The organism is Dehalobacterium formicoaceticum, assembly GCF_002224645.1.
GTDB lineage: Bacteria > Bacillota > Dehalobacteriia > Dehalobacteriales > Dehalobacteriaceae > Dehalobacterium > Dehalobacterium formicoaceticum.
This window is the reverse complement of the sequence record NZ_CP022121.1, coordinates 804,909-920,251: the sequence shown is the minus strand read 5'-3', so window position 1 is coordinate 920,251 and position 115,343 is coordinate 804,909. Positions and strand designations below refer to the sequence as shown.

At 42.7% G+C, this 115,343-nt stretch carries 101 protein-coding genes, 5 tRNA genes and 5 pseudogenes (2 of these 111 cut by a window edge); 22 read left to right on the top strand and 89 right to left on the bottom strand.

Features of this window, described 5'->3' with window-relative positions; genetic code table 11:
- The 6 genes and pseudogenes from CEQ75_RS04515 to CEQ75_RS04485 form a co-directional block, all read right to left on the bottom strand.
- Positions 1-876, bottom strand: partial view of a CTP synthase gene (locus CEQ75_RS04515; protein WP_089609267.1) — the 5' portion only. Its footprint begins 735 nt before the window's first position; only the first 876 of its 1,611 coding nucleotides appear in the window; its start codon is at positions 874-876; its stop codon lies beyond the left edge, outside the window.
- 78 nt (positions 877-954) lie between these two features.
- Positions 955-2,637 carry an arginine--tRNA ligase gene (gene argS, locus CEQ75_RS04510; protein ID WP_089609266.1) on the bottom strand — a complete coding sequence of 561 codons (1,683 nt, stop codon included), beginning with the start codon at positions 2,635-2,637 and terminating at the stop codon, positions 955-957.
- Between the two features lie 464 nt (positions 2,638-3,101).
- The gene (locus tag CEQ75_RS04505; RefSeq protein ID WP_089609265.1) at positions 3,102-4,481 is read right to left on the bottom strand and encodes a zf-HC2 domain-containing protein; all 1,380 of its coding nucleotides are present in this window, start codon (positions 4,479-4,481) and stop codon (positions 3,102-3,104) included.
- Positions 4,462-5,063, bottom strand: a pseudogene (locus CEQ75_RS04495) (RNA polymerase sigma factor). Before CEQ75_RS04495 ends, CEQ75_RS04505 begins: the two are co-directional and overlap by 20 nt.
- Before the next feature lie 311 nt (positions 5,064-5,374).
- Positions 5,375-13,534: a glycoside hydrolase family 94 protein gene (locus tag CEQ75_RS04490; protein WP_089609262.1), complete on the bottom strand. Its 8,160-nt coding sequence runs from the start codon at positions 13,532-13,534 to the stop codon at positions 5,375-5,377.
- A gap of 117 nt (positions 13,535-13,651) precedes the next feature.
- On the bottom strand, positions 13,652-14,155 hold the full coding sequence (locus CEQ75_RS04485) for a DUF3024 domain-containing protein (RefSeq protein WP_089609261.1): 504 nt from the start codon (positions 14,153-14,155) through the stop codon (positions 13,652-13,654).
- Between the two features lie 237 nt (positions 14,156-14,392).
- Between CEQ75_RS04485 and CEQ75_RS04480 the strand changes: the two genes are divergently transcribed.
- On the top strand, positions 14,393-15,403 hold the full coding sequence (locus CEQ75_RS04480; protein ID WP_089609260.1) for a polyprenyl synthetase family protein: 1,011 nt from the start codon (positions 14,393-14,395) through the stop codon (positions 15,401-15,403).
- A gap of 67 nt (positions 15,404-15,470) precedes the next feature.
- Here the strand turns inward: CEQ75_RS04480 and CEQ75_RS04475 are convergent, their stop codons facing one another.
- Positions 15,471-16,529, bottom strand: a complete 1,059-nt coding sequence (locus CEQ75_RS04475) for a tetraprenyl-beta-curcumene synthase family protein (RefSeq protein ID WP_089609259.1) — start codon at positions 16,527-16,529, stop codon at positions 15,471-15,473.
- A 220-nt stretch (positions 16,530-16,749) separates the two neighbouring features.
- Here CEQ75_RS04475 and CEQ75_RS04470 point away from each other — a divergent pair, with 220 nt between their 5' ends.
- Positions 16,750-17,550: a stalk domain-containing protein gene (locus tag CEQ75_RS04470; RefSeq protein WP_089609258.1), complete on the top strand. Its 801-nt coding sequence runs from the start codon at positions 16,750-16,752 to the stop codon at positions 17,548-17,550.
- A 69-nt stretch (positions 17,551-17,619) separates the two neighbouring features.
- Here the strand turns inward: CEQ75_RS04470 and htpG are convergent, their stop codons facing one another.
- The 3 genes from htpG to CEQ75_RS04455 all read right to left on the bottom strand — a co-directional run bounded on the left by htpG (position 17,620) and on the right by CEQ75_RS04455 (position 21,327).
- Entirely contained in the window at positions 17,620-19,494 is a 1,875-nt protein-coding gene (gene htpG / locus CEQ75_RS04465; protein WP_089609257.1) for a molecular chaperone HtpG, read from the bottom strand.
- Between the two features lie 176 nt (positions 19,495-19,670).
- Entirely contained in the window at positions 19,671-20,591 is a 921-nt protein-coding gene (locus CEQ75_RS04460) for a SufB/SufD family protein (RefSeq protein ID WP_089609256.1), read from the bottom strand.
- A complete protein-coding gene (locus tag CEQ75_RS04455) occupies positions 20,572-21,327 on the bottom strand; it encodes an ABC transporter ATP-binding protein (RefSeq protein ID WP_089609255.1) in 756 nt (251 codons plus the stop codon). Before CEQ75_RS04455 ends, CEQ75_RS04460 begins: the two co-directional genes overlap by 20 nt.
- A 348-nt stretch (positions 21,328-21,675) precedes the next feature.
- On the opposite strand from CEQ75_RS04455, the gene CEQ75_RS04450 reads away from it, so the two are divergent.
- Together CEQ75_RS04450 and CEQ75_RS04445 are read left to right on the top strand one after the other, a co-directional pair.
- Positions 21,676-22,443 carry a CAP domain-containing protein gene (locus tag CEQ75_RS04450; RefSeq protein ID WP_089609254.1) on the top strand — a complete coding sequence of 256 codons (768 nt, stop codon included), beginning with the start codon at positions 21,676-21,678 and terminating at the stop codon, positions 22,441-22,443.
- A 235-nt stretch (positions 22,444-22,678) separates the two neighbouring features.
- Positions 22,679-25,438: a UPF0182 family membrane protein gene (locus CEQ75_RS04445; protein ID WP_089609253.1), complete on the top strand. Its 2,760-nt coding sequence runs from the start codon at positions 22,679-22,681 to the stop codon at positions 25,436-25,438.
- A 79-nt stretch (positions 25,439-25,517) separates the two neighbouring features.
- Here the strand turns inward: CEQ75_RS04445 and lysA are convergent, their stop codons facing one another.
- The 5 genes from lysA to hcp all read right to left on the bottom strand — a co-directional run bounded on the left by lysA (position 25,518) and on the right by hcp (position 30,894).
- Entirely contained in the window at positions 25,518-26,774 is a 1,257-nt protein-coding gene (gene lysA, locus CEQ75_RS04440) for a diaminopimelate decarboxylase (RefSeq protein WP_089609252.1), read from the bottom strand.
- Positions 26,775-27,042: 268 nt separating this feature from the next.
- Positions 27,043-27,465 (bottom strand): CBS domain-containing protein, encoded by a 423-nt coding sequence (locus CEQ75_RS04435; RefSeq protein ID WP_089612503.1) that lies wholly within the window; start codon positions 27,463-27,465, stop codon positions 27,043-27,045.
- 198 nt (positions 27,466-27,663) lie between these two features.
- A complete protein-coding gene (locus CEQ75_RS04430) occupies positions 27,664-28,701 on the bottom strand; it encodes a uroporphyrinogen decarboxylase/cobalamine-independent methonine synthase family protein (protein WP_198306637.1) in 1,038 nt (345 codons plus the stop codon).
- Positions 28,702-28,716: 15 nt separating this feature from the next.
- Positions 28,717-29,151: an RrF2 family transcriptional regulator gene (locus CEQ75_RS04425; RefSeq protein ID WP_089609251.1), complete on the bottom strand. Its 435-nt coding sequence runs from the start codon at positions 29,149-29,151 to the stop codon at positions 28,717-28,719.
- Positions 29,152-29,253: 102 nt separating this feature from the next.
- Positions 29,254-30,894 (bottom strand): hydroxylamine reductase, encoded by a 1,641-nt coding sequence (gene hcp / locus CEQ75_RS04420; protein WP_089609250.1) that lies wholly within the window; start codon positions 30,892-30,894, stop codon positions 29,254-29,256.
- A 291-nt stretch (positions 30,895-31,185) separates the two neighbouring features.
- Between hcp and CEQ75_RS04415 the strand changes: the two genes are divergently transcribed.
- On the top strand, positions 31,186-31,578 hold the full coding sequence (locus CEQ75_RS04415) for a hypothetical protein (RefSeq protein WP_089609249.1): 393 nt from the start codon (positions 31,186-31,188) through the stop codon (positions 31,576-31,578).
- A gap of 99 nt (positions 31,579-31,677) precedes the next feature.
- On the opposite strand, the gene CEQ75_RS04410 is transcribed toward CEQ75_RS04415, so the two are convergent.
- The 10 genes from CEQ75_RS04410 to CEQ75_RS04365 all read right to left on the bottom strand — a co-directional run bounded on the left by CEQ75_RS04410 (position 31,678) and on the right by CEQ75_RS04365 (position 40,197).
- Complete coding sequence (locus CEQ75_RS04410; protein ID WP_089609248.1) at positions 31,678-31,863, bottom strand: type II toxin-antitoxin system antitoxin; 186 nt, start codon at positions 31,861-31,863, stop codon at positions 31,678-31,680.
- An 11-nt stretch (positions 31,864-31,874) separates the two neighbouring features.
- Complete coding sequence (locus CEQ75_RS04405; RefSeq protein ID WP_089609247.1) at positions 31,875-32,717, bottom strand: SPFH domain-containing protein; 843 nt, start codon at positions 32,715-32,717, stop codon at positions 31,875-31,877.
- A gap of 124 nt (positions 32,718-32,841) precedes the next feature.
- Positions 32,842-34,290 carry a degradosome RNA helicase CshA gene (gene cshA, locus CEQ75_RS04400; protein WP_089609246.1) on the bottom strand — a complete coding sequence of 483 codons (1,449 nt, stop codon included), beginning with the start codon at positions 34,288-34,290 and terminating at the stop codon, positions 32,842-32,844.
- A 223-nt stretch (positions 34,291-34,513) separates the two neighbouring features.
- Positions 34,514-34,711: a cold-shock protein gene (locus tag CEQ75_RS04395; protein WP_089609245.1), complete on the bottom strand. Its 198-nt coding sequence runs from the start codon at positions 34,709-34,711 to the stop codon at positions 34,514-34,516.
- A gap of 164 nt (positions 34,712-34,875) precedes the next feature.
- Complete coding sequence (gene ybaK / locus CEQ75_RS04390; protein WP_089612501.1) at positions 34,876-35,352, bottom strand: Cys-tRNA(Pro) deacylase; 477 nt, start codon at positions 35,350-35,352, stop codon at positions 34,876-34,878.
- Between the two features lie 30 nt (positions 35,353-35,382).
- The gene (locus CEQ75_RS04385) at positions 35,383-36,264 is read right to left on the bottom strand and encodes a pyridoxamine kinase (RefSeq protein ID WP_089609244.1); all 882 of its coding nucleotides are present in this window, start codon (positions 36,262-36,264) and stop codon (positions 35,383-35,385) included.
- A 10-nt stretch (positions 36,265-36,274) separates the two neighbouring features.
- Positions 36,275-37,732, bottom strand: coding sequence for a peptidoglycan D,D-transpeptidase FtsI family protein (locus CEQ75_RS04380; protein ID WP_242965374.1), 1,458 nt, complete (start codon positions 37,730-37,732; stop codon positions 36,275-36,277).
- Positions 37,677-38,990: an FtsW/RodA/SpoVE family cell cycle protein gene (locus CEQ75_RS04375; RefSeq protein ID WP_089609243.1), complete on the bottom strand. Its 1,314-nt coding sequence runs from the start codon at positions 38,988-38,990 to the stop codon at positions 37,677-37,679. Before CEQ75_RS04375 ends, CEQ75_RS04380 begins: the two co-directional genes overlap by 56 nt.
- Before the next feature lie 11 nt (positions 38,991-39,001).
- Positions 39,002-39,343: an FHA domain-containing protein gene (locus tag CEQ75_RS04370; protein ID WP_242965373.1), complete on the bottom strand. Its 342-nt coding sequence runs from the start codon at positions 39,341-39,343 to the stop codon at positions 39,002-39,004.
- Between the two features lie 254 nt (positions 39,344-39,597).
- Positions 39,598-40,197: a 50S ribosomal protein L25 gene (locus CEQ75_RS04365; RefSeq protein ID WP_089609242.1), complete on the bottom strand. Its 600-nt coding sequence runs from the start codon at positions 40,195-40,197 to the stop codon at positions 39,598-39,600.
- Positions 40,198-40,324: 127 nt separating this feature from the next.
- On the opposite strand from CEQ75_RS04365, the gene CEQ75_RS18595 reads away from it, so the two are divergent.
- The 6 genes from CEQ75_RS18595 (at position 40,325) to CEQ75_RS04345 (ending at position 45,555) form a co-directional block, all read left to right on the top strand.
- Complete coding sequence (locus CEQ75_RS18595; RefSeq protein WP_198306635.1) at positions 40,325-40,498, top strand: hypothetical protein; 174 nt, start codon at positions 40,325-40,327, stop codon at positions 40,496-40,498.
- A complete protein-coding gene (locus CEQ75_RS19190; protein ID WP_257913153.1) occupies positions 40,491-40,625 on the top strand; it encodes a hypothetical protein in 135 nt (44 codons plus the stop codon). Before CEQ75_RS18595 ends, CEQ75_RS19190 begins: the two co-directional genes overlap by 8 nt.
- Before the next feature lie 68 nt (positions 40,626-40,693).
- Positions 40,694-41,935 carry a BaiN/RdsA family NAD(P)/FAD-dependent oxidoreductase gene (locus CEQ75_RS04360; RefSeq protein WP_089609241.1) on the top strand — a complete coding sequence of 414 codons (1,242 nt, stop codon included), beginning with the start codon at positions 40,694-40,696 and terminating at the stop codon, positions 41,933-41,935.
- A gap of 713 nt (positions 41,936-42,648) precedes the next feature.
- Entirely contained in the window at positions 42,649-43,587 is a 939-nt protein-coding gene (locus CEQ75_RS04355; protein WP_420828406.1) for a cytidylate kinase family protein, read from the top strand.
- On the top strand, positions 43,584-44,129 hold the full coding sequence (hpt, locus tag CEQ75_RS04350) for a hypoxanthine phosphoribosyltransferase (protein ID WP_089609239.1): 546 nt from the start codon (positions 43,584-43,586) through the stop codon (positions 44,127-44,129). Before CEQ75_RS04355 ends, hpt begins: the two co-directional genes overlap by 4 nt.
- A 196-nt stretch (positions 44,130-44,325) precedes the next feature.
- Positions 44,326-45,555, top strand: coding sequence for an LL-diaminopimelate aminotransferase (locus CEQ75_RS04345; RefSeq protein ID WP_089609238.1), 1,230 nt, complete (start codon positions 44,326-44,328; stop codon positions 45,553-45,555).
- Positions 45,556-45,716: 161 nt separating this feature from the next.
- Here CEQ75_RS04345 and rlmH read toward each other — a convergent pair whose 3' ends face one another.
- The 5 genes from rlmH to CEQ75_RS04320 all read right to left on the bottom strand — a co-directional run bounded on the left by rlmH (position 45,717) and on the right by CEQ75_RS04320 (position 50,594).
- A complete protein-coding gene (gene rlmH, locus CEQ75_RS04340; RefSeq protein ID WP_089609237.1) occupies positions 45,717-46,196 on the bottom strand; it encodes a 23S rRNA (pseudouridine(1915)-N(3))-methyltransferase RlmH in 480 nt (159 codons plus the stop codon).
- A gap of 43 nt (positions 46,197-46,239) precedes the next feature.
- Positions 46,240-47,376, bottom strand: coding sequence for a S1C family serine protease (locus CEQ75_RS04335; protein ID WP_198306634.1), 1,137 nt, complete (start codon positions 47,374-47,376; stop codon positions 46,240-46,242).
- A 55-nt stretch (positions 47,377-47,431) separates the two neighbouring features.
- Positions 47,432-48,214, bottom strand: coding sequence for an MBL fold metallo-hydrolase (locus CEQ75_RS04330; protein WP_089609235.1), 783 nt, complete (start codon positions 48,212-48,214; stop codon positions 47,432-47,434).
- 206 nt (positions 48,215-48,420) lie between these two features.
- Positions 48,421-49,671, bottom strand: a complete 1,251-nt coding sequence (gene murA, locus CEQ75_RS04325; protein ID WP_089609234.1) for a UDP-N-acetylglucosamine 1-carboxyvinyltransferase — start codon at positions 49,669-49,671, stop codon at positions 48,421-48,423.
- 68 nt (positions 49,672-49,739) lie between these two features.
- A complete protein-coding gene (locus tag CEQ75_RS04320) occupies positions 49,740-50,594 on the bottom strand; it encodes a peptidase MA family metallohydrolase (RefSeq protein ID WP_089609233.1) in 855 nt (284 codons plus the stop codon).
- A 297-nt stretch (positions 50,595-50,891) separates the two neighbouring features.
- On the opposite strand from CEQ75_RS04320, the gene CEQ75_RS04315 reads away from it, so the two are divergent.
- The 7 genes and pseudogenes from CEQ75_RS04315 (at position 50,892) to CEQ75_RS04285 (ending at position 59,950) form a co-directional block, all read left to right on the top strand.
- A complete protein-coding gene (locus CEQ75_RS04315) occupies positions 50,892-51,851 on the top strand; it encodes an AEC family transporter (RefSeq protein WP_198306633.1) in 960 nt (319 codons plus the stop codon).
- Positions 51,852-51,977: 126 nt separating this feature from the next.
- Positions 51,978-52,463, top strand: coding sequence for a SixA phosphatase family protein (locus CEQ75_RS04310; RefSeq protein WP_157677330.1), 486 nt, complete (start codon positions 51,978-51,980; stop codon positions 52,461-52,463).
- A 17-nt stretch (positions 52,464-52,480) separates the two neighbouring features.
- A complete protein-coding gene (locus CEQ75_RS04305; RefSeq protein WP_198306632.1) occupies positions 52,481-53,962 on the top strand; it encodes a CYTH and CHAD domain-containing protein in 1,482 nt (493 codons plus the stop codon).
- A gap of 147 nt (positions 53,963-54,109) precedes the next feature.
- Positions 54,110-55,621, top strand: coding sequence for an exopolyphosphatase (gene ppx, locus CEQ75_RS04300; RefSeq protein ID WP_198306631.1), 1,512 nt, complete (start codon positions 54,110-54,112; stop codon positions 55,619-55,621).
- Positions 55,622-55,642: 21 nt separating this feature from the next.
- Positions 55,643-57,181 carry a Ppx/GppA phosphatase family protein gene (locus CEQ75_RS04295; RefSeq protein ID WP_089609228.1) on the top strand — a complete coding sequence of 513 codons (1,539 nt, stop codon included), beginning with the start codon at positions 55,643-55,645 and terminating at the stop codon, positions 57,179-57,181.
- 29 nt (positions 57,182-57,210) lie between these two features.
- A pseudogene (locus CEQ75_RS04290) lies at positions 57,211-59,339 on the top strand (RNA degradosome polyphosphate kinase).
- A 44-nt stretch (positions 59,340-59,383) separates the two neighbouring features.
- Positions 59,384-59,950, top strand: a complete 567-nt coding sequence (locus tag CEQ75_RS04285; protein WP_089609227.1) for a hypothetical protein — start codon at positions 59,384-59,386, stop codon at positions 59,948-59,950.
- 320 nt (positions 59,951-60,270) lie between these two features.
- Here the strand turns inward: CEQ75_RS04285 and CEQ75_RS04280 are convergent, their stop codons facing one another.
- The 8 genes and pseudogenes from CEQ75_RS04280 to istA form a co-directional block, all read right to left on the bottom strand.
- On the bottom strand, positions 60,271-60,792 hold the full coding sequence (locus CEQ75_RS04280; RefSeq protein WP_089609226.1) for a stalk domain-containing protein: 522 nt from the start codon (positions 60,790-60,792) through the stop codon (positions 60,271-60,273).
- Between the two features lie 15 nt (positions 60,793-60,807).
- A complete protein-coding gene (locus CEQ75_RS04275) occupies positions 60,808-61,728 on the bottom strand; it encodes a hypothetical protein (RefSeq protein ID WP_089609225.1) in 921 nt (306 codons plus the stop codon).
- Between the two features lie 18 nt (positions 61,729-61,746).
- Positions 61,747-62,013, bottom strand: coding sequence for a hypothetical protein (locus CEQ75_RS04270; RefSeq protein ID WP_089609224.1), 267 nt, complete (start codon positions 62,011-62,013; stop codon positions 61,747-61,749).
- A 413-nt stretch (positions 62,014-62,426) separates the two neighbouring features.
- Complete coding sequence (locus CEQ75_RS04265) at positions 62,427-63,140, bottom strand: IS630 family transposase (RefSeq protein ID WP_428830923.1); 714 nt, start codon at positions 63,138-63,140, stop codon at positions 62,427-62,429.
- Positions 63,141-63,305: 165 nt separating this feature from the next.
- On the bottom strand, positions 63,306-63,698 hold the full coding sequence (locus CEQ75_RS19185; RefSeq protein WP_089609223.1) for a hypothetical protein: 393 nt from the start codon (positions 63,696-63,698) through the stop codon (positions 63,306-63,308).
- A 147-nt stretch (positions 63,699-63,845) separates the two neighbouring features.
- Positions 63,846-64,616, bottom strand: a pseudogene (gene istB / locus CEQ75_RS04255) (IS21-like element helper ATPase IstB).
- Entirely contained in the window at positions 64,616-64,843 is a 228-nt protein-coding gene (locus CEQ75_RS18260; RefSeq protein ID WP_157677329.1) for a hypothetical protein, read from the bottom strand. The pseudogene istB and the gene CEQ75_RS18260 overlap by 1 nt, the downstream one beginning before the upstream one ends.
- 94 nt (positions 64,844-64,937) lie before the next feature.
- Positions 64,938-66,146, bottom strand: a complete 1,209-nt coding sequence (gene istA, locus CEQ75_RS04245) for an IS21 family transposase (RefSeq protein WP_089609221.1) — start codon at positions 66,144-66,146, stop codon at positions 64,938-64,940.
- Positions 66,147-66,269: 123 nt separating this feature from the next.
- Here istA and CEQ75_RS04240 point away from each other — a divergent pair, with 123 nt between their 5' ends.
- Complete coding sequence (locus CEQ75_RS04240; RefSeq protein WP_089609220.1) at positions 66,270-67,820, top strand: IS701 family transposase; 1,551 nt, start codon at positions 66,270-66,272, stop codon at positions 67,818-67,820.
- Here the strand turns inward: CEQ75_RS04240 and CEQ75_RS18840 are convergent.
- The 24 genes and pseudogenes from CEQ75_RS18840 to CEQ75_RS04110 form a co-directional block, all read right to left on the bottom strand.
- Positions 67,814-67,963, bottom strand: a pseudogene (locus CEQ75_RS18840) (transposase); the annotation flags it as partial. The gene CEQ75_RS04240 and the pseudogene CEQ75_RS18840 sit on opposite strands and share 7 nt — an antisense overlap.
- Before the next feature lie 197 nt (positions 67,964-68,160).
- Positions 68,161-69,543 carry a PhoH family protein gene (locus CEQ75_RS04230; RefSeq protein WP_089609218.1) on the bottom strand — a complete coding sequence of 461 codons (1,383 nt, stop codon included), beginning with the start codon at positions 69,541-69,543 and terminating at the stop codon, positions 68,161-68,163.
- Between the two features lie 143 nt (positions 69,544-69,686).
- Positions 69,687-69,860, bottom strand: a complete 174-nt coding sequence (locus tag CEQ75_RS04225) for a DUF362 domain-containing protein (RefSeq protein ID WP_089609217.1) — start codon at positions 69,858-69,860, stop codon at positions 69,687-69,689.
- Positions 69,861-69,944: 84 nt separating this feature from the next.
- Positions 69,945-70,181 carry a copper ion binding protein gene (locus CEQ75_RS04220; RefSeq protein ID WP_089609216.1) on the bottom strand — a complete coding sequence of 79 codons (237 nt, stop codon included), beginning with the start codon at positions 70,179-70,181 and terminating at the stop codon, positions 69,945-69,947.
- Between the two features lie 99 nt (positions 70,182-70,280).
- Positions 70,281-71,201 (bottom strand): thioredoxin-disulfide reductase, encoded by a 921-nt coding sequence (trxB, locus tag CEQ75_RS04215; RefSeq protein WP_089609215.1) that lies wholly within the window; start codon positions 71,199-71,201, stop codon positions 70,281-70,283.
- Position 71,202: 1 nt separating this feature from the next.
- Positions 71,203-71,595 carry a CoA-binding protein gene (locus CEQ75_RS04210; RefSeq protein ID WP_089609214.1) on the bottom strand — a complete coding sequence of 131 codons (393 nt, stop codon included), beginning with the start codon at positions 71,593-71,595 and terminating at the stop codon, positions 71,203-71,205.
- A gap of 169 nt (positions 71,596-71,764) precedes the next feature.
- A complete protein-coding gene (locus CEQ75_RS04205; protein ID WP_198306630.1) occupies positions 71,765-73,177 on the bottom strand; it encodes a M23 family metallopeptidase in 1,413 nt (470 codons plus the stop codon).
- 133 nt (positions 73,178-73,310) lie between these two features.
- Entirely contained in the window at positions 73,311-74,684 is a 1,374-nt protein-coding gene (gene scfB, locus CEQ75_RS04200; RefSeq protein WP_198306629.1) for a thioether cross-link-forming SCIFF peptide maturase, read from the bottom strand.
- 162 nt (positions 74,685-74,846) lie between these two features.
- Positions 74,847-74,987: a six-cysteine ranthipeptide SCIFF gene (gene scfA / locus CEQ75_RS04195; RefSeq protein ID WP_089609212.1), complete on the bottom strand. Its 141-nt coding sequence runs from the start codon at positions 74,985-74,987 to the stop codon at positions 74,847-74,849.
- A 318-nt stretch (positions 74,988-75,305) separates the two neighbouring features.
- Positions 75,306-76,379, bottom strand: coding sequence for a copper amine oxidase N-terminal domain-containing protein (locus CEQ75_RS04190; protein WP_157677327.1), 1,074 nt, complete (start codon positions 76,377-76,379; stop codon positions 75,306-75,308).
- 352 nt (positions 76,380-76,731) lie between these two features.
- Positions 76,732-77,898: a YrpD family protein gene (locus tag CEQ75_RS04180; RefSeq protein ID WP_089609209.1), complete on the bottom strand. Its 1,167-nt coding sequence runs from the start codon at positions 77,896-77,898 to the stop codon at positions 76,732-76,734.
- A 141-nt stretch (positions 77,899-78,039) separates the two neighbouring features.
- Positions 78,040-78,474: a hypothetical protein gene (locus CEQ75_RS04175; protein WP_089609208.1), complete on the bottom strand. Its 435-nt coding sequence runs from the start codon at positions 78,472-78,474 to the stop codon at positions 78,040-78,042.
- A gap of 98 nt (positions 78,475-78,572) precedes the next feature.
- Entirely contained in the window at positions 78,573-79,283 is a 711-nt protein-coding gene (locus CEQ75_RS04170; protein ID WP_089609207.1) for a DUF4367 domain-containing protein, read from the bottom strand.
- A complete protein-coding gene (locus CEQ75_RS04165; protein ID WP_157677325.1) occupies positions 79,270-79,827 on the bottom strand; it encodes an RNA polymerase sigma factor in 558 nt (185 codons plus the stop codon). The genes CEQ75_RS04170 and CEQ75_RS04165 overlap by 14 nt, the downstream gene beginning before the upstream one ends.
- Before the next feature lie 252 nt (positions 79,828-80,079).
- Positions 80,080-80,153 (bottom strand) — tRNA-Gly (locus CEQ75_RS04160).
- Between the two features lie 71 nt (positions 80,154-80,224).
- Positions 80,225-80,301, bottom strand: a tRNA-Asp gene (locus CEQ75_RS04155).
- A 7-nt stretch (positions 80,302-80,308) separates the two neighbouring features.
- Positions 80,309-80,384: transfer RNA gene (locus CEQ75_RS04150), tRNA-Val, on the bottom strand.
- Between the two features lie 5 nt (positions 80,385-80,389).
- Positions 80,390-80,468 (bottom strand) — tRNA-Glu (locus tag CEQ75_RS04145).
- 10 nt (positions 80,469-80,478) lie between these two features.
- Positions 80,479-80,554, bottom strand: a tRNA-Lys gene (locus CEQ75_RS04140).
- 237 nt (positions 80,555-80,791) lie between these two features.
- Entirely contained in the window at positions 80,792-82,075 is a 1,284-nt protein-coding gene (locus tag CEQ75_RS04135) for an adenylosuccinate synthase (protein ID WP_089609205.1), read from the bottom strand.
- Between the two features lie 57 nt (positions 82,076-82,132).
- Positions 82,133-83,542 (bottom strand): NAD(P)/FAD-dependent oxidoreductase, encoded by a 1,410-nt coding sequence (locus CEQ75_RS04130; protein WP_089609204.1) that lies wholly within the window; start codon positions 83,540-83,542, stop codon positions 82,133-82,135.
- Positions 83,543-83,755: 213 nt separating this feature from the next.
- Complete coding sequence (locus tag CEQ75_RS04125) at positions 83,756-85,162, bottom strand: aspartate aminotransferase family protein (protein ID WP_089609203.1); 1,407 nt, start codon at positions 85,160-85,162, stop codon at positions 83,756-83,758.
- A gap of 46 nt (positions 85,163-85,208) precedes the next feature.
- The gene (locus CEQ75_RS04120; RefSeq protein WP_198306628.1) at positions 85,209-86,186 is read right to left on the bottom strand and encodes a VanW family protein; all 978 of its coding nucleotides are present in this window, start codon (positions 86,184-86,186) and stop codon (positions 85,209-85,211) included.
- A gap of 330 nt (positions 86,187-86,516) precedes the next feature.
- Positions 86,517-87,599 (bottom strand): 6-phosphofructokinase, encoded by a 1,083-nt coding sequence (locus tag CEQ75_RS04110; protein ID WP_089609200.1) that lies wholly within the window; start codon positions 87,597-87,599, stop codon positions 86,517-86,519.
- Positions 87,600-87,871: 272 nt separating this feature from the next.
- Here CEQ75_RS04110 and CEQ75_RS04105 point away from each other — a divergent pair, with 272 nt between their 5' ends.
- Positions 87,872-88,057, top strand: coding sequence for a 2-hydroxymuconate tautomerase (locus tag CEQ75_RS04105; protein ID WP_089609199.1), 186 nt, complete (start codon positions 87,872-87,874; stop codon positions 88,055-88,057).
- Between the two features lie 54 nt (positions 88,058-88,111).
- On the opposite strand, the gene ilvC is transcribed toward CEQ75_RS04105, so the two are convergent.
- The 12 genes and pseudogenes from ilvC to CEQ75_RS04045 all read right to left on the bottom strand — a co-directional run bounded on the left by ilvC (position 88,112) and on the right by CEQ75_RS04045 (position 100,035).
- Complete coding sequence (gene ilvC / locus CEQ75_RS04100; RefSeq protein ID WP_089609198.1) at positions 88,112-89,104, bottom strand: ketol-acid reductoisomerase; 993 nt, start codon at positions 89,102-89,104, stop codon at positions 88,112-88,114.
- Between the two features lie 342 nt (positions 89,105-89,446).
- On the bottom strand, positions 89,447-90,151 hold the full coding sequence (locus CEQ75_RS04095) for a response regulator transcription factor (RefSeq protein WP_089612497.1): 705 nt from the start codon (positions 90,149-90,151) through the stop codon (positions 89,447-89,449).
- A 40-nt stretch (positions 90,152-90,191) separates the two neighbouring features.
- Positions 90,192-91,625 carry a sensor histidine kinase gene (locus CEQ75_RS04090; RefSeq protein ID WP_089609197.1) on the bottom strand — a complete coding sequence of 478 codons (1,434 nt, stop codon included), beginning with the start codon at positions 91,623-91,625 and terminating at the stop codon, positions 90,192-90,194.
- A 21-nt stretch (positions 91,626-91,646) separates the two neighbouring features.
- A pseudogene (locus tag CEQ75_RS04085) lies at positions 91,647-92,398 on the bottom strand (ABC transporter permease).
- Complete coding sequence (locus CEQ75_RS04080; protein WP_089609196.1) at positions 92,385-93,110, bottom strand: ABC transporter ATP-binding protein; 726 nt, start codon at positions 93,108-93,110, stop codon at positions 92,385-92,387. The pseudogene CEQ75_RS04085 and the gene CEQ75_RS04080 overlap by 14 nt, the downstream one beginning before the upstream one ends.
- Before the next feature lie 102 nt (positions 93,111-93,212).
- On the bottom strand, positions 93,213-94,481 hold the full coding sequence (locus tag CEQ75_RS04075) for a hypothetical protein (RefSeq protein WP_089609195.1): 1,269 nt from the start codon (positions 94,479-94,481) through the stop codon (positions 93,213-93,215).
- A gap of 144 nt (positions 94,482-94,625) precedes the next feature.
- Positions 94,626-95,015: a PaaI family thioesterase gene (locus CEQ75_RS04070; protein ID WP_089609194.1), complete on the bottom strand. Its 390-nt coding sequence runs from the start codon at positions 95,013-95,015 to the stop codon at positions 94,626-94,628.
- A gap of 142 nt (positions 95,016-95,157) precedes the next feature.
- Entirely contained in the window at positions 95,158-95,565 is a 408-nt protein-coding gene (locus tag CEQ75_RS04065) for an ester cyclase (protein ID WP_089609193.1), read from the bottom strand.
- A gap of 126 nt (positions 95,566-95,691) precedes the next feature.
- Complete coding sequence (locus CEQ75_RS04060) at positions 95,692-96,816, bottom strand: ABC transporter permease (protein WP_089609192.1); 1,125 nt, start codon at positions 96,814-96,816, stop codon at positions 95,692-95,694.
- 75 nt (positions 96,817-96,891) lie between these two features.
- Positions 96,892-97,836, bottom strand: coding sequence for an ABC transporter ATP-binding protein (locus CEQ75_RS04055; protein WP_089609191.1), 945 nt, complete (start codon positions 97,834-97,836; stop codon positions 96,892-96,894).
- 9 nt (positions 97,837-97,845) lie between these two features.
- Positions 97,846-98,787, bottom strand: a complete 942-nt coding sequence (locus tag CEQ75_RS04050) for an ABC transporter ATP-binding protein (protein ID WP_089609190.1) — start codon at positions 98,785-98,787, stop codon at positions 97,846-97,848.
- Between the two features lie 21 nt (positions 98,788-98,808).
- Positions 98,809-100,035 carry an HlyD family secretion protein gene (locus CEQ75_RS04045; protein ID WP_198306627.1) on the bottom strand — a complete coding sequence of 409 codons (1,227 nt, stop codon included), beginning with the start codon at positions 100,033-100,035 and terminating at the stop codon, positions 98,809-98,811.
- A 377-nt stretch (positions 100,036-100,412) separates the two neighbouring features.
- Here CEQ75_RS04045 and CEQ75_RS04040 point away from each other — a divergent pair, with 377 nt between their 5' ends.
- Complete coding sequence (locus CEQ75_RS04040; protein ID WP_089609188.1) at positions 100,413-101,237, top strand: undecaprenyl-diphosphate phosphatase; 825 nt, start codon at positions 100,413-100,415, stop codon at positions 101,235-101,237.
- 5 nt (positions 101,238-101,242) lie between these two features.
- Here the strand turns inward: CEQ75_RS04040 and dnaB are convergent, their stop codons facing one another.
- The 15 genes from dnaB to CEQ75_RS03965 all read right to left on the bottom strand — a co-directional run bounded on the left by dnaB (position 101,243) and on the right by CEQ75_RS03965 (position 114,257).
- Positions 101,243-102,565: a replicative DNA helicase gene (gene dnaB / locus CEQ75_RS04035; RefSeq protein ID WP_198306691.1), complete on the bottom strand. Its 1,323-nt coding sequence runs from the start codon at positions 102,563-102,565 to the stop codon at positions 101,243-101,245.
- A 9-nt stretch (positions 102,566-102,574) separates the two neighbouring features.
- Positions 102,575-104,491, bottom strand: a complete 1,917-nt coding sequence (gene lonC, locus CEQ75_RS04030; RefSeq protein ID WP_089609186.1) for a Lon family ATP-dependent protease — start codon at positions 104,489-104,491, stop codon at positions 102,575-102,577.
- A 50-nt stretch (positions 104,492-104,541) separates the two neighbouring features.
- Positions 104,542-104,988, bottom strand: coding sequence for a 50S ribosomal protein L9 (gene rplI, locus CEQ75_RS04025; protein ID WP_089609185.1), 447 nt, complete (start codon positions 104,986-104,988; stop codon positions 104,542-104,544).
- Positions 104,989-105,032: 44 nt separating this feature from the next.
- Complete coding sequence (locus CEQ75_RS04020) at positions 105,033-106,964, bottom strand: DHH family phosphoesterase (RefSeq protein WP_089609184.1); 1,932 nt, start codon at positions 106,962-106,964, stop codon at positions 105,033-105,035.
- A gap of 26 nt (positions 106,965-106,990) precedes the next feature.
- The gene (locus CEQ75_RS04015) at positions 106,991-107,983 is read right to left on the bottom strand and encodes a YybS family protein (protein ID WP_089609183.1); all 993 of its coding nucleotides are present in this window, start codon (positions 107,981-107,983) and stop codon (positions 106,991-106,993) included.
- Between the two features lie 133 nt (positions 107,984-108,116).
- Positions 108,117-108,398 carry a 30S ribosomal protein S18 gene (gene rpsR / locus CEQ75_RS04010; RefSeq protein ID WP_089609182.1) on the bottom strand — a complete coding sequence of 94 codons (282 nt, stop codon included), beginning with the start codon at positions 108,396-108,398 and terminating at the stop codon, positions 108,117-108,119.
- A gap of 35 nt (positions 108,399-108,433) precedes the next feature.
- A complete protein-coding gene (locus CEQ75_RS04005) occupies positions 108,434-108,826 on the bottom strand; it encodes a single-stranded DNA-binding protein (protein WP_089609181.1) in 393 nt (130 codons plus the stop codon).
- A gap of 21 nt (positions 108,827-108,847) precedes the next feature.
- Positions 108,848-109,135: a 30S ribosomal protein S6 gene (gene rpsF, locus CEQ75_RS04000; RefSeq protein ID WP_089609180.1), complete on the bottom strand. Its 288-nt coding sequence runs from the start codon at positions 109,133-109,135 to the stop codon at positions 108,848-108,850.
- A 137-nt stretch (positions 109,136-109,272) separates the two neighbouring features.
- Entirely contained in the window at positions 109,273-110,010 is a 738-nt protein-coding gene (locus CEQ75_RS03995) for a Fic family protein (RefSeq protein WP_089609179.1), read from the bottom strand.
- A gap of 86 nt (positions 110,011-110,096) precedes the next feature.
- Complete coding sequence (locus CEQ75_RS03990) at positions 110,097-110,297, bottom strand: DUF951 domain-containing protein (protein ID WP_089609178.1); 201 nt, start codon at positions 110,295-110,297, stop codon at positions 110,097-110,099.
- Between the two features lie 30 nt (positions 110,298-110,327).
- The gene (locus CEQ75_RS03985; protein ID WP_089609177.1) at positions 110,328-111,161 is read right to left on the bottom strand and encodes a mechanosensitive ion channel family protein; all 834 of its coding nucleotides are present in this window, start codon (positions 111,159-111,161) and stop codon (positions 110,328-110,330) included.
- Complete coding sequence (locus CEQ75_RS03980; RefSeq protein ID WP_157677321.1) at positions 111,158-111,976, bottom strand: HEAT repeat domain-containing protein; 819 nt, start codon at positions 111,974-111,976, stop codon at positions 111,158-111,160. Before CEQ75_RS03980 ends, CEQ75_RS03985 begins: the two co-directional genes overlap by 4 nt.
- Before the next feature lie 233 nt (positions 111,977-112,209).
- On the bottom strand, positions 112,210-112,443 hold the full coding sequence (locus tag CEQ75_RS03975; protein ID WP_089609175.1) for a hypothetical protein: 234 nt from the start codon (positions 112,441-112,443) through the stop codon (positions 112,210-112,212).
- Complete coding sequence (gene selD / locus CEQ75_RS03970) at positions 112,434-113,507, bottom strand: selenide, water dikinase SelD (protein WP_089609174.1); 1,074 nt, start codon at positions 113,505-113,507, stop codon at positions 112,434-112,436. The genes CEQ75_RS03975 and selD overlap by 10 nt, the downstream gene beginning before the upstream one ends.
- A gap of 60 nt (positions 113,508-113,567) precedes the next feature.
- Positions 113,568-114,257 (bottom strand): epoxyqueuosine reductase, encoded by a 690-nt coding sequence (locus CEQ75_RS03965; protein ID WP_157677319.1) that lies wholly within the window; start codon positions 114,255-114,257, stop codon positions 113,568-113,570.
- Positions 114,258-114,511: 254 nt separating this feature from the next.
- On the opposite strand from CEQ75_RS03965, the gene CEQ75_RS03960 reads away from it, so the two are divergent.
- Positions 114,512-115,343 carry the 5' portion of a polysaccharide deacetylase family protein gene (locus tag CEQ75_RS03960; protein WP_157677317.1) on the top strand. The gene runs 122 nt beyond the window's last position, so the window shows 832 of its 954 coding nt (coding positions 1-832); it begins with the start codon at positions 114,512-114,514; its stop codon lies off the right edge, out of view.

Below are 115,343 nucleotides of genomic sequence, written 5' to 3'. Positions count from 1 at the left end.
GGTAATACAATGCTTGGGATGTCGGATCTTCTCAACGATCTCATTCCAGTCCCTTAAATCCAGTTCATTACACTTTAAGCCTAAACGCTCAATCACGATTTTATCAAGTCCCTGTTCCTGTAAGGAGAGAGGAACCTCATAAATGCTGTCCGCATCCACCACCTGAATCACCGCCTCTTTGTCAATATCACAAAAGAGGGCGATTTTATCCTCCATTTCCCGGGAAAGAGGCATCTCGGTGCGGCAGACTATTACATGGGGTTGGATCCCAATGCTGCGCAATTCTTTGACACTATGCTGGGTCGGCTTGGTTTTGGCTTCCCCTGCTGCCCGGATGAATGGTACCAGAGTGACATGAATATAAAGCACATGGTCTCGTCCGATATCTCCCTTCATCTGCCGAATAGCCTCCAGGAAAGGGAGGGATTCAATATCCCCTACCGTACCGCCAATTTCCGTAATCACCACATCCGGCGCATGATCTTTGGCCACTTGGAGGATCCGTTCCTTGATCTCATTGGTAATATGGGGAATTACCTGCACCGTGCCGCCTAAATAATATCCCCGTCGCTCCTTCTTGAGCACAGATTCATAAACCTTGCCAGTTGTAACACTGCTGTTTCTGGTTAAACTAATATCAACAAAGCGCTCGTAATGACCAAGGTCTAAATCTGTCTCCGCCCCGTCATCTGTAACAAAAACTTCTCCATGCTGATATGGGCTCATGGTTCCCGGATCTACGTTAATATAGGGATCGAATTTTTGAATCGCTACTTTTAAGCCCCTGCTTTTTAACAAACGCCCCAAGGAAGCCGCAGTGATCCCTTTACCTAATGATGAGACAACTCCACCGGTGACGAAAATAAATTTGGTCATTACCATTTTCCTCCTTGCACTTCCTGTCCAATTTCCTCATTATTTTATCCCTTTTGTCGAAAGGCTGTCAATCACCATTTACATCTTTTCCGGTGCTGAAACCCCGATTAAATGCAACACATTTTTAATACAAATTCCTGTGGCTTTTGTTAAAAGCAGCCGGGCATTTCTTAATTCCGTTTCATCCGTCAAAACCCGGCAATTGGTATAAAAGCCGTGGAAAAGACCGGCCAAATCATGGGCATAGGTGGTCAATCGATGAGGGGCTAAATTCTCAGCTGCCGAAATAATTTCATCAGGAAGATCGGCAATTTTTCGGATCAAAGTAATCTCTGAGGGATGAGCAAGTACATGACATTCTTCCAGAGATACCTGGGGCAGCTGATAACCCATCTCTGCCGCCTGGCGTAAAATACTGCAAATACGGGCATGGGCATACTGCACATAAAAAACCGGGTTATCTGCCGATTGCGATTTTGCCAGATCCAAATCAAAATCCATCTGGCTGTCGGGACTGCGCATGACAAAGAAATATCGAGCTGCATCCCGACCCACTTCTTCCATCAGTTCATTTAAGGTGACATAGGTGCCCGTGCGCTTAGACATCCGTAAGATCTCACCCCCCCGGAACAAACGAACCAACTGCATCAAAATCACCGTCAATTGTTCCGGATCATAGCCTAAAGCCTCCATCGCACCCTTCATGCGAGCCACATGTCCATGGTGATCGGCACCCCAAATATTAATTACCCGCTCAAAACCACGCTGGAATTTATTTTTATGATAGGCAATATCGGCGGCAAAATAAGTAGGAATTCCGTTCCCTCTTACCACCACCTCATCTTTTTCATCGCCGAATTTGGTGGTCTCAAACCACAATGCCCCTTCTTTCTCGTAAATATATCCGTTATCTTTTAAGAATGCAATGGTATCAGCTACCTCCCCGCTGTCATGAAGGGCCTGCTCGCTGAACCAGACATCATAATAAACCCCAAATTCCTCCAGCGTCTTGCGAATGTTATCAATCTTGACCTCAAGGGCATATTTGACCAACAATTCCCGGCGCAGGGCCTCATCCATGGTCAGATATTTATCACCCTTTTCATCAACCAGGGTTTGCATAGTATCAATGATATCCTGCCCATGATAACCATCCTCGGGAAAGGATACCTCCTGACCTAATAATTGAAGATAGCGGGCTTCCAGAGAATAGGCAAATTTTTCAATTTGATTGCCGGCGTCATTAATATAAAATTCTCGGGAAACATCAAAACCCGCCGCCTCTAAAACACTGGCTAAGGTGTCTCCCAGGGCAGCACCCCGGGCGTTTCCCATATGTAAGACCCCAGTGGGATTGGCACTGACAAACTCTACCTGTACCTTTTTGCCATTTCCAAAATGGGAACGGCCATAATAATCCCCTTGTTCAATTACGAAAGGTAAAACCTCATAAACCCAGGCATGATTCAGATAAAAATTAATAAAGCCCGGACTGGCTATTTCTATTTTCTCGATCCAGGTATGCTGGGTATTTATGTATTTCTCAATGATTTCAGCAATTTTTCGCGGCGCCATCTTGGCTTCCTTAGCCAATAACATGGCAATATTAGAGGCAAAGTCCCCATGGGCTTTTTCCCGGGGCACCTCCAGCACGTATTCCGGCAGAGATATAAAGGTAAATTCCCCGGCCTCCCTGGCCTCAGTCGCCGCCTTTTCAAGGGCTGCTTTTATCCGATTTTCAATGTTTTTAACCATACTCATTGAAAAATTCCTCCATTAAACCTTGATTTTATTAAATATCTTGTCATATTTTCGAATTATTACATAAACAGAGTTCTTAGCATCAGGTGGAGTTTTTACCCTATCTGATGCTTAGAAATCGTTATCCAGGAACTTAGTGCCACTTATCCCATCGCTTACAAAAGCGGGAATATTAGTGGCAGTTAGTTATCGGGCTAATCAGCATCATAGCTGTTCGAAAATAGGGAAATTTAAAACAACCTAACTTATATTAGCAAATTTTATGGACAAAGACAAATTGTTTTATGAGAAAACCTGTCATCCACTAAGCCAAGGGCCGGAAAAGTCTTAGTTGCACTTATATTTGCCACCCATAAGATTTTTTAAAAAAATATGAAAAAGCAGGAACAACTTTTTGCTGCAGCATTGCTTAACGCTTTGCTAAACAAAAACCGTTCCCGCTCATCATTTGTTTCCATGCCAATTTAGGGCAAGGTTACCCGGAAAATCCCCGGTGCCTGATCTGCTGCTCTTTGTCCTTCAAAAATCAGCTCCCGCCCGCCCGGTATCCAGAAAAGATGGTTAAGATTGCGCCAGCTTTCACCGGCACCTGTTAATTGAATTAAAAGATTTTCCTTTAAATATAAGACAGAAAGATGTTTTGCCCTGTCCGTAAAGGCAATTTTTGAGGAGTTGGGGGACCAAACCAAATGGGCTCCGCCCCCTTCATCTGTGACATGAGTCATCATGGAGCCATCAGCCTCTCCGATCCATAAGCCATCGTAATCTGTGCCCGGAGAATCAAGATTGACTGCTACTTGCCTTTTATCCGGAGACCATGTTACCTTTTTTGATTTAGCTTCCTGGACCATTGCCAATTCATTGATCCATTGGGGAATTTGACCTCCTTGATCCTTATTCTCCCCATTCTGGATCAAAAGGGATTCCGCCTTTTGGGGTACGGCACCCGAAGCCAGAGAAATTTCCCATTCCTCTTCCACCCCGGCATTATCATAAAGATAGTGAATAGAACTACCGTCTTTTGATAATACAGGATGGGATACCCTTTGGGTATTTCCTTCCAATAATGGTTTTACCTCAATCGCTGTGACCTGCTGTTCTTCCACAGCGGAGGCTTTGGGTAATTCCACTAAATTGGTCTTCTGATCGGGAACCACCTTTGCCGGCTGCTGAGGGATTTTAGTTGTCGTCTCCTCTTTTGCCGATGCTTTATCCTGGTCTTTTCTTTGCTTAGGTTCATTATCCGGCGGTGCTGGTTCCGGAGTACCTTGCTCCTTGGATGAAGGTCCATCCTGAGGAATCGGTTCTTTTACTTCTGATTCAGGATCAGTCACAGGTTCATCCTGACTCCCGGGGTCTTCTTGATTTCCAGGTTTAACCTGACCCTGATTCCCGGGTTCCACCTGGGCAATATCATGCTCCGGATTTAGTTTTAAAGGTACTTGCTGTAGAAAAGTATCTATGATACCCGTCGCCGCAAATAAAGCAAAAATACCCACAGTAACAAAGGCCACACGGAATTGACCTTTGCCCCAAAGTTCTTTCCCCTTTTGCAGCAGCCAGGATAAATAGCTTTTTCCGACCGTTTCCCGGGAGACGGATGGTGTGTGCCTCGGCTCAGCGGTTAAGGGAATCTGAGCCATAATCCGTTCCGTCAAATCAGGGGGTGGTACTACCGGAATCAAGGCCTGCTGTATTAAATGATGGGTTGCTTCCAAATTGTCAAACTCAAGGCTGCACTCCGGACACTGAGCCAAGTGTTCAAACAGTGCTTCTTCTTCCTGAGTAGAAAGCTCCTGATCCAGGAAAGAAAAGATTTTTAATTTAGCCACTTGACATTCCACTTTTTGCCCCCCTTTCTAATATGAACTTTAATTTCTTTTGTAACATAATCCTGCCGCGATAAAGCCTGGTTTCTATGGTGGATACGGGAAGCTCCATAACTTCCGAAATTTGCTGATAGGATAGATCCTCCAAATACTTTAACACCACGGGTACCCGAAAGTTTTCGGGCAGTTCTGCAATGGCTTTCTGCACCGTTTCCTGAACCTCTTTTTTTCGAAAGTAATCTCCGGTTGAGACTTGTCGTCGGAGATAAATTCCATCACTTGGTCTAAAGTAGTGGATTCTTTGGGCTTTTTTTTCAAAGCGTTATAGCAAACATTAGTAGCAATGCGATACATCCAAGGAAAAAATTTCCGTTCACCATCAAATTTGTCTAAAACCCGATACAAATGCAAAAATACCTCTTGAGACAAATCAATGGCATCATGATAATTATTTGTTAACCGATACGCCAGGCTATAAATCTGCCGTTCATATCTTTTGACCAGTTCCGCAAAGGCATCCCTGTTTCCCTGTAGGCAAAGCACCACCAGCTCCTCATCTTGCAGGCGGTTCACGAAACCACATCCTCTACCTATCATAATAAAATACAATAATTCCGATGAAAAACTTGCAATAATTTTTCCGGAAACAACTAAGTTTAACATAATAAAATTCGCTTTCTCAACGGTAAACTTTGGGCCGTTAGAAAGGACTAATAAGTGTCAGGTTGACAATCATGAATATTTATAATAAAATTTGATTTTTTCAGAAAAAAGTGCTTCTTCTGTTATTCTTAATACAGCGAAGCAAAATAAAGAAAATGAAAGCGGAAACCTTTTAAGGTTCCCGCTTATTATACCATATTCCATTAAAAAACTATGAATTGTTTTTTAACCAGCCGATGCAAACCCTAACCCAGTACCACTTCCACCAAATGTTCCTTCTGATCATCAATAAGCTCCAGACACTTGTCTTTTAACTCTTTTCCGTCTAAGTATATGCTCCTGACTCCCTGATTCAGTCCTAATGGATTCTTAACCAGGATTTGATAAAGGGTTTCGCCGTAGCGGTACATGATTTTATAATCCTTCCATTCCCTGGGAATACAAGGATCCAGATAAAGATGATTCTTCTGTTTTTTAAATCCCAGAAGCTCTTCAATGCCAACCTGATACATCCAGGAAGCAGCCCCGGTATACCAGGTCCATCCTCCTCTCCCTACATGAGGCGGTGCAGCATAGACATCCGCCGCCATCACATAAGGCTCCACTTTATAGGTGGCTGTTTCAATAGTGGTCCTGCTGTGATTAATGGGGTTTATCATTTGATACAGTTCCCATGCTTGATCTCCCATCCCTAAACGGGCATAGGCCATGACTACCCATACGGCGGCATGGGTATACTGACCGCCATTTTCCCTTACTCCCGGCACATAGCTCTTGATATATCCCGGATTCAAATCTCCTTCATCAAAAGGAGGGGTTAGAAGGAGAATAATCCCTTCTTCCTCTTTAATTAAATAGTTTTCCAGAGCAGACATGGCCTCTATGACCCGCGCCTTTCGCCCCGCTCCGGAGATCACCGCCCAGGATTGGGCCAGAGAATCAATTTTGCATTCGCTGTTCTCCGCTGAACCCAGGGGACGGCCATCATCAAAATAAGCTCGCCGATACCAGCTGCCATCCCAGGCATGCTCCTCCAGGTTTTCGATCATCTCCCGGCAGATTTCCCGGTATTGGGTGCCTCGACCTTCATCCTCCATGAAACGGCAAAGGGGAAGAAATTTCTCAACGGTTGAATAAATGAACCAGCCCAGCCAAACACTTTCACCCTGACCTTTACTCCCCACGGAGCTCATGCCGTCATTCCAGTCTCCTGATCCCATCAAAGGAAGTCCATGGGGGCCAAATTTCAGTCCCCGTTCAAGAGCCCGGACGCAATGCTCATAGAGAGAAGCTGTTTCCCGGGAAACCGCTGGAACTCCATACCGCTCTGCTTCCCCTTCTTTTAAGGGTTCCTCCTCAAGAAAGGGCACCTGAATATTAAGGATCTCATAATCTCCCGTCTTGAAGGTATATTCCCCCACCACATAGGGCAGCCAGAGCAGATCATCGGAAAACCTGGTGCGTACACCCTTATCCCCCGCCACAGGATGCCACCAATGCTGCACATCCCCTTCCGCAAATTGATGGGCGGCATGAAGGAGGATTTGCTTTTTCACCAGCTCCGGTTCGATATAAATCAAACTCAGTGCATCCTGGAGCTGATCCCGAAACCCAAAAGCTCCGCCTGACTGATAGAAAGCAGACCGTCCCCAAATCCTGCAGGATAATACCTGATACAACAACCAATCATTCACCATAATATTGAATGAGGGATCCGGTGTCTCCACCTGCAGAATATTTCTTTTCTGCTGCCAGAAGCTCCGGGCTTCCTGCAAGGCTTTTTTAGCCTGACTCAGATTTTGGTACTTGGTTCCCATGGCCATTGCCTTTTCTTCCTGTTTTTCCTGACCCAGGAGAAAAACCAGTTCCTTACTCTCTCCGGGAGGAAGTTCTATCTTCACTTGCATGGCTGCACAGGGATAGCCTCCCGAGATCAAACACCCGGACAGGCTTTCCCTCTGTAATGAAACGGGAGAGGCAAGAGTTCCCCCTGACCCACCGCCGCCGATAAACTCTTCTTCATTGGTGGTGAAGCTTGCCACAGGGCAAGAGGAGGCGACAAAAGCTACTCGGCCGGGAAAATCCTGATGATAGCTGTTCGTGAGAAGCAGAATTTCCTGTCCCTGATGGTAATTTGCCTTGATAAATTGTTGTGTATTTTGTTCAGAGACCCCTAATACCGGTTTTAAATAATAGGTGCCGGTTAGAGTGCGGGGTTCCTTTCCTTTGTTCCTGATGCGTATCAAATTGATTTTTATGGGATCAAGGGTAGGAACAAACTGAATTAATTCCTGTTCCAGCCCATGGCTGTCATGATGAAAGTGGCTGTAGCCAATGCCATGCCTGATGGTATAAGTTTCTTTTTCCCGAATGGGCTGGGGAGTGATGGTCCAGATCTCGCCGGTCTCCTCATCCCGCAGATAAATAATTTCCCCCGGCTGATCGCTGACAGGATCGTTGGACCATGGGGTCAGCTTGTTTTCCCGGCTGTTCTCTGCCCAGGTAAAACCGCCTCCGCTTTCCGTGACCAAAAAACCAAACCGGGGATTGGCAATGACATTGCTCCAGGGCAGAGGGGTCTGCATACCCTCCTTCAAGCGAATCAGATATTCCTTTCCCCCCCCGGAAAAGCCACCGTACCCGTTATAAATGAGAAGCTGCTTCAAGGGTTGATCCTGGGGAGGATATTCCGTTTTCTCTTTCAAGAAGTGCTTTTGCTTCGGCAAAGGAAGACCAGGCATTTCTTCTTCCAGCTGAACAGATATTGGACCCCCATTTCCTGCTAAAATCAGCCGGCCGGCGTTAAACAGCAAAGCTCTGTCTTCCCGAGATAATGTACTGCCTTTCAGCACAAAGACTCCACCGGGACAGTTGATCACCTCCCTGGCCTGACAGCCTTGCACCGCCTCCAGTATATATTCTTGTACAGGCTGTACATATCCCCCTTCTTCTTCATTGAGCAGAACCAGATCCACCTTAAAGCCTTTCAAGCGCCAATACTCATGGGCTTTAAGCATTGTCTCCACCTGGCGGATTTCTTCCTGATTTTTTACCGTCAGCAGTAAAATTGGATTATCTCCGGAAATACCATAAACCCATAGACCCGGCTGGCCCTTAGTATTTTGCCCGATCAGCTCCTGATGTTTTTTTCTCAAGGGGCTGATAAAGACCATGTGGGCCAGCATCTTCTGATAATTTTTTATTTCTTCAGGCTTTAAATTCAGGAAACCGGCTTCCACCTGACTCCTGTTCCAGGCCAATTCAAAGGCCCTGGTGCGGGCTGATTTATCATGATATTTTTCTGCCAGCATGATTACTTGCTCTCGATCCGCCCCTTTCCCCAGAACAAATGCCACCTTCACCGATTTTCCAGGGTAAATTTTCACCCGGCATCTCAGACTGAGAATTGGATCTAAAACCGGCCCTACTGTATCAGATAGGGGATGGCCGGAATCTAATGCGTACGGGTCCTGAATGGTTCGGCCCCGACCGATAAATTTGCTCCGATCAGTTTCATATTGGACGTCCCCGATCGCATCTCCCTCCACCCCCACAGTATGAAAGGCCCAGAGTACCGGTTGATTGCTTTCCCGGGGACGGCGGGAGGCTATAAGACTGTCATATTGGGACAGAAATTCCGTACGTATAAACAAATTGCTAAATACCGGATGGGCAACATCAGTATTATGGGCGGTCAATACCACTTCCAGGTAGCTGGTCACATCCAATAATACCGACTCCTCCCCATGATTAGCCAAGGTCACCTCTCGAATTTCTACATCATCTTCCGGAGATACGGTCACCTCGGTATGGGTGGTAATGTTCCCGTCATTGCGAATAAATTCCCCTTTATGAGGAGTAAAAAACACTTCATAACCCTCCGGCACCTGAGATAAGGGACGGTTGGTGGCAGACCAGGCTCTTTGGGACTGAATATCACGCACGAAAATAAAGAAACCCGACATGGTTAAGCTGCCCCGATCCCGCCAGCGTGTCATTTGAACCTCATCCTGCCAACTATAGCCTCTTCCCTGGGGTTCCATGAGCAGGGAATAATGCCCGTTAGAGAGAAGATGCACTGCAGCTTCACCGGCATAATTCTCCTTGTTGCCTGGCAAAAAGGATTGCTCCGCCGCATCTTCTTTGGGGAAGGGTTCTATCTGTTCTTTAATTTCTTTGGTAATGATGACCCGGAAAGGAATCTTCTCCTGAAGGAGCAGTTCTCCGGCTTGGACCACCGGATCCCCATGGAAACGGCGCTGCATCACATTTTGATGAAAATAATTATTCAAAGCGACCAGAATCATTCCCTGATGATGCGCCATATAACTTTTGACGATCCCTTTTTTCTTCCCGAAATGCAGCCGCTCCCTGGTATAATCTACCGCTTCATATAGGCCGTAGGGGCCTTCTACCAAATCATCCCGCAGTCTCTTTAAATTTTCCCAGGCACTTTCTGCATCAAAGGGCAGGGCCAAAAAGGTGGAATAAGGAGAAACCACCATATCTTTGGCCAGGCCTCTTTTTAAACCCAGATCCGGTACGCCAAAGGCTTTATATTGATAATTCAAATGCATATCAAAGGCGTAAAAACCTGATTCTGAAGTACCCCAGGGTACTTGACGTTTCGCTCCGTATTTCTGCTGATTTTGCAGCACAAAGCGATAGGTTTCGTCCAACAAGGTGTTGGGATAATTTTTCATGATCAGGGTAGGCATAAAATACTCGAACATGGTTCCGGACCAGGATACCAGACCCTTATAGCCATCCACCATGGTCAGGGATTTTCCCAAACGAAACCAATGCTCCGCCGGCACTTCCCCCCGGGCTATGGCTAAGAAGCTGGTGATCCGAGCTTCGGAAGCCAGAAGATCATAATAAGAATCCGTTAATTTTTCTTCCTCCACATGATACCCAAGAGAAAATAGTTGCCTGTTCGCCTCGTACAAAGGGGAAAAGCGAGTGTCATTGATTAATTTTTCAATTCTTCTGATCAAATGACCCAATTCTTCGTCCCATTTTGTCCCTTCCTGAGATGTTTCAACTTTATATTCTTTCAGCCCTTCTTTTAATGTCATGAGATAACCGACAAAATTACCGCTGTCTACCGAGGAGATATAAGCGGGCCGAAGCACCTCCAATGTCCTGGTATCGTACCAATTGTACAGGTGACCATGCCACTTTTTCAGCTTTTCAATGGTATTGAGGGTTTGCTTAAGTTTCTCTGCCATCTGCTCCGTGGTAATAAAATCAAAATCCCGGGCGGATAAAATAGCCAGCAAAAGAAAACCGATATTGGTAGGGGAAGTGCGATGTGCCACACCATTGGGAGGATCCTCCTGAAAATTGTCCGGGGGGAGGAAATGATCCTCCTGACCCGAAAAATCCTCATAAAAATTCCAGGTTTTTTTTGCCCATAATCTTAATTGCTCCCGGGCTTCTGAACTCAATGTCCTTTCCTTTTTCTGATCCGGTTTGCTGATGTAAAAAGCCGCGAAGGGTGCACTGCCCCAAATCACACCGTTGATCAGGGCATAAAAGGTGTTTTCTTCCCGCACCAATAACACGATGATCAAAAGGAATACACCGTATAAAGGAGCGAAAATCATGTTTCGATAATAGCCGGCTACATCATTGCTCGTGGTTTTTTCCGCGTCTGCTGCTGGAACCCATTGCAGCATATTTTTGCGGGAAATACTAACCCGATAAAGAGTCCGGACAATGGCATCTCCTAAAAGATAGGCCTGCTGGGGAAGGAACATCCAATTTAGTGCTGTTTGATAAATTACCCCCTTGATACCGAAAACCATATTTCCGTGGCATTTTTGCCAGGCTGTTTTATAATGCTTAAACAAAATATAATCAACCAATCCCATCACCAAAGGAAAACCAATGGTTAGAGCTACGCTTACCAGCCAAAAAACACCTTTACCAGGGAAAATAGTCAATCCTAGAGTTAAAAGCAAAAGCAAGAAAGGCGCTACCAGACTGCGTCGTAAATTATCAATTATTTTCCATTTAGATAAGGGGTTTAAAGGGCTTCTCTTACCTAACCAGGAAAGCAACTGCCAATCACCCCGTACCCAGCGGTGCATTCTTTTGTTAAAGGAATGGCAGCGGGCGGGATAATCATCAATCAATTCCAGATCCGTAGCCAATCCCACCCGCAGGAAGCATCCTTCCAATAAATCATGACTGAGCACGGTATGGTCAGGAATTACCCCGTCCAAGGCCTGTTGAAACACCTGCAGATTATAAATCCCTTTTCCGGTGAAAATCCCTTCACCGAAAAAATCCTGATAAACATCAGATACCCCTGTGGTATAAGGATCGATCCCTCCCTGTCCGGCGAAAATTCTGGTAAACAGGGTACTATTTGCACTTTCCAGGCTAATACTGATTCTCGGTTGGATTAAACCATACCCCTCCGTAACCAACCCTTTTTCCTGATCAAAATGCGGCTGGTGCAAAGGATGGGAAATGGTACCAATTAGTTTTTTGGCCGTGTTGAGAGGCAGTCTGGTATCCGCATCCAGGGTGATGACATATTTGACCCGAGGCAATTTTTCCAAAGCATCATTTTTTTCAAAAGAACCGGGATCTCCTTGGGTTAGCAAACGGTTTAACTCCACTAAAGCGCCGCGTTTTCTCTCCCATCCCATCCAGCGCTTTTCTGAAGGTTCATATCTTCTTTCACGCAGGAAAAGATAAAATTTTTCTGTCTCTCCGGGGTACTTATCATTGAGTTCTTGAATCCCCTTCCAGGCTCTTTGGCGAATCACCTGATCCCCCGGCAGATCCTTTTCTCCCTCATCTTTATAGTCTCCCAAAAGAGCAAAATACAGGTGTTCTTCCCGATTCGCCAGATAATGAACCTCCAACTGATGCACCAGTTCATCAACCCTTGCTTCATCCGGCAGCAGGGTAGGCATCACAATAAAAGTGGCTGCCTCTTTCGGAATCCCATGATCATAGGATAGCTTGGGCAGGAAGGAAGGCTGCCTGCGGTTGGTGATAATCCGCTGCACCAAGTGAATGGCAATATCACTGGCCGGAATCAATACAGTTAAACCCACCAAAATCAGAAGGCCGGGCTGCCAGGAAGATAGATGATCATAGGCATAAACCAGCACCGCTAACACTAAAATACTGCTTACTATAAAGATCCAGGACAAATATTCTTTTAAAGGACTAAGTTGCACCGGCTCCTTCTTCCCCGGCCGAATCTTTTGTTTTAAAACACTTTGGCCCGCACCGACCAAAAAGGCTCCCACATGCCGCCCGCGGCTCCCTGCTTCCTCCTCTTGGGCCAATTCCAAGGCCTTGCGCACCAAATTCGTTTCTGAAGTCTTCATGGACCGGGCCATCTGCTCCACTTGTTGCCGGTAATAATCCCGAGAAGAAAAATCCATGCGGCCATAAGTCCCATCCGGATCTTCTCTTAATAGTTTTTCCACCACACTAAGATCTTCAAAGACATGCTTCCAATTCAAAGCTAAAAGCAAGCGTATGCTGGAAATAGAATTACCCATGGCCATCTGCTGGGCTGCTAACCTCTGATGTTCTTCCTGAATGACCTCATCCAGGGAAAAATCAAATTCATCCAAAAATTCTTCAAAATATTCATAAAGTTCGGTGGCATTCAAGCCTTCTCGGCGCCGTTTTTTCATCAAATATTCCATTAAGGAGAAGACATCATGTTTCAGGGTATGGTAATCAGTGATGAAAGAGGTTAAATCCGGCAAATAGTCCGGTTCCATCTGCTCTCCCTTTCTCCATTGCATTTGAGTATGAGCCATCTGACGGCACATATTTTTGATATTTTCAATTAATGCTATTTTTAGCATCAAGGGCAAAGCCCATAATTCTGCCATGGACAGAATGCTTTGTTTTTGGTATGAGTTAATGAATTTCTTGATCATTTCTTCATCAATCCTGCCATCGGAATGGGAAACCATTTCCAAGGCAATACCGTATACGCGTGGATAGCCTTTTAAGATACCGCTGTTTAAGAGATTTAGTTTTAAACATTTTTCCCGAACTAAGCTGAGCTTAATCTCTTGCACCTGTTCCTCGATCAAATAAAAGTTATCCAGTAGCCATTCCGCAGCTGCCGGCACCGGCACCTTATCCTTAATATCTTGATTCAACATCTGATACACATGAGTTATAAAGGTAAAATTTTCTGACATTTTGGATAAGAGGCAATCCGAGGATCCCGGATTTTTTGAAATTCTGTGTGTCTTGGCGATTTCCGCCCCATGTTTTTCCAGATCCTCCAGGCTTAAAATCACATCCTGAGAAGGCTGCTCCTGATCATCACGAGGCGTAAAAGGCCTGCTTAAGGCAAGAAATCCGATCAATATTAAAACAAGAAACAATATTATACTCCAAAGGGGTATCATGTTAATCCTCCTAAAGAAAACGTAGCCTCCGCCCAGCCAAAACCGGACGAAAAAAATAAGAAACCAGGAACTAATCAATTGTTCCTAGTTTCTTATTATTACCCAATTAAATCAGGATTAACCAAAGAAACAGCCAAACTCATCCAGTTTCACCAAGTACAGGGTTTTCCAAAGAAGTCCTCCGATGTTATCAAAATCGGAAACGTAAGGAAACCATGTGCCATTGTTTCTTTTCCAATAAAGATGCCACATTCCATCAAAAGGAGTAAAGCGCAATTGGCAAAGATCATAATAATTATTTTGCCCCTTGTTTTTAATACTGACAGTCATCCTGTTACGGCGTCGTACTACCCGATGCTGTAGGGTTGGCCAGGTAGTTTGAAAAAAGTCATTAATTTGTTTAAGGGCCTCGGTGACCATTTCCTTCTCCATATCAAAGCTCTCTGTTAAAGCCCGAATTCCGGGGCTGCCCCCCTCTTCAAAAGCGCTGATCCACAATTCCAATTTTTCTTCGCCCAGCTTAAACTTGTGCAAGGATTCCATAAAACCCCTCTCACCGCCATATACTTCCATCGCCTCAATCGTTGCTCTCACTATCATCTCTATTTCATTTGAATTCACTCGTTTGTTCTCCTTTTTTAAATTTCAATCTCTTCCCCTGGGAAGCATGCTTTTGTTACCCCTAAAAAGGGAATGATGAAAGTAAGTGATCCAGGGATTTTTATCTACTCCTTATCATTTTAGCCTGAATAGGTTAAGAATAAAACCCTTTTTTATTTTTCTCATATCATTTATGCGCAATATTTTCTTTTATTACAGTAAATACTAAAATAAGAATCCACAAGGAGGATTGGAAAAATGGAAGAAAATTTAGTTAACCTGTCCCCGACCGCAGCAAAAAAGGAAATCACGGTGCTGGTTCCGGAGATGCATCAAGTAGAAGAGCTTCTCTATCAAACCTTGGCTGAGGCTCAAGGAACCATCGGAGAAATGGGCACCTATTTTCTAAATTCAGGCGGCAAACGGCTGCGTCCCTTATTAATCATTTTAAGCGGCAAAGCCACAGCTCCCCTGACACCGGAAAGAGAGAAAAATTTGATCGCCGCCGGCGCTGCGGTGGAATTAATCCATATGGCCTCCTTAGTCCATGACGACATCATTGATCAGTCCCTGTATCGCCGGGGACAGCCTTCTGTTCATGCCCTTTGGGGTGCAAAAGGAGCTGTTCTGGCGGGTGATTTTTTATTCGCCAAGGCCTTTGATATCCTGGTATCCCATAACCTTTTTTCCGTTCTCAAACTGATGGTCCTAGCCATTCAAGAAATGTGCCAAGGGGAAATTTTGCAATCTGAGCAGCTTTTCCAAACCGGACAAAACGAAAAAGATTATTTTCAACGGATCGAGCAAAAAACCGGAACACTTCTTGCGGCTTGCTGCCAATCCGGTGCTTTGATCACCCAGGGAAACCTGCGTCAGGTAACCGGACTCAAAAACTATGGTACCTACCTGGGTTATACTTACCAAATTACTGACGATCTTTTGGATTTCTCGGGCAACAGTCTTGATCTAGGGAAACCTGTCTGTCAGGATCTGCGTCAGGGAAATCTTACTCTGCCAATTTTGTATCTGCTCCAGAATCAAGAAGCAGGATCCTGGGTACGGCAAGTCATTGAAACGAAACGACTGAAACCCCATCATTGTGCTGAAATACTAAAAATACTGCGGGAAGAAGGTTTTTTGCTCCGGACAGAAGAAGCAGCGGCAAGATGTGCAACTATGGCCAAAAATGAACTCGCCGGGCTTTCGCCCAGTCTGAATCGTACCCTCCTGGAAATAATCCTGGAAGAAGCCTTAAAACGCACTTCATAGCAAGGCTGCCAGATAAAACAAAGAACCGTCCCCTGTTTGGACCTAAAGAACCGTCCCCTGTTTGGACCTAGATCATTTTATAACGGCGCAGTTGCTTACAGAGATGGTACCAGGTCTGGCAGGACCAACCCCCTTGTGCCAGTAATTTTTTGGCAATTCCTTGATGAACAGGATGATTCACCTTTTGATCCGAAAGATATAGGGCCAGCAAACCCTTCACTACCGTGTCCTGAAAAATCGGGTATCTCATCCGGGAGGTTCGGACCAGGGATTCCTTGAGAAAATAGCATAGTCTCTCCGCCGTTTCCTCTGCACCCTCATAATAAGAAACAAAATTCAAATCCCCCTCCACCAAGTCTTCCCTTTGATCAATAAAATAGTCCAATAAAATATGCAGGGCAGAGATAAAGGGAAAATAAACTGTGATGATTTCCCCGATCTCTTTGGTTTCCCTTTGCTCCTGACTAGCCCAGGCCACCAGCATAAAAACACCTAAGGTAGAGCCGGTTGCGGCGCTAAATTCCCAGGGAGATAATTGGGGATAGTCCTTTAAGTAAGGTCCCGCCCATTGTTTCAACCGTTCTTCCCTTATATCCCGGCCCAAATGTTTTAAAGATTGCAGGTCCGTATATAAAGAAACCAGAAACTGTACCTCTTTTGCTGCCAAGCCATAAGAGGGAAAGAAAGTCAAACACCGGCGGCATTCCTGCACCAAAGCCTTCAAATATCCTCCATCTGATTGGTATGGATAATAAAGATAATAATCCGACAAAGGAAGGTCCGGTTCAAGAGCTTCTTTCATGGCCAGATGTAATTGCCGGAAGCTCCTTTCATCCTCACACCCCGTCCTGTCACACAAATTATCCAAATAATCACTGATCGTTTGAAAAGCCACAATAAAGGATACCATCCTTGCCTGATCGGCTTTGGGATAAAGGGCATAAATACTCCCTCCCTGACAGTGAAATTTTTTATTTTTTAAACTAGCTAAAGCCTGGGTTTTTAAAACCGGATCAGGGATCTTTGCTCCATACTCCTCCCACCTAGACAAAGCATGATGCACCAGAGGGAAAATTTCTTTAATAAAACGAGCAATCAATTTACCTTCACTTAGTAACGAATTCAATTTATTGCACTCCTAATTTTTTTAATTTACGCATTTTTTTCGGGAACTTAAATGGAGAAAAACTCGTCTTTATCCTATACTACTATACTAACCCTCATTCAAGAATAATAATCCAGGGAATTATTTTTGTCAGGTAATAATAAGTTTGACTCTTGAAGAAAAAAGTTCCATTTATTATAATGGATTTACATAAAATAAATAAATTTTTAAGGAGGCACATATGATTAAAAACAAAAAGAAAGTGATCGCTCTCGTCGTTTCCGCATTAATTTTGTTTATGTCCTTTAGTACGACAAGTTTTGCCGCTAGCATCCAAACAACATTAAAAGCCCAATTTGTTTCATTTAAGATTCTCTTAAACGGACAGCAGGTTACACCGAAGGACAGCGCAGGCAACATCGTTCAACCCTTACTGGTTAATAACACCACCTATTTGCCTTTACGGGCGTTTGGTGACCTTTTTAACAAAAATGTGGATTGGAATAACACCCTGAAACAAATCAGCATCACCGACAAACCCAATAATGAAGTGGAAGGTTTAAAATCCCAAATCAAAGACAAGGACAACCAGATTTTGCTTTTAAATTCTCAGCTTACTGCGGCCAACAATAAAATTACTGATCTGGAAAAAAAGAAGGACACCAAGAGTAATGACATCGATGATATCATTGCCGATATGGAAGATTCCCTGAATGATGATTATGATGATAAGAATTTCGGAAGGGATTATCTGAATAACAAATCTGTGCTCTTTGATGCCATTAACTTAGACGGAGACGAAGATGATCTTGAACTGGAGCTAAAAATCGATTTAGAGGATTTTTACGCTGAGAAATATGACTGGTACGATGACATTGATCAAGGGGATATTGAAGATTTATTGCAGGAAATCTGTGATGCGATCTGGGATGACCGGGATCTGGAAGATGCTGATATCGATGGCACCATCTATGATACTTCTGAACGGGAAGAATTGGAGTCCTTCTCCGTGAAAGCAGGCAAAAGCTTAAAGCTGGATTAATCACTAGGATATGATAAAACCCGGCAGGGTAGCAACTGCCGGGTTTTATATTTATACTCTTTCTGTCCTTCAATTTTTTTCTTTGGCCAGCATCATTAAAATTTTATTGCCCCGGGCAATAAAATCAGTCAAGGCAGCCGGTTCCAGCTGTTTATGGCTGAGCATCGCCAAATCATAGAGATGGCGGCAAATTAAATCCAGTTCTTCCTGCTTTTCCGGTTGTTCCTTAAGCTTCAGTACCCCTTGCACCAGCGGGTTGCCCGCATTCAATACCAAGGTCTCCTCGTCCGGGAACATGCCCTTCAGATCTGAGCGGCCGTAAAGAACATTCATATCTTGCATGCGCCTGGTCTGCTCACTTAAAAGCACGATGGCAGGCACATCTTCCGTTTTCAATGTCTCCACCTGAACCTTCAGCTTATCGTTGCCCAGAACTCTCTGAAAAAGACCGGCCAGTTGATCCTGCATTTCAGCATCATGGGTTTTTTCCGGATCTTTGAGACTGTCGGAGAGGTCGGAGTCAATGCGGTTAAAATGAACCTCCGGCATCTTCCCTTCCATGAACTGGATAAAATGCATATCTAAGGGGCCGGATAAAATCACCGCTTCCAACCCTTGTTCCTGAAAGAGACGGATATATTGGCCTTGTCCCTTTTCATCACTGACGTAAAACACCTTGTTTTCATGGAAAGATTGATTTCTGTCCAAATATTCCTTCAGTGTCACATAATCTCCTTTGGTGGTGCGGTAGACGATATAATCCTGCACCCGGTCATAGAACTTATCCTCCCGGAGACAGCCATATTTCACAAAAGGATTGATATCATCCCAATACCCATGATATTTTTCCCGGTCTTCCTGAAAGAGCTCTCCCAACTTATCCCCAACCTTTTTGGTAATATGTTTGGAAATCTTAATCACATTGCTGTCTTTTTGCAGAAAACTTCGGGAAACATTCAGGGGCAGATCGGAGCAATCGATCACCCCTTTCAAGAGCATCAAAAATTCAGGGATCACTTCTTTAATGTTGTCGGCCACAAAAACCTGATTATTAAAAAGTTTTATTTTTCCTTCCAACCGTTCAAACTCATTATTAACCTTGGGGAAATAAAGAATTCCCTTAAGGTTAAAGGGGTAATCCACATTGAGATGGATCCAGAATAAAGGTTCTTTGAAATCCATAAAGACCTTGGCATAAAACTCCTTATAATCCTGGTCGGTACAGTCCTTAGGATTCCGCATCCACAGGGGATTGGTATCATTAAGAGGTTTAGCCTCCCGTTCTTTGCCTGCTTCGTCCTCGGTTGGTTTGGCATTAACCAGGAAGATTTCCACCGGTAAAAAGGCGCAATATTTCTCAATAATTTGGCGCAAGGTAAATTCCTCCAGGAATTCAAGGGAGTCCTCCGCCAATTGCAAAGTAACCGTTGTACCTCTTTCTTTGCGCTCAGAAGGGAGGATTTCATATTCAGTACCTCCGGTACAAATCCAGCGCACCGCTTCCGCTTCTTTTTGATAAGAAAGGGTATCGATTTGCACTTGATCCGCCACCATAAAAGCAGAATAAAACCCTAACCCAAAATGCCCGATAATTTGACTGCCCTCATCAGCTTGGTCCTGATATTTGGCAATAAAATCCTCAGCCCCGGAAAAAGCAATTTGATTAATATACTTTTTGACTTCCTCAGCCGTCATCCCAATCCCATTGTCAATAAAGCTTAAGGTTTTCTTTTCCTGATCAAAAACCACCCGCACATAAAAAGGGAGATCTTCACCCAGATCTACTTCCCCCAAAGCGGATAATCTTTTTAATTTACTAACGGCATCAACACCGTTTGAGATTAACTCCCGTACAAAAATATCCTTATCGGAATACAACCATTTCTTAATAATCGGAAAAATATTTTCCGTATGAATCGAAATATTTCCGTTTTCCGGATTCATGTTCATCCCTCCATCTTTGTTCATGATCATATCGATATTACTAATTTTATCCCTTATGATAGATTTTTTCAAGAATAAAATTAGCACTCATCTAAGATGAGTGCTAACACATTTTCCGGCAACACAAGGTATTGCTTTTGGAACCTTAATCGTGAATATTCCTAATTACAGCGTAATCATTTTAAGAATCCTTGTAAAATCTTCTCCTCGGCCTCTGTTTCCGTCAAACCCATGGACATCAATTTTGTTAATTGCTCAGAATTGATTTTTCCGATGGCTGCTTCGTGAATTAGCTGGGCATCAGAATGGAAGGCGGTAATCTCCGGTATCGATGAGACATGGGCCTGGTGCATAATAATAGAGTCACATTGAATATGTCCCCGACATTGGTTCCTGCCTCTCATATTAAGATGGAAGACCTGCTTGGAGGTATTCTGAGCAACAGATCTGGATACAATCTGAGCCGTCGAATCTTCACCCTGCAAATCAACATTAATAATGGATTCGGCCACCTGGTCCTCATTGGTAAGGAGTCGTTCCACCACAATGAGACGGGCATTCTTATGCAGCACAACCTCCGTGTCCCGTTTGGTCGTGTCAACCCCCTTTATCTGCACCATCTCCAGTTCGGCCACGCCGCCTTCTTCCACTTCAATAATGGTTTTGGGGTTGAGAATTTTCTTGCCGGTACCTTCTCCTTCTCCATAGTGCTTCTCTACATATTTCATCCGGGCACCTTTGCGCACAATAAAATCATGAATCCCGTCATGCTGGGCCCTTTCATGTCCTTCATTGTGGATTCCGCAACCGGCAACGATCACCACATCGGAGCCTTCCCCAATATCAAAGGTATTATAAACCACATCATTCAAGCCTGACTCCGATAAAATCACCGGGATATGAACACTTTCTCCCTTGGTAAAGGGCTTTACAATGATATCAATCCCCGGTTTGTCCGTTTTGGTCAAGATGTTGATGTTCGGTGTCGTTTTCCGCTCGACACCGGCACCATTTTTGCGGATATTAAAGGCCCCAGTTGGTAAGTCCTGGAGATCCGCCACTGCTTTTAACAAAACCTTATCGACTGCATTGAGCATCAATTGCCACTCCCTTTTCACATGTTTGGCTGCATAAACAGTCAGCATCCCTGCGCACAATATCGGCCAGGACCTTTTCTTTGGTGGTTATTTCAGACACTTCACCATTAGCGATCAGAATCACTTCATCCGCTAATTTTAAAATCCTTTCCTGATGAGAAATAATAACAATCGTGGTTTGATATTTCTCATGAATCTTGCCAAAGGTTTCTGCCAATCTTTGGAAACTCCATAAATCAATGCCTGCCTCCGGTTCATCAAAAACAGCAAGCTTCAAGTTGCGTGCCAAAATTGTGGCAATCTCAATTCTTTTCAATTCCCCGCCGGATAGGCTGGCATTAACTTCCCGCTCCAGATAATCCTGGGCACAAAGTCCCACATCCATCAAAAGATCGCAAACATTAAGATCGGTTTTTCCCCCCGAGGCCAGATTTAATAATTCCCTTACCGTAATACCCTTAAAACGGGGAGGATTTTGAAACGCATAACCAATGCCCATTTTCGCACGTTGAGTAATATCTAAATGGGTGATATCCTGACCCTCAAAAAATATTTCTCCAGCCGTAGGTAGATAAATACCCATAATAATTTTAGCAATAGATGATTTTCCGCCCCCATTGGGACCGGTAATGACATAAATTTTATTTTCATCCAAGGTAAAAGTGACATTTTTCAGGATGTCCAGTTTTTCCTTTTCCCCATCAACGGTAAGAGCGATGTTTTTTAACTCTAACATAAGGCAAACCTCCTTTATTATCCATATTGTACATGATTTTTTATATAAAATATACCCTATGCGGACAAAAAATTATAAAGATTCACGAATCTTTTTGATAGTTGCCGTGTTTGCCATCCTGAGTGTTAACGATGGAGCACCGCTGCATTCAGCATGACAGAAAAACTATGGTAATATGTGGTTATTTTCTTATTATCTTCATTAATGGGAACTGGGTGGAAACCCATTTGGCAATATTTACTTGCAGAAATCCCGTTTAAAGTATAGTAAGATAATAAACGTAAATTTTCTGCCCATAATTTAGCAGAAAAAATAACACAAGAGGAAAAGAATGGAGGAAAAAAATTAATGAAAAAAGGATCTCGTCTAGGCCTGCTTGTGTGCTTGCTCATGGTATGTTCAATGTTGTTTTCTACCATGGCTTGGGCCGCTGAAACCAGTTTTAAGAAAAGCACATGTCCCTACACTGTTTTGAACCAAACAGAAGATACCGGTAAATGCCTGAATCAGGCGGATAACAACTCCTGGTTATGCCAATATTTTAACCTGAAGGGGTGCGAAATCAAGGTTGCTGCACCAAAGACAACCCCGCCGCCTAAAAAGGTTCCGGCACCAAAACCGAAACCGGCACCTGCTAACCCGGCACCTAAAGAAGAACCGACATCTGCTCCAAACCCGGCACCTAAACCAACACCAGCCCCTGCTCCGGCACCTAAAGAAGAACCGGCTTCCGGTTTAACTGCCGATGAGCAGAAAATGGTAAATCTGGTCAATGAAGAAAGAACTGCTGCAGGACTTCCCGCTTTGAAGGTGGACATGCAGTTGGTAAAAACTGCACGGATGAAGAGTCAGGATATGATTGACAATAATTACTTCGCCCACAATTCTCCCACTTACGGATCTCCTTTTGACTTGATGAAAAGCCAAGGTATTACATATCGCACGGCAGGGGAAAACCTGGCCGGCCACCAAACAGTAGAAAGTGCTCATAAGGGTCTCATGAACAGTCCCGGACATAAAGCTAATATTATGAGCAAAAATTACACCCATATCGGAATTGGTATTATCAACGGAGGACCTTACGGCAAAATGTTTACCCAGCACTTTATTGGATAGTGCTGCCTTAAAACTCTCTTGACCTACATAGTTCCAGATAAAGGGGGTGTCACAACACTACTTTTTAAGTAGTTAGTGGCGCCCCTTTTTTAATACTTTCAAATATTGAAATTTTAAAAGGTTGAAAGAATAAGTGCGTATTAAATTATTTGGGGCAAATTAAAGGCATATCCATGCTTGATGCAGAATAAAACAAGGTACCAAAAATATTTATTACCCTGAAAAAGGAGGAGACATGAAAAAATTCAACCTTTTGCATATTTTTGCGATACTGATCCTGCTGTTAGCAGCCATTAAGATTACTTCCGGATTTTATGTGGACTATCTTTGGTTTGACGATTTGGGTTATCGGCAGTTATTTACAACACCCATTATTGCCAAGCTTTTAATTGGGGTGCTCTCCTTTATCATTTTCTTTTTGATCTTATTTGGTATGGGTTTTATTACCTATAAAACATATCAAGGGGCTAATCAGGAACATCCCGGTTTTTGGAGTCGCTTTCCTTCTTTCTTTAAGAAGCAGCATAATGAGAATGGGACCATTGATATTACACCCCCCGTCAATAAGAAATTTGTCATCCTGATTATTTTTCTCGCCAGTCTGTTTTTAAGCTTGATGCTGGCCTTGCAAACGGTACAGAGCGGTTGGATGCAGCTGCTGCAATTCTTTAATGCTACTCCATTTGGAGAGACTGATCCCATATTTAATATGGATATTTCTTTCTTTGTCTTTAAAATGCCCTTTTATTCCTTTGTGCTGAACTCCCTCACCTCATCCTTGACCCTCATTTTGCTCGCGGGTGTATTTTTCTTTTCCTTTAGCGGCTTAATCAGAATTAAAGGAAACATCTTTAAAAGGGGCAGTCTTCTGATTCCCCGGAGCATTCGCCGTTTCTGGTCGATCCTGATCGGGGTTTTATTTATCCTTTTTGCCTTACAAAGAATCATTGCTATGTTTGGCGTGGTGTACGCCCAAACAGGATATGTCTATGGAGCAGGTTATTCGGATGTTCATGTCACGATTCCCCTCTCTATTGCCCTGGCGGTGGTCGCTTTAATCTGCGGTGTCGCATCCTTTATTTTCTTTTTCAAAAATGACCATCGCCTGCTCACCCGCCCCATCCTCTTTTATTTATTGGTGGGCATCGCAGGTACCGGTGTCCTGGGTCTGGTCCAATATACCGTAAACAATAATGAATTTGTTCGCGAAAAACCTTATATCGAGCGGGAAATAAAATACACCCGCATGGCCTATGGACTTGAGGATGTGATTGACAAAGAATATCCGGGAACGGAGACGATTACCTGGGAACACATCCAAAACAATCGCTCCACCATTGAAAATGTGCGTTTGAATGATCCCAGACCATTAAAAACGGTATTATCCCAAAATCAAGGCTTGCGATACTATTACTATTTTAATGACATTGATATTGACCGCTATTTGATTGATGATAAGTACCGCCAAGTGTTTTTGTCTACCAGGGAAATTTCTCAAAAATCCCTGACCGAGGAAGATGCCGGAACTTTTGTCAATCTGACGATGAAGTTTACCCATGGATATGGACTTAGCGCTACCTTAGCCAATGAAATTGATGAATCCGGCTATGCTCGCCTGATTGTGAAAAACATCCCTCCTCAATCACTGGTACAAGGCATAGACATTCAGGAACCTCGCATTTATTTCGGTGAATTAACCACAGATCCACAGTATGGCTATGTTATCGGTAACACGGCCGCCAAAGAATTTGATTACCCTGAAGGCAACAGCAACGTGGAAAATGTCTATCAAGGCTCTACCGGCCTTGAGATGGCCGGTATAAACAAGCTGTTTCTCAGTGCATATTTCAATACACCACGCTTTTATATTGCCAGAGAAATTAACAATGACAGCAAATTATTGATGCGCAGAAACATTGTGGAACGAGTGAGCACCCTGATGCCTTATTTAAAATACGATCAGGATCCTTATATCGTGGTGGGTGAAGACGGGAAACTCTACTGGATGCTGGATGCTTACTCTCATTCCAACCGCTTTCCCTATTCCGCTCCGGCGGGAGATGTAAATTATATCCGTAACTCGGTGAAGGTTGTAATTGATGCTTATCACGGTACAGTTGATTTTTATGCTTTTGACCCTGATGATCCCGTTTTAAAGACAGTCTCCGCCATATTCCCGGGTGTTTTTAAGGATGCTGACACCATGCCGGATTTCTTAAAAACCCACATTCGCTATCCGGAGGATTTATTTAATATTCAAAGCCGTATCCTTCTTAACTTTCACGTCACTAATCCTTCTGTATTTTATAACCGGGAGGACACCTGGGATATCGCTAAAAAGGTGGATGGAGCGGAAACCAGCAGTACTGAGCCCTATTACTCCGTAATGAAACTGCCGGATGAAGCAGAAAGCGAATTTGTTTTAACCCTGCCCTTCACTCCCGCCAGCCGCGAAGATCGGGACCGCAATAATATGGTGGCTTGGCTGGCTGCCAGAAACGATGGGGAAAATTATGGTCAACTGGTGTTGTATCACATGCCGAAAAACGTAGAAGTACAAGGACCTCTCATGATTGACAGCATGATTGACCAAAATACCACCATTGCCGGAAAATTGACACTTTGGGGCCAAGGAGGATCGGAGATTATCCGCGGCAACCTGATGACAGTGCCCATCGACGGAGGCTTTATCTATGTAGAACCTATTTACATTAAAGCAGCCCAACAAGGCACTTCCATTCCGCAGATGCAAGCCATTGTTTTTGCCGTGGATAAAAAAATCATCATGGTAGAAACCAATTCCCTGGACGAGGCAATTCGGGAATTCTTTGGCCAAAAAGGATTGCCGGAAGAACCGGCGCCGGGCACCCCTGAACCTGATCAAGGTAAGCCTGGGGAGCCGCAAGTGGTTCAGCCTAAGGAATCCATTCTGAAAAAATTAGAAATATTAAAGCAACAAATTATAGAATTAGAAGAAGAAATCAAGTCCATGTAAAAAAATTCCCCTTATAAAGGGGAATTTTTTTGCTTTCAGAAAGGATAAATTTTAAGGTTGAAAGTGTTTTCTTGATACTTTATGATAAATTTGAAAAATCCAGGGTGGCAAAATAATCCTCCAAAGTCTCCCCGCGGCGAATCAACTCCACCTTGCCGTCGGGTTTAAGCAATAATTCCGCAGAACGTAATTTGCCGTTATAATTAAATCCCATGGCATGGCCGTGTGCCCCCGTATCATGGATGACAATAATATCTCCGATTTCAATTTCCGGCAGCGCTCGATCAACGGCAAATTTATCATTATTTTCACAGAGAGAACCGGCGACATCATAAATATGATCCAAAGGCCAATTTTCTTTCCCCATCACGGTAATATGATGGTAAGCACCATAGATGCCCGGCCGCATTAAATCAGCCATACAGGCATCCAAACCAACGTATTTTTTATAAATGTCTTTTTTATGCCTGACCTTGGCAACTAAGAATCCATAAGGCCCCATAATCATTCTGCCGCTTTCCATGGCAAGGGTGAGGGGATCTAAACCATTGGGGACAATTTTTTCTTCATAAGCCCGGCGGATACCTTCCCCCACATAAGACAAGTCTACGGCATTTTCTTCCGAGCGGTAAGGTATGCCGATACCGCCTCCCAGGTTGATATACTCTACTTTGATGCCCAGTTTCTGATAAATTTCCAGGGCTAGGTCAAACATCATATGGGCCGTCCCGATGAAATAGTTAGGATCCAACTCATTAGAGATGACCATGGTATGAATGCCAAAGCGGTCAGCTCCCTTATTTTTCATGATTTCAAAAGCCTGAAAAATTTGTTCCCTAGTAAGACCATATTTAGCATCCTCCGGTTTACCAATAATGTCATTGCCCCCTTCCCGCAAATTTCCAGGATTATAGCGAAAAGAAATCAACTCAGGAAATCCGGCATGGCGTTCCAAGTATTCAATGTGGCTCAGATCATCTAAGTTAATAATTGCCCCTAATTCGATGGCCTTCTGAAATTCCTCCGGCGGCGTATCATTAGAGGTAAGCACAATATCTTCTTTTTCCATTCCTGCTCTTTCCGCCAGGATTAATTCCGCCAGGGAGCTGCAGTCCGCGCCGAAGCCCTCCTCCTTCAAAATCTTTAAAAGATGGGGATTCGGTGTAGCTTTCACGGCAAAATGTTCTTTAAATCTTGGGGCCCAGGAAAATGCTTGTTTTAATCTTCGGGCATTTTCTCTGATTTCTTCTTCCACATAAAGATGAAAAGGAGTTCCAAACTCCTCAATTATTTTTTCCAGCTGTTCTTTCGTAAATGGTAAATTTTTTCCCATCATCATCAATCCCCCTGATTATTATATTATCTTCGGTGAAATTTGTCCCAGGTTCAGTCATCATGAAAGCAAAATGTATAAAACAAAAACGATTATGAACTCAACCATCATAACCGCTTGAAAGAATCCATCTTAATCTTAGTTATTATCCCTAAAATCAGAATCATTGTCAATAGTAATATCCCCCCATACCCTCACAAGGGGCGGTTCTTCCTGCTTGCTAATCTCATCGTTGTTTTCAACCAAAAGAACATAACCACCTCAGCTTTCCTTACACTTGTGCTTCCTCTTTAGGGAATAAACAACCGGCGAAGTATTCAATAATCTCCCGACGTCGAATAATCCCAATAAAGACCCCAACATCATCTACTACTGGGACAAAATTCTGCGTAATAGCTAATGATAACAGATCCTCCACTCTTGCGTTAATCTGCACCGGCTTATTTTGAATTCTTCGGGGAATATCTTTTAAAAGGACTTTTTCTGTGGCTTCCAAATTACTGCCAAGAAAACCTTTTAATTTCCACAGCAAATCGCCTTCTGTGATTGTGCCTGCATATTTCCCTTCTTTGTCAATGAGGGGTACAGCGGTGTAGCCATGATATTCCATGCGTTCCAAAGCCTGCCGCATTGTGCATTCAGGGGACAGAAAAGCAATCTCACTTTTAGGCGTCAAGAAAAAAGCGATATTCATTATCATTACCCTTTCCATATCTGTTGTTAATCTTGTAATTAATTTTCCACACAAATAAAAAAAATCCTGCCCTCCCGCTGTGTATACTTATTTATCAAAAGAAGACCGGGTATAGATTCCGGTCTTCTTTTCCTTCAAAGTCTGATAAACAGAGCACTGGTATTCGTGACAGATAGTTATCGGATAAACTTTTTTACTTTAATATAATTTGTATTTCTCTTGAAAATAATATCCCACTTCTCGCAATATCTTAAAAGATTGATCGACACTTTTCGTCCCGTCAGCATTCACCAGACAACAGCGGGAAGGTGCGATCCATGAACGATCCAGAATCAGTTCTTTATCGACCCCGGAGGATACCAGATAGTCCCAAAATCCTTCCAATTTGCCCGCTAATTTTTGGATATTCTCCTGACTTAATTCTTCCGTTAAGGTGGGCACGAGGCCCCAGGATATGATCCCGCCTTCTTTAAGAAAAGCAGCTACCTCATCTCGGTAACGGGTAAATACATGTCCCCAGGAATAAGCATCCATCGACAGGATATCCAACCCTAAACCGCTGATCAGAAAAGACCAGTCCGGGTTCCCGCAAAGATGCACCCCCCGGGGACCCTCCACCCCGTCTAAGAATTCCGCAAAATCCTTTTTGGCACTGTCGCTGGAATAACCGGTAAAAGGACCGAAAAGGATCTGCAGTCCCGGTTCATCTAACCAAACAAAAGTATTTTCATTTTTTGCCTTTAATTGCCGATACTGAGCATTAACTTTCTGAGCAATAAATTCATAAAGAAAGCCTCGAACCTCATCATTATAGATAATCGGTTTTTTATCCTTATCAACAATTTTCAGCCCGAAACTGATCGGCCCAATATTTTGTCCCCTAATCATTTTATATTTTGTTAAATCCTGGGCCAAAAAAGTATCAAAGGTCTGGGAGTATTTCCCGGTAAGATGGAAATAGGCTTCATCCTGACTTTCATCCAAATAGAGAGGCAAATCATTCATAAATCCATCCATATCTAAAGTAATACGTTGATTTTTTTCATCAACGATTATGCCTGGGAAATTTTCACTGACCTGTACGTACATGTCTTCATAATAACTAAACTTAGGTAACTGGGGCCAAAAAGGAATATCCAAAGACAGAGCCAATTTCATTGCAGGTTCAATTTCTTTATGGGGCATAATTCCCATGGCCGTCGTCATACAGTTTCCCGGCAGTTTGATCTTAGCCATACGATCCCTCTTTTCTTAATTACATACCCGCCTGCTGCTTGCTTCTTCGCGTATGAAGTCACTAACCTTCTTGCTCCTTAAATATTCAATTGCAAACTGATTTAATTGCTGGGGCATACCACCAAATATACAATCCTTAAAGAGACATTTCCGGTGGTTCATAGGACATTCTGACATTTCAAGGGGTCCCTCAATTTCCTGAAAGATCTCCAATAGGGTAATCTCATGGGCAGGTTTTAATAAGCCAAAACCACCCTTAGGACCGCGTTGGGAATATAAAAATTCGGCGCGCACCAATCTTTGCAGAACCTTGACTAAATGTGCCTCCGAACACCCTGTTGCTTCAGCAATCTCCTTAGAATTAACAACTTCTTTTTCTTGCTTCGCAATATAAATCATGCTATGAAGAGCTAAAGACACCATCTCGGAAATATGCACGATACCTGCCATAAAACCACCTTTTCTTTCTCAAACTCTTCCTCCCGATCAATACAATTTCATATGGAGAAGGGATAATAGGAACCTTCCTATTATCCCCATGATATTACTAAATTAAATCAGCTTTTTCATATCTTCTTCGACAGTTGAAATCCCTGAGATGCCGAATTTTTCTACCAGCACGGAAGCTACATTGGGGGACAAGAAAGCCGGCAGAGTAGGTCCTAAATGGATGTTCTTCACGCCCAGATAAAGCAGGGCCAGGAGAACAATCACAGCCTTTTGCTCATACCAGGCAATGTTATAAGCAATAGGCAGTTCATTTACATCATCCAAACCAAAGACTTCCTTCAGCTTCAAGGCGATAACTGCCAGGGAATAGGAATCGTTACACTGACCGGCATCCAATACCCGGGGAATGCCTCCGATATCGCCTAGGTTCAGCTTGTTATATTGATATTTTGCACAACCGGCAGTCAAAATCACCGTATCCTTTGGCAGCTGGGCGGCAAAATCCGCGTAATAACTCCGGTTTTTCATTCTTCCGTCGCAACCGGCCATGACGACAAATTTTTTAATTGCGCCTGATTTAACGGCGTCAACAACTTTATCTGCCAAAGCTAATACTTGATTATGAGCAAAACCGCCCACAATCTCACCAGATTCAATTTCGGTAGGCGGAGCACATTTCTTGGCATGTTCAATAATCGCACTGAAATCTTTAGCCTGCCCGTCAGGACCGTCCTCAATATGCTTGACGCCCGGGAATCCTACAATACTGGTGGTATAAATCCGATCCTTATAGGAATCCTTAGGGGGAATAATGCAGTTGGTGGTCATCAAAATCGGGCCGTTAAAGGAGGCAAATTCCTTATCCTGTCTCCACCAGGAACCACCATAGTTACCGGCAAAATGGCTATATTTTTTGAATGCAGGATAGTAATTAGCAGGAAGCATTTCTCCATGGGTATAAACATCTACCCCGGTGCCTTCCGTTTGTTTTAAAAGATTTTCCATATCCAGTAAATCATGCCCGCTGATTAGAATCCCGGGGTTGTTCCTTACACCAATATTTACCTTGGTGATCTCAGGATGGCCATAGGTTTCCGTATTGGCTTTATCCAGGAGAGCCATAACGTCTACGCCGTGTTTACCCGTATCTAAAGTAAGGGCAACCAATTCATCAGCACTCAAGGAATTATCCAAAGTCGCCGCTAAAGCACTTTCTATAAAACCCATTAAATCCTGGTCTTTGTAACCCAGCACATATGCATGCTTGGCATAGGCTGCAATTCCTTTTAATCCGTAAGTAATCAGCTCTCTTAAGGATCTGACATCTTCATTTTCCGTAGCAAGAACACCTACAGCTTTCGCTTTCTGGTCAAAATCCGCCTCAGTTGTCCCCGTCCAAAGAGCTGCATCAGGTAATGCTTCTAATTTCACTCCAGCCTTTTCTACAGCATTTTTAACCTGATCTCTCATCGCCAAAGCTTTCTTTATTTGTTCTAAAAAGAAGGCTCGATCAAAATTGACATTGGTAATGGTAGAAAATAAACTTTCCATGACAAATTTATCTGCTTCTTCGTCAATGATATTAATCTTGCGGCCTTCCGCAGCATAAACGGAAATCCCTTTCAAAACATAGATTAAGAGATCCTGCATATTAGCAACTTCTTCCGGTTTGCCGCATACCCCTCTGACGGTACAACCCTGGTTTTTCGCGGTCTCTTGACATTGAAAACAAAACATACTCAATGGAAGCCCTCCCCGTTTCTTTATTTTATAGTCCCATTGTAGTATTTGAATACCTAAATGTCAATATGTTTTTTAAAATTTTTTTCGCAATCGATCCAAGCTATTTTTATTGCTTTAAATGGGATTTACATCAGCATTCTATGATATAATCAAATGATTAGAAAACTTGGTTTGCGCCAAGCCCTAGGATGAGGCGGAAGCCTTAGTTGCACTATATACTTTCAACCTTAAAAACTTATACTTTTTGAAAGTATAAAAATGAAATAAAAATGCTATGGAGGAGGCAAAAATATGTTGGATGAAAAAATGAAAAAAATAATTGATGAAACCGGCAGAATCCGCCGAAGCACAATCGAGAATCTTTTTGCCCTTCAGGAAGAGCTGAGAAACGCCGGGTACAGCAGTTCTTTAGATGTCAGCACCAACTGGTTATTAGTAGAACGAACGATCCAAGTTGATAAGACCATGAACATCTATTGGGAAAACGAAGGGCAGAAATATACCGGTGTTGCTCATTGGTATGAAGACCTCACAGAAAAGCACATTAGTTTCACTAGCGATGATGGCCAACAGGTATTAGACCGTATCGACTTTGAAGATTGTGCCATCGGTGTGATGCTGGAAGATATCTGGCAGGACATTACCGACAGAAAGGGTGATGTCACAGACTTTGATCTGAAGTGAACAAATTTATCTTAAGCTGAACATCGGGGCTTTAGATGGGGAAGTGAGCGTCTTGGAATTTAAAAAACAATGGCTGTCCATCAGCCATTGTTCTATTTCTTATGATTCTTTTTCCTCCGCTTCCGTAAGATTTTTTTTCGGCAAACGACCAGATTTTATTAAGGCGGTTCTCAGAAGATATTCCATATGGGCATTCACGCTGCGCAGCTCATCCGCGGCCCAGCCTTCTAAGGCGTTATAAAGAGCAGGATCAATTCTTAATAAAAAACTTTTTTTCTGAGCCATGGCAAACCCTGCTAATAAAGACTTCCGGTGTTGATAACCGGTTGAGCAGAGCGGTCGGAGATAATGGTCACCATTAGATTATTAATCATGTTCAATTTTCTTTCCTCATCCAGCTCAATGATCCCATCCTTCTCCAATTGAGCAACAGCCATTTGGGCCATCCCCACGGCGCCGTCTACAATGATCTGCCGGGCGGCCAATATGGCGGATGCCTGTTGGCGCTGCAGCATAGCACTGGCAATCTCTGTAGCATAAGCCAAGTGTGTCAGACGGGCTTCCAGGACCTCAACCCCGGCCACAGAAAGACGTTCTTGTAATTCCAAAGCCAATTCCCGGGCCACTTCCGCCCCATTGCCGCGCAGGGAGTATTCCTCACTGTGAAAGGTATCATAAGGATATTTGGTGGCCACATGCCGAAGAGCCGTTTCACTTTGGATCTCGACAAAGGTTTCATAATTATCCACATCAAATACAGCTTTGGCAGCATCAACCACTTTAAAAACCACCACCGCAGCAATTTCAATCGGATTTCCATCCACATCATTCACCTTTAATGTCTTTGAGTTAAAGTTACGCACCTTCAAAGATACAGTTTTCCGTAAATGGAAAGGGATAACAAACCAAAACCCGGCATCTTGCACACAACCCATATAGCGGCCAAAAAAAGTGATCACTTTTGACTGATTAGGCTGGACCATCATAATCCCGCCGGCAATCACCAACGCTAACAAGGTAAAAATACTTCCCAGAATAAATCTCATCCCCACAAAAGAATAGACCGCCCCGGCTGCCAAGCCGATAAATAACAACACCGCCACAAAACCATTCATTTTCCACGCCGGATACTCATTCATTACATCGCCCCCACTATATTAATATTATATTATTATGATATCACTTTGTAATCAATTTGTCGATGTAAATATTGACCATCCGACCAAAATTAAAAAGAGAGAACCTTGCGGTTCCCTCAAAAATTTAAAAATCCTTTTTATTCGGTTTTTGCGGAGCATTCTGCCTTCGGCCCTGGGGTTTTTTATAGCCCCGGTTTCCATCCCATTTACGGTGATGATCTGATCGGGTATTAAAATTGCGCTGCTTTTTAACGCGCAAGGGTGCTTCCTCGGTAATCTTCACCGGGGTGGTGTTGGGTTCCTTGGTCAAGAGCTTTAAGGCAGCGGCAATCAATGTTATTGAATCATTATCCGCCAAAAGCTCTTCGGCCAGTTCCCGATAGGATGTAAGATCCTCTTCTTCGATCACACTGAGTAACTTTTCCACTGTCTGCTTTTGCTGGCCAACCACCACCTCTAAAAATGTGGGAATTGGTTTACGGTCAATCCTTTTCCGAATTGCCTGTTCGATTAATCTTAACTGCCCCATCTCCCGGGGCGTGACAAAAGTCACCGCCAAGCCGGATTTTCCTGCCCGGCCGGTTCGTCCTATACGATGCACATAGCCTTCCGGGTCCTGAGGAACATCAAAATTGTAGATGTGAGTAACGCCGGGAATATCCAGACCCCTTGCCGCCACATCAGTAGCCACCAGAATTTCTGTTGTCCCTTCCCGAAAATGCCGCAGCACGCTGTCCCTCTTAGATTGGTTCAGGTCACCGTGCAGGCCTTCCACTGAGTAGCCCCGGGTATTCAAGGCTTCACACAATTCATCAACCCGCCGCTTCGTGCGGCCAAAAATAATTGCTGACTCAGGGGACTGAATATCTAATAATCGGCATAAAAGGTCAAATTTTTGGCGTTCCTGCACCTCGATATAATACTGTCTGGTGTCCGGAACCGTTACCTCTTTATTTTTAATGCTGACAAGAGTGGGATTGATCATAAATTGCTGTGCCAAAGTTTGAATAGGTTTGGGCATAGTGGCAGAAAAAAGTAGGGTTTGTCTTTCAGTGGGAACCTCTTTTAAGATATTTTCGATATCTTCAATAAAGCCCATGTTCAGCATCTCATCCGCTTCATCCAGAACGACGATTTCCACATTATGCAAACGGATGGTTCTTCTGCGCATATGATCCATTAAACGCCCCGGCGTACCCACAATAATCTGAGGACGATTCTTCAATGCTCGAATTTGATAATTGATGTCCTGTCCTCCATAGATCGGCAGAGCACGAACACGTTTAAATTGACCGATTTTGTTTAATTCTTCCGCCACTTGGATGGCAAGTTCCCTGGTAGGAGCTACTACCAAGCCCTGGATATATTCCGGTCCCGAGGTCATTTTTTCCACCATAGGAATCCCAAAGGCGGCTGTCTTCCCGGTTCCTGTTTGGGCCTGTCCGATTACATCCTCCCCTTTTAATGCCAGGGGAATCGTTTGTGCCTGTATGGGTGTAGGTTCTTCAAAGCCCATATTGATGGTCGCTTTGATTACAGCCTCACTAAGTCCGATTTCGTTAAACATGTCTATAAATTCATCCTTCTTCCTTCTAATCTATTATTTAATCTATTTTATACAATGATGCTTTGCCTCATATGATGCCCATTAATATAAAAACTGATGCTTACTCAAAGTATTTGAAAACTTGGCATGTTCCAAGGGGAAGCCTTAGTTGTACTTAAAATTTCTGAAAGTATAAAAAAGGGCTTTCCTGAACTCGGAAAAGCCCTTCCCCGTATACAACAATATCAAATTAAACCAGCGTTACATTCGATGCTTGAGGTCCACGATTTCCTTCAACGATATCGAATTCTACCTTTTGACCTTCATCCAGTGTCTTAAATCCGTCTTTTTGGATGGCTGAAAAGTGAACAAAAACATCGCCGCCTTCGTTACTTTCAATAAAGCCAAATCCTTTTTCCGCGTTAAACCATTTTACAGTTCCTTGCAATTTAAAATCCTCCCTAACAATCTTTCATTTTATTACATTAAAAAACAACTTCACAAAACCTAGCTATGTTCCCGAGCTGCTTTTTAACATGCTCTTAATATTACCACAGATTGATATATAATTGCAAGAAATTGCTGGTAATTTATTTAAAAATTGATCCGATCCTATTTCAGCAGTTCCGACATTGCTGCTCCGGTAGCCTTTTGGAGCTCTGATACGGGCAGTTGGATCTGAAATCCAATTTTACCGCCGCTAACGATAATCTCCCCCAAATCCATGGCCTCCCGGGCCAAGAAAGTAGGATAAGATTTTTTCATCCCGATGGGCGAACATCCCCCTCTGATATAACCTGTTAATTTTTGTATATCTTTCACAGGTATCATTTCAATTTTTTTCTCACCGGCTGCTGCTGCAGCTTTTTTTAGATCAAGCTCTCCTGCCACCGGGATGATAAAAACATAGATGTTCTTGCTATGACCTTCAGTTACTAAAGTTTTATAGACCATCTTAGGATCTCGTCCTATTTTCTGGGCCACAGATATCCCGTCAACCTTACCATCACGACTATCGTAGCTCATTCCTTGATAAGGTATTCCATTTTGATCAAGAATACGCATGGCATTGGTTTTCGCCTGAGCCATCATTTCCCACTCCCCTAAAATATTAATACTTCAATCGATGATCTCATAACTGCTGATGATGAACGGCATATTGAGATGGCCCAAAACCCGTTCCAAAAGTACCCCTTCCCGTTTGGGATAAGAAGCACCATAACTGGCTCTGATAGCGGCAGTAATAAATTGCACCCCCCGGTCCAAAGCAATGGGCAGATTATCACCCTGGAGCAAACTTCCTACCAGCACACTGGTAAAGGCATCACCGGTGCCGGGATAATGGGCTGGAATATACACACAGCTTACCTTCCAATAACGATCATCCTCACGATTATAAGCGATCACATGGGTGGTTTTGGTATCCTCGCATGCAGGTGCACTGGTGATCACCACTTTTTCCGGACCCATCTGAGATAATTCATAAAGCCATCTTTTAAGATCCTTGATTTTAATATTTAAATCATAGGGTTGATCCAAAAGATAGGCGGCTTCGGTAAAATTAGGGGTAATGATATCCGCTTTTTGTACCAATTTTTTCATTTCTTCCTTCATGTCTACAGTCATGGTACTGTAAAGATGGCCATTATCCCCCAGCACAGGGTCGACCACAACCAAGGTATCCGGATTATTGCCAAAATCATCGATGAATTCAGAAATGATACCGATTTGTCTCGAGGAGCCAAAAAATCCGGTATAAATACAATCGAAATCTAACTTCAATCGTTTCCAATGTTCAAAAAACCCGGGTAAGTAATCCGTGAGATCCACAAAGGAATACTTTTCAAACCCCCCTGTATGGGTTGACAATACTGCTGTGGGTACAGAACAAACCTGAATCCCCATCGTTGATAATATTGGCACCACCACCGATAAAGATGACCTGCCAAAACCAGATAAATCATGGATTGCTGCTACTCTTTGTACAGATCTTTTGTTCATATCTCTCCCCCTATATGATTCCTTGCTCTTTCAGCCACTGGATCATCATTTCCCGTGCAATAGGAGCAGCCTGCTTTCCCCCGGTTGATCCGCTATATTCTAATATCACGGCTACAGCAATCTGAGGATCTTCCGCCGGAGCAAATCCAATGAACCAGGTGTGCTCTTTTTCATCATCAGCTGCGCTTAATTCATTTTGTGCTGTCCCGGTTTTACCGCCGACACCAATCCCGGAAATTTTCGCGTTTCTCCCCGTTCCATTATCCACCACGTTGACCATCATTTCTTCTACCTGGTCGGCAAAATCAGCCTCGGCCAGGCGATAAAAGGCATTGGGTTCCTGTTTTTTGACGACAAAGCCATTGGCACTGACCACCTTATCAACTAAATATGGCTGCATCACCACGCCATGATTTGCAATACCGCCGGTGATCATGGCCATTTGTAAGGGAGATACCAGGATCTTACCCTGGCCAATAGCTACAGCTGCCTGATCCGTTTCACTCATATTTTGATAATTAAAACGGCTGGAGCTGACAGGAACGTCAAAAGAAATATTTTTGCCCAAGCCCACTTCCTGAGCCAAATCCTTAAGATTTCCCTCTCCCAATGCTACCCCCAGGGAAGCAAAATAAGTATTACTAGAAACGGCTAAAGCTCTTTCCAAATCCAAGGAACCATAAGCCGTACCTCCATGGTTTTCAATTTTTTTACCATCAATAATGATACTGCCCTGATCATAAAAGTCCTTCAGGTCCAATCCTTTTTCCAAAGCCTTTAAGCTTACCGCAACCTTAAAGGTAGATCCCGGCACATATAGCCCTTGAGTGGCACGGGGAAGAAGAGGATTTTCTTCAGATTCGATCAATTTGCTCCAATTATCATTCAAGCTTGTATTACTGGGATCAAAATCCGGTTTACTGACCAAAGCCAAAACTTCCCCTGTCTGGGGCTGAAGGGCAACCACTGCCCCATTCCGATTACCCAGTAATTCGGCTGCTCGTTTCTCCAATTGATGATCCAGAGTCAAATGCAGGTTGTGACCCACGCTTTTCGTACCCGTGATCTTGTCCCTTAAATCGGTTACCGGGTTTAAGGGATTGATATTTAATAATTGTTCATTGTATTTAGCTTCCAACTGTGATTTACCATAAGAGATAGAATTATAACCGATGATGTGACTATAAAGGGCACCAAAAGGATAGCTGCGTATTTGCGTTTCCCCATCCATCTCACTTTTTGCCAAAACAACCCCTTTACGATCGAAAATGGTTCCCCGCAAGGTTTTATCCTCCCTGGCCCATTGACGGCGATTGTAGGAACTGGCAATAATATTCTCCTTGCTAAAAAGTTCGAAATAAGTTAGATAACCAATTAAGGTCATAAAGAGGATGCTCATTAAAATAAAAACATTAATTGTCCTTTTCTGCTGTTGCAGCTTCCGGGACTTTTTCTTCATCTCTTTCATATAGCTCCTCCTCTTCCATAAATTTGGACGAAGAAATACTCTGAAGAATCCCTAAGGCAAGAAAACTGGTTATTAAAGAACTCCCCCCATAGCTGACAAAAGGCAAGGTGATACCCGTTAGGGGTATCAATTTAATGACACCTCCAATAATGATAAAGGTTTGAAAACCAAACATCAAGGAAATGCCCAAGGCAATGTATTGATGAAAGGAATTCTTCAGCCCTAAGGAAATTTTTATACCTCGATAGACCAAAATAAAATACAACAAAAGGACAGCGACTCCGCCAAAAATCCCCATCTCTTCACAAATAGCGGAAAAAATAAAATCTGTGTGTACTTCCGGAATATATTGGGGCTGGCCCAATCCAAGACCGGTGCCCCAAAAGCCACCGGATCCAATGGCAAAAAGAGATTGGGCAATTTGATAACCCTTTCCTGCTACATCAGACCAGGGGTTAAGCCAGGCTGCAATCCGCACTTGGACATAATGAAGGGAGGAGGCTCCGATGATACCTCCGAAAAATAATAAAGCGCCGTTCAGGTAGAAAAACTTCCGATCTTCTTCATAAATATAAACCATAGTTAAATAAATCAAAAGCAGCACCAGGATGGTTCCTAACTCCCTTTGCAGCACCAATAATCCCATTTGGAAAAAAGCCAGGCCCATAAACACCCACTTGCTTTCCACGCTGATCTTTCTTCGGAATACTTTTAAATTGTTAAGAGCCAACTTATCAGGATGGGCATAATAGGCGGCAATAAAAAAAATAAAGACCAATTTCATTACTTCCGATGGCTGAAAGCTGAAATCGCCGATAAAAATCCAGTTGGTAGCCCCTTTCACCTCACTGCCAAAAAACATGGTCAAAAGGAAAAGGATCAGCGAAAATACCGGATAGAGATAGAGCAGGCGCTCCCAAAAATTGATCTTACGGTAAATAAAGGAGGCAATAAAAAAAACCACATTGCCCAATACAAACCAAATAATTTGTTTCCCGCCCAATACCGGATCGAGACGAAAAATCATAATAATCCCCAGTGTGCTTAACATGGAGACAATCATAAAAAGAATTTCGTCTTCGAATTTCAAATTAATCACGAAAATGTTCGCCAAATAGATAATGAAAACCATCACCCCGCCGGCGATAAGAATTTCCCGGTTTAATGGCTTTTGATATAAATATAACAGTCCAAAGGCAATCACATTGATCAAGGCAATAATATTGACCGGACTTTGATATTTTTTGAGCAGGGGCATGAACCATCACCTCATTTTTGTTCCGTTACAAATAAAAATTCCAGCTGGCCAAAAGAAATTTTATCCCCATTCTTCAGGATGGAAGGCCCGGAAACCGGCTGACCATTAAGCAAAGACCCATTCTTACTCCCTAAATCCTCAAGATAATATATCCCTCCGGACTGCCAAATACGCCCATGTTCACTGGAGATAAAGGGATCTTTCAGTACAATTTCATTTTTGGGGGAGCGGCCGATAATATTTTTATCCCTAAGATTATAGGTTTCTTCCACCTTAAATCCTAATTGTTCCCGACGATTGATCAGCTTGAGATAAGGCTGATCCGATGCGATAGGAGAAGGGCCGCGCTGCATAACAGAGATATCCAAATATATGAGCCGGGCAATCCAAAAGATAAATAAATAAATGAGAACTGTAAAAACATATTTCAGCAGGGAAGAAATTAATTCAAAAATGGTCCTCACCCCGTTCTTTGATATTATCAAAATAATAACACGTCTTAGAAAGAATTATACACATTATTTACAAAAATAAAAACAGCGGGTATCTTTTGATGATACCCGCCTGATCAATTTCCCTTTCATCGGCACCACATTTAAGCGGTTTCTTATTCCCCGGCTGCTCCGCCTTCTTCCGTCTCTTGGGATTCCTCTTCTTCCATCACGTTCTCCTTCTTAGCCTTAATAATCCCATAGACTTCATCTTCCGGATCGTTATTTTTTATCTCCTCATCCAACCCAAAGTCTCCATAAGTAATGGTATCTCCTAGTTCTTTCTCTGATACATCAATGACAATTTGATTGGGTAAGATATTCATTTTGCCGATTACTTCTACTTCCGGTTTCATAGGCTGGACGACAAAAAACCTTTTTTCCAATTCTTCCACACCGATGAAGGTGATGGGTAAAAGCATCTTAACCTCCTGATCCTGGGATACCATTTGCACATCAATATGTAAGATTTTATCTTCTACAGGATGTTTTTGGACATCTTTAATAAAACCAAATTTTTGCTGATTATTAAGGTCTACCCATATTTTGGCATTATGGCCATATTTGGTCAAGACCTTTCTCAAGGGAGGATCCTGGAAACTGACCGGGATAGCTTCTTCCCCTTTACCGTAAAGAATCCCGGGAACAAGACCCTTCGCCCGCGTTGCTTTCGGTTTTCCTGTCCTGCTTTCAGCTTGCAAAATAATTTTTTCCATTATACATAAACTCCTTTCATCATGAGGCTAAAATCATCGAAATAGTTTGAAATTATAACCATTATACATTATTTCCTCTTTTTATTCAAATAATAAGCACAATCCCAGATGAAAGGCAGGTAAGAAAATGGCGAAAGCAGGAATGCGCAGACCCGATCCCGGGGAGCCTCATGGTACGGAAAGCAATAAGAAAATGCAGCGGAATAAGAATGAGTTTGGTCCTGTTCCGGAAATTCAGGGAAAAGCAAAAAAAGGGCATGTCAAAGCCGGTCCTGTTACGGAGGTGGAAAATAGTGACTAAAGACAGCCAGCCGGACAATAAAAAAGCCAGAAAAGAAAAAAGCAATGGGCAAACCCCACTGACCAGAGAGGCACAAAACCATAATTCCAATACAAAAAAACAGTCTATTCCCCGAAATGATGTTTAAGGATTTTTTTCTTCCTTAAAAGCTGTTAAAATAGTAGCAAACAATCAAGCAAAGGAATATTCAATGAGATGAAGCAAATCAATCAACATGTCATTGTGGTGGGAGGCGGGGCTTCAGGAATGATGGCAGCCATTACCGCCCGAAAGCATGGAGCCAAAGTCACCCTCTTAGAAAGAAATCCGCGGGTGGGCAAGAAAATCCTCGCCACAGGAAACGGCCGGTGCAATTACACCAATATTAAGACCGATGTTTGCTGCTATCAGGGAAATAACCCTCAGTTTGCTCAAGAAGCGCTGACGCTTTTTGACGCAGCAAAAACCATTGAGTTTTTTGAAAAACTAGGCATCGCCCACAAAATCGAAGACCTGGGAAAGGTTTTCCCCAGATCAGATCAAGCCTCCAGTGTATTGGATGTGTTGCTGTACGAACTGCAATCCCTTTCAGTAGAGATCCTTTGTGATGCTTATGTGGTGGAAATCAGGAAGAAAAAAGGTTCATTTATCGTGAAGTTAAAAGAAGGAAAGACCCTTTACGGAGACCGGGTGATATTGACATCAGGAGGCAAGGCGATGCCTTCCAGCGGCTCTGACGGAAACGGTTATCAACTGGTCCAGGAACTGGGCCACACTTTAACACCCATCTTTCCCGGCCTGGTACAATTAAAACTGTCCGGGAATTTCTTCAAACAGATCGAAGGAGTTAAATTTGTTGGCACAGCGGAGGTTATACAACAAGAAAAAGGGACGGCTAAGGATAGGGGAGATATCCTGTTTGGCAATTACGGGGTCTCCGGACCCCCTATATTGCAAATCAGCAGGAAAGCCGGTGAAATGCTTCAAAAAAACCAGGAAGCACAGCTGAAGCTTTCCATCATCGATGATCTTTCAAAAGCACATTTGACCAAGCTCTTAACAAAGCGTTTCCGCAACAGCGGGGCAAAAACCATCTCCTTCAGCCTGGTAGGTCTGATCAACAAAAGATTAATTCCTGTCATCTTGAAAGAATCCGGCATCAAAGATTTGAATGTTCCCGCTGCCACCATCTCTCTTCATGAAGCGGAGAAAATTGCCGGTTTATTGACCGATTGGAGGTTTATGATTACAGGAACCAAGGGTTGGCCCCACGCTCAGGTGACGGCGGGAGGTATTAATACCCAGGAAATAGACCCCGAGAGCATGGAATCAAAAATCGTCCCCGGCTTGTTTTTTGCCGGTGAGATCATAGATATTGATGGCATGTGCGGTGGCTTTAATCTCCAGTGGGCCTGGTCTTCCGGCTTTGTTGCCGGTCGTCAGGCAGCCATTCAGTAACCATAGAAAAAAGAACGACAGGACACTGTCAGCCTAAAGGTGACCATGCCCTGTCATTCTGCTTTCCTGTCTTCCATGCTTTCCTGTCTCGCTTTCCTGTCTATTTCCCGGTTTCCTATATATAAATAAGCTCCAACGAACCTTTATCAACATCCACCTAACATGAATCGCCACTTGTGTATCCTCATCAGCCACATTTTCATAAGCCCTTCATCTTCCAGGTTATCTGGTTACTCATAGTCTGCTTCAGTCCAACTTAATTTCTGCTTTATCCAGGTAAAATCTTTTAAACTCTTCCCATCTAAAGCTTCCATTTTGTTAAATCTGCTGCAACCTAAGTACCAGGCCTAATCGATCTTCGAATCCATGATTCTCGGTACTTACAACAAAGTGTAATGTTTCGTTTCCGTTTGTATCCATGCAGGTTTTCCGTCTTAGGAATTCCTTGGAGCTTGCTTAAATATTACTACATCCATCTTTAATACGTCAATTTTGAAATAAGCGCAAATTTCGCTCTTATTATCTGATTTATCTGTTTTAATTTATTATCTATTAAATTTACATCCGTTTTTAAGCATTCTTGATTAATTCCATAACTCTAACAAATTGGTTGCCGAAATACCTCCTTCCTTCATCAACTTTTATGGTATAATATATCTGATTGTCCTGAAAATATGTATATCTAAAAGTTATTATTCTGCTTGCAGGAGGTTATGAAATTGCATTTCATTACGATTTCAAGACAAACGGGCAGCTTAGGGGAAGAGATTACGGAACTACTGGCAAAAAAATTGGATTTACCCGTTATTTCCCGGGATATGGTAATGAACCAGTGGCTACCGGAAGTAGCAAACAGTCATGAGCTTCATATGTTAGCGGAAAGTCCGGGTTTTTACCTGAATATGACGGAACAAGGTATTACCTTTGCCCAATATTTGGAACAGAAATTGGCTGATTTTATTGAAAAACAACCTTCCATTATCGTCGGATTGGGAGCACAAATTATTTTTGCTCAACATCCTTCCGCACTTCATGTGCGCATTATAGCCTCTCAGGAGGTGCGCACCAAAAGAATTATGGTCTCCCACAGCCTGGAAAAGAAAGATGCGGAAAGGTTTCTGGAACTCTCTGACCGCAAACACAAGCGATATATTTCTACCCTTTATCAAAAAGATTGGTCCGACCCGGGCCTTTACAATTTAACATTAAATACAGATGATTTTCAGATCGACGAAGCCGCATCTTTGTTACACTATTTGGCTATTAATAAACAGGATGCCCTTATCCCCGGAGAGCAGGAAGAAGGCCAGGCATCCAAGCCAATTATTTTTAAGCACCCTTCGGAGGAGGAATTTGCCAAAATACTTAATATGTATAATTTAGATTGGGAATATGAGCCCAGAACCTTCCCGATTGAGTGGGATGCAGAAGGAAACGTGAAGATGGCCTTTTCTCCGGATTTTTATTTGACAAAATACGATACCTATATTGAGCTGACCACGATGAATCAGAAATACGTTTCTGAGAAAAAGAAAAAAGTAGCCTTGCTCAAAAAGCTCTATCCCGGAACCAATATTAATATCGTTTTCAAAAACGATTATTACACCCTCTTAAAGAGGTTTGGGCTGCAAAAAGGAGTTGAAGAAAAATGAGTTCGCCAGATGGGATCGGCAAAGTAATTTTCACGGAAGAGCAGATTCAACAGCAGATTAAGCAAATGGCAGATCAAATTAATCAGGACTATCAGGGGATGGAATTGATAATTATCTGTATCTTAAAAGGCTCTCTATATTTTACGGCAGATTTAACACGCCTTTTAACCATCCCCTTGAATGTGGATTTTCTCTCCATCGGTGTATCTAAAGAAGCCGGCGGCAACCCAGGCGTGGTACGCATCACCAAGGATCTTGATCTTAGCTTGACAGGTCGCCATGTGCTATTAGTGGAAGATGTGATTGGCACCGGCCTGACTTTGGGATATATTTGCCAGCACCTGGAAAGCGGGAAACCCGCCAGTCTGAAAATTTGTACCCTCTTGGATAATCCGGCAGAGCGGCTGATCAATATGCCCATCGCATACCGGGGGTTTTTGATGCCGGATGTCTTTGTCGTTGGTTACGGTCTTGATTATCAGGAAAAATATCGTAATTTGCCTTATATTGCAGAATTTCGCCCTAACAATTTCCATAAATAGAGGATTCAGGAAACAGCTGATCTTCTTCGGCTCAAAACCAGCTCGGGCATCCGGTTCCGAGCTTTTTTATTAAATCTTTCCGGAAAACAAACTTGTATACAATATTCTCCTCCTGAGGAGTTGCTAAATGCGTTTTATTTCAATATAATTTTCCATATAACTAAAATAATTAAATGAAAGGAATTGAAGATCCTAAATGGCACAGATGAACGAAAATTATTTAAAGCTGCCGGGCAATTATCTTTTTTCAGAAATTGCGCGGAGAGTAAACGAATTTAAGAATAACAACCCTGAAGCCAATATCATCAGATTAGGTATCGGGGATGTTACCCGCCCTTTGCCCCAGGCTGTGGTGGAAGCTATGAAAAAAGCAGTAGACGAAATGGGACAGCCGGAAACTTTTCGCGGTTATGGCCCGGAACAGGGATATGATTTTCTTTTAGAAAAAATTGTGGAACATGATTTTACCTCCCGGGGTATCAATATCTCACAAGATGAAGTTTTTGTCAGTGACGGAGCCAAAAGCGATACGGCTAATTTCCAGGAGCTCTTTGGTACCGGTAATATCCTGGCGGTAACCGACCCCGTCTATCCCGTTTATGTAGACAGCAACGTGATGGCTGGACGCACCGGTTTCATCAAGGAGAATAACCAGTTCGACAAAATTGTCTATCTCCCTTGCACGGAAGAAAACGGGATGAAACCATCTCTGCCTACGGGCAAAATTGACATGATTTATCTTTGCTTTCCTAATAACCCTACCGGGATGACATTAACAAAGGAAGAACTGAAAAAATGGGTGGATTACGCCCGGGAACACAAATCCATCATCTTATTTGATGCGGCTTATGAAGCTTTTATTCAAGAAGAGGGTGTGCCCCACAGCATCTTTGAAATTGAAGGTGCCAGAGAAGTTGCCGTAGAATTCCGCAGTTTCTCCAAGACAGCGGGCTTTACCGGGACCCGATGTGCATACACCATCGTGCCCAAAGATGTAAAAGTTTTTGATACTAAGGGCGAAGCCCATAGCCTGAACCCCTTATGGCTGCGCAGACAGACCACCAAATTCAACGGAGTTTCCTATCCGGTGCAGGCAGGGGCCGCTGCCGTCTTTTCCACCGAAGGTCAGCAGCAGGTGAAGGAAAATATTACATACTATATGGAAAACGCCAAGATCATCCTTAACGGTCTGAAAAATGCCGGTTATAAAGTATTTGGGGGGACAAATGCACCCTATATTTGGCTCAAAACTCCGGACAACATGGGATCATGGGAATTTTTTGATAAATTGATGCATGAGGCTAATGTTGTGGGAACACCCGGGGCAGGTTTTGGCGCTAACGGTGAAGGCTATTTCCGCTTAACTGCTTTCGGAACCAGAAAAAACACGGAAAAAGCCGTCGAAAGAATCATTACCAAAATGTAATGGGATTATAAAGAAAAATCGCGGAAAAAATGATAATACCCTACATATTTGATAAACAAAGAAGTTCTTTATGCAAAGACCATGCCGAAATAATTTCAGCATGGTCTTTGCATGGGGGCGTTCCCGTCTTACCAGATTCAACCGGGTATCTAATTGTGCCCTTATTTATGATAAGGATGACCCGCATTAATCTTAAAACAGCGATATAATTGTTCTAGCAAAATCAGGCGCATCAATTGATGGGGATAGATCATGCGGCCAAAAGAGAGTCTGAAATCCGCTTGCTCAAGTAAAAAATCCGCCAGGCCTACCGATCCGCCTATCAAAAAAGTTAAATCACTTTTCCCTTGCACTCCTAAATTATGTATCTTGGCCGCCAATTCTTCCGAAGAAAGATTTTTGCCCCTCACGTCCAGAGCAATAAGATAAATTCCTTCTTTCAGATGCCTGCTGATTCTCTCCCCTTCCTTATCTTTAATCAGCTTTATTTCTGTTTCCGAAGCATTTTCCAAAGTTTTCTCATCAGATACTTCAATAATTTCCACTTTGGCGTGGGGCGTAAGTCTTTTTAGATATTCATGAATGCCCTCTTTTAAATACTTCTCTTTCAATTTGCCCACGGCAATAATTTTAATATGCACACTATCTCCATTCCATTAAGATCCGTCGTCTTTCATTGAGTTATTATTGTTCCAATTCCTCCAGTTTCACAGAAAGCTCCACTCTCTGTCCATTTCTTATCACGACCAAGGGAACAGTATCTCCCACCTTCTTGGCAAAAATCTCATTTTGCAGATCGAAACGGTTGGTAATCTTCTGACCGGAGATCTCGATAATGATATCATAGCGCCGCATTCCAGCTTGGGCTGAAGGCCCCCCCGGCTGAGGATCGATTAAAACTCCATAATCTACGCCCAGATCATTGTATTCCGCCAGTTCCTTATCTACATCCCGTACCATATAAACACCTAAGGCCGGGCGAATCACTTTTTTGTACTGAATCAAATCCTGCACAATGTTCTGTACCGTATTGGAGGGGATGGCAAAACCCATCCCTTCAAAACCTTCCCGGGCAATCTTAATACTATTGATGCCGATCACTTTGCCCTGGATATTGACCAAGGCGCCGCCGGAATTACCCGGATTGATCGCTGCATCCGTTTGAATTAATCTGAACTGCAACCCTTCATCAGTGATCAACAAACGATTCAAACCACTGATAATTCCCTGGGTAACAGAACGGGCAAAATCAGCGCCCCCGGGGTTGCCAATAGCGATGGCTAATTCCCCTACTCTTACATCATCGGAATTCCCAAAACCAGCCACCGTTAAATTTTTTTCATTAATCTTAATGACCGCCAAATCCGTTCTGGCATCCGTTCCTATGACATCCGCCGAAACCTGACGTCCATCAGCCAAACTGACAACAAGTTTTCGAGCCCCTTCAACCACATGGTTGTTGGTGACAATATAACCTGCTCCATCAAAGATCACACCGGAACCGGTACCTTGTTCCACCTCCCGTTCACCCTGAAAAAAATCGGAATAAATATCCAAGTTGCTGATGCCCACCACTGCGGGACCGATCTTTTCTGAAATAGTCACAATAGCCGTCTTATCGGTGAGATCCCCGGCCGGGGGAATCACGATTTCCGGAGTCCTTGTTGCTCCATCCGGTGCCTCCTCTTGTTCAAAATAGCCCAAGGACTGAGCACCGCTTAAAGCAACCAATCCTCCTAGGACCGCGCAGATCAGCATCAGAATAATGTAAAACAGAACGCCGCGCCGTCTCTCAGACTGATATTCATTAAAATAGCTCATGAATTTCATCCCTCCTCCTGTATTGTATTGTGCCATTTGGTACTTCCGGCTATGCCTAAAGACGTTTAATTTTAATCAACGAATGTGTTTGATACCGGGGTGCCACCGTCAAGGCAATCTTATCCAAAATGTCTGCCTGAGCCAAAGTATTTGCTACTGAATGATATGCTGCTTCCGGGGTATTATTAACCTCACTGAGGTGAGATAGAATCACATGCTGGGTGTTCCCGGTGATCATGTCCTTTAAGGCTTCTCCCGCCGTATGATTGGATAAATGCCCTTTATCACCGCTAATCCTCTTTTTTAAATGAAAAGGATAGGGCCCCTTAACCAGCATTTCTTCATCATGATTCGCTTCAAAAAAGATGGCATTTGCCCCTGCCAGGGCTTTTTTCATTCCTGAGGTAATACATCCTGTATCTGTCGCTATGCCGACCTGATCTTCCCGGTGGTAAAACACCATGCCCACCGGCTGGATGGCATCATGGGAGGTTTTAAAAAAATCGACTTTCAAATCACCAATTTCCAAGCCGTAATCAAATTCCTTTTGATTGTATTCGGCAATTTTTCCGATGCAGGTTAATTCCTGCCAGGTTTTGGGGGAGGCATAAATAGGAATATCATAGCGCCTGGATAAGACGCCCAGCCCTTTTATGTGATCAATATGTTCATGGGTCACTAACAATGCCTGGATCTCTTTAATATCAATATTGATCGAGTCCAATGCCTGCATAATTCTCTTGCCGGAGGAGCCGGCATCAACTAAAACCTTGGTATTGCCCGTACCAACATAGATACAATTACCTGAGCTTCCGCTAAACAGAGTCGCACATTCCATTAATCAGCTACCTCTCTTAGAACCTCTTGCCTATTGCCTCTAGCTTCTTGCTTCTTGTATTGCCATTCCATTGATCAATTGCCTCTTTTCATATCATTTCTTATTAATTATCCATAAAAAAGAAAATTCCTTTTAAATAAAAAAATTTCATGGCGCACAAATACAGCTCTATCATGAAAAAAATCGCCGCAGCGATTTTTATAATCTTATACTCTTTGTACATCAGCGCCTAAGGAGCATAGCTTCTCTTTTAAATGAAAATATCCACGGTCAATAAGCTCCAGATTATTAATCTCGCTCACACCCTCACCGGCAATGGCTGCCAATACTAAGGCTGCCCCAGCTCTTAAATCCAAAGCCTTTACAGAGGCACCCATCAGCTTTTCCGCTCCTTCAATAACTGCCATACGACCTTCCAATGTGATTTGGGCACCCATTCTTTTTAATTCATCGGCCAATTGGAGCCGATTCTCAAAAACATTTTCCGTAATCATACTGGTACCCTGAGCCAAGGCTAAAAGGGCCATCATTTGTGATTGCATGTCCGTTGGAAATCCTGGATAGGGAAATGTTTTAACATCTGCGGCTTGAATAATCTTCGGTCCAACCACCAAAACCTCATTGTCTCTTTCTTCAATATAGGTGCCCACCTCTTTTAGTTTGGCTATCATCGGCTTTAAGTGGGTAAGGATTACGTTTTCCACCAGAACATTGCCCTCCGTCATAGCTGCACCCACCATAAAGGTACCGGCTTCAATACGATCAGGTATAATGCTGTAATGGGCTCCTGATAAATGCTTGACGCCATCAATACGGATCACATCTGTACCGGCTCCCCGCACCTTGGCACCCATAGCATTGAGGAAGTTGGCCATATCCACTATTTCCGGCTCTTTAGCAGCGTTTTCCAGGATGGTCTGCCCCTCAGCCCGCGTAGCGGCGATCATGATATTCTCCGTGGCACCCACACTAGGGAAATCAAGGTAAATCCGGGCACCATGCATATGATCAGCGCTTCCTTGAATATAACCATGTTCAATGGACAGATTACAGCCCAATTGATTCAAACCTTTAATATGCAAGTCCATAGGCCGGGAGCCGATTTGACATCCCCCGGGCAGGGAAACCTTTGCAATACGTTTACGCGCCAAAAGTGCGCCCAAAAGCAGGTTTGAGGCTCTGAGACTTTTCACCTGGATGTAGGTTGCTTCATGGTCAATATCATCCGGTACCGTAAGGCTCAGGGTCTCTTCTCCCAGCCATTTCACGTTGGCGCCCAGGGCAGCAAGTATTTTTGTTAAGATAACTACATCTCCGATGGGCGGGACATTCTCCAATATCGTTTCCCCTTCTCCTAAGAGAGAAGCAGAAATAATGGCCAAGGCGGCGTTTTTCGCTCCACTAATCCTCACCTTGCCCTCCAACCGGGAAGGCCCCTTAATAATCAGTTTAGACAATCATAATCCCTCTTTCAACATTTTCTCTACGGATTCGACTTCTCTTTATATATTCGACTGAGGTTCTCTTATTCCTGCCTTAAAAACTGGGCTTCAAAATCTTTCATAGTACATCCAATGCTATTCAAAAAGGCCTGATCCATGCTTTGACCATGACCCAGTTCTTGCAAGACTTGATTTAAAGGACCTTCCCCATAGGTTTGGACAAAGAAATCTACCAAGGCTAAGGATTGGCGGTAAGCCACACTCTGATTAGGCAAGAGATCGAATTTATCGTCCATATCCCCTAAAGGATAAAAGGCCTCTGTCCCTGTTAAAGGCATTTCATAACCTGTGATTTCTCGTTCTACCCTTTGGGCGATTCCTTCCGTCAGCCAACGGGGATAATTGCCCCCAGCAAGATAATCCACAATAAAATGAGTATATTCATGGGGAATAGGACCTTCTGACTGAAATCTGGCTATCAGATCCTCTTCCTGAATCCATGCATTGGGAGATAAAACACGAATCACCCCTGCCCAATAGACGCCCATGGCTCGTTCATCCGCCGGCCAGCCAAAGCTTTTATTTAGGGCCAGATTATCAGGATATAAAATGATGGGAATTTTGATTCCCGGACTAAAACTCATACGCTCATTAACCGGTGCATAGGCCGCCTCCGCAGTTGCTAAAACCAGCTTGGCGACATTCTCGTCTCCTGGTTGAAAACGCAAAACAAAATTTCCCCCAGCTAATTCCTGCCAATGACGAGTCTCCCAATTCATAGAAATGCGGGCATATTCCCGAAACACCTTATATGTCATCACTTTCGGCAAATATGGATATTTGACAGTCAGAAAAATTACCACAATGATCGCTGCAATAATTCCCTTAATTAAAAACTTAACTCCACCGCCGGTATAGAAAAAGAGATCCCTGATCATGTCAACCCCTCCCCCTTGGGTGACACGGAATAATTCCGTTGTCTGCTTATTAATGTCTTTCTCTTTTTGCTAACCTTTATTATACTATAGATATGCCGATCCATCATTGGAAATTCTAACAATAAATCGCAAAGTACGGGAAAATATTAATGGCAGCAACTCCATTTTAAAGGATAAATACATATGGCAATAGCACCAACTACATGATAATATTATGATGAAGTTTAACTATATAGAGCAGCGAAACAAATGAATACATAAATGCAAAATTACTTGTTTCGGGAAAGAGCGGGAATCATGCTTGTCGTTTTAAACCAGATTGTCATCTTATTTATCTTAATCATCATCGGCTATTTTTGTAAAAAAATAAAACTGATATCCAATGATATGAATCATGATATCAGCAATCTTTTAGTTAATGTGGCGGTTCCTGCACTGATCATTGTTTCTTTGAACAGTATGACTTTCTCCCAGGATCTGATGGTAAAAAGTCTGCAGTTACTGTTTATGTCCTTTTGCCAGTATTTATTTATTATTTTGATATCCTATCCTTTGGTCAAGATGATTAAGGTAGAAGGAAAGACCCGGGATGTTTTTCAATTCTCACTAATTTTCGGGAATACTACCTTCATGGGCTATCCCGTAGCTTTAGCTGCTTTGGGGCAGCAAGGACTCTTTTATATGGCCGTCTATGATATCATGTTTTCTGTTTTTGCCTGGACCTATGGGGTGGTCATCATGAGCCGCCCCTTATTAAAAGCACAGGATAATACATCGGGGGATTTTGATTTTACCCCTCAACCGAGAAGCATAAAAAAAATAATCAGCCCTCCAATTGCGGCGGTAGTGATCGGATTTATTATCTTGGCTTCCCCTTTGACTCTTCCGGTAATCTTCGAACAGACCTTAGAAATGATCGGCGGCATTACCACACCCCTGGCAATGATATTTATCGGATCTGTTTTGGGGGAGATGGAATTAAGAACATTGTTTCAAGACGGCAAGGCAATCTTGTGGAGTCTGCTCCGATTGATTTTCTTGCCTTTGATGGTATACGGTGTTTTGCGCATCCTGAATTTTGACGGTTATCAACTGGGTATTCCTGTACTTTATGCTTCCATGCCTGTGGCGGCGATGACCTCAATTTTTGCCGCCAAATATGACAACGATTATCGCATGTCCTCTAAGCTGATCTTTATCAGCACTTTCCTGTCCATTTTCACCCTTCCCCTGGTGATGTGGGTTTTGCTCCGTTAGAGAATATTAGGCGCGAGGAAAGAATAGAATTCGCCCAAAATACAAAGAATATGTTTTTGTTCACAATCTTCCTGAATAAAAATAATGCGCTTCAAAGGTAAGATAAAAATCAGAAAGGTGATTAAGATGATCCAAGAGCTGGTATTTATCAGGCACGGCAAAGCAAGCGACAGATGGGACGGCTTTGATGATTCTAAAAGGGAGCTGACAGCGGAAGGTGTTAAGGAACTAAGAAAAATTATCCCCTCTCTGAAAATGTTTTTTAAGAAGGAGAGAGACATTCTGCTCTGGACCAGCCCTTACCTCCGTGCTGCTCAAACAGCTGAAATCATTTCGGAGAAGCTGGATGTTAAAAAAATTAAAGTTTTTGACTTTATCAGTGAAGGAGATTATCTGGGTTTTTCTCAGGAATTAGTTAATGTAAAAAAACCTGCCTCCCTGATCCTGGTCGGACATGCTCCTTATTTAGGCGATTGGAGTGAAAAAATTAGCGGATATCAACTACCTTTTAAAAAAGGAGCTGCGGCCGGGTATAAATTAAATACCCTGATCCCACCGACGGGAGAATTGTTATGGTTTGTGCAACCTAAGATGTTCCTAAGAATGAAATAAAAAGCGAGGTGATGAGTATGAAAAATCAGGAAATCGAATTAAAATTACGACTGATCAATGAAGTTGACGCCGCTCTTATTTTAGAAGACGATCTTTTTTCTTCAGTTAAATTTATGGGAACGCCGATGATTCATGATTTTGAAACCACCTATTATGATACCCCGGATTACCGCTTAATGCAGGCTCAATGCACTTATCGTATACGTAAATCCGGTGAATACTCGATCGCGACAGTTAAAGATTCCGGATCCAGCCAAGGGGGGCTTCATGTTCGAAATGAATGGAACGTTAAGCTGGATCAGAACCTGCCGGATCTTGTTCCTTTTTCGAATTTGCCTATCGGACCTAAACTTTCCGCCCTCGCCGGCGAAGAAGAACTCATCCCGATTTTTCAAACCAACTTCCAACGCCAGGTTCTGGAAGTGGTCACGGAAGACGGTAGTTTAATTGAACTGGCTGTGGATCAGGGCAACATTATCAGCGGTGAAAAAAAAGCACCTCTGGCAGAAGTTGAGTTGGAATTGAAAAATGGCCAGGTGGTAAGCTTACTGGAATTAGGCGCCCTACTGGCAGAAAAAACCCCGATGATACTGGAGGAGAAAAGTAAATATTTGCGGGGTCTGATACTTTCCGGCCTCCCCGTAAAAGAAGAGTTAACCCCTGCTTATACCTGGGACAAAAAAAAGGACTTGCAACAAACATTACGGGAAGTCATGCTCTTTAGTCTGAAGGAAATCATCAATAAACAAGAAATTTTTCTGAAAGCACCGGAAGATCCCGAAACTGCCCATCAGCTGCGGGTAGAAATCCGCCGCCTGCGTGCTCTTCTTTCTTTTCTTAAACCCTTTTTCAGTCAGAAAGAAGAGAAAAAGCTTCAGGATCTGCTCAGAAAAATTGCACAAAAATTTGGTTATCTGCGTGAAATAGATGTAATGTTGGAAGGGTGGGAGGAATTAGGACAATCCCGTCCAACTTTATCCCTAGACAATTCCGCCCTCCAAAAGGTATTAAAGGAAGAACGAAAATTAACCCAGCTTACTGTTACCCAGGAAATTTCCTCCGGGATTACAACACCGATATTGCTGGAAATTTGGGCGGAATTGATCAACTTATCCTTTGATGAAATTAGCGTGGAAGATCTGAAACAACGTTTTCAAACCCTTCTTCTTAAAATGAGTAAGATCAGCAAAAAAACGAACTATCAAGTTCTGGCGGAGGTACACGCCTTACGTATTCGAGGCAAAAAACTGCGCTATGCGGCAAACACATTTGGCCCGGTTTTAAGGAAAAAAGATAAGGTGCTTTTTAGCGAATTAAAGGCCTTGCAGGATGCTTTAGGCCAAATTTGCGACACCCATAGAAATCAGGAACTTTTGCGGGATTTGAATGAAAAATACCCCAGTGCAGCCCTGTCCTTTGACAGCGGGGTACTTTCCGGATGGCAGCAAACTGAGTTGGAAGAACAGGTAAAAAAAGCGAAAGGGTTTTCCTTGAGATAAACAGAATCAAACAAACATCTTTTCATGAAAAACTTAATAAAAATTTAATGCAAATTTAATATTATTTAGATATAATTTGTCAAATAATTTGAATTTATGAGTTTTTGACGGACTTTGTGAAAGATGAAATATGACAGGAGCACGAGCATGAGAAAAATCGGCATTATCGACATCGGTTCTAATTCCATGCGTCTGGTGATTGTACAAATCAGACCGGACGGATCATTTAAAATCATTGATGAATTGCGGGAAAGCGCACGCTTGGGAGAAGAAATGAACGGCACCTCTCTACTGAAATCCGCAAAAATCCAGACTGCCATCGAAGCTTTAAAGTTTTTTCGCAATCTTTGTGATGCCCTGGCAGTAAGCGAAATTATCTGCGTAGCCACGGAAGCGGTGCGCCGGGCAAAAAATAAATCGGAATTTGCAGAACAAGTTTTAAAGGAAACGGGGATCCAGGTACAAATCTTGTCCGGAGCAGAAGAAGCCTATTATGATTATTTAGGTACCGTCAATACCCTGGACTTGTCTCAAGGCTTGATTATGGATATTGGAGGCAGCAGCACGGAATTAGTCCTGGTGAAGAACCGGCAAGTAGAAAACCTAACCAGCTTACCCTTTGGTGCCCTAACTCTTGCCCAAATGTTTCACCTGGAAGGAGCTATCAAACCCTTGGATCGACGGAATCTTCAGCGTTTTCTGAAAGAGCATTTCAAAGACATTGATTGGTTGAAAAGAGATGCACAAGGAGATTTACCTCTGATCGGTATTGGCGGTTCCTTTCGTAATATTGGCAAAATACACCGCAAAATGATTAATTATCCTTTGGATGTTGCCCATAACTATCCGATAAGCAGTACAGCCATTCAGAATATTTACGAAATGATAGGAGGGCTGTCACAGAATGAGCGAAAGAACATCAAGGGTCTTTCTAAAGATCGGGCGGACATTTTTCCCGGCGCATTGGCCGCCATTACACAATTACTGGAATTTACCGGGACTGCCAATGTCATTATCAGCGGTGCCGGTTTGAGGGAAGGCATTTTTTATAAGCACGTACGGCAAACTGTTCCACTGCCGCAAAATCTTTTAGATCTCTCTTTACAAAATGTGATGCACAATTACGAAATCAATGAAAATCATGCCAACCATGTATGGGATTTAGCCCGTCAATTGTATCATCAATTCCAAAAACAATTCGACATGGCTCAAGATCAGGAGAAGGTACTGCAAACAGCGGCACTTCTTCATGACAGCGGGATTAGCGTTAGTTATTATGACCATCATAAACATTCCTTTTACCTGATTTTAAACAGCCGCATCAATGGCCTGACCCAAAAAGAACTGATGATGGCGGCTTGGGCGGCAACACTGCACCGTAAGGATGAAGTAAGAATTACCGCCCCATTCCGGACTTTTCTTAGCAAGGAAGAAATCCAGAGCGTGCAGCAGCTGGGCATGCTGCTGCGCATTTCCGAAAGCCTGGATCGTCGTCAAAATGGTAACGTTGACAAAATTGAGTGCACTTTTAAAGGCAGTGTTACCCTTCTTAAAGTATCTTCTAAAGTAAATCCCGGTTTAGAGATTAATGATGCCTTATCTGTGGCGCCCAGCTTTAAAAAAGTATTCAAGAATTGGCTCCAGATCGAAGAAGCCTAATATTTTTAGGAGAAACAATTCATGGGAAAAAAAGATTTTGAAATCGTTGGTGCCATTGATGTGGGGACGCACAACCTGCATCTGACTATTGCCCAAGTTCATAAGAACGGTAAAATTGTAATTTTAGAGGATTTGACCAAACCTACTAATATCGGCAGTGATGCCTTTACCACCGGCCGGATCCAGAACGAAACGATCATAGATACCCTTAAAGCCTTAAAAGGATTTGCTTTTGTACTCAGGGAATACAAGGTAAAAAAAGTGCGGGCGATTGCCAAAAGCGCCTTACGAGAAGCTGAGAACCGGGAATATGTCTTGGAACACATTCGCATGAAAACAGGGATCACTGTAGAAATCATCAACAATGCCCAGGAAAGATTCCTTATGTACAAAGCCTTGAGATATCAAGCTCAGGACTTGAATCTTACCAATTATCGGGAATCGGGCTTAATCATCAATATTGCCTCTGGAGGAACCGAAGTTTCCATCTATCACAAGGGAAATTTGGAATTTACTGAATATATTAAGATTGGTGTCCTGCGTCTGCACGAGACCCTGGCAGAATTACAACATAAAACCATAGATTATGCCCAGGTGATGGAGGATTATATCGACAGTAAATTATCGATGCTGAAACCAATAATGAGCAAAACACCTATTAAGTATTTTGTAGGTTTGGGCAGTGAATGCAATACGGTATTCCGTCTTTTAGAACCGGGGGATGACCATTACATCCGGCAAGAAACGCTAACGGATCTATATGAGCGGGTGCGTGTCATGATGGATGATCAGCTGATGGAAAGATATGCTCTTTCCCCGCGGGAAGCGGAAACGTTTTTGCCCGCAGTTATTATTCTTCATTCTTTTTTCAAAATGACCCTGTCAAAAGGTATTTATGCCCCCAAAGTGGTACTGCGTCACGGAATTTTATATGATTTGGCGGATCAGCTTTTTGATCATTTCCGTCAGGAAGAATACCAAAAGGACATAATCAGTTCCGTTTGGTATATCGCAAATAAATACCGGGCGGACAAACTGCATTCCGCTCAGGTGGCTAAGTTATCTCTTACCGTCTTCGATCAGACCAAAAAGCTGCATAAGCTGGGGGAACGGGAACGTCTCTATTTAGAAATTGCTGCGATTTTGCATAACATTGGCTACTTCGTTAATTTCAGCGATCATGATAACCTTTCCTATGCTCTGATTCTAAGACAAAACATCATGGGCCTCGCCAATGAGGAGCTTGATCTAATTGCTCAAATTGTGCGCTATCATGATCATGAGGAACCCGGACTTCATCACCAGGCGTACCAAATTTTATCTTTCAGGGACAAGATCACAGTTTCTAAACTGGCGGCCATTTTGAAGCTTTCAAATAGTCTCGATGTATCTCAGGGCCAGAAAATCCAAGGGGTAAAAATTGTGTTTTCGGAAAACATCCTTAACTTTTATCTGAAAACCAAGCACAATATTTTACTGGAAGAATGGACATTTTCCCAAAAAGCTTCTTTTTTCGAAGAAGTACTCGGTGTAAGACCGCAAACCAGGATTAAGAAATAGCTGAAGTTTACGATCAATGACAGAAGGAAGTGGATGCAAGGGTGTCTAAAGAACATAATTTTATCAATCGGGAGCTGAGCTGGCTGGAATTTAATCATCGTGTACTTGAAGAAGCCTATGACCCTCATAATCCTCTTTTTGAACGCTTAAAGTTTGCCGCCATCGTCTGCTCCAATTTGGATGAGTTTTTTATGGTACGAGTTGCCTCCCTCCGGGATCAAATAGAGGCCGGTTTCAATAAAAAGGATCCTTCCGGGTTAGCACCGGAAGAAGAAATGGCAGCAATATCTAAAAGAGCCCATCGTATGGTGCAGGAGCTCTATCAATGCTATCATCATTCTATTAAAAGAGGTTTAAAAAAGGTAAAAATAAAATTGTTGCATGCTAAGGAGTTATCAGAAGAACAAAATAAATATCTAGATGATTTTTTTCCAAACAGGTTTTCCCTGTTTTAACTCCAATGGTCGTTGATAACAGCCGCCCTTTTCCTTTAGTAATGAATAAAAGCTTAAATATTGGCATTCTGGTAGCAGACCCCAAGAACAGAAAGAATTTTCATTTTGCCACCGTCCAGGTACCGGGGGTGTTGGATCGCCTCATAGAAATTCCCTCACCGGGTGAGACAAGAAACTTTATTCTTCTGGAGGAATTGATCAAGAATAAATTGGATCAAATATTTTTCGGCTACCAAATTTTAGCCACTGCCAATTACCGCATTACCCGCAATGGGGATTACAGCCTGGATGAAGAGGGAGCGGAGGATCTTCTTGCCGCAATCGAAGCCTCTTTGCGTCAAAGAAAATGGGGGTCGGTAATTCGCCTGGAAGTTGATAAAAATGCAGACACCCGTCTTTTAGAAATATTGACGGAGGAACTGGAAATTACCCTGGATGAGGTCTATTTGATTTCTGGTCCCATTGACCTTCATTTTCTCCATCGTATTGCCGCCCTAAAAGGTTATGACCATCTCCTGAATCCACCCTTTGAACCGGTGATGCATAAAGACTTTTATGATGTGGAGGATATTTTCTCCGTAATCAGCCAAAAGGATGTTTTGCTGCACCATCCTTACCATTCCTTTGAACCGGTGTTGCAGCTGATTCAAGAAGCAGCTGAAGATCCCCAGGTCTTGGCTATTAAGCAGACCCTTTACCGGGTAAGCGGGAATTCTCCCATTGTGGATGCATTGGTTCAGGCTGCAGAGAACGGCAAACAAGTGACCGTCCTCATGGAAATTAAAGCCCGTTTTGACGAACAAAACAATATCCATTGGGCTAAAAAATTAGAAAAAGCCGGTTGTCATGTAATTTACGGGTTGGCTGGATTAAAAACCCATTGTAAGGTGTTGCTGATCGTGCGTTCAGAAGAAGAGGGTATTAAGCGGTATGTTCATTTAGGGACAGGAAACTATAACGACGTTACTGCCCGTCTGTACAGTGATATTGGGCTCTTGACTGCCAATCCTTATTTTGGAGCGGATGCTTCCAACTTGTTTAACATGCTCTCCGGCCTTTCCCAGCCTTTGGAGATGCATCGTTTAGTGGTAGCCCCCTCCCATTTACGAAACAAAATCATGAAATTTATTGATCGGGAAACCGAAAACGCCCAACAAGGAAAAAAGGCGCATATTATCATAAAAATTAATTCATTGACGGATCAAAATATCATCGAAGCTCTATATAATGCTTCCCAGGCGGGCGTAAAAATTGAACTGATTATCCGGGGTATCTGCTGTTTACGAGCCGGGGTGCCCGGGTTAAGTGATCATATTTCTGTCACCAGCATTGTCGGTCGTTTCCTGGAGCATAGCCGCATATATTATTTTTGGGCCGATGGAGAGGAAAAAATCTATTTGTCCAGTGCCGATTTAATGGAAAGAAATTTAAATCGCCGCGTCGAAACTTTATTTCCCATTGATGATGAAGAAATCAAGCAAGAGGTCAAACATATCTTACACGTGACATTAACGGATAACGTTAAGGCGCGAAAGCTAACGGAGCAAGGCATTTATTTAAGACCATCAGCGCGGGGAAAAAAGGTCTTTGACAGCCAAAAGATTTTTTATCAGGAAGCACAGGAGGAAGTGCCTAAAAAAACTTCAAGGGTCTCACAAGAAAGTTTTCACCCGGTGACTTCGATAAAAGATCAGGTTGTTTAACCAATAAAGAGCAAAGACAAAAAATTAAAGAGAGGGTGGAGGGCATGATAACCTGGAGAAATAATGATAATGATTCAAAAGAAGCGGAAATAACAGCCATAGCAACAAAAGCAGAACAAGATGAGCAGTCTTCCTCAGTCCTGCCTGATGAAGTTGCAGCTGATACTGAAACGACCATGAATGAAGAGACACAGCAAGAACCCGGGAAAGATAATCAGGAACATGCTTCTGAAGCAGATGATGAAGCTGTAAAAGATGATAATGATAAAAATGAGGAAACAAAAGAAGATGATATTGAAGATGGCGATTATAAGGATGACGATGATGATCTAAACGAGATTGATGAACAAAAAGACACAAAAGAATCCTTAGAATATTCTGTTGTGATCAAAAAAGATGAAAAAAAGAAGAAAAAGAAAAAGAGCAAAGCCAAAAAAATCCTGGGTAAAAAAATTAATCTGTGCAAATTGGTGAAGCGGGATTTCCATAGGAAGCATCAGGAGGAATATATCGCTTTAGTGCTTGAGCCACGCTACCTCTGCCGAAAATGCGGAAGGACAGCTCATAGTAAAAAAGTGTTATGTAATCCGGTGCGGATTGCTGAGGAATAAAAAATGTAAAAAGTTCAACCACCAATGTCAAACGGCTGGTTGAACTTTTTGCTGTTATAATCTTTTTGCACCCTCATAGGCCAGATTTGTTGGAACGAGAATGTTTCATTTTTCGTGTATTAGGTTATTCCCAACAAGGTTTAATACCTTGCAATAATGTGTAAAATTTTGCACAGCCAGAAAGACAATGTTCTGCCGAAAGGCAATCAATCTGAGTGTCTGACTGTAGAATACTCAAGCTATGGAAAAGGCAGTCTTGAAGGGTTGCTTTTTTTCTTGAAAAAAGGTACGGTTCGGGTCACCTGCGTTGAAAGTCCCACTTATTTCTTATCCAGGAAAATAGTTAGATGCAAAATACCATCTTTAGGCGAATATAAGTTATCAATACCCGTTATCGGTAAGAAATCAAGTTTATTTCTTATATCATCCTTATCTTTGTCTTGGCCAGTTGTAGCATACATGTCAAAAATGCTTCCGATCCAAGCACCATCAATGAATACTCTTCCATTTATAAATTTTGAATAGCCGATAGGAACCAAAAATTGATTTTCTTTTACAGCTATTTCCTGTCTGGAAAAATTAAAGATCAACTCTTTGCCATCATTTTTAACAACTGCTACCTTACGATCATTCTCCCAGTCTACCGAATCAACATATTGTTGGAAAAGCCATCTTACAGGCACCCAATCATCTTCTTTGAAAATTTCTTTTTTTATAAAAGGTGCGTTTTGATTTTCTGCAATTGTAACTTCAACTTGAGCTAAACAAGTTTGTACATTGGGAATTACCAGTGCTGCAGAAAATACCAGCACTGAAAAAAATATCAACAGAAAGTTTCTCATATGTAAAACACCTCGTTAATTTGTTACATCTAATATATGTTGTTGTGTCCCAATGGATCCCGTTGAAGGGGTTTTGTTAACTTTTTCAGAAGGCCAATCGACTGTTCCGTAAATTTTTCCGGTGTTAGGATTAATCCTTGTATCAAGTAAAGAAGTAGTTAGAGTTACCTGCGTAGTACCGTCAACCTTAAGCAATTTTGCATTATTGTAGGTTGTGTTAATTTTCCCTAGGGGAGTTGTTGTATTCCAGTTTCCCCAATTTGTGTTATCCCATGCTAAGCCTGTAACCCTTCCCGCTCTAAGTGTAGACTTTTCGGAACTGGTAAAGGTTTTAGTAATACCAAACACCAATGACTGGGAAGTCCCGCTTATACTGACACCATTTGCATAGTACTTAATTTTGCCATTGGCTGGCTCATATCTTAAATTCTGAGTAAATGCCGTATTACTTTTGAAACGCGGTACAGTATTGCCATTAATGTCATTAAAGTTTAATGGCCCACCATTGACTCTAACGTATCCTGAATAGTTGTCATTTTGATAACTATATTGCAAACCTCCTTCAACAGGATAAGAGCTACCAAATTCCCAGGGTGTTCCACAATCTAAAGTGTTATAGAGATATCCTGTTGTTTTTGGCTTTTGATTATCAGGATTAGGTATAGGTAAATATTCCCTAATGTCCATTGCCCCATTAGCTTTAGTAGGCAGTGTCATTGTAGAATAAATACCCATATACCCTTGTACCGATGTTTGACGAACAAAAGCTCCTGTATATGCACCATTAATTTTTGCAGGATCTTGAGCGGTAGCCTTTTCAACCTCCTTCCCTAATCGAAGGTCAGTTGCATCAGTATCCTCAATTAAGTCCATCCCACTAATTTCTACTGTCTCAATATATCCGTCTTTATCAAAAAGATTTCCACTTTCGTCCATATAGAAGACAAATGCGTTTTATAGGGATTCTTCTAATTCCTTTTTAAATAGCTCATAGTCATCAGTCACTATACCAACGTTCTTTGAGAACTCCTCTTTCTCTTCTTCATTAAGTTCATCATATTGTTTCAACTGATAGTCAAATTCTTCACTAATTAATTTTTCAATCTCAAGTTTATAATCAACCTTTAATGCATCCACTGGGATATTCGTTTTTGCATAAGAACTCGCGGAATAAATAAGAAATACAGTTAAGACAAAAAAAGCTATCAAATACTTCTTCATTTTTTAGCCTTCTCATATAATGATTCCACTGAAAAAGGGTCATTTTACGATTTTGCACGCCATATATGGGTCTGTTTAATTCATCACTCTATATGTAGCCTAAAATTTAAAAATAGCGGTTTCTGCAATGGAATCATATAATTAATTTTGTAATCCAAATCCCATTAAATTTCCAGTTTTGATTTTAATAATTAAACATTAATCTCTTAGTAACTTTTACTTATTAGTAGCCCGTTTACTATGCTCTTAACTGGGAGAAAGTACGCATGTTATCACCTCCTGGTATGATATAGTCATAGCCCAAAGGGCTAGATTCTGCTTCTTAATTCGGCTGGAATGAGTAACATCAAGATAGCCGAAAAACTTGACATCCACCGTAACTCAGTAGAACTATTATATCGAAAAATATATAGTTAGCTATTAACAGCGACAACCTCATCCTGTGATATCTCATCCATTTTGTACTTCCAATGATAAACAACCGGTTCACGGTTCACTTCTTGGAAATACAAATAAATACGATCAACGAGTTCCTGTTTTGTTTTTACACGGATTCCACGAAGCATCTGTTTGGTCATTTTGCTGAAGAAACTTTCAATCATATTCAGCCACGACCCATGTTTTGGAGTAAAGACGAATTCAAATCGCCCCTCTGGCATTGTGGCAAGGAAGTTCTGTGTTTCCTTTGATTTGTGGGCAGAGTGATTATCCAGGATTATTCTGATTTTGTCTTTAGCAGGGTACCTATCATCAAGTATCTTTAAAAATGCTACAAAATCAGAACTTTTATGAGTATCACTCACCAAGGGTATGGCTTCTCCTGTCAGTAAATCAATAGCTGCAAGAAGAGAGACTGTTCCAAGCCGTTTGTATTCATAATCTCTGAGTACTGTACCGTTTTTCGGCGTCGGTCTTAAATCGTCTGTTGTATTGGCGATTGCCTGTATACCGGGTTTTTCGTCATAGGATAGTGTCACAGTAAAGACACCATCTTCCGGAACAATGATATTTCCTTCATCGTCAAACTGCATCTCTACTTGTTTGTAGACCATAAGGACATTGTGCATTTTTGATTCAAAATCAGGATCACGTTTCTCGCAATAATACTTGATTTTGAAGGGTTTAATGTCAGACAGACTTACGCTTTAACTAGCGTTGAACAGTATGTAGATGAACAAAACCGATGAAAATGGCATGGTTAAAGGGTTTTCATCGGCTAAAGCGAAAATGGTCGTGTGTCTACAGAGTATCATTACCTGCAATATTAATATTGTAATAACGTGGTGGCACATTTAGATCCATCTTTTTAAACAATTTGCCTTGTTCTGTAGTGAGAGGTTACTCATCCATACTTCACCGCCCTGACACTTATGGTGTCCGATTTGTACCGTATGGAGTGTTCGCTTTATGTTGTACCAGGTTTGATCCAATTCTTGCTCAGCCATGCGAATCAGCAATAATCCAAGCCAGCAAAGAAGGACATGTGATTTTATCCGATCTGACAAACGATGATATACGGGGCGAATATCCAGAGTATGTTTCAAATCACGAAAGGAAGTATACCCTAATTCATCTGCGATAACGACATCGTACTTTCCGAAACGGTTTTCAAAATAACGGATGGTCTTCGCACTGTTACTTTCCTTAAGGGTCATGACCAGGAGGGGATCAGCATCCGAATTCATTTCAATGAGCTGGTTGACCTAATATTAGATTACCATATACAATTGCCGTGCTATAGTACGGAAACTGGCCTAAGTGACTATCTTCAAAGAATCCCGACGAGTTCTTGCCAGGGTTAAATCATGGGACCTGTAGCCAGTGCCCTAGCATCATGCCAAATTTTCATTTTCAAGCCATTCCTCCGTCTCCTTGATTCTATAGGAATTACCATTCATATTAATGAAATATGATTTGTGTGTGAGCCTGTCCACCATTGTAGCTGTTAAAATAGGATCCCTAAAGATTTCATCCCATCTGTCAAATGACAGGTTTGTCGTTACTATTGTTGATTTTTGTCCGGCCCTAAGGGATAGGTGGGTAAACAATAATTCCGAGCCTTCTTTATCAAAGGATATATATCCTAATTCATCAGCAATAATCAGATCATATTTCAAGAACCTGTTTTCAAAAGCCCTTAATGACTGCTGGGCCCGGGTTTCCTTTAATAAATTGATAAGGGACGGTACAGAAGTATACCAGACCTTATAGGCCTGGGTACACGCTTTTATACCCAAACCAATTGCCAGATGCGACTTACCCGTACCGGCATTACCCGCAAATATTATATTTTGTCCTGTTTCAATAAAATCTAGGGTTTTTAGCATCCGTAACTATTTTTGGGCGTCCCCCGGCAAGCAATCTACTTCCAGATCCTCTAAATATTTTTTAAAGGGGAACTGAGCCCTTCTTATCCTGTTTTTGATCGCATTGTCGCTCCTTGCATCATATTCCATTTGTAAAAGTCTATATAGATATTCCATGTAATCCATATTTTTAGAAGCTGCATCCTTGGCAAGTTCCCTAAAATTCTGCCTTGTAGCCGGTAATTTGAGGTTTTTTGTCAGTTCCTCTATTGAATTTGATATTTCATTGCTGCCCATTACATAGCTACCTCCTTACCGGTATTTAAAAGCTGCTCATAAAGATGAAGCATGTTTTTAGAATTCTGATATATTTCATCTTCCCCATTAATGTTAATATTAGAATCGCTGTCATTATTCATGCACAAGAGCTTAATCTTATCTGTTCTAATATCAGTAGGATTGATTAGAAGCATCTTGGGTATGGCGGATTCTATTTTTTCGATTTGAACCTCGAATTCTTTCATGAACGAAAGTAATTCTACAAAATCTCGTTTATTTGTGGTAAAATATTTTTCGCAAAAGTTAATGATTTTTGAATTTGCCTGTTGCAAAGCCAAGCTATTGGTTAATGTCAAGGGACCATTTGCCAAAGCCCAATAACTTAGTATGTTCCGCCAACTTTTCACCTTCATAAAAAATCACGATTTTTCCTTTGTACACCTTGGCGAGTACCAGTTTATCCACATAGTTATCCGGAACCGAATAGAAACAACCGTCAACGTTTATGGTAGAATACTTATTAACTCGATAATTTTTAACAACTGCACAATCAAACGGGGGTAATGGAGGCATCAAATAATCCCTTTCTTCTTCCAGCATTTGGGCCGCTGTTTTTCCGTCCATGGCCGCCTTTTTTTCTTTGTTAACCTCGTTACAGACCTGCAATAAATATTCGTTCGCCTCTTCAATGCTGTCAAATTCTAATCTGCCTGTGAATGCTTTTCCCCTAAGATAATCTACAGTTTTTTCAACGTGTCCTTTTTCGTTGCCTGAATAGGCATTGCAAAATCTATATCGGTAGCAGTAATAGGTGGATAATTTCAGGAGGGCCTCTGTTGGTTCCTTTTCATATCTGCCAACGAATTTTTTTACTGCTGTCCTCATATTGTCATATACCACGGTTTTATGATTACCCTGAATATGTGAGAAAAATTCCGCATGGGATTCCAGAAAGCTTTCCGTTTTCTCATTGGTGTAGAGACGGCCAAATCGGTAATTACCACGTGCTGTACAAAAGGCTGCCATATGCAAGGTCATAAGAACCCCGCCTATCCATAGTTTTACTTCACCCCAGTCAAATTCACATATATCACCGGGCTCATATACACCTCTTATGAATGCTTCTTTGCTCTCATTTAGTATCCTTGATATGGCCAGGCATACTGTTGTATACCCAATATCCATGCCTTCCTTTTTTAGATCCTCATGTATATGGTTCTTTTTTCTTATCTGCTTATGAAGGCCCATAGCCTTGCGTTTTTCATTTTCATCAAGGTAGAATTTTATGCGTTCAATTATTTTGTCTGTGAGCTTTTTCTTTTGCCTGTTTGATGTATCATATTTCGGCTTTTCAACTATTGTGCTAATTATTTCTTCTGTATCCATCCCTTCATTTTCAATTAGTTCCCTTCTTTTTTCCTCATACTCACGTAGATATTTCCTTATGGTTTTTCGATCACTCCCTGTTATTCTGGAAATCTCCCTTTGTGATATACCATCACGAATATGCATGAGTATTATCTCTTGCTTTGTTTTCAGTTTTATCACCCCATCAGCCCCCTCATGATGCAATAACTCATGAGGTATTATATTCCTTGGGTGGGGGATTTTTCAACTGAAACAGTGGGGTACTTTTAGATTAACATAAACAAATTGAAAGGATTCGTTATTATGGAACCAAGAAATATTATTCCTTCTATTGACGATACCCCCTTGGCAGAAGGAATATTTAAGATAAAATCTGCGCTAAGAATTGAGCTTGTTAATCGCACAGAAATGGAAGCTCTCTGGAATCAGCTTGTAAAATCGTACCATTATTTGGGTCATAATAAAACAATTGGTCCACGCGTTAAATATCTTGTGTGGTTTAATGAACGTCCCATTGCGGCTATCAGTTATAACCAAGCCTCTTATAGACTGGGCGTGCGGGATACCTTTATTGACTGGAATGATGAAGAGCGCAAAAAGTATTTACATCATGTTTTGAACAATAATCGTTTTTTAATTTTACCATGGGTGCACGTTAAAAATCTTGCTTCTCATTTAATAGCCTTATCTATCAAACATCTCAAACACGATTGGCCGCTTCTTTATGGGGTTGAGCCCTATTTATTAGAAACCTTTGTTGATCAAGATAAATATAAAGGAACATGTTACAGGGCTGCAAACTGGCACTATGTTGGGGAAACCAGCGGGTTTGGCAAAGTCGGAATCACGTATCAATATCACGGAAACAAGAAAGGAGTCTATTTATATCCTCTTAAGAAAAATTTCAAACAACTAATGGGTTGTACAGGTAGGCATAAGCCGCCCCGGGTCCACAATAAAAGTAATAAATATCTGGAGATGGTTTCGATGCAACTACAAAAAAATACTTGGCATGAAGGGATCCTGGAAGAAGCAAAAGTGCCTGATATTATAGATAAGCTACCAGAGATGTTCAATAATTATATAAGTCGTTTTGCAGACTGTTTTAAACGAGCAGAGCCAATTGCTAACTTATATGCGTATACGAGAGGATTGTTAAGCAATTTAGAAAGAAAGTCAGTTGAACCTATAGCTTTGGAATTCATCGATAATCCCAGGGGTCCACGTAATTTACAGAATTTCATGAAGAATGCCCAATGGGATGAAGAAAAAGCCATAAAAATTTATCAAGAAGGTCTTTCCGAACGCCTTTCCGACGATGAAGGAATGCTTACTGTTGATGAAAGTGGTTTTGTTAAAAAAGGCAAGAATTCTGTCGGCGTGGCACGTCAATATTGCAGCAGCGTCGGAAAAGTTGAAAACAGTCAGGTGGGTGTTTTTGTAGGCTATTCAGGCCCTAAAGGTTATGGTTTAATTTCGGCCCAGCTTTTCATGCCGGAAAAGTGGTTTGGTGAAGATTATGCACAGCGTAGGCAAGACTGCGCCGTGCCTGATGAACTAACCTTCCGGACAAAGCCGCAGATTGGGCTGGATTTGATTCATAAAATCGAAGAATCTGGGCTATTTAAAGCAAAATGGATAGGCGTGGATTGTCTTTACGGAAACAGTAAAGAGTTTCTTGACGCTATCTCAGATAAATATTGGTATTTTGCAGATATTCATAACAACACACAGGTTTGGCGCACTCAACCAACCTTTAAAGTGCCTGAATATAAAGGACGGGGTCCACGCCCTACAAAAGTGACAGCAACAACCCCCACAAAACATGTTTCCAAGATCGCTGAGGATGGCTGAATGAGCTTAGCACGGTGAATTTTAGCATTATCTAGAATCATCACAATTCGCTGCCCAGGATACTTTATTAGCACCTTTTCAAGAAAGGATAAAAATTCTTTGGCGGTATATTGTTCTTCTTGAACGCAGAAGACTTCTCCGGTTAAAGTCAACATTTGTTATCCCCAATTTTTTTGAAGGTCTATTTATCACAAATGCCACTAATATTCAAGGTTAAGAAAACTTTCGGGATAACGATGTTTATCCTAAATTCGGAATAAGCCGCGAAAGTTTCTTTATATGGGGTAGCACCCTCTGATAGCATCCTTAACTGAAAAAACATTCTCTTGATTTTTTTTCATTATAATCTTTTTGCACCCTCATAAGCCAGATTAGAACGCTCGCATTCTTCATCGGACAGAGTGATTTGGAAACAAAGGGGGCTGCCCTTCATTTTCTCCGCAGCATAGCTTAAGCCGTTGGTTCTGCTGTCCAAAAAAGGATGATCGATTTGCTCAGGATCGCCGGTTAAAATGATTTTCGTACCCATTCCCGCTCGGGTAATAATCCCTTTGACCTGCTTCGGGGTAAGATTTTGGGCTTCATCAATGAGTACATATTGTTTTACAATGGAACGGCCTCGGATAAAGGCGATGGCTTCCGTATGAATAATATCCCGGTCAAAAAGCTCATCAATTTTGTCTTTTAAGCATTTTTCATTCTTATATCGTTCATTTTCGTTGTTATCGCTTAAAATCTCTAAATTATCTATGACCGGTCTGAGAAAAGGAGCAATTTTTTCCTGCTCCGTACCAGGCAAAAAACCGATGTCCTCATCGAATTTTACATTGGGCCGGCAAACTAAAATTTTGCGATAAAGACGACCGGTTTCCGTCAGCATTTTATACAGACCGACAGCCAAAGAAAAAAAGGTCTTCGCAGTACCTGCCGGACCTTTGATAATCACCAAAGGAGCAATATCAGCGTCCAGCATTAATGCTTCCTGCATAAATTTTTGGCCAGCATTGCGGGGCATAATGCCAAAGGGATGTTCTTGTATATAATTTAAAGGAACAATTTCCTTGCCGTTAAAGCGAGCTAAAGCAGTTTGTTTTTCATTATTGTTAGAATGAAGAATTAAAAATTGGTTGACCACCAATTCCTCCTGAACATGCTTTCTCGTAGTAAGAGAAAATTGATAAACATCCTCCGGCAGCAGCCGCCCTTGGCTGTAAAATTCCTGAATTTTATCTTCCTCGGCATACACATCCATACGTCCTTGATATTGTTCATCGTAAACAGGAGCCTGTTCTTTTAATAAATCCTGGGCAATAACACCTAAAACATCGGCTTTAATCCTGATGAACATATCTTTACTGATCAGGTAAACTTTTTCACCTTTTTCGTGCAAGCCTTTACACACCTTGAGAATCCTATTGTCATTTACGGTTCCCACCCAACTATCCGGCAGCTTGACATCATGGTAATTCATTTCTATACGTAGTTTACCACCCGTATCCAATTTAATGCCTTTATTTAAGTTTCCTTTTTCCCTCAAGCCGTCAATGATACGAGCCACCAGCCTGGCGTTAGCACCTAATTCCGTGTTATCCTTTTTGAATTTGTCCAATTCTTCCAGGACCACCTCCGGAATGACAATATGGTTGTCCTCAAAAGCATAGATGGCATAGGGTGAATGAAGCAAAATATTGGTATCCAGCACGAAGGTTTTCTTTTTTTTCATTTTTTTTATCGCTCCTAAAAGTGAATTTTTGCTTCTTCCTAATTGTTATATTATAAGCTTACGACATTAAAATGGAATTAATGATAGGTAAATATCTTGTTAATTTAAAATTTTTCAAAAAAAAAGAACCTTTTCAGGTTCTTTCAACTCACTTCATGCGGCGCCCCTACAGGGCATACCTCAGCACAATTGCCGCAGTCAATACATCCTTCTTCGTCAATCACATAAATGTCTTCCCCTTCGCTGATTACCTCAACGGGGCACTCCGGGGCACATGCTCCGCAAGCAATACACTCTTCACTAATTCGATAAGCCAAAATATCGCCTCCTTCAAGATCCCTTTTAGCATAAACGAACTTGACAGATTTTATGCAATTTCACCTTATAGGAAATCCAATTGACTAACCTACTTGATAGCCGGCTTCAATAATCGCATTTTTAATCTTATCCAGATCGACGACATGGGTATCAAAATTAATGGTTACAGTACTGTCCTCTAAGGTTACCTCCGCAGAACTAACACCGGGAAGTGCTTTTACTTCCTTTTCTACTGCACTCTTGCAATGGCCGCAGCTCATACCTTCCACCTTTAGTACTACAGTATCAATGCCGCTGTGGCATCCGCATCCTTCACACATTTTTTTCACCTCCTTTACCGATTTAATTTATCAGGATATCTATTTCCAAAAATCATATGGAATAAAAACTCCACCTGATGACAAGGACTCTGTTTATGTTTAATCCAATTCGCTAATGTAGCGTTCTGCTGCCATGGCTGCTTCCGCTCCATCCCCCACTGCCGTACTAACCTGACGCAAGAATTTATCCCGCACATCCCCAGCAGCAAATACGCCCGGTATAGAGGTCATCAGCAACTCCTTCGTCTTAATATAGCCCTCACCTGTTAAATCAAGGATATCCTTGAGAAAAGCCGTATTGGGCAAATTTCCGATAAAAACAAAAACGCCGTCCGCAGCCTCCGTCTGAACGTTATCATTCTTAACGTTGCGGATGACAACCTCTTCCACACCCTGGGTGCCACCACGAATTTCTTCAATTACCGAATCCAAAAGAAAATGGAGCTTGTCATATTTTCGGGCCCGCTCCTGAAGGATTTTGGCTGCACGCAACTGATCTCTCCGATGCACAAGAATCACTTCCCGGGCATATTTGGTTAAGAACATAGCCTCTTCCAAGGCCGCGTCCCCTCCCCCTGCAACCAGCACCTTTTTATCCCGAAAAAATGCTCCATCACAGGTAGCACAATAAGAAACACCCCGCCCGGTAAAATCTTTTTCACCCTGCACCTCCAGAAAGCGGGGCCGGGATCCGGTAGCAATGATCACAGCAGGAGATTCATATTTTCCTTGTTCAGTTTCAATCAACTTTTCTTTTGCGGAGAAATTCACCTTGGTTACTTCCTCCGTTTTAAAGTCTACGCCGAACCGCAAGGCTTGTTCCATAAAACTCATCATCAATTCAGGGCCTTGCACCCCTTCGGGATAACCGGGGTAATTCTCAATGAACTCCGTCATGGCTGCCTGCCCGCCCGGCATCGCCTTTTCCAGAATCAAAGTTTTCAAGCCTCCCCGGGCACCGTAGAGACCGGCCGTCAAACCTGCCGGGCCTCCCCCGATCACGATTAAATCATATCTCAATTCAGTCCCTCCCTTTCTGACAAAGATGGACCTTCATAATACAAGAGTCCATTTCGACATCCAATCCGGCTTCTTCTGCCATCTTCTTTGCATCTTCATTGACGACATCTTCCTGCATCCAAATCATCTTGGCCCGTCTTTTTATGGCTTGCTCCACAATAGGGACTACAGCGGAAGATTTTCGGAAAATATTCACAATATCTATGGAAATACCGGCGGGCAGGGACATTAGATCCGGATAGCTTGTGGCGCCCAACACCTCTTGCACCGTTGGGTTAATAGGAATGATATCGTATCCTTTTCCTTGCATGTATTTTGCTACCCGATGGCTGGCTTTAGTCGGGTCTGGCGAAAGCCCTACCACCGCAATGGTTTTTGCATTCTTTAAATCCATTTCCGTTCCTCCTTATATACCCTACAGGAGTATTTGTTACTTTTATTATGTAATATTCTCTCCTGTTTTTCAAGCCTCCGCCTGATATTTTTCCTGAATCTTGATAATTTTATGTAAAAAATAAATAAAGAGCCGAATGATTTAATCCGGCTCGTCAAAAATTTTCTTTTTAATTCAAATAATTCAGCGGATTTAACGCATTACCGTTGGATCTGACCTCAAAATGAAGATGAGATCCTGTGCTTCTTCCGGTATTGCCCACTTTGGCGATTAAATCCCCCTGATCCACTTCATCTCCTACACCGACTTCAAAAGCGGAGAGATGAGCATACCAGGTCTCAGCACCATTGCCGTGACTAATCCGAACAATTTTTCCGTAACTACCATCCCAACCTGCATATGTAACCTTACCTGCCTCCGCAGCCCGAACCGGATCACCTGTATCGCCGTTAATATCTAAACCGGTATGATAACCCAGCCTTCGATTGCCAAAGCGGGAGGTAATGGGACCGTTCAAGGGCCATTTTAAGGAACCTCCGCTTCCCCGGGAAGCAAGAACCATTTTCGTGCCTTGTACCACAATCTTATTCACCGGTTTGGCAAGTACAACGCCATTTACAAATTGCTTGCCAACCTGCTCACCGTTTTCTTGAACCAGCAAATAGGTAAATTCTTTTTGACCTTCTTTACCTTCTTGCGTCACCTTTTGTTTGCCTCGCGGCATACTATCGTCCTTTTCCACTTTCACTTCAAAGGGAACAGGCTTTATTTCTGAAAACTCAGCTACTGCTGTCACATGAACCATAGGTTCCATTTTAACGAGATTAACCTCTGTCCCAATCTGAAGTTTATTTCCCGTCATTTGGGGATTCGCCTTTTCCAGTTCCTCAGGTTCCATTCCATTATCCATGGCTATGGACCACAGGGACTCACCGGATTCCACCGTATGTGTGATCATTTTCTCCGCACCGGTGGTCAAAATATGATAGGCTTGATCTTTGGTGGCAATTTCTTTCACAGGTACTTCTTTTTCTACAATTTCAACCTTTTCTTTAAGATCAACTTTTACAACCTTTAAATCCTCTTTCCTAGGTGTGTATTGCTCCTTCACCGTCGAAATCAGCTTCTCCCCAAGTTCCTGGTCTTCCAGAAAGATTTTTTCCTCACCGTTAATTACGACTGCGGCCCCAGGCACCAGAATGTTCAATGCCCGAACCAAGGACTGTTTGACATCTTCCTCTGTCGAAGGGGATTTTGCTTTATCCTCTGTTTCCAAAATTTCGATGACGTCCTCTGTCGTTACAGCTTTCCCCATCTCCTGGGATTTCTGATTCAAAAATGTCTGAACTGCCTGCTCGGCTTGAACCTTACTGTCAAATACCAAGGTCTCTTTGCCGTTTACCACCAAGGCATAGGTCTTACTGCCTTGCATTAACCCTATTCCTGTTCCTGCCAACAAAACCAGTGCTATTAACCCAATACTAAGAACGGATTTTTTCTTTCCACCAAAAAAAACATTCCAGGCTAATCTACGCTTTTGAGGTTGGTTTTGCTGCAAATCTTCTTTTGAAAAAGTATACATTCCTTCCTCCATTCGCAGCCTTATTTTGAGAATCCTGAGCTAAAATCCTCCTGTATTCCCTTTTTTAAAAACACCTCAACCAGTATACCATAATTTTCACATGAGGTAAATGCAGAAATTGGTTACATATCTATCATGAATCTATGACCTGGAGCCAAATGGCACATTCCAGACGTATTTTCTCCAATTCACAGCCTAATTGATATGGTTCCAGGATATTATGATTGGCGGCGTCCGCATTGGCATGACAGCCGCCGCTGCAATAAAATCTGGCCCAGCATTCCCGGCAAGCCGGTTTATGATAAATATGGGCTTCCCGGAACCTCCGTCCTATTTCCTGATCTACTTCTTCTACTTCCAAAGAGCCCATTTTATACTCTTCCCGTCCCACAAATTGATGACAAGGATAAAAATCTCCCTCGGGAGTCACCACCAGGTATTCATAACCGGCGCCGCACCCGGAAAGTCGTTTTGGCAAGCACGGACCATGGGTTAAATCAAGGTTAAAGTGAAAAAACTGAAAAGGCTTGCCCGCTGCTTTTCTTTGGCGGTAATAACGAGCCAGCTTAAAATATTCTTCTTTTAAGACCGGTAGATCTGTCTCTTTTAATGCATATTCATCCTCCGGCGCCGTCACCACCGGCTCCAGGGAAATAATCCGATATCCTTCTTCCACCAGATGGCGGGCATCCTGGAAAAAGTCCTTATTCCAGCCGGTAAAAGTACCCCTAAGATAATAATTTTCATGGTTACGGCTCTCCACGAACTTTTTGAAATGATCATGGATGATCTCATAGCTGCCTTTTCCTGAGGGGAATTTACGCACCCGATCATTGACTTCCCGGCGGCCATCCAGGCTTAATACCACACTGATCCCTTCCCGGTTCAAATACTCCTGGGTCTTTTCATCCAATGCCACACCATTAGTGGTTAAAGTAAATTTAATTTCCTTACCCAATCTCTCTCCTTGTTCTCTGCCATAGGCTATCAGTTCCTTCACCACGTCAATGTTCAGTAAAGGCTCTCCGCCAAAAAAGTCTACTTCGCAGTGCTTACGATTACCAGAATGTTTCAAGAGATAATCAAGAGCCTTTTTCCCGGTCTCCACAGACATCAGTAGCCGTTGACCACCGAAATTGCCACTCCCGGCAAAGCAGTAAGCACACCTCAGGTTGCAATCATGGGAGACATTCAGACATAATGATTTTAAGATCGAACTATCATTCGTTGAATATTTATCCCGATATTCATCCTGGGAAAATAATTGTCCCTGGGCAATCAGCTCCTGAAATTCTTCTTTAATGTCTTGAGCCAATACCTCCCCTGCTTCTACCTTGAAATCCTCCACGGCCTGCTCAAGATCCCCTTGCCTTTTTATTAATAACTCGTGAAAAGCCCAGACCGGGTCATCGATAATATGAATCGATCCGGAGTTTACATCCAACAGAATTTTTGTCCCATCTATTTCAAACTTATGGGTATCCATAATATTTAATTTCAGTCCCATCTTTTAAGCCCCATTCCTTCTTATTTAGAAAGCCAGCTTTCTGCCGCGCCTATGGAACCGGCGGAAGCCTTAATCGCACTCATCCCTTTTACCTATAAAACTAATACTTTCTGAAAGCACAAAAAATCAGGCCTTACCCCATGGGGTGAAGGCCCTTTTGACTTATTTTGCGCAAACTTGATTTCCTACTGTGCAAGATGTTTTACAAGCCGATTGACAAGAAGACTGACAGGCTCCGCAGCCTCCATCTTTCACGGTGTTTTTTAAATTCCCAGCCAGCACCGTCTTAATATGTTTTGCCATTATTTTTCCCCCTTTATGTAAGGCCAAACTTTTCTTCACGGCACATATTATACCATATTGAAATTATTTTTACATCCACCAATTTCTCGAAGAAAACCCTCCCTCACTTTATACTTTCATCCGCTTCTAAACCGGTGCTCCTTAGCTTATTTAATAAATTAACCAAGCCCTGCGAACCCAAAAAAATTGATATACCGATAATAAACTCTGCTACTGCCTCTGCTGATATAAAAAATAAAGTTGACACTGGACTATTATGCGAGATAGCTAAATAAATACTCTCTTTTCAGCAGATCCCGCAGAAAACAGTAGGATTTCTTAATTATACTCCAAGTCAAGTTTTCTAACCATCTTATGCTCGTTAGTTTCTATATCAATTAGATAATAGCCATACGTTTCTTCTAATAATGTTAAGTCTTTTACTAAATGCTCTACAATAGCATTTTTATTGTACCCTATTGCATACAATCCTTCGGGTTTTATTTCCCAATTATTACCCTCCGATATATAAGTAACATCGTTCACATGAGCATCTTTCTGTAGAGTTATCTTTGAACCATACGAGAAATTTTTTTGCCCTATATCTTGTTTTTCTATTGGCTCTTCAGCTAAATTAGCTTTTGTAATAATAGATAAGCTAGGATTTAGTTGTGAACCAATATATTGGTAATATAAAATATTTTTATCAATTTTATAATCATGCACCGTCTCTTCCATATCTAAAACATATTTAAACTTCCCATTATTATTTAATTGATACAAATGATAGCTGCCAATAGGTGAGCCTGGCAAATATAGTTGGTAATATAAGGTATCACCAATTTTTTTGACTCCTTTGTTGTTATCCTTTACTAATTCCTTTTTATTCGGATCTCTATCTCCAAGGCGATTATTAGATAGGGATGTACTAGCTGCATACCACTGACTATCTTTATACAGGAATGGTAGAACAATATTTATCTTTCTATTAGCATATTTAATATAGGAGTCAAAAGTATTTGACATAAAGCGAATTGGCAAATAAACGCGACCATTTTTTAACATAGCCGATTGATCTAATTCCTCATTAAATCCGCCTATTTGAGCAGTTTTATCGCCTACTTTAATTTTAATAATTAATTCACCACTAATAGCGGTAACTGTTTTATTATTTTCGTCCCAAGCAAAACGATCGCAACCAAAAATCTTAAAAGTGTCTCTTAAAGGTAACATGGCATAGTCATTAATAATAAATGGTTCAGCCTCAAGAGATACGGTGCTTCCATTAACATCAACAAGAATATCAGTTGTTTGAGCCATGGCATTTATTATATCAGTAGAAAACCTTCCTCCCCAAAAAAGAGCAATTAATAATACTATTGTTAAATATCGACGGGTTAACTTATTTAACATGTAACACATCCCCTTTACAATATTTCTATGAATATACCGATGCGACGGAGCCACGATTCCGGTGTTGCGGGAGCCAGCTGTCCGGTATGAAAAGCCAACCAGCGTTTATGACGCGAAAGCCTCTTGACAACGAGTTCCAGTATGTTAGGCTGATGCGCCAGGCATCAACCATGCTCGCATGGGAGATGCCCCTAATGCCTGAAAACATGCCGGTGGGGGCTCGTTGTCAAGAGAACCGTGGAATAAATGCTGAAACTGGTTCTCTTATTCCGGAATACTGGACCCTATCAGACCGGAATGATGGCTCCCGCTAACCGGACAGTTGGCGCAAAATGCTCCGGAATACTCATTTCTATTCTTTTTTTACATTTGCAGATAATATAGAACCATTATAAGTTAATGTAGCATTGTCTGTTTCTAAAGCTTCAAAAGAACCTATGTTTGATGTACCTAGTTTAATATTTCTATAGTTAGAAGAAATCGATGCGCCAGTTTTAATATTTGATTCACTTTTAGAAGCAATAGTCGTTAACAACTTATATTTAACATTAGATGTAGTTCCTCTGGGCATAATTAGAATACTAGTACCAGAATTCATATTTGTTTGAGTACCGCTCAATTCCATCTTTAATCTATTATTACCATTATAGTTATAGTATTTATCTACTCTTAGTGTTGTTGGATAACCATCTGTTGATTTATAAACCAAGTTAGGATTTGTGGTAGTAGCAGTAGGAAAATAATGCCAATACTTAGTAGATCCATCTACTACTTTGCCATACATTTTCCAACCTTGATAAGTGTTTGACCACAATAAACCTAAATCTGTTTCTAAGGTACCTACTGTGAACCCAAGGTAATTATAGAAATTAATACTTTCAGGATCTTCTTCACCATTATCAGGAACTGAACCATTGTAATTTGGTGCACCAGATCTTAATGCAGCTGTAATATAATCTGCTGAACTGCTATATGTTCTAGCCCTGGCACCATAACCATCCGGTAAATTAACATTAGTAGCTAAAGGTATAATTGCAGGTTGTTCTGCATGTACATCAATAGATCGATCAGTTGATGTAACCTCCATCATCACTTGTCCTGCAGAATTGTTATAAAAAGCAAGAGTTTGTTCATCTTCAACACATACAAACTCATATTCTTCTGATGCATTGTTTAAGCTATTAAACTTTTCTTTACTGTCAGCAGGTTGGTTTTTGAGAGCTTCTTGCAAAAATACCCGAAAATCATATGACTCAATATCCTGGGTAGTTTTTAATTCATCAGATAGATACACAGGTACTTGTCCTTGATTTGTTTTAAGGATCAAGTCTGGTGCTTGATTAACTTCTTTAGGTAGATTAATATCAGCATGAATTGCCGGATTAAACTGTTCTAAAGATTCTAATTCGATAAATTCACCTTTAGACTGCACATCTGCCATAGCAACAGGAGTAATCAAATTGCTAAACATGAAAACACTTGCAAGTATTTTTACAATATTGAATCTAAAATTTTTCATAAATTGTTCCTCCAATTTAGTAAGTCTTGTACAATGTAAACTGATTGGCTACATCATAATTAAAGCCTTTATAAGCAGCTAAAAAATTTGTTCCCTCAATTTTTTGAGTTTAATTTTTCTTCGGTCATTCTCAATCTACTATTAATAAGCTTTAGCACTTTTGCTGGCACTGACTGTTTCACCTACACCATCTTTATAAGCCGTGGCTATAAACTTGAAACGGTATGTATAGCCTTTAGCGACATAACGGGTAGAAGTCCAGTTCAAATATCTGGTATCCGAGCGGATGTTATCCCATCGTGCGATTTCAGTATACGTGCCGTTTGAGTTCAATCGTTCAAGTACCGCTACTGCCGTAATCTTATTTACTCCCTGATAACCGTCAACAGCTGCAGCGAGCTCTGCTTTGCCGTTTGTAATCGATAAGTTTACGGTCACATCAGAGATATTTTGCCAAAATGGCTGCATCTCTGCCTCAGCTTCCGTTATTTCCGAAGAAGCATTCGCTATATTTGATGTCAAAATTATGATGAATGCGAATAGTATCGGCATCAGTCCTTTTTTGCTTACAATCATAAAACCACCATCCTTTTTTATTATTGGGCTTTTTATCCCTTTACTTATATAACAAATTAGAATGGTGATTTGTGACATGATTTCTTAAAAAAAATAAATTATTTTTGTATACTCTCCGCCATGGAAATTAATTCTGCACTTTCTATCTCGGAAGAGATCATGAAGATTATGCCTTGGGATTCCCATAATATCAAATTATTTTTATCATCCTTTGTTGTTTCAAATAAATATGCCTCCTTACCATTGATCTTTATTACTGAATATTTTTTATCTTCGTGGTCAACAAGTATATGTGAAGATTGCGCCGGGGATTGCTTTAATATTATTGTCATACCACTATCATTTTCGTAAGTAATCTTGATAATATCACCTATAGCATTGAAAGAAGTCTCCATAAAACCAGCCGGCAAGTAAGCAGGTCTATAAATTTTTTCATCTATCACGCCATTATTGTTGTCGTTATCTCCATGTTGAATTGAAAAATGATCTTCCTGCCACCTTATAGCAGCGTTAAAAATATAGTTTCGCGTTGCTTCAGCGCTAAGTAATATTGTGCCGGAAACAACAATTACTATTGCGGCACTAGCGGCAACTCGCATGGCGGTTTTTTTCCATGAGGAAACCTTTTTATTGAACCTGTGCCTGGATATTAGCTTCCTTATTCTTTTATCTAAATTAGGTGATGGCTTATATTGTGCATTCATTTCCTCACAAGACGGCAACTCATCCATTTCCTGCTCGAAGGCCTTTTCCACGGCAATTTTTAGCATAGCGTCAAATAATTTATCATCTAAATTATTTTTCTCCATATTCAATTCCCTCCAGCATAAGTTTCGTTTTCACTTGAGCTTTCGCCCGACTTAATCTTTGTCTAACAGCATCATTAGATATTCTTAGTAAATCTGATATTTCTTTGTTTGAATGTCCCATCACTACCGATAAAAACAATGCCTCCGATAATGACTTGGGTAATGCTTGAATATGGCTAATAATATTGTCGCAAGCCTCTCTAGCGGTTAAGTCATCTAAGACAGGAATGCTGCCATCAGATATCTCCTCACCTTCGATATGTTCACTCTTATGTTTATTTTGCTTATTCAATATATTAATGGAACGGCTCCTTACTATAATAACAATATAGACCCTCGTTTTGTGACTTGAAACGTCGTAAATTTTATGCAAATTTTTTATTATGGTTATGATTGATTCTGATACCGCATCTTCAGCAAGAGCATGGTCAGGTATGATGCTTTTGGCAACGCCCAGCATCGTGCCGTAGTATTTTTCATATATGCTTATCAACTTATCTTTTTTCTCATGATCATCCAACATATCAATATAAAATGATAACATGTTCTCTCCTCTTAACCTTTCAATCCAGCCTATTTTTGTAGGAAGATAAAAATACAACCGAAAGTTGAAATATTTAAAGTTCCAGTCATTCATTTGCTTAAAAATATATGCTGTAAATTATAGCATATTATGTCACGAAATGATATTGTATCAAACCCATTGCGAAAGGGAAACTTGGAACTTATATGTTCCGAAAGTATAAAAAAACGAAACAAAACAGATGCATGATAACATCTGTTTTGTTTCGTTTTTTGGAGCGGGTGATGGGAATCGAACCCACATAACTGGCTTGGGAAGCCAGCGCTCTACCACTGAGCTACACCCGCAAGATATGATTATATAATGAGAAAACCCTTTAAAGACAAGAAAGAGCAGTTAAATAACTGCTGAATAAAAATGGCGGAACTGACGGGAGTTGAACCCGCGATCTCCGGCGTGACAGGCCGGCATGTTAGACCACTACACCACAGTTCCGCGTAAATGGTGGGCGATGACAGGATCGAACTGCCGACATCCTGCTTGTAAGGCAGGCGCTCTCCCAGCTGAGCTAATCACCCAAAATTGGTGACCCGTAGGGGATTCGAACCCCTGAAACTGCCAGCGTGAAAGGCTGGTGAGTTAAGCCGCTTCTCCAACGGGCCAAGATAAAAATGGTGAGCCATCCGCGACTCGAACGCGGGACACCCTGATTAAAAGTCAGGTGCTCTACCGACTGAGCTAATGGCTCATATGTCTCACAGGAACTTATTATACTGCAACAAGCTTTCTCTGTCAACAAAATAATTTAAAATGTTTATTTTTTTCTGTTGAAGTACAATGAATTTCTGTTTTGCTCACGCTTGTATATTTTGCACTAAAATTCCCCTTTTGTCAAGGTAATTTGCTTCTTTTATTTAAAAATTATGCTCATCAAAAAAGGGGTGTTATGATACACCCCTTCAATCCTGCAATTTTGCTTAATCCATTAATACAGTTCTTCCCGGACAATGGTTTGGTCCCTTTTAGGCCCAACTGCAACAAGAACAACCTTGATTCCGGAAAGCTCTTCAATTCTCTTAATATATTTTTGTGCTTTATCCGGCAATGCTTCAAAGGTTCTGGCTTCACTGGTATCTTCCTGCCAGCCTTCCATGGTCTCATAAAGGGGCCGACAATCCTCCAGGGTTTGCAGACTGGACGGGAACTGAGACAGAACCTGCCCTTGATACTCATATCCATAACAGATTTTAATCTCGTCTAATTTATCCAATACATCCAACTTCGTCAAGGCAAGGCCTGTTAAGCCGCTCATACGCACACTGTAACGTGCGATCACCGCATCAAACCAGCCGCAGCGCCGGGGACGCCCCGTGGTGGTACCAAATTCAAAACCTTCTTTACGGATCATCTCTCCGATAGCATCGTTTAACTCTGTAGGAAATGGCCCTTCCCCGACCCGGGTGGTATAAGCTTTAACGACACCCAGCACCTTATTGATTTTTGTGGGGCCGACGCCGGCGCCAATACAGGCTCCTCCTGCCGTGGGATGAGAAGAGGTGACAAAAGGATAGGTACCCTGATCCAAATCCAACAAAGTTCCTTGGGCTCCTTCAAAGAGCACATTTTCTCCCTGCTCCAAGGCATGGTTAACCAGAAGAGAAGTATCCGTCAAATAAGGTTTGATCCGTTCAATTAAAGGTTTGAATTGTGCAATGATCTCCTCTGCCTGAAACCCTTCCACCTCATATACTTTCGTAAAAAGAAGATTTTTTTCTTTTAAATTAGCTTCCACCTTGGCGGCAAAAATATCCTGATCAAGAAGATCAACCATACGTATTCCCACTCGGGAAGCTTTATCGACATAGGCCGGACCAATACCCTTTTTTGTGGTACCGATCTTTTGATCACCTTTTCCTTCTTCCTGTAGTTGGTCCAAAAGTAGATGATAAGGCATAATAACATGGGCGCGATCGGAGATATGTAGATGATCGGTTTCTATGCCCCGTTCTTTTAAGCTGTCTATTTCCTTAAGCAATGTCTCAATATCCACTACTACACCGTTGCCGATAATGCAGGAGGTATTAGGATATAAAATACCTGAGGGTATCAGATGAAGTTTATATTCTTCCTCTCCCACCACTACCGTATGACCGGCATTGCTGCCTCCCTGGTAACGTACAACCACATCTGCTTTTTCTGCCAGAAAATCTGTAATTTTCCCTTTGCCTTCGTCTCCCCATTGGGCCCCAATTAATACTACTGCCGACATGAGCAGCACCTCCACTAACTATATTTAACACGCATGATACTTCAGATCTCCCGCTCATTATATCCTGGACGAAATATCTCGTGCTACTACAATACCTGTTACCGATGCCTGCATTAAGCCTCTCGTAATGCCGGCTCCGTCACCAATGGTGTAAAGATTGGCTACATTCGTTTCAAAGTTTTCGGAAACACGCACCTTGGATGAGTAAAATTTAACTTCAGCTCCATAAAGCAAGGTATTCCTGGCATATAAGCCCGGCGCAATATGATCAAAAGCTTTCAAGGTCTCAATAATCGAGGTTAAATAACGGGCCGGCAGTACATAACTTAAATCCCCGGGCACCGCGGTTTTCAAGGTAGGAATCGTCGTTGATTTTTTTAAACGGTCATAATCCGTGCGCCGTCCTTTTAAGACATCCCCCAGACGTTGGACCATTACACCGCCTCCTGTGAGCATATTAGCCAGGCGAGCAATATATTCCCCGTAGGCAATGGGCTCATTAAATGGTTCCGTGAACCTGGTTGATACCAAAAGAGCAAAATTGGTGTTTTTTGTCTTCAGATTTTCATCGGCATAGCTATGCCCATTTACTACAGCGAGCTTGCGCTCATAATGCTCTTCGGAAACCACGCCGCCGGGATTAACACAAAATGAGCGCACCCTGTTATCAAAAGTATCAGAGTAATAAACCAGTTTTGCTTCGTAGAGATCGCGGGTAAGATGATCCATGACAGAATTCGGCACTTCTACCCGCACGCCAATATCCACTTCATTATTATCCGTTTTGATGTTTAGAGTCTGGGTTTGCCGGGCAAGCCATTCCGCTCCCCCCCGGCCTGGCGCTGCAACTACGAAATCGGCTAACATTTCAAAAGGCTCTTGCCCCTTGGGTTTAACCAAAACTCCTTGTACCCGATCTTCAAGGGTCAAAATTTCTTCAACCCTGGTCGCCTCCATAAAACTGGTATTAGTTTCGTTAATCAGATAACGATACATGCCCCGGAGTACATTAAAGGCCCGTTCTGTGCCCAAATGTCTTACCGGACAAGGAATCAGCTGGATACTGTACTTGGAAGCCTCATAGGCAATGTCATCTACTTTTTTTTCATCCAGCCCATATACCATTTCCTGAGCACCGAATTCTAAATATATTTTATCTGCATAATTAATTCCTGCCTGGGCTTCTTCCCGAGACATATAATCCATGATCCGCCCACCCACATCAGGGGAAAGAGAAAGCTTCCCGTCACTAAAAGCTCCGGCTCCGGACCATCCGCTGGTGATGGCGCAAGGATCACAATTTATGCACTTCCCTTGATCCCTGGCGGGACAGGCCCGTTTGTCAATAGTATGCCCTTTATCAATAATAAGAACATGAACCTGGGGTTTTTTTCTGGTCAATTCAATTGCAGTAAAAATCCCCGCCGGACCTGCTCCAATGATGACCACATCGTACTTATTTTCCATTTGCATTGCCCCCGTTCTGTCTTGCTTCACATTTGCACTTTAGACACAAAAACCACCTGAACAGGTAGTTTTAATATTTCCTATTCAGGTCCATGCTTTATCATTATGATTCTTTCATAAAATACACTATTCCTCACAATTATACTAGCAGAGGGTTTAAAAAATGTCAAACAAAATCCGAATATTCCACCGCTTATTTGTGTTAATATTCGGTTATTTTTTCTTCAGTAAACTGCCAATGATGGTTTTAGCACTGGACATGACCATGTCCCCAAACCCTTTATTTTTTCGCAAAACCTGGGTCAATGCCTCAATCATGCGGTCCATTTGAGGATAAGTGATCGTTAAGGGAGGTTCCAGTCGAATCACATTGGGATTATTCAAGGTATAGGCAGTAATAATATGATGTTTATTCATCAATTCTCCGGCGATTAATGAGCCTAAATATTCCTGGGATGCCTTCTCCAATGCCCCTCCCGACAGGGTGTTTAAGATTTTGTGTTCCTCCTGGGCAAATTCCAAACCCAGCATCAACCCTCTGCCTCGCACCTCTTTGATAAAGGGGTACTGACTTTTCAACTCGTCCAATTTTCCTTTAAGATAAGCACCCTTTTCCTCGGCAGCAGCGGCGATATTTTCCCGCATCATAATTTCCAAAGCTGTGATACCGGCAGCAGCAGCCCGGCAGTTACCCCCAAAAGTGGAGGTGTGCAAGGTCGCTTTTTCCAAGGCGCCATAGGCTTTTTTCCACACCTCTTCTGTGGCAATGTACGCCCCTAAGGGCATGACCCCGCCACCGAAGGACTTGGCCAGACACATCACATCCGGCACTACCTCTTCATGCTCACAGGCAAACATGCGGCCTGTCCGGCCAAAACCCGTCTGAATTTCATCTAGGATCAGCAAAGTATCATACTTGTCACAAAGTTCCCTGACCTGCCGTAAATAACCTACGGGAGGGACAATAATCCCCCCCTCCCCCTGAATTGGCTCCACAATAAAGGCGGCCTTGTCACCGACTGATAATTCCCCGGCCAAAGCGTCTGCATCCCCATAGGGAATAAAGCTTATCCCCGGCAATAATGGATGAAAGGGCTTGCGGTATTTGTCCCGTCCCGTGACTGACAGCGCCCCAAAAGACTTCCCATGAAAAGACCCTTGGCAGGAAACAATCTTAGTCCTTCCTGTAGCAGCCCGGGCAAGCTTCAAGGCTCCTTCCACCGCCTCCGCACCGCTGTTGCCGAAGAAACTGTATTTGAGATCTCCAGGTGTGACAATCGCCAGATCCCTGGCCAAGGCACCGGCTAACGGATTTAAGGCGGCTTGCAAAATATTAGGAGACTCTTCCACCAGCGTCAGGGCACTACTGATTTCGGGATGATTATGTCCTAAATTAAGTGCGCCATATCCCCCTAAAAAGTCCAGATATTCTTGGCCCATCTCATCCCATACGGAACAATCCCGGGCCCGCACAAATAATTTATCAAAATTAATCAAACCCATCATGGTTACTAATTCCGGGTTGATAAAGTTACGATGGTTTTCTCTGTTTTCCTCCCGGGATATTGATAGAGCTTCTTTCAGACTCAAAAACTTAGATAATTGATCGGAAACTTCCAAAAACTTCTACCTCCTTTGCAGCAAAAAATCTGAATTAAAATCCGAATTAATAGGGCATTAAATATACCTCAATGGTTAATTTATTTCCTTCTACTCTTGTTTTTAAAGAAACAGGAGTCTCCAGGTTATTTTTAAACTTAAAATCTAAAGCCCCGTAACTGACAGTAGCATCCTTACCTTTCGGAACATAGGACACCGGCAAACTATGGGAATGCCTCTCTACAATAGAGAGTCCGGCATTTTGCACTGCATTATACAATGTGCTGGAAACCTGGCAGATACCTCCCCCATAACCATCCACCAGCTCTTTATTGACAAAGACGCCCGCTTTTTCATAGCCTCTCTGGGGTGTTCGCGGTCCCACCGTTTCATTAAAGGAAAAGCGTTTTCCGGGACTTAGTTCAATATTATGAATCGCTTGAGCTGCCAGTTTCAAATTTTGGGTGCGCTCTTTGTCCGATGCATTAAAATTAGTGCTGAAACTGCCGATCTTCTGTGGCATTTTCGCCCGCTCTTTGGCAATCATATCCCGCACTTGAATGACTTGTTCCAGTGAAATGGTTCCCGGGGAGCGTTGAATATTTTCCGGGACATAGATACTGCGCTTGGTGGTCACAGGGTCATAAATTACCCCCACACCTAAGGTTTCCAAACTTCTTAAAGGCATATATACCCGGCCTTTTTCCATAAATGGCTTCCCCGTCACTTGATAGGTTGCGATCTTGTCTTTAATGATATAAATCTGATTGATACCAGGCGGAATTACCGTCACCTGCTCATAAGAATAACAAACCACCGCTGATAAATTTGGCTCCCATTGTAATGGAAGACCGATAAGCTCCGACATCTGACGTACCGGCAAATAAGTCGTATCTCCCGTAATAGCGGTCACAGTGATCTGCCGGTTAAGACCCCCTTGATAAATTTCCATGGTAAGTTCCTCTTGGGCCCAAGCCCCCGTTTGGATAACCACCATTAAAACAACAACCATTAAAAAACATCTTGTTCTATCGTTTTTTTTCAAAATCAACCTTCCTCCTTTTTCCACCATCCCATTATATGCCAAGGACAGGTAAAAAAATAGACGAATTTGCAATTTTACTTTTTAAAAAGAATCAATACCCCCACAAATAACCACAATAAGGCAAGAACCCGGGCCCCCAAAATATGGGACCGCCTGACGGGGACAGTTTGCCTTTTGTATATTCCCTGAAAAATCCTTTCTACACCCTGTTCCGGGTGAAAAAAGAACCAAGTACCAATTAGGATTAAAAGAATCCCCAGCCAACTCAATACAATCAGTCCTTCATGCTAATTTTACCAAAACGACAAGACTCTAAACTACAGTGCAACTTTAATCTCCAAAACTAATGCCTAAGGCTTTCGCCGTGCGCACTAATTCTCCCTGGGGCGGCACTTGTTTTTGTTGTTTGATTCCTTCCATAAGTGGAATGGTGATCACGTCCTGACCGTGGAGGGAGGTCATCACATCCTGCTCCCCCCGGGCCAGGGCATGAACAGCTGCGGAACCGTACCGTGTAGCCAGAAGGCGATCAAAAGGGGTAGGGCTCCCGCCTCTTTGTAAATGTCCCAAAACAGTAACTCTTGTTTCCTGACCGGTACAAGTTGTGATTTTCTCTTGGACATATTGCCCAATGCCGCCTAATTTCACAGGATTAAAAATATTTCCCTCATTAACGCCAGCCGTCACCTGTCCGCCCCCCATTGGAGCGGCACCTTCCGCAACCACAACAATACTAAAATTTCGTCCCCGGGCCACACGCTCCTGAATTTTGGCAGATATTTTTTCAAAGGTAAAGGGAATTTCCGGAATTAAGATTACATCTGCCCCGCCGGCAATTCCGGAATGGATCGCGATCCAGCCGGCATCCCGGCCCATTACCTCCAAAATCATAATGCGATGATGGCTTTCTGCAGTGGTATGAAGCTTATCTATCGCTTCCGTGGCAGTGGCCATGGCGGTATCAAAACCAAAGGTCATATCTGTTCCCGAAATATCATTATCAATGGTTTTGGGTACGCCAATCACATTGATGCCCAGATCATAAAACTTTTGGGCAATATTTAAAGAACCGTCACCTCCAATGATGATCAGGGCATCTAATCCTCTTTTGCGGATCACTTCCATCGCCTGTTTTGATTTATCCACATAAGCAACCTGGCCATTGGTGACAACCTGGTAGCGAAAAGGACTGTCCCGATTCGTTGTGCCCAAAATCGTCCCACCCCTGGGCAGGATCCCCACTACCGATTCCATACCTAAAGGGATGATTTCATCTTCCACCAAACCACTGTAACCGTTTTTTATGCCCCAGACTTCCATTCCATAATCACGGATCGCTGTTTTTACCACCGCCCGAATCACTGCGTTGAGGCCGGGACAATCCCCTCCTCCTGTCAATACGCCAATCCTCATATTTATGACCTCCTTAAAAAATCTCCTAAAGCATCTGCCTTGCTATTATTTTCTATTTTAACAACTTTAATCTAAATTGCCAAGAAGTCTCCTACTTCTATGCTAATTCGCTCACACTTATAGGTGCTGGTGTTCACTTTGACATACTTTCCTTAAATCCCTCTTTTTGAAAAAAAAGAACCCGAAAAGCATTCCACAAAAGGAATTTGGGCATACTTGTCGAAATGATAGCTATTCAAAATCATAAATATTTAAATTATGGAGGTGATCCCATGCCTGTCGTTCAAATGGAAATATTAAAAGGACGCACTTTGGAGCAAAAACGCGCTATGGTAAAGGAAGTTACTGAAGCCATTACCCGAACCCTTACCTGTCCCCCGGAAGCAGTTACGATTATTATCCGGGAAATGGAAAAAGACGAGTATGCTACAGCCGGCGTTCTTAATGCCGATAAGTAATTAATCGGAAAAAAACCCTTCTGCCTGATCAAGGAGAAGGGTTTTTTGCATTCATTATTTTTTCAGCCAGGACATCATCCCGCGCAGTTCTTTGCCTACAGTTTCAATTTGATGGGCTTTATCCCGTTTCACAATAGCATTGTACATGGGACGGCCCGCTTTATTTTCCAAAATCCATCCTTGGGCAAATTTACCGTCCTGGATCTCTTCAAGAACTTTTTTCATTTCCTTTTTGGTCTCATCTGTGATAATGCGCGGTCCGGTCGCAATATCCCCCCACTCAGCTGTATCACTGATGGAGTATCTCATATTAGCAATGCCGCCTTCATAAATCAGATCCACAATCAATTTCATTTCATGGAGACATTCGAAGTAAGCAACTTCCGGTTGATAGCCGGCTTCAACCAAAGTTTCAAAACCTGATCGGATCAGATGGGTTAAACCGCCGCATAGAACAGCCTGCTCCCCAAACAGGTCGGTTTCTGTTTCTTCCTTAAAGGTAGTCTCAAGCACACCGGCTCGGGTACCGCCGATTCCTTTGGCAAAAGCTAAAGCAATATCTCTTGCCTTCCCGGAATAGTCTTGCTGCACAGCGATGAGACAGGGAACACCGGCACCTTCCTTAAACTGCCGCCGTACCAAATGTCCCGGTCCTTTAGGGGCAATCATAATCACATCCACATCTTCCGGCGGAACAATTTGAGCAAAATGAATATTGAAACCATGGGAAAAGCCGATAATATTTCCCGCTTTTAAGTGGGGGGCAATAGATTCCCGATAAACCTCCGCCTGAACTTCATCGGGCAATAAGATATGTATCATGTCGGCCTGTTCTGCCGCTTCAGCAGTGGTAGTTACCTTCATCCCGTCGGCCACAGCCCGGTCCCAGCTCTTACTACCTTTTATTTCGGCAACAATCACATCTAAGCCACTGTCTTGCAGACTTTGCGCTTGAGCATGTCCCTGGCTGCCGTAACCAAGCACCGCTATTTTTTTTCCTTTAAGTAAGGATAGATCCGCATCATTATCATAATACATCTTTGCCATACAACATTTCCTCCCTTTAGTGAAAATATCTCACTATACCTTTTCATTATTATGTCATGGTATATCTTAATTATTATATCATTGTACATCAGTACTCCGTATAGTGCAAGTTTTTTTAACAAAAGGGGGTAAACAGGGGACGGTTCTTTGTTTGAAACCTAAAATCTTATTAACAGTAAACTCTGCAAGTTTGGATATCTGTCTTGATGAATTCCCCTCAAGATCTTTAAAATCTTTTAAGAATATCGTCACCAGTAGTCGGCTATCCTGATGATGTTTTTGTCAAACAAAGAACCGTCCCCTGTTCTACAAAGAACCGTCCCCTGTTCTACACACCCTGTTCTACACCCGAAAACGATACCCGGCACCCCATACGGTTTCCACATATTGAGGCTGGGCGGGATTGATTTCGATTTTTTCCCGGATACGGGCGATATGAACAGTGACCGTGGCCGCATCCCCCAAAGCGTCCATGCCCCAGACCTTTTCAAATAACTCCTCCCGGCCGAAGACCCGATTGGGATGCTTGGCCAAAAATAGCAGGAGATCAAATTCTTTATGAGCAAGATTCACTTCCTGTTCATTCATAAAAACCCGGCGTGCTTCTGTTTCGATGCGCAAACCCCGGATGGAGAGGAGAGAGGATTCTTGTTTTTTTACATTTCCCTGTAAGATTTTCTTTAGTCTCTCGTAATTTTTCAAGTGAGACTGAACCCGAGCCACTAGCTCCCCCGGGCTGAAAGGCTTAGTAATGTAATCGTCCGCCCCCAGACTTAAGCCTTTAATCTTATCGATTTCTTCTTTCTTGGCTGAAACGAGCAGAACCGGGATATCCTTCTCCTCCTGGATATGGCGCAGGATCTCCAGCCCGTCCATCCCGGGAAGCATAATATCAATGATTAAAAGGTCATAGTCCTTTTCTTTGATCAGGCTAAAGGCTTCTAATCCATCGGGACAAACCTCAACCTGAAAACCGGCTACCTCCAGATAATCCTTTTCCAATTCCGCAATACTGGAGTCATCCTCCACAATTAAGATCCTTTTCATACCTATCATACCTTTCATGCCCTTCATAACCATCCCCCAATCAACCTTTGCAAAGAGAAATCATGATGCTGGTACCCCCCTCAGTCGCCGGTACCGCCCAGATACGCCCCTGATGGCCTTCCACAATTTGTTTCCCGATGGCAAGGCCCAGACCGCTGCCTTTCCGGTCTGTGCGAGCCTGATCTCCACGATAAAAGCGGTCAAAGATAAAAGGCAAATCTTTTTCCCGAATCCCCGCACCGTTATCACGAAATTCTATAATCACACCGGTATTGGTCTCCCTCAGACGAACATGGATCTCCCCATAACCTTCCGGGACATACTTAGCAGCATTGTCCAGGATATTCATAACCACCCGTTTCATCTTCTCCCGATCAAGAAATATAAATTGTTCCTGATCCAGATCGTTGTGATAAAATAATTTTATTTTCTTTCTTTCCAGCTCCAGCTCATGCTCCGCCAAAACAGATTTCAAATAATCAGAAATAGTGACCCGCTCTAATTGGAAAGGAATTTGATTCAAATCCAATTTAGAAAAAAGCAGCAGATCATCGATTAATTGGTCTACCTGGTCTGCTTTCAACACTATCGTGTTTAAATATTTTTTAATTTTCTCCGGATTGTTAGCCACCCCATCTAAAATTCCTTCCACGTAACCTTTAATGGAGGTAATGGGGGTTTTTAAATCATGGGACATGCTGGTTATTAACATTTTTCGATTGTCTTCGTACCTTAATTGGTTATGGATCAATTCTTTAAGCTTGATGCGCATCATTTCCAGATCCCGGCAAAGCTCTTGAAGCTCCTGATCCCCTTCGGCCAGGATTTCTTGCTCCAAATTCCCCTTGCTGATCTCCCCGGCTGCCTGCTGCAGATGTTGAATAGGCTGCAAAATGGTCTGGGAAAGCTGTTGACTGATAAAAAAATTGGTGATGATCAAAGAGATAAGGAAAACCAGCACCATAAACGACAAAACAACATTCAAACTAAGAGCAGTATCCGGCACCGGAGCCATCAGGATCACTTGAGCCAGGGCTCCGTCCGGATAGTTCAATTGCACCGATCGGACCATATAGGAGATATTATTAATCATCACTTGGTCATTGCTGCCCAAAGGGTTTTCTGCCTGGCTCAATTTGGCCACATCAATCTGGGTAAAATCACCAGAGGAAAACAATAATTGATCGTTTTTCAGGATCACCAGTTCTCCGTCGATTCTCTCCAGTTGATCTAATAATTGCTGCTGATTGCCCTCTTCTTCAATGGTTTCCGGCCGTCCCTCCAGGAGATTTTGCTGATGATGGAAAAATTGCTGCTCAATATTGGATAATTGTTGATAGCGGTCAATTGAGAGATTAGGATCGAACAATTTTCCATAAAAAAATAGAAAGATCAAGGTCAATAAAACGGTGATCACCAAGGGAAAGGCTGCCGTCATGAAATTTGCCAGAAGCAATCGTTTCTTAAGATTCATCCGATCTCCCTTTCATTACCCTTAGAATTCCTTCCTCTCAAAGAGATATAAACCGGCCACAAAGAGCATCATCCCAAATCCTGTCATCAGAAACAAATCCCTAAGAATAACACTTACAGGAAAAGGCTGGGCCAGCCATATTTTATACCAACCCAGATGGGTCGTGATAAAAATGCTGGAATATTGGGGAAAAACCAATGCAAGAACCTGGCTGGCACCAAACAATAAGATGACCATAAAGAAAACAGAGATACCGCTTTTCATAATATGAGTCAGCAAGATAATGCCCAGAGTCAAAATCAACAGAGGCAAGAGACTGGCTAAGTAAGCAAGGAGAGATCTGCCCAGCCCGGACCAGTCCATCCCATTCCCATTAAAGAGAACGCCGATAATCGTGGAAAAAACGAAAACAATCAATAAGGTAAAAAGGATAAAAACAGCAATGGCGCATACCTTGGCTGCAAAAATTTTGAAGCGGCTCACCGGTCGAGTCAAGGTAATGCGGATGATTTGATTAGCAAATTCCCCGGAAAAGCTATCAATGGTAACGAGCGCGACAAATAAGGGCAACAGAGAATAAATCACCACAGATAAGACTAAGAGGGGAAAATCCCCCCACCGGCCCCTCTGATGCCAAAGCCGGAGCGCACGCCTAAAATCAGCAATTGACCCAGGATAATCACCAGAAAAGAGAGGATGACCGCAGCCACGGCCTTCTTTTTTTTATATAGTTTTTCCAGTTCATTGATGAAAGCCACTTTAAACACGGCCATTACTTTCCACCTCACTGACAAAGTAATTTTCCAGGCTGGCATAATTCTTTAGAATGTTCTCCGTATCATCCACATTGAGAATCTTGCCATTATATATTACCCCGATCCGGGTACAGGTCAGCTCCACATCATGAATCAAATGGCTGGAAATAAAAAAGGTAGTGCCCTCATTTTTTGCCAAATCTTTGATCAGATTGCGAATATCAATCATGCCTTCCACATCCAACCCGTTTAAAGGCTCATCTAAAATCAAAAGCTTCGGGTGGGATAAGATCGCCATGGCCAGTCCTAAGCGTTGCTTCATCCCCAGGGAAAACTTTTTCGGTTTTTCATCCTTATAACGGTAAATCCCGGTAATCTCCAAAACCTCTTCGATGCGTGTCTTATCCACCGAAGGATAAAAGCGGGCCAGCTGTTTTAAATTATCATAGGCACTGAGATAAGGGTAAGACTCCACCACCTCGATTAAACAGCCTACCTCAGCCATGGCCTTTTCATATGCTTCAACAATATCATAACCAAAGAGCTTGACCGAACCCTGATCAGGCCTGATCAGTCCCGTCATAATTTTCATCGCTGTGGTTTTGCCCGCTCCATTAGGACCTAAAAAACCGAAAATATCACCTTGATGGATCTTTAAATTCACATCCTCAATACCCCGGCCATTGGAATAGATCTTGGTCAGCTCTTTTATTTCAATTATTTTCTCCATGATCATGCCTCCCCATTACCAAAAACCTAATTCAGGCAAAGCTTGCACTCTGCCTGAATTGGTCTGATTCTTTAACATTCCACGTAAACTTTCGTCAACCAATCAATCAAAATCCGGGCGGAAGTCATAATCATCGCGCACCTTATTATTCACAGATGTCCCATGATTTAAGTATAAGGAGATACGACCGGAATGTCCGTCAAAATACATATTTCCTGACATTTTGCTGCCGTCTTCCGTGCTGGCCTCTAGGGTGGCATTGTTCGAATCTTCATTATCAAAGCTCGCTTCAAAGGTGAAGATATCAGCAGAGCTGGCGTATTCTTCAAAGCCTTCTTTCAGTTCTTCCCGGTAGTTGCCTTGGGCAGCTTTTTTATCCAGGGAGGTAATTTCCACGACTCTCTCGCCGATTTTCACGAATTTACCGTCTTGTTCCATAATGATATCATTTTTAAAAGTACCGACAAATTTTTCCGGCGTAGGTAAATGGGAGTCTTGGTTTTCATTCACCTCCTGGGTGATCACCTTTTTCCCCTTAAGATCCGGTTTCACAACCTTGGTATTATTAATATCCCTCAGCTCAAAGAGGATTTCCAGGCTGATTTCATGGGTTTCACCCTGAACATCCACTCCGGAAACGATAGCAGAGCCTAAAATACTTTCCAGAGCACCCTCTTGATTCACTTCTGCCGTTCCCCGCACCTCTTTGACATAAACATCAGAGCTTAAATCCGTGATTCCCTCCTGATTGCCGTTAAATTGCTGCTTCATTTGGAAGGATGCTAAGGCATTGATTAAAGCAGGAATCTGCGCTTCAGACAGGTTCCCTGTCATGCTTTTACTCCCATCAGCATTTTCCGTCACGATCACATGATCTCTCAAACTGCCTACCAGAGCATCCAAAATTCGCTCCATATCCTTAGCCTCTTCCTGATTAAAGGGATTATCTTCTTTATCTAAGGTCATTTGATTCTTGCGGTCCTTAAAGGTGGTGACAATATAATTATCATCAAAGGAAGATTTTCCGATACTCTGCTCTTCATCATAATAATTGTAAGTGCTGTAGGAAGAATTTGTTCTATTACTGCTATTTTGAGACTGGCTGGTTTCCTCCCGGGCTCCTTTCTTGACATCATATTTTGTTATCATGCTTTCCGACATAACCACCTTACCGTTATCCTTCATGTCCATGGACATGTTCAGGGTAAAGCTTTGGTAGTTCTCCGTGCAGTTTTGGGCTGTCATCTTGATGGCATCCTTCAGTTGATCATAGCCGCTTTTGTCCAAAATATCCGCCAAAGCGGTACCGGCAAATAAAAAGGCGCCTAAGGTAAAGGTGACAATCATGGCGGTTCTTTTTTTCTTATTCATGCTGATCACTCCTTCTTTTATTTTATGTATATTGAGAAGCTGCTTCTTACCTTCATTATAACGAAGGAGTCTTGCTTTTTCGTGAACAAAATCTAAACAAATTATAAACTCCTACTGTAGACTTCTATGAACCGGGGTTCCCCCTTACTTATTTTTGATATAGCCCATGGCACTCATCTGGGCAATTAACTCTTTATCATCATCAAAAACGTCCACGTTATAAACGCATAATTTTCTGGAGCAGGAAGCTTCACGAGCCTCAGCTGTGATAATTTTCCCCTTGGGCGGTTTGATAAAAGAGATATTATTGGTAATGCCTACGGTCATGAGTCCCTTAGCATTGGCGGCCGCTGCAAAGGCATAATCAGCCAGGGTAAAGATCGCTCCTCCCTGGACAAAATTGATGCCATTAAGATGTTTCTCAGATACCTCCATTTGAGTCAGAGCATAACCATCCCCCACCTGCAAAAGTTTAATCCCCACCAATGCGGCAAATTTATCATTTTTGATATTTTTTATGTTATTTTCATCCATGTCTATCACTCCTTTTCTTCACTATAAACAAAGAGTCTGGTTGACGTCAAGCCTGTGGCACATCAAAAAAGCCAGGGAACATTTCCCTGACTTTTTTCCCCTGACTCCGGCTGTGCAGGCACAAAGGAATCATCCTCTTAAATTAGACCTGTTGCACACCAAGCTGCTGCAGCAAACCGGAAATATCAAATTGCGCCCATAATTCTTTTGCCTTGCCATTCTCTAAACGGGTAATGATCAAGTCGATAAAGACCACCTTTTTCCCGGTAGCAGGAATACCCTGAAACTCACCCTGGTGGGTACCGCTCACTTTTACACAAAGGGCCATCAGGTCGTTTTCCGCTAATTGCACTTCCACATCATGGTGCAAATCAGGGAAAGCACTGTAAAGCATGGCTGCAAAATTCATGAAACCACTGCGATCTACCGGTTCCGGCATACCCGGCATATGCCCCACAAAATCAGGGGCACAAAGTTCCCCGATGATGTCCACCGTGTCTGATTCAATAAGGTTTTTTACAGCCATTTTCATTTTTTCATTGCTCATCATTGATTTCCTCCTCTGATCTTTTTATTTGCTTTATTTCAGCACTACAGCGAAATAATTTCCTATTGCTACACCGCTTAGCCACGGGGACAGTTCCATCGTCTCCCCTAATGGCCCGTTGCCACGCTATTAATCAATTCTCTTTTTAAACTTAATTACTGCCAAAACTAAAAAGACAACTCCAAAAGCACTTAAAATAATAAATTCCTGATAAAGGATCATAAAGGTATTGCCTTTTAACATAATACCCCGCAGTACGTTTAAAAAATAAGTTAAAGGGATCACCGTACTCACCGCATAAATAACCTCCGGCATGGCTTCCCTGGGAAACATATACCCGGAAAGTAAGATATTCGGCATAATCATAAACATAGATAATTGCATCGCCTGAAGCTGACTCTTGGAAACAGTGGAAATCAATAAACCGACCCCCAGGGCACTGATTAAAAAGATAATGGAAAAGAACAGCAGCAGCAGCACACTGCCGGAGACTGTAACACCAAACCAAAAGAGACTAAGTGCCAAGGCGACAACAATATCAATAAAACCGATAATAACATAAGGAACTAATTTGCCCACCATTAACTCCATTTTGGTGATGGGTGTAACAATCAGCTGCTCCATCGTCCCTCTTTCCCTTTCCCGGACAACGGAAAAGGAGGTCAGCATCAAAGTTACCGTTTGCAAAATAATACCGATGAGACCGGGAATATTAAAATTAGTACTGCTCATATCAGGATTATACCAAACTCTGCTTCTTAATTCCACAGGTTGGGGTAAAGGTGCCCCTAAGGTTTTTTCCATAATATCCACCGAAAGGGACTGTACGACGCCGCCGGCACTGGATAAGATGGTTTGGGCTGTTGTTGGATCACTACCGTCAACAATCAATTGAATTTGGGCTGTTTCGCCTCTTCTGATATCGTCTGAATATCCGGGGGGAATCACAATACCCGCTTTCGCGTCCCCGTAATCAATATATTTTTCCACATCATTAATACTTGTCACATACGCATCCAGATCAAAATATTGAGAGTTTGTGAATCGATCCAGCAGCTCGCGGCTTTCCTGCCCGATATCGTTGTTTAAAACCACCGTGGGGATATGATCTACACTGGTGGATACGGCATAGCCAAAAAGTAATAGCTGCATGATGGGCATCATGATAATAATGGCAATGGTCTTTTTATCTCTTTTGATTTGTGCGAATTCCTTTTTGATGATCGCCAAGGTTCTTCTCAGATTAAATTTCATCTTATCCGCTCCAGACAGACATTTTTTTCACATTTTCCACATTTCCCACATTTTCCACATTTTTTCACTTTTACCTTACCGATTCGCTCTTTTTTCATTTTCAACAAGGAAAACAAAAACATCTTCCAAGGAAGGCAGCACCTTTTCCATGTTGTAAACTTCAATATCATGCTCCTTCAAATAATCATGTAGTTGATCTAAAGAGAAACCTGGTTCGAGCAAAGCATGGATCCCCGCTCCATAGACCGCTGCATCTTTAACCTGTTCGTGTAATTTTAAAGCGTCAATAGACTTCAGCGTGTCATCGGTCAAAATTTCAATGATATCTCCCTGAATAATTTCCTCCTTCATCTTATTAGGTGTATCCAGGGATAACATATTGCCGTAATACAAGATGCCGATGGTATTGCAATGTTCCGCCTCATCCATATAGTGGGTAGTTACTAAAATAGTCACACCCTCCCGGGATAGGTTGTAAATGACATCCCAGAATTGTCTGCGGGCGATGGGATCCACACCTCCCGTAGGTTCATCCAAGAGGAGGAGCCTGGGCCGGTGAATGATGGCACAGCCCAAAGCCAGTCTTTGCTTCCAGCCGCCGGATAAATTTCCGGTGATCATTTTTTCCCTGCCCACTAAATCTGCCATGGTCAGGATTCTTTTTTTCTCCTCGGCTAATTTCTTACCGTAAATACCATAAGCGCCGCCATAAAAATTAAGATTTTCTTCCACGGTTAAGTCTTCATAAAGGCTGAATTTTTGCGACATGTAGCCGATGGCACTTCTTAGTTTTTCCTGATCAAGAGCAATATCCCAGCCCAATACCCTTCCAGTGCCCAAGGTAGGACTGATTAAACCCATGAGCATCCGGATCACCGTTGTTTTTCCGGACCCGTTAGGGCCTAAAAAACCAAAGACCTCGCCTTTTTTAACATCAAAGCTAATATTATCGACGACCAGATGTTCACCGAATTTTTTCGTCAAATTCCTGATTTCAATTGCATTTTCCGCATTTCCCATTTTTTATCCTCATTTTTGATCTTGATTCTCTTGTTCATGGCGTACCAAATTAACAAAAATATCTTCCAACGCGGGCTTAATTTTTTTTATCTCTTTTACCTTGATACCCTGCTTGACAAAATCATCAAAGATTTTATTCTGATCGTTGCGATCATCCTCCAGCACCACATGGATTTCCTCTCCCATCAAATAAGCATCTTCCACATAAGGTAATGTGGGAGCAAAAGCTTTTCCCTGATGAGGGTCATCCGCAAACACACTGAGGATGGTTTTTTGAAAACCGTTGATCATATTGGCCGGTGGATTCTGATTAATAATCTTACCCTGATTCATCAGGCCGATGACATCACATCTTTCTGCTTCATCCATATAAGGGGTACTGACAAAGATCGTCACACCCTGTGCCCGCAGATCAAAAAGAATCTTCCATAATTCTCTCCTTGCCACCGGGTCAACCCCAATGGTCGGCTCGTCAAGGAATAAGTATTCCGGTGTATGAATCAGATTGCAGGACAATGCCAGTTTCTGCTTCATGCCTCCCGAAAGTTGATCCGCCAGTTTTTTGGTGTGTTCCTTAAGGTTACTGAAAACCAGCAAATAATCAATTTTTTCTTTCATGACCTTGCGGGGCACCTCATATATTTCGGCATAGAAGACCAGGTTTTCCATCACCGTAAGATCCCCATAGAGACTGAACTTCTGGGGCATATAGCCGATGTATTTCTTGATTTCTTCGCTGTCTTTGACAATATCTAAATTTCTGATCGATCCCTTTCCCCTGTCCGGGCTGATCAGAGAGCAAAGCATGCGCATGGTGGTGGTCTTCCCGGCTCCATCCGGCCCTACTAAACCAAAAATAGTTCCCCGCTCTACGGCAAGGTTTAAATCATGCACCGCCACGATTTCGCCAAAGCTTTTGCCCAGAGAAAAGGTTTGGATGTCAAATTCCATTTCAGGTTCTCCTTTTGTCCTCTAATCAATCTTAATTTTTACATCTACCGGCATGCCCGGCTTAATAATGCCGGTGGCATCCAAAATCTCAATTTTGACGGCAAAAACCGTATTCACTCTTTCTTCCTTGGTTTGAATATTTTTCGGCGTAAATTCCGCTTCATGATTGATACTTAACACTCTTCCTTCTATCCCTTGATTTTCATGGGAATCGACAAAGAGTTTGACCTCCTGACCAACGGCAACATGACCAATATTTGCTTCCGAAACATATACTTTTATTTCCCCGCGCCGGGGATCATTAAGCTCAGCAATGGGTTTGCCCACAGCAATCAATTCACCCTGGCTAAAGGGGAAGCGGCTGACAATCCCATCTATGGGCGATTTGAGTATCGTTTTATCCATTTCTTTTTCCGCCTGGTCCATTGCTGTTTGGGCTTGTTCCAGCTGTACTTTTCCAACTTCTAATTGATCTTTCAATTGTTGAATCTGGGTATTGCTGTTGGACCTAGCCAGTTGATAACCTGCTTTAGCCTGGAGCATTCTGTTCTCTGCCGCTTGGGCACTGGCCGCAGTTGGATAGGACTTTAATAAGTCTAATTTAGCTTGGGCTGCATTATGCTGGGTCTGAGCAATATTATAATTGCTTTCCGCCTCATCAAACTGGTTTTGGGAAATTGCTTCTTCGGCTAATAATTCCTGAAATCTGTTAAGATTTTTTTTGCTGGTTTCCAAACTGATAACTGTCTGGTTTACCGCCTCCTGCGCCTGTTTGATTTCTTCGGAGCCGGCACCATCCATAACTTTTTGGTATTCTGCTTCTGCAGCCAAATAAGCATTTTTAGATTGTTGAATCATATCCCCATTTTGGACAGAGGAATTCTCGATGCTGTTCTCCAGTAAATTGACATTTTCCCCGGCTGCTTCCAAGCTGAGCTTAGCCTGTTCATAACGGTTCTCCAGGGTAGTATTACTGATGACGGCAATAATTTGTCCGGCCTTTACCGGATCCCCTTCTTTGACCTCACTTTTTATTAAGGTACCTGCCACTTCAGAGCTAAGCGCCACCCCGGTGTTTTCTGCAACGCCGGAAGCTTCAATAAAGGTTCCTTCCCCTGTTGTGATCAGGGATGAACCGCTTCTTTGACCGGCGTTATAAACAAAAATCCCCACCAACAGCAGAATAATTAGGACCGGAATCAGCACCATTGGTCCCTTAGATCGGATAAACTTTAAAATATTCCCCATATTTCCCTCCCTGGAAGCAATTATCATTGATTTTGCTTCTTGCCTTTGTCTTCTCTATATCATACTAAATTTTATCAGCTTTTACATTATACTTTAAAAAGAAATGCAAAAGAGTTACCAAGGTAACTCTTTTGCATTGATTTCAACAAATATTCAGCTTTATGTCAAAACCGCTTTCATATCCTCTTTGGTGAAAACTCCTTATTTGTCAAAACCATTGCGTCCCCCCATTGGTAGTGATACAATAAGTTGAATTTTACCTGCTTCATATTTTCTCCGCCTTTTTTTACCACAGTCAGGTTGATTAAGTATTTAAGCATTAGTAGTTCTAAAGATCATATTTTTAAATATATTGATGGGGGAGTTGATACAAGATCATGCTTTTTTTGGAATTACTGAAAGCCGTATTTTTAGGAGTGGTGGAAGGCATAACAGAATGGCTTCCCATCAGCAGCACAGGACATATGATTTTGGTCGAGGAATTTATTCAATTAAACGCCTCAGCGGCATTTAAAGAAATGTTCTTTGTGGTCATTCAGCTAGGCGCGATTATGGCGGTAGTCCTTCTCTTTTTTCATAAACTGAATCCTTTTTCACCCCGGAAATCCCGACAGGAAAAAAAGGACACCATGGCCATTTGGTATAAGGTGATTGTTGGCGTAATTCCCGCCGCCGTTATCGGCTTTTTAGCTGATGATTGGTTAAACGATCATTTGTATAACTACCAAACTGTAGCCATGATGTTGATTCTTTATGGGATCCTGTTTATTGTAATTGAAAATCGCAATCAGGGCCGCCTGCCCAAGGTCAATAGTTTCACAGATTTATCCTATAAAACCGCCTTCTTAATCGGGATGTTCCAGGTATTATCCCTGATTCCTGGCACCTCCCGCTCAGGCGCCACCATTTTAGGCGGGATCATATTGGGTTCCTCCCGGTTTATTGCTGCCGAATATTCTTTCTTCCTGTCAATTCCCGTTATGTTCGGCGCCAGTGCCTTAAAGCTGGTAAAGTTCGGTTTTAGCTTTACGGGAATGGAAATCGCCATTCTGATCACTGGTATGATCGTGGCCTTTTTCGTTTCTATCCTGGCGATTCGCTTCTTGCTGGGCTATATTAAAAACAACGACTTTAAAGCCTTCGGTTGGTATCGAATCATATTGGGGCTGGTGGTGATTGGCTACTTCATATTGCGCGGATAGTTTCCTCAAACCGGTTCTTTTGCCAAATCCATAAATTTTGTATATTCCTTGATAAAGGCCAGCTCTGCCGTACCCACAGGCCCGTTTCTATGCTTGGCCACAATAATTTCCGCAATCCCCCTCTGCTCCGTATCCGGATCATAATATTCGGGACGATGGATAAAAATCACGATATCAGCATCCTGCTCCAAGGCTCCGGATTCCCTCAGGTGACTTAAGTTCGGTCTTTTATCTGCGCTCTGCTCAACGGCACGAGACAATTGTGACAGAGCCATCACCGGCACATCCAGTTCCCTGGCCAGAGCTTTTAAAGAACGGGATATTTCCGAAATTTCCTGTTGGCGATTTTCTGAACGACGATTACCTTGCATCAACTGGATATAGTCAATGACGATGAGATCCAATCCCTTTTCCGCCTTTAGCCTTCTGGCTTTGGCCCGCATTTCCATGACGGTTATCCCGGGGGTATCATCCAAATAAATTTTTGCCTCTGCCAAAGGTGCCAAAGCCACAGAAAGGCGCCCCCATTCTTCTTCATTCACATAACCCGTTCTGACCTTGGATTGATCTACCCGAGCCTCGCCGCAAAGCATTCTTTGGGCTAATTGCCCTTTGGACATTTCTAGGCTAAAGATGGCTACGGTCTTATCGTGTTTAACCCCCAGATTCTGAGCAATATTCAAGCAGAAAGAAGTTTTCCCCATCGCCGGCCGTGCTGCCACGATCACTAAATCGCTCTTCTGCAATCCGGAAAGATAATAGTCTAAATTGCGGAAAGTGGGCAGCCCCGTCACCCCGTCTTGGGCTTTGGTACGGCCAATCTGTTCAAATGCCTCTACCACCACATCCCGCATCGCCACAAAGCCGTCCCTGGTTTTTCTCTGAGTCACGGAAAAAATCATTTTTTCGGCTTCATCAATAAGTTCCGCCGCTTCCAAATCTTGCTCGTATCCATGCTGGGCAATTTTCGTAGAAACGCTGATCAGGGAACGAAGCAAAGCCTTTTCCGCAACAATTTTTGCATAGTAGGTTGCATTGGCCGCCGTCGGCACAGCATTGGCCAGAGCGGCTACATAAGACAGCCCCCCGACCTTTTCCAAGTCACCCCGCCTGCGCAATTCTTCCACTAAAGTGACCAGATCTACCGGTTCATTGCGTTCATTTAAAGTTAAAAAGCAATCAAAAATAATGCGATGGGCATCCTTATAAAAGTCACTGGTACGGACATGCTCTACCACATGAAAGATGGCATCTCCATCCAACATTAAGGCGCCCAGCAAAGCTTGTTCCGCATCTACATTTTGCGGGGGAATCCGCTCTAAAGGCATACTCACGATTTAATCCCTCCACAAATATTTCAAGGCTTCCTCCACAGTTGCAGCTGTAACAACCTCAATCCCTTTTAACCCGCTGGGAATGTCTTTTTCATTATCTTTAGGAATCACAACCAAGGCCATACCGGCCTGCTTGGCGCCATAAATTTTTTCAATAATACCTCCTACCGGCTTCACCTTACCCTGAATGGATAATTCCCCGGTGACGGCTACATCCTGACGCACAGCTTTTTGATGCACCCCGCTGTAAATAGATGTAAAAATAGCTACCCCAGCAGAAGGGCCATCAATATTACCTCCCCCGATCACGTTGACGTGGATATCAAAATCATTAAGATTCTGACCAGTGATCTTACGAAAAACAGAGGAGGCATTAAAAACAGAATCTTTGGCCATGCTGCCTGCTGTTTCATTAAAGCGGATCTGTCCTTTTCCTTTTTGAGACGCCGGATATGCGACTGCTTCTATTTCAAGGACAGAACCGACGAATCCGGCAACGCCCAAACCAAATACCCTGCCCACCTCTCCTTGAGGAGTTGCTTTCTCCGTCACATATGGGACCAATCGGCTGGTCTGCACGACCTCATAGACATCTTCTTTGGTAATATAGACAGTTGCTTCTCCTTGTCCGGATAATTCCTGACGATAAAGGGCGAGCCCATATGCATCGGCTAAGATATTATTGGCCTTTCGGCCTTCAATGGTATATTCGGCGATAATATCCGCTACCAGGGGATCATATTCAATTTCCAGTTTATGAGCCGCATTCACCACAATTTCTCTGATATCCTGAGGTGTCAGAGGCATAAAGAACACTTCACCGCACCGGGAACGCAGGGCGGGATTCAAATCCCCCGGACTTCTCGTGGTGGCACCGATCAGGACGAAATCTGCCGGTGCCCCCTGATCAAAAAGCTGTTTTATATATTGGGGCACACTTTCATCATGGGGATCATAATAAGAGGACTCAAAATGCACCCTTTTATCCTCCAACACCTTAAGCAGCTTATTCAACAACATGGGATCCATTTCCCCAATTTCGTCAATAAAAAGTACGCCGCCGTGGGCTTCAGAAACTAAACCAAGCTTCGGTTCAGGTATGCCTGTTTCGGCCAGGTCTCTTTTTGCCCCCTGATAAATAGGGTCATGTACCGAACCCAACAGGGGATTGGTAACGTCCCGGGGATCCCAGCGCAGGGTATTTCCATCCACTTCTACAAACTTGGCCTCAGGAGCAAAGGAAGTAGTTTTCAGCTTTTGCGCCGCTTCCAAAGCCAGGCGGGCCGCAGTTGTTTTACCAACCCCTGGGGGCCCATATAAAATCACATGCTGAGGAAAAGGGCAGGCAACTTTGGCCATCAAAGCCTTCAGGGCTTTTTCCTGTCCCACAATCTCCCCCAGCTCCTTGGGCCGTAAAACCTCCATGGCTGAGCGGGCTAGCTTAACATGCTCCATTTTTTCCAAAATCGCTAACTTTTTTAATGACTGGGCATTTTCTACATTGCTATTCTCTTTTACAATCTGCATTTTAATTTCTTTTAAATATTCCTCATGGCGTTCCTGCATACGATCAGAAATCATTTTTTCCAATCTTTCCTCTACGGAACGGCGCGCAACATAGTCGGCCAATTCTGATTCGATTTCTTCAATCAGGTCAGGGATTTCCTCTCTCTGAGGGACAACATCCAGAGTCGGATCCTTAAAAACTATTTTTTGCAGTCCCAGCACTCTTTCTTCTAAATCCTTGGAGTTCATTAAAGGGATCGCCTCTAATTTGGTGGCCTGAATCACCATGCGATCCGATCCAAAAAGATCACTGACCAGCGCGTATAAAGCAGCCACCTGATGTTCCAGGTCTTCTCTTTGTAACTCTCCATCTATTTGTTGCTTCTGACTGATGAACTTATCTAAGAATCCCATTTAATACCCCTTCCCGTCTTTCTCCAAGTATGTCAACAAAAAATTTGGGATTATTGGGCCATGACATTGATTTTGATCACAACCTGCACCTCAGGATGGAGCTTAATCACAGCCTCGTAGGAACCGGCACTTTTAATGGGCTCTTTGATTTCCATCTTGCGCCGATCAATGGCCACTTTATGTTGTGCCTGTACCTGTTCGGAAATTTCCTTATTGGTTACAGCACCGAATAATCTACCGCCTTCACCTGCTTTGGCAGTAATATTAACTACAGCACCCTGTAATTTTTTGGCAATATTTTGTGCTTCCTCCAGTTCCTTTTGCTTTTTTGCCACGGTACGAGCATTTTCATGAGCCAGATTAGCAAGGTTGGTGTTGGACGCTTCCAGACCTAATCCTTTGGGCAAAAGAAAATTTCGGCCGTAGCCTTCCGCCACCTGTACGATATCTCCTTTTTTACCTAAAGATTTCACATCTTGAGTTAAAATGATTTTCACAATGATCACACTCCTCTATCAATTAACCTGCTTAAAGCAGGTTTTTATTGTCCTGATGATTCAACTTGATTTTCCTCCATATAGGCTTCTAATAAAACCATCAGCTTTTCTTCTGCTTCCGGGAGGCCGGTATCTTTTAACTGGGCTCCTGCTCCGGTCAAATGACCCCCGCCTCCTAACCCTTCCAATAATACCTGAACATTGATTTCTCCATTGGAACGTGCGCTGATATTGACTCCTTCCGGGACCTTATAAAGCACAAAAGATGCTTTCATATCTTCAATACTTAATAGTGAATCGGCCGCTTCCGCAGCGATAATCGTACTATGAGGCACCTCCTGCTCCAGGAAACCAAGCACAATATTTTCAAACACGATCTTCGCGTTCTGCACCACCCGGGATCGTTCTACCACCACGTCAAAATCATCTTGCAAGAGCTTTCGTACCACTTTAGACCCTGCACCCATACGGCGTAAAAAGCCGGCTGCTTCAAAAGTCCTGACACCTGTTTGGAAAATGAAATATTTGGAGTCTACCATAATCCCTCCCAACATTGCCGATGCTGCCAAGGGATCTAAAGTGACTTCTTCCCCTAAGTATTGGATGATTTCCGTGACCAGTTCACTGGTGGATGATGCATATGGCTCTACATAGATTAATTGAGCTTCGCTGATAAACTCTTCTCCCCGCCGATGGTGATCGATTATAGCAATTCTTCCTACTTGGGAAATAAGCCCCTCTTCTACCAGGAGAGAAGGCTTATTGGTATCACAAATCACCAAAAGAGTTTCTGAATTTGCCCGGGCCAAAGCTTCCTCACCGGTAACCAAGCGCTCCCCATATAATGGATCTTCCTTTATCATCACCCATAACTTGTCTAATGTACCTGTGGAGTTATCCAGAACAAGCTGCACAGGTTTACCAAAATCCATAGCCACCTTAGCGATACCCAAAGACGCTCCGGCACTATCTAAATCCGTACTTTCATGACCCATAACGATGACATTGGATGCTTGTTGAATATAAAAGCGCAAGGTGTTTGCTACCACCCGGGCTCGAACCTTCGTCTTTTTTTCCGTAACGTTGCTTTTCCCACCGTAAAACAAAACCTTATCTGTCCATTTAACCACGGCTTGATCTCCGCCCCGTCCCAAAGCCAACTCCAAGCCCTGATTCGCCAAGCGGGATATATCAATGATCGGTTCTTCACCTACCCCCACCCCCATACTCAGAGTCACAGGGATGGTATTACCCAATTTAATCTCCCGGATGCGATCCATAATATCAAAACGGTTTTTTTGGCATTCCCTTAATGATTCCTGGCTCATAACGACCAAGTAACGTCCTTCCCCGTACTTTTTCAAAAATCCTTCCAATTTCAAAGCCCATTCCGTCAAGATTTTATCGACGGTACTTTGCAAAACCAGTCTTTCTTCTTCTTCTATTTCCTGAAGGGTTTCCGCTAAATTATCAACTTGCATTAGAACAAGCACAGGTTTATCTTCCTGCCGATGCTGACAAAGACTTAGTTTTTCAGTAATATCCTCAAATTTGAGCACGAAACCCTGGGGCTGATCTATTTGTTTGCTGTCTACCTTTAAAACTGTCCCTTTAAAAGACAGCTGCATTGACTTCTTACTGTTTAATAAGTTATGGATATTTATCGGGAGACCCGGTAAGAGCTCCGCTAGATTTCCTTTGACTTCATCTCGTTTCAATAACTGGTGCAAGCCCTTGTTAGACCAAAGTATTTCTCCTTTAGGATCTACAATAGCTACGCCTAAGGACACATCCTCCACAATGTCGGCAAAGATCCGGCACAGATAATCAGGATACCCATCATCTATTGCCATCGATGCTGCCGAATTTTTGGGGGCGCCACCCTTCATTTTTTGCAGATGCCACCAGATTACTAATACGCCTAAGCCCAGCGCTAAACCAAGCACTAAGCCCAGCCAAAAATATGGACTGTCCAATCAGATTAGCTCCTTTCACCTGAAAATTATTCGCCGGTTTTTTTCTCCCGAAAAAAACGCCGATAGTCGAATAACGGATCAAAAAGCCCTACCATAATCAAGGCCATGAAAAATATGGCACTGAAGAGAAAGGCGGACATCACAACTAAAACCCGCATAAAACCGGTCAAAATATTATTCTTCCATAAAAATACTAATAAGGAAACTCCTGATACCAGTAAGATGGGATAATAGATATAGAGAATATTTTGTCCAATCAAGATAAAAATGTCTTGCTCCAGGAAACGTCCGGAAAGAAACAGGGTAAGGCCTAAAATAACACCCCAAACGATCTGCCAGGGCAGATGCCAATCACGAAACATAGGCATCTCGGGCACGGTGTATCTTAATCTTTTGAGGAATTCTCTCGCCACCAGATAATTAATAAAGGCCGTACCCATCGAAGCCGCAATAAAAATCCCCGGTAATAAGGTCTCCATCAGATGAAAAAATTGTTCCTTGTACTGTTCCGCAGTAACGCCCTTGGGCAGGATATTTTCCATTATACCCATAGATTCATAAACCTTAAAGCCTTCATTTATTGCCATTTTCATATCCGTGATCATTTGGGTTAGGGGCAAATTAGCCACAAAAGCAGAAAGGGCTATGGTTGCTGCCGTGGAGACAGCAGCTGTCAAAGTACCAAAGAGCAGTGCCTTCAAAGGAGAAAGTTTATTTTTAAAACAATAACCGTAAATCAAGGCCATCCCGCCCATATTCACCAGAAAAAGAATGCTTTGCACCGGACCGGCCAGCATGGCAATCAACAAACCGGTGACCACCAAGCCCATGATGCCCACTTTCATGTTGTGGCGCATAATTAAAAGTATAATCGGAATTGTCCATACTAAACCGGTAATCATTCCTAAAACCGGAATATAAATTCCGATGATACCTAGCAATGATGCCAAAGCAGCCATTAATGCTCCTTCCGTTAATGCTTGGACAGACGTTATATTTTTCCTGTCTTGATTACTCACCCTTTATTTTCCTCCCAATACCGGTGTAGATTGGTTTCCTCTTAAAGTGATTTCTGCACAACTCTGGTTTTTTCCTGCACCAGGGACATATGCATATAAATAAAGAGGAGCTCAAGCTCCTCTTTTTTCTTTCTTATTCAGTCGCATATGGCAATAAGGCAATATTTCTTGCTCTTTTAATGGCCAGAGTCAAGCCTCTCTGGTGTTTGGCACAATTTCCTGAAATACGCCTGGGGAGAATTTTACCCCGTTCGGTAACATATTTCTTTAACTTGCCCACATCTTTATAATCAATAGACTGAACTTTGTCGACACAGAAACTGCAGACCCTTTTTCGGCCCCGGCGTCCCCGGTTGCCTCTTCCGCCTCGGCCGCCGCGTTCGCCCCGCTCGCCCCGTTCGCTATCATAAGCCATGTTTTTTCACTCCTTATCCTTACCTAAATCCTAACTTAAAATGGCAAATCATCATCAGAATGTTCCATTTCCGCACCAATAAAGTCCGTTGGTCCTGATCCCCCGGAATCCTTGGGGCTAAGAAAACGAACAGTCTCCGCAACTACTTCTGTCATCCACCGTCTTTGGCCGTCCTTATCGTCATAACTTCTGATCTGCAAGCGTCCGTCTACTGCCGCCAATTTACCCTTAGAAAGATAATTGGCCACATTTTCTGCCTGCTTCTGCCAGACAACGATGTTAATAAAATCTGTTTCTCTTTCCCCTTGGGCATTTTTTCTCATGCGGTCCACAGCCAAGGTAAAAGTGGCTACAGCGACACCATTGGGTGTATAACGTAATTCTGGGTCTTTCGTTAATCTCCCTATCAAAACGATCCGGTTAAGCACGGAAAATCACCACCTGTATTTTTACTCTTCCTCTTTGACGACCAAATAACGGATGACATCATCGGAAATCTTAAAGTTACGTTCTAATTCAGCCGGGACTTCTGCTTGTCCATTGAACTTCATCAGGACATAAAAGCCTTCGTGTAACTTTTTGACTTCGTAAGCCAGTCTGCGTTTTCCCCAAAGGTCCACTTTACCCAGCTCACCACCGTTATTCTGGATCAGCGTTGAATACTTTTCCATAGTTGCCTTAACCTTTTCTTCGTCAAAATCAGGTCTGATAATATACATAGCTTCGTATGCACGCATGATCTTCACCTCCTCCCTCTGGACTAACGGCCCCGGCGCAGTGCGCTCAGGGGCAGGGACACTACCGATATAGTGACACTAGGGTATTATAGCATAAATTAGTAAGGGTGACAAATTATTTTTCCGGGGTGTGTATTTTAATCAGATTGCGTTAGGTCTGGATAAAAGTACGAGACCATTGCATCATATTGATCCTGTGATGATAGGCAGGTACCCATAAGAAATCCCTTCTCTGATTTATATTCCTTCAGTCCGCGGTAGTAAAAAAGCTTATGTTCATGGTCTATGATGAAAGGGAGGATATCATTTTTTAGGCATTCCTTAAACATAATAATTCGCCCTACTCGGCCATTGCCGTCTTGAAAAGGATGGATGCTTTCGAACCTGTAATGAAAGTCCACAATATCCTCAACTTTTATGTCTTTTTTTTGATGGTAATTGGCAAGTAATTTTTGAATTTCTAAACCGACCTTTGATGGAGCAGTTGTTTTCGTATCACCTGCTACGTTTGGTCTGGTTTTGTAGTCCCCGACCCGAAACCATTCTTTGCGTTCGTCGGAAGTATTTCTTTTAAGCAATCGGTGGAATTCCTTAATCATATCCTCCGTCAGTTCCTCATCCGCATAGGTAAGCATATAATCAAAGCAGGAAAAATGATTAATTGTTTCAATAATATCGTCAACATTTGCTGTTTCATTCGGTTCCATATTAAGGGTATTTGTCTCATAAATGTACCGAGTCTGATCCTCAGACAGAAGACTGCCTTCGATCCGGTTTGAATTGTAAGCGAGCTTGATCTGAGTCTGATGGTACAGACCTCCCTTTAGTTTCATCTCTTTTTCTTCACGCAATCGCTCCAGCAATCCCTGTTTCATGAGTATCACCCTCTTTCTTTATAGTGTCACGAATTATATTATACCGTATCTTGCTTAATTTTACCTGATTATAGCACCTCCATAAATTATTTTTCCGGAGGCGCATTGCTTTTGATAATTTTTTTTACTCGTTTTTCAAAATCAACCCGGGACAGCATTACCTGATGACTGCAGGTCAGACATTTAATGCGAAAATCCATCCCTGTGCGCATCACTTCCCATTCATAACTTCCGCAGGGGTGAGGTTTTTTTAGGCGCACTATATCCCCCAGATAAAACTGAGCCATCTTTGATACCTCCTTATCTTCCAAAGTATTTTAATAGACTACCTTTGCGGCGGGAGACGGTATTTCAATCCCTGCCTGATCTAAGGCGCCTTTTAATCGTTTGCGCAATTCCCTCTCCAAAGGCCACTGCTCTAATGCCTGGGTGAAAGCAATCACGCGAATCAGCACCTCGGAGGAGCCCAAATCCTGTACCCCCAATACCCTGGGCGCTTCTACAATGGTCTCCTTAAATTCTTTTGCCACCTGGTCCGCTTCTTTTTGAAGCACCTCTATGGCTCTGTCAATATCTTCTTTATAAGATATCCTGACATCCACCAACGCCCGTGATTTTCCCCGACTAAAATTAGTTACGATGGTAATTTGACTGTTGGGGATAATGTGCAATTCACCGGCCCAATCCCTGATGGTGGTCGTCCTGAGACCCATTTCCTCCACGATTCCACCTACGCCGGCAGCCTGAATGTAATCTCCCACAGTAAAATAATTTTCAAAAATCATAAAAAAACCTGTAATAACATCCTTTACCAGACTCTGGGCACCAAAGCCTACCGCCAAGCCAACGATACCGGCACTGGCAATGATCGAAGCAGTGTTCACACCCAATACACCCAAAACCATCAGAATAACCATAAAGTAAATACCGTAGGTAACGATGCTCAAGGATAGAACCTTTAATGTTTCCAATCTTTTTGCTTCACCAAAAAGGCGCGAGCGCATAGATTGAGCAAATAGCCGTTCAATCATGCCTCTGCCTAGCTGAATCAGAATACGGGCCCCGATCAGGATCCCAATTATTTTCCCTAGATTAAGAAATAACCAACTTATAAATTCCGGTTTCATATACGGCTCAAAAAATTGTGTCAATCTTGCCCATCCTCCCCTGCCGCATCGATCCTTTTCAAGGCGTCCTTAACATTTTCCCTCACCCACCAGGTTTCATCCGCCAAAGATTTTTCGAGGGCAGGAATGGACCGGGGGTCTTTAATCTTGCCTAAGGCTTTCGCTGCCCTGGAACGAACCTCCCATTCCTGATCCTGTAGCATGATGATCATGGCATCCGTAATCTCTTGATTACCGATTTCCCCCAAAGCCTCTACCGCCTTCATACGCACCTTGAGGGATGTATGGGAAAATTCTTCCAGGAGGGCAGGAACCGCCCCTGGATCACCAAATTCCTCCAATATTGAGATGGCCAGGCATTTACCATCCTCAGAAAGATCCGGTAATCTTTCCAGGATTAAATTCATCCCTGACTTTCCATAAGAGAGTAGCACCTCTGCCACTCGAGCAGGTACAAATTGATCAGAAGATTCTAAAGCATTGATTAAAGGGATGAGCAGCTTCTCATGTTTCATCTCCTTTAAAATCTGGGCAGCGGTAAGATGTTTTTCCTCATACTTAGAGCCTAAATCCTTAACAAGATCATCAATCAAGCCTTCGTCTTGCCAGACCTCCCATAACTGACCCCTTTTTTCTAAAGAAAGTTCTGGCCAAAGGGCAGAGAGCAGGGAGATTGAAGCCTTGCCATCGGCCCTCACCTGGTTTAAAATATTTTCCGGGATCAGTCCGGGCTCATTTTTGATCAGCTGAACCAGATTTTCTGACCTGTCCTCACTGTTCTTAGATCGGCGTCTTGCCCCTTTGAAAAAGAAAGAAAAAATCCCTTTAAAACCCGGCAATTGCAAAAATGTCCCCTCCCTGATTCGGTATTAGATCGTTAAAATTTTCTCCACTAAGAACAGTTTGTCCAAAATGTTATACATGGTGGAGATTTCTCCGGCGCAAAGCTTATGCTTCACTTTATAATATGCCGGGCAGGAATCGGAGATCAATATTTGAACCCCTCGTTGTTCCATTTCTATCAGGTAACCCAGTACGGTCGATCCCTCACAGGAAAGAAAGACGCCTTGATTCAAAAAATAATATATTGGGGTAAGGGTTCCTTTTGGGCAAGGGTTTGAAAGAAATTCTTTATCAGGGACTCACCCCATTCCTGACTACCCCGTCCCAGGGTATCTCCTGTAACGAGAATTGCCATGCTTGCCCGCTCCGCCACCAAACGGGCCGACAAATCCGTAATCGGCCTTTCATGAATAAAGGAGCCCATTTCGCCGCATTTTTGTTCATCGGTTTTTTTTACGACCATTTTCCATTCCCCTTTATATGAATTTTCCCTGGAGTATAGACCTCCCCAGCACCCTGCAATAATCTTCCTACGACAGCATAACCGACCCCCCTCTTTCTCAAGGCATCAGTTAAGATATCAAGCCTTTTTTCCGGTACCGTCATCAAAAGTCCACCGCTGGTTTGCGGGTCAAATAATATATCCCGCATAAAGACGGGCACATCTGAGGCGAATTGAGCACGCTCTTTCATATGTTCCTGATTGGCATAACTACCTGCCGGAATCAGTCCCATTTTTGCAAACTCAACCGTTTCCGGCCAGACAGGGATCTGATCTGCCCAAATTTCCGCTGTGACACGGCTGGCCGCCGTTACTTCCCCCAGATGGCCTAAAAAACCAAATCCGGTAATATCCGTGGCGCAATGAACCCCTGCCTCCTTCATACAATAGGCAGCATCCTTGTTCAAGGATGCCATCTCAGCGATCATCCGGCCAACTGTCTTTTGGTCCAGCAAATCTGCTTTTACGGCGGTGGCTAAAATCCCATTGCCCAAGGATTTGGTTAAAACCAGAACATCACCTGCTTGCCCATTGCTGTTAGGCAGAATATCTTCCGGCCGGGCAGTTCCGGTGACAGCTAAACCAAACTTCGGTTCCTGGTCATCAATGGTATGACCCCCAATCAAGAGAGCGCCTGCTTCCTTGACCTTATCTGCTCCCCCCAGGAGAATTTCCCCTAATAGCTCCAGGTCACCGCATTTGGGAAAAGCAGTAATATTCATGGCCGTCAAAGGCTCTCCGCCCATAGCATAAATATCGCTCAGGGCGTTAGCCGCCGCAATCTGACCAAAAGCATAGGGATCATCAACCATGGGCGTAAAAAAATCCACCGTTTGAATTAAGGCTAAATCATCCCGCAGCTGATAAACCCCGGCGTCATCATAATTGTCTGAGCCTACCAGCAGGTTTTCATGGTGAAACTTGGGAAGTCTTTCTAAAATTTTCGTTAAGGTCCCCGGACCTATTTTTGCCGCTCACCCGGCAGCTGTTACCATCTGAGTCAAACGCACTTTTTGATCAGACATATTTGCTCACCTCTTGTGCCGAATATTTTTTAAATGCCCCTTTGCTATCATCAAATTCCTTTATTTGCCCCAAGGACATGCGGCTAAACAGCGTCCGCACACTCTTTTGCCAAAACTATGACGCACGTTGGCTAAATAATCATGGCAAGCCTGGGCATCCAGGCGCAATGATAAAGGATCCCCCAGGTGAAATTCTTGCCCTTTAATGGCCTGAGGGGGGCAGGCATCCTGACAAGCGGTACAGGAACCGCAGCACCCTTCCTCCAAGGGCTGATCACTCTCCAAAGGAGCATTGGTTAAAATCGTGACCAGGCGCAGGCGGGGACCTACCTGAGGATTGACCAGGCAACAGCTTTTCCCGATCCAGCCTAAACCAGCCCGGCTTGCCGCCAAACGATGACTGAAGATTCCTGCGAGTTTCGATTCATTCACCCGTTGGGAAGCGGGTATGGGGAAGGTACGGAAGCCTTTCTTCTGCAGTAAATTACTGATTCTCAATGCTATATCATTTAATCGGGCATTGATCACATCATAATAATATAAATAAGTATGGGTTGGGCCTTCCGCCAATTCATTTAAAACCTCCTTGGGGAAAAACACCGCCACAGAAATTGCCCGCTCCAATCCCTGGTACGTATCTCCATATTCCCCGGCAATCTCACGGGCAACATCATCCAGAGATGCCACTCCAAAAAGGTCTCCCCCCAAGTGGAAAACCATTTGTTCCAATTCATTTTTAAGTGTCAGCACCGTCAATGATCCTCCTCCAAAAAGCTGCTTTAGCATATTATATCACTTTTCATGATTCTATATCTGAAAAAATTATCATTTGCATTTCTGCCTCTTTCCCTTCTTTTGACTTTCGGGAGCATAGTTGTTATCCTTGAATAAATGTTTTGCGTATTTTGTCATTTCATGAAACAAATTGGCCTGATGAAACGTCTACTATGAGGGAATGATCCGGGATCATCCACTTATTGATTACATGCTGGGAGAAAATGCTTATGAAAAAACTTATATTGATCCTCATCCTGATCAGCATTATCTGTTTCGCAAGTGTGGGGTTATATAGAAACAATGGGTCAAAAACAGAGATCACCGTTCTGACCTATCATCATTTAGATGAAAAAAACAGAAATAGTGTGACCCTTCTGACCGCTGATTTTAAAAAGCAAATGGCCGCATTAAAGGAGGCTGGCTATACCTTTCTTACTGCCAGTGAGCTGTCAGACATCATCAACAAAAATGAGATACCGCCCCCCAAGCCCCTACTCGTTACCTTTGATGACGGTTACCTCAGCAACTACACCTATGCTTATCCCATCCTTAGGGAGATGGGACTGAAAGGAACGATCTTTGTTGTAACCGGCGAGATGGGTAAAACTCCAGGAAATCTTCCCCACTTCACCTGGGCCCAAGGCAAGGAAATGGCGGATTCCGGTGTCATTGATATTCAAAGCCACAGTCATGAAAGTCATTACAATTTTCTCGTCCAAAATGAGGAAACAGGAGAGTGGCTGGAAAAACCCGCTCTCACCAACCGTTTGTTTCTAGAAGATAAGAGGGAAAGCCTGGATCAATATGAAAAGCGGATTCGCGAGGATCTGCTTCAATCTAAGCAGCTGATCGAAAAAAATATCGGAACTGAAGCTGTAGCCATTGCTTATCCATACGGTGCCCACAGTAAAGCAGTCAGATACCTTACTAAAGACAGTGGCTTCCAACTTGGCTTTATCACCAAGGAGGGTTTTAATTCTCTTAAAACCGATCCTTTTCAATTGAAAAGGTTTAATGTTTTTGGTGACTATTCAGTGGAAAAATTACTTTCTTTGGTAG

Coding starts and splice junctions, on each gene's coding strand:
- argS (WP_089609266.1), bottom strand. CDS start 2,637: ATGAGTATGGTTAAAAACATTGAAAATCGGATAAAAGCAGCCCTTGAA.
- CEQ75_RS04490 (WP_089609262.1), bottom strand. CDS start 13,534: ATGATACCCCTTTGGAGTATAATATTGTTTCTTGTTTTAATATTGATC.
- CEQ75_RS04480 (WP_089609260.1), top strand. CDS start 14,393: ATGGAAGAAAATTTAGTTAACCTGTCCCCGACCGCAGCAAAAAAGGAA.
- CEQ75_RS04470 (WP_089609258.1), top strand. CDS start 16,750: ATGATTAAAAACAAAAAGAAAGTGATCGCTCTCGTCGTTTCCGCATTA.
- htpG (WP_089609257.1), bottom strand. CDS start 19,494: ATGAATCCGGAAAACGGAAATATTTCGATTCATACGGAAAATATTTTT.
- CEQ75_RS04460 (WP_089609256.1), bottom strand. CDS start 20,591: ATGCTCAATGCAGTCGATAAGGTTTTGTTAAAAGCAGTGGCGGATCTC.
- CEQ75_RS04455 (WP_089609255.1), bottom strand. CDS start 21,327: ATGTTAGAGTTAAAAAACATCGCTCTTACCGTTGATGGGGAAAAGGAA.
- CEQ75_RS04450 (WP_089609254.1), top strand. CDS start 21,676: ATGAAAAAAGGATCTCGTCTAGGCCTGCTTGTGTGCTTGCTCATGGTA.
- CEQ75_RS04445 (WP_089609253.1), top strand. CDS start 22,679: ATGAAAAAATTCAACCTTTTGCATATTTTTGCGATACTGATCCTGCTG.
- lysA (WP_089609252.1), bottom strand. CDS start 26,774: ATGATGGGAAAAAATTTACCATTTACGAAAGAACAGCTGGAAAAAATA.
- CEQ75_RS04435 (WP_089612503.1), bottom strand. CDS start 27,465: ATGAATATCGCTTTTTTCTTGACGCCTAAAAGTGAGATTGCTTTTCTG.
- CEQ75_RS04430 (WP_198306637.1), bottom strand. CDS start 28,701: ATGGCTAAGATCAAACTGCCGGGAAACTGTATGACGACGGCCATGGGA.
- CEQ75_RS04425 (WP_089609251.1), bottom strand. CDS start 29,151: ATGGCAGGTATCGTGCATATTTCCGAGATGGTGTCTTTAGCTCTTCAT.
- CEQ75_RS04415 (WP_089609249.1), top strand. CDS start 31,186: ATGTTGGATGAAAAAATGAAAAAAATAATTGATGAAACCGGCAGAATC.
- CEQ75_RS04410 (WP_089609248.1), bottom strand. CDS start 31,863: ATGGCTCAGAAAAAAAGTTTTTTATTAAGAATTGATCCTGCTCTTTAT.
- CEQ75_RS04405 (WP_089609247.1), bottom strand. CDS start 32,717: ATGAATGAGTATCCGGCGTGGAAAATGAATGGTTTTGTGGCGGTGTTG.
- ybaK (WP_089612501.1), bottom strand. CDS start 35,352: ATGGCTCAGGCGAAAACCAATGCCATGCGTATTCTTGATCAAAATGGA.
- CEQ75_RS04385 (WP_089609244.1), bottom strand. CDS start 36,264: ATGAACAAAAGATCTGTACAAAGAGTAGCAGCAATCCATGATTTATCT.
- CEQ75_RS04380 (WP_242965374.1), bottom strand. CDS start 37,732: ATGAAAGAGATGAAGAAAAAGTCCCGGAAGCTGCAACAGCAGAAAAGG.
- CEQ75_RS04375 (WP_089609243.1), bottom strand. CDS start 38,990: ATGCCCCTGCTCAAAAAATATCAAAGTCCGGTCAATATTATTGCCTTG.
- CEQ75_RS04370 (WP_242965373.1), bottom strand. CDS start 39,343: ATGCAGCGCGGCCCTTCTCCTATCGCATCGGATCAGCCTTATCTCAAG.
- CEQ75_RS04365 (WP_089609242.1), bottom strand. CDS start 40,197: ATGGAAAAAATTATTTTGCAAGCTGAAAGCAGGACAGGAAAACCGAAA.
- CEQ75_RS18595 (WP_198306635.1), top strand. CDS start 40,325: ATGGCGAAAGCAGGAATGCGCAGACCCGATCCCGGGGAGCCTCATGGT.
- CEQ75_RS04360 (WP_089609241.1), top strand. CDS start 40,694: ATGAAGCAAATCAATCAACATGTCATTGTGGTGGGAGGCGGGGCTTCA.
- CEQ75_RS04355 (WP_420828406.1), top strand. CDS start 42,649: ATGAAATTGCATTTCATTACGATTTCAAGACAAACGGGCAGCTTAGGG.
- hpt (WP_089609239.1), top strand. CDS start 43,584: ATGAGTTCGCCAGATGGGATCGGCAAAGTAATTTTCACGGAAGAGCAG.
- CEQ75_RS04345 (WP_089609238.1), top strand. CDS start 44,326: ATGGCACAGATGAACGAAAATTATTTAAAGCTGCCGGGCAATTATCTT.
- CEQ75_RS04335 (WP_198306634.1), bottom strand. CDS start 47,376: ATGAGCTATTTTAATGAATATCAGTCTGAGAGACGGCGCGGCGTTCTG.
- CEQ75_RS04330 (WP_089609235.1), bottom strand. CDS start 48,214: ATGGAATGTGCGACTCTGTTTAGCGGAAGCTCAGGTAATTGTATCTAT.
- CEQ75_RS04320 (WP_089609233.1), bottom strand. CDS start 50,594: ATGATCAGGGATCTCTTTTTCTATACCGGCGGTGGAGTTAAGTTTTTA.
- CEQ75_RS04315 (WP_198306633.1), top strand. CDS start 50,892: ATGCTTGTCGTTTTAAACCAGATTGTCATCTTATTTATCTTAATCATC.
- CEQ75_RS04310 (WP_157677330.1), top strand. CDS start 51,978: ATGATCCAAGAGCTGGTATTTATCAGGCACGGCAAAGCAAGCGACAGA.
- CEQ75_RS04305 (WP_198306632.1), top strand. CDS start 52,481: ATGAAAAATCAGGAAATCGAATTAAAATTACGACTGATCAATGAAGTT.
- ppx (WP_198306631.1), top strand. CDS start 54,110: ATGAGAAAAATCGGCATTATCGACATCGGTTCTAATTCCATGCGTCTG.
- CEQ75_RS04295 (WP_089609228.1), top strand. CDS start 55,643: ATGGGAAAAAAAGATTTTGAAATCGTTGGTGCCATTGATGTGGGGACG.
- CEQ75_RS04285 (WP_089609227.1), top strand. CDS start 59,384: ATGATAACCTGGAGAAATAATGATAATGATTCAAAAGAAGCGGAAATA.
- CEQ75_RS04280 (WP_089609226.1), bottom strand. CDS start 60,792: ATGAGAAACTTTCTGTTGATATTTTTTTCAGTGCTGGTATTTTCTGCA.
- CEQ75_RS04275 (WP_089609225.1), bottom strand. CDS start 61,728: ATGGACGAAAGTGGAAATCTTTTTGATAAAGACGGATATATTGAGACA.
- CEQ75_RS04270 (WP_089609224.1), bottom strand. CDS start 62,013: ATGAAGAAGTATTTGATAGCTTTTTTTGTCTTAACTGTATTTCTTATT.
- CEQ75_RS19185 (WP_089609223.1), bottom strand. CDS start 63,698: ATGAATTCGGATGCTGATCCCCTCCTGGTCATGACCCTTAAGGAAAGT.
- CEQ75_RS18260 (WP_157677329.1), bottom strand. CDS start 64,843: ATGAAAGAATTCGAGGTTCAAATCGAAAAAATAGAATCCGCCATACCC.
- CEQ75_RS04240 (WP_089609220.1), top strand. CDS start 66,270: ATGGAACCAAGAAATATTATTCCTTCTATTGACGATACCCCCTTGGCA.
- CEQ75_RS04230 (WP_089609218.1), bottom strand. CDS start 69,543: ATGAAAAAAAAGAAAACCTTCGTGCTGGATACCAATATTTTGCTTCAT.
- CEQ75_RS04220 (WP_089609216.1), bottom strand. CDS start 70,181: ATGTGTGAAGGATGCGGATGCCACAGCGGCATTGATACTGTAGTACTA.
- CEQ75_RS04210 (WP_089609214.1), bottom strand. CDS start 71,595: ATGGATTTAAAGAATGCAAAAACCATTGCGGTGGTAGGGCTTTCGCCA.
- CEQ75_RS04205 (WP_198306630.1), bottom strand. CDS start 73,177: ATGTATACTTTTTCAAAAGAAGATTTGCAGCAAAACCAACCTCAAAAG.
- scfB (WP_198306629.1), bottom strand. CDS start 74,684: ATGGGACTGAAATTAAATATTATGGATACCCATAAGTTTGAAATAGAT.
- scfA (WP_089609212.1), bottom strand. CDS start 74,987: ATGGCAAAACATATTAAGACGGTGCTGGCTGGGAATTTAAAAAACACC.
- CEQ75_RS04190 (WP_157677327.1), bottom strand. CDS start 76,379: ATGTTAAATAAGTTAACCCGTCGATATTTAACAATAGTATTATTAATT.
- CEQ75_RS04180 (WP_089609209.1), bottom strand. CDS start 77,898: ATGAAAAATTTTAGATTCAATATTGTAAAAATACTTGCAAGTGTTTTC.
- CEQ75_RS04175 (WP_089609208.1), bottom strand. CDS start 78,474: ATGATTGTAAGCAAAAAAGGACTGATGCCGATACTATTCGCATTCATC.
- CEQ75_RS04170 (WP_089609207.1), bottom strand. CDS start 79,283: ATGGAGAAAAATAATTTAGATGATAAATTATTTGACGCTATGCTAAAA.
- CEQ75_RS04165 (WP_157677325.1), bottom strand. CDS start 79,827: ATGTTATCATTTTATATTGATATGTTGGATGATCATGAGAAAAAAGAT.
- CEQ75_RS04135 (WP_089609205.1), bottom strand. CDS start 82,075: ATGTCGGCAGTAGTATTAATTGGGGCCCAATGGGGAGACGAAGGCAAA.
- CEQ75_RS04130 (WP_089609204.1), bottom strand. CDS start 83,542: ATGGAAAATAAGTACGATGTGGTCATCATTGGAGCAGGTCCGGCGGGG.
- CEQ75_RS04110 (WP_089609200.1), bottom strand. CDS start 87,599: ATGAGGATTGGCGTATTGACAGGAGGAGGGGATTGTCCCGGCCTCAAC.
- CEQ75_RS04105 (WP_089609199.1), top strand. CDS start 87,872: ATGCCTGTCGTTCAAATGGAAATATTAAAAGGACGCACTTTGGAGCAA.
- ilvC (WP_089609198.1), bottom strand. CDS start 89,104: ATGGCAAAGATGTATTATGATAATGATGCGGATCTATCCTTACTTAAA.
- CEQ75_RS04095 (WP_089612497.1), bottom strand. CDS start 90,151: ATGAAAAGGATCTTAATTGTGGAGGATGACTCCAGTATTGCGGAATTG.
- CEQ75_RS04090 (WP_089609197.1), bottom strand. CDS start 91,625: ATGAATCTTAAGAAACGATTGCTTCTGGCAAATTTCATGACGGCAGCC.
- CEQ75_RS04080 (WP_089609196.1), bottom strand. CDS start 93,110: ATGGAGAAAATAATTGAAATAAAAGAGCTGACCAAGATCTATTCCAAT.
- CEQ75_RS04075 (WP_089609195.1), bottom strand. CDS start 94,481: ATGAATAAGAAAAAAAGAACCGCCATGATTGTCACCTTTACCTTAGGC.
- CEQ75_RS04070 (WP_089609194.1), bottom strand. CDS start 95,015: ATGGATGAAAATAACATAAAAAATATCAAAAATGATAAATTTGCCGCA.
- CEQ75_RS04065 (WP_089609193.1), bottom strand. CDS start 95,565: ATGATGAGCAATGAAAAAATGAAAATGGCTGTAAAAAACCTTATTGAA.
- CEQ75_RS04060 (WP_089609192.1), bottom strand. CDS start 96,816: ATGAAATTTAATCTGAGAAGAACCTTGGCGATCATCAAAAAGGAATTC.
- CEQ75_RS04055 (WP_089609191.1), bottom strand. CDS start 97,836: ATGGGAAATGCGGAAAATGCAATTGAAATCAGGAATTTGACGAAAAAA.
- CEQ75_RS04050 (WP_089609190.1), bottom strand. CDS start 98,787: ATGGAATTTGACATCCAAACCTTTTCTCTGGGCAAAAGCTTTGGCGAA.
- CEQ75_RS04045 (WP_198306627.1), bottom strand. CDS start 100,035: ATGGGGAATATTTTAAAGTTTATCCGATCTAAGGGACCAATGGTGCTG.
- CEQ75_RS04040 (WP_089609188.1), top strand. CDS start 100,413: ATGCTTTTTTTGGAATTACTGAAAGCCGTATTTTTAGGAGTGGTGGAA.
- dnaB (WP_198306691.1), bottom strand. CDS start 102,565: ATGCCTTTAGAGCGGATTCCCCCGCAAAATGTAGATGCGGAACAAGCT.
- lonC (WP_089609186.1), bottom strand. CDS start 104,491: ATGGGATTCTTAGATAAGTTCATCAGTCAGAAGCAACAAATAGATGGA.
- rpsR (WP_089609182.1), bottom strand. CDS start 108,398: ATGGCTTATGATAGCGAACGGGGCGAGCGGGGCGAACGCGGCGGCCGA.
- rpsF (WP_089609180.1), bottom strand. CDS start 109,135: ATGCGTGCATACGAAGCTATGTATATTATCAGACCTGATTTTGACGAA.
- CEQ75_RS03995 (WP_089609179.1), bottom strand. CDS start 110,010: ATGAAACAGGGATTGCTGGAGCGATTGCGTGAAGAAAAAGAGATGAAA.
- CEQ75_RS03990 (WP_089609178.1), bottom strand. CDS start 110,297: ATGGCTCAGTTTTATCTGGGGGATATAGTGCGCCTAAAAAAACCTCAC.
- CEQ75_RS03975 (WP_089609175.1), bottom strand. CDS start 112,443: ATGGTCGTAAAAAAAACCGATGAACAAAAATGCGGCGAAATGGGCTCC.